This is a genomic window from Amycolatopsis tolypomycina (assembly GCF_900105945.1).
Classification (GTDB): Bacteria; Actinomycetota; Actinomycetes; order Mycobacteriales; family Pseudonocardiaceae; genus Amycolatopsis; species Amycolatopsis tolypomycina.
The window spans coordinates 509,052-621,858 of record NZ_FNSO01000002.1; the positions used below are offsets into that span (position 1 = coordinate 509,052).

At 70.8% G+C, this 112,807-nt stretch carries 110 protein-coding genes (2 of these 110 only partly in view); 56 read left to right on the forward strand and 54 right to left on the reverse strand.

Annotation, left to right across the window (positions count from 1 at the left end):
* The 8 genes in view from BLW76_RS03950 to BLW76_RS03985 are tightly spaced (at most 54 nt apart) and all read left to right on the forward strand, a layout consistent with a single transcriptional unit that may run on beyond the window.
* On the forward strand, positions 1-161 hold the final stretch of the coding sequence (locus BLW76_RS03950) for a MarR family winged helix-turn-helix transcriptional regulator (RefSeq protein ID WP_091304477.1). The gene continues 256 nt to the left of window position 1, outside the view; 161 of the gene's 417 nt are visible here — the last part of the coding sequence; the start codon falls outside the window, past its left edge; it ends in the stop codon at positions 159-161.
* Between the two features lie 54 nt (positions 162-215).
* Complete coding sequence (locus BLW76_RS03955) at positions 216-1,013, forward strand: SRPBCC family protein (RefSeq protein ID WP_091304478.1); 798 nt, start codon at positions 216-218, stop codon at positions 1,011-1,013.
* A gap of 34 nt (positions 1,014-1,047) precedes the next feature.
* Positions 1,048-2,154 carry a sensor histidine kinase gene (locus tag BLW76_RS03960; protein ID WP_091304479.1) on the forward strand — a complete coding sequence of 369 codons (1,107 nt, stop codon included), beginning with the start codon at positions 1,048-1,050 and terminating at the stop codon, positions 2,152-2,154.
* Positions 2,151-2,798: a response regulator gene (locus BLW76_RS03965; protein WP_091304480.1), complete on the forward strand. Its 648-nt coding sequence runs from the start codon at positions 2,151-2,153 to the stop codon at positions 2,796-2,798. The genes BLW76_RS03960 and BLW76_RS03965 overlap by 4 nt, the downstream gene beginning before the upstream one ends.
* A 34-nt stretch (positions 2,799-2,832) precedes the next feature.
* The gene (locus tag BLW76_RS03970; RefSeq protein WP_091304481.1) at positions 2,833-3,012 is read left to right on the forward strand and encodes a hypothetical protein; all 180 of its coding nucleotides are present in this window, start codon (positions 2,833-2,835) and stop codon (positions 3,010-3,012) included.
* 6 nt (positions 3,013-3,018) lie between these two features.
* Complete coding sequence (locus BLW76_RS03975; RefSeq protein ID WP_091304482.1) at positions 3,019-3,702, forward strand: DUF6338 family protein; 684 nt, start codon at positions 3,019-3,021, stop codon at positions 3,700-3,702.
* Positions 3,703-3,728: 26 nt separating this feature from the next.
* Positions 3,729-5,366: an acyl-CoA carboxylase subunit beta gene (locus BLW76_RS03980; protein WP_091304483.1), complete on the forward strand. Its 1,638-nt coding sequence runs from the start codon at positions 3,729-3,731 to the stop codon at positions 5,364-5,366.
* Positions 5,363-5,581 (forward strand): acyl-CoA carboxylase subunit epsilon, encoded by a 219-nt coding sequence (locus BLW76_RS03985; protein ID WP_091304484.1) that lies wholly within the window; start codon positions 5,363-5,365, stop codon positions 5,579-5,581. The genes BLW76_RS03980 and BLW76_RS03985 overlap by 4 nt, the downstream gene beginning before the upstream one ends.
* Here the strand turns inward: BLW76_RS03985 and BLW76_RS03990 are convergent.
* Together BLW76_RS03990 and BLW76_RS03995 are read right to left on the reverse strand one after the other, a co-directional pair.
* A complete protein-coding gene (locus BLW76_RS03990) occupies positions 5,572-6,030 on the reverse strand; it encodes a MarR family winged helix-turn-helix transcriptional regulator (protein WP_091304485.1) in 459 nt (152 codons plus the stop codon). The two genes, BLW76_RS03985 and BLW76_RS03990, sit on opposite strands and share 10 nt — an antisense overlap.
* 4 nt (positions 6,031-6,034) lie before the next feature.
* Positions 6,035-6,925 (reverse strand): LLM class flavin-dependent oxidoreductase, encoded by an 891-nt coding sequence (locus tag BLW76_RS03995; RefSeq protein ID WP_091304486.1) that lies wholly within the window; start codon positions 6,923-6,925, stop codon positions 6,035-6,037.
* A gap of 399 nt (positions 6,926-7,324) precedes the next feature.
* On the opposite strand from BLW76_RS03995, the gene BLW76_RS04005 reads away from it, so the two are divergent.
* The 3 genes from BLW76_RS04005 (at position 7,325) to BLW76_RS04015 (ending at position 11,266) form a co-directional block, all read left to right on the forward strand.
* Entirely contained in the window at positions 7,325-8,899 is a 1,575-nt protein-coding gene (locus tag BLW76_RS04005; RefSeq protein WP_091304487.1) for a TROVE domain-containing protein, read from the forward strand.
* A gap of 152 nt (positions 8,900-9,051) precedes the next feature.
* Complete coding sequence (locus BLW76_RS04010) at positions 9,052-9,678, forward strand: PadR family transcriptional regulator (protein ID WP_091304488.1); 627 nt, start codon at positions 9,052-9,054, stop codon at positions 9,676-9,678.
* A complete protein-coding gene (locus BLW76_RS04015; RefSeq protein WP_091304489.1) occupies positions 9,659-11,266 on the forward strand; it encodes a DHA2 family efflux MFS transporter permease subunit in 1,608 nt (535 codons plus the stop codon). The genes BLW76_RS04010 and BLW76_RS04015 overlap by 20 nt, the downstream gene beginning before the upstream one ends.
* Before the next feature lie 61 nt (positions 11,267-11,327).
* Here BLW76_RS04015 and BLW76_RS04020 read toward each other — a convergent pair whose 3' ends face one another.
* The gene (locus BLW76_RS04020; protein ID WP_091304490.1) at positions 11,328-13,178 is read right to left on the reverse strand and encodes a glycoside hydrolase family 3 protein; all 1,851 of its coding nucleotides are present in this window, start codon (positions 13,176-13,178) and stop codon (positions 11,328-11,330) included.
* A 117-nt stretch (positions 13,179-13,295) separates the two neighbouring features.
* On the opposite strand from BLW76_RS04020, the gene BLW76_RS04025 reads away from it, so the two are divergent.
* Positions 13,296-13,925 carry a Maf family protein gene (locus BLW76_RS04025; RefSeq protein ID WP_091304491.1) on the forward strand — a complete coding sequence of 210 codons (630 nt, stop codon included), beginning with the start codon at positions 13,296-13,298 and terminating at the stop codon, positions 13,923-13,925.
* 100 nt (positions 13,926-14,025) lie between these two features.
* Positions 14,026-15,378, forward strand: a complete 1,353-nt coding sequence (locus tag BLW76_RS04030) for a dicarboxylate/amino acid:cation symporter (RefSeq protein WP_167384459.1) — start codon at positions 14,026-14,028, stop codon at positions 15,376-15,378.
* A 97-nt stretch (positions 15,379-15,475) separates the two neighbouring features.
* Here BLW76_RS04030 and BLW76_RS04035 read toward each other — a convergent pair whose 3' ends face one another.
* Positions 15,476-16,201, reverse strand: a complete 726-nt coding sequence (locus BLW76_RS04035) for a hypothetical protein (RefSeq protein ID WP_091304493.1) — start codon at positions 16,199-16,201, stop codon at positions 15,476-15,478.
* A gap of 114 nt (positions 16,202-16,315) precedes the next feature.
* On the opposite strand from BLW76_RS04035, the gene BLW76_RS04040 reads away from it, so the two are divergent.
* The 6 genes from BLW76_RS04040 to BLW76_RS04065 all read left to right on the forward strand — a co-directional run bounded on the left by BLW76_RS04040 (position 16,316) and on the right by BLW76_RS04065 (position 21,170).
* Entirely contained in the window at positions 16,316-16,591 is a 276-nt protein-coding gene (locus BLW76_RS04040; protein WP_167384460.1) for an SAV_915 family protein, read from the forward strand.
* Between the two features lie 106 nt (positions 16,592-16,697).
* The gene (locus tag BLW76_RS04045; protein ID WP_091304495.1) at positions 16,698-18,491 is read left to right on the forward strand and encodes an acetyl/propionyl/methylcrotonyl-CoA carboxylase subunit alpha; all 1,794 of its coding nucleotides are present in this window, start codon (positions 16,698-16,700) and stop codon (positions 18,489-18,491) included.
* A gap of 58 nt (positions 18,492-18,549) precedes the next feature.
* Positions 18,550-19,080, forward strand: a complete 531-nt coding sequence (locus tag BLW76_RS04050; RefSeq protein ID WP_091304496.1) for a DUF1707 SHOCT-like domain-containing protein — start codon at positions 18,550-18,552, stop codon at positions 19,078-19,080.
* 7 nt (positions 19,081-19,087) lie between these two features.
* The gene (locus tag BLW76_RS04055) at positions 19,088-19,480 is read left to right on the forward strand and encodes a DUF1707 SHOCT-like domain-containing protein (protein ID WP_091304497.1); all 393 of its coding nucleotides are present in this window, start codon (positions 19,088-19,090) and stop codon (positions 19,478-19,480) included.
* Between the two features lie 77 nt (positions 19,481-19,557).
* On the forward strand, positions 19,558-20,580 hold the full coding sequence (locus BLW76_RS04060; protein ID WP_244170031.1) for a hypothetical protein: 1,023 nt from the start codon (positions 19,558-19,560) through the stop codon (positions 20,578-20,580).
* Positions 20,581-20,639: 59 nt separating this feature from the next.
* Positions 20,640-21,170, forward strand: coding sequence for a GNAT family N-acetyltransferase (locus BLW76_RS04065; RefSeq protein ID WP_086849764.1), 531 nt, complete (start codon positions 20,640-20,642; stop codon positions 21,168-21,170).
* Positions 21,171-21,195: 25 nt separating this feature from the next.
* Here BLW76_RS04065 and BLW76_RS04070 read toward each other — a convergent pair whose 3' ends face one another.
* Positions 21,196-22,965 (reverse strand): glycerol-3-phosphate dehydrogenase/oxidase, encoded by a 1,770-nt coding sequence (locus BLW76_RS04070; protein ID WP_354843919.1) that lies wholly within the window; start codon positions 22,963-22,965, stop codon positions 21,196-21,198.
* Between the two features lie 198 nt (positions 22,966-23,163).
* On the opposite strand from BLW76_RS04070, the gene BLW76_RS04075 reads away from it, so the two are divergent.
* Positions 23,164-23,919: an MIP/aquaporin family protein gene (locus tag BLW76_RS04075; protein ID WP_208613202.1), complete on the forward strand. Its 756-nt coding sequence runs from the start codon at positions 23,164-23,166 to the stop codon at positions 23,917-23,919.
* 31 nt (positions 23,920-23,950) lie between these two features.
* Positions 23,951-25,465 (forward strand): glycerol kinase GlpK, encoded by a 1,515-nt coding sequence (glpK, locus tag BLW76_RS04080; protein ID WP_091304499.1) that lies wholly within the window; start codon positions 23,951-23,953, stop codon positions 25,463-25,465.
* A gap of 48 nt (positions 25,466-25,513) precedes the next feature.
* Here the strand turns inward: glpK and BLW76_RS04085 are convergent, their stop codons facing one another.
* The 6 genes from BLW76_RS04085 to BLW76_RS04110 form a co-directional block, all read right to left on the reverse strand.
* Complete coding sequence (locus BLW76_RS04085) at positions 25,514-26,317, reverse strand: VOC family protein (RefSeq protein WP_091304500.1); 804 nt, start codon at positions 26,315-26,317, stop codon at positions 25,514-25,516.
* A gap of 80 nt (positions 26,318-26,397) precedes the next feature.
* The gene (locus BLW76_RS04090) at positions 26,398-27,048 is read right to left on the reverse strand and encodes a class F sortase (RefSeq protein WP_091304501.1); all 651 of its coding nucleotides are present in this window, start codon (positions 27,046-27,048) and stop codon (positions 26,398-26,400) included.
* Positions 27,049-27,127: 79 nt separating this feature from the next.
* Positions 27,128-27,691, reverse strand: a complete 564-nt coding sequence (locus BLW76_RS04095; protein WP_244170032.1) for a hypothetical protein — start codon at positions 27,689-27,691, stop codon at positions 27,128-27,130.
* 206 nt (positions 27,692-27,897) lie between these two features.
* Positions 27,898-28,338, reverse strand: a complete 441-nt coding sequence (locus BLW76_RS04100) for a hypothetical protein (RefSeq protein WP_244170033.1) — start codon at positions 28,336-28,338, stop codon at positions 27,898-27,900.
* Positions 28,339-28,466: 128 nt separating this feature from the next.
* On the reverse strand, positions 28,467-28,916 hold the full coding sequence (locus BLW76_RS04105) for a hypothetical protein (RefSeq protein ID WP_091304503.1): 450 nt from the start codon (positions 28,914-28,916) through the stop codon (positions 28,467-28,469).
* Between the two features lie 72 nt (positions 28,917-28,988).
* Complete coding sequence (locus BLW76_RS04110; protein WP_091304504.1) at positions 28,989-30,389, reverse strand: NAD(P)H-quinone dehydrogenase; 1,401 nt, start codon at positions 30,387-30,389, stop codon at positions 28,989-28,991.
* Between the two features lie 127 nt (positions 30,390-30,516).
* Between BLW76_RS04110 and BLW76_RS04115 the strand changes: the two genes are divergently transcribed.
* The gene (locus tag BLW76_RS04115; RefSeq protein WP_187324689.1) at positions 30,517-30,969 is read left to right on the forward strand and encodes a gamma-glutamylcyclotransferase family protein; all 453 of its coding nucleotides are present in this window, start codon (positions 30,517-30,519) and stop codon (positions 30,967-30,969) included.
* Positions 30,970-31,028: 59 nt separating this feature from the next.
* Here BLW76_RS04115 and BLW76_RS04120 read toward each other — a convergent pair whose 3' ends face one another.
* From BLW76_RS04120 to BLW76_RS04145, 6 genes are all read right to left on the reverse strand, one after another.
* Positions 31,029-31,802, reverse strand: a complete 774-nt coding sequence (locus tag BLW76_RS04120) for an endonuclease domain-containing protein (RefSeq protein ID WP_091304505.1) — start codon at positions 31,800-31,802, stop codon at positions 31,029-31,031.
* Positions 31,803-32,091: 289 nt separating this feature from the next.
* Positions 32,092-33,393, reverse strand: coding sequence for an amidohydrolase (locus tag BLW76_RS04125; RefSeq protein WP_091304506.1), 1,302 nt, complete (start codon positions 33,391-33,393; stop codon positions 32,092-32,094).
* Positions 33,394-33,590: 197 nt separating this feature from the next.
* Entirely contained in the window at positions 33,591-33,887 is a 297-nt protein-coding gene (locus BLW76_RS04130; RefSeq protein WP_091304507.1) for a hypothetical protein, read from the reverse strand.
* A 49-nt stretch (positions 33,888-33,936) separates the two neighbouring features.
* Entirely contained in the window at positions 33,937-34,920 is a 984-nt protein-coding gene (meaB, locus tag BLW76_RS04135) for a methylmalonyl Co-A mutase-associated GTPase MeaB (protein WP_091304508.1), read from the reverse strand.
* Between the two features lie 3 nt (positions 34,921-34,923).
* The gene (gene scpA / locus BLW76_RS04140) at positions 34,924-37,092 is read right to left on the reverse strand and encodes a methylmalonyl-CoA mutase (RefSeq protein WP_091304509.1); all 2,169 of its coding nucleotides are present in this window, start codon (positions 37,090-37,092) and stop codon (positions 34,924-34,926) included.
* Positions 37,089-38,924 carry a methylmalonyl-CoA mutase family protein gene (locus BLW76_RS04145; RefSeq protein ID WP_208613203.1) on the reverse strand — a complete coding sequence of 612 codons (1,836 nt, stop codon included), beginning with the start codon at positions 38,922-38,924 and terminating at the stop codon, positions 37,089-37,091. The genes scpA and BLW76_RS04145 overlap by 4 nt, the downstream gene beginning before the upstream one ends.
* Before the next feature lie 150 nt (positions 38,925-39,074).
* On the opposite strand from BLW76_RS04145, the gene BLW76_RS04150 reads away from it, so the two are divergent.
* A complete protein-coding gene (locus BLW76_RS04150; RefSeq protein ID WP_091304511.1) occupies positions 39,075-40,826 on the forward strand; it encodes a serine/threonine-protein kinase in 1,752 nt (583 codons plus the stop codon).
* Here the strand turns inward: BLW76_RS04150 and BLW76_RS04155 are convergent.
* On the reverse strand, positions 40,823-41,449 hold the full coding sequence (locus tag BLW76_RS04155; RefSeq protein WP_091304512.1) for a MerR family transcriptional regulator: 627 nt from the start codon (positions 41,447-41,449) through the stop codon (positions 40,823-40,825). The genes BLW76_RS04150 and BLW76_RS04155 overlap by 4 nt on opposite strands.
* A gap of 113 nt (positions 41,450-41,562) precedes the next feature.
* Between BLW76_RS04155 and BLW76_RS04160 the strand changes: the two genes are divergently transcribed.
* The 3 genes from BLW76_RS04160 to BLW76_RS04170 are packed head-to-tail and all read left to right on the forward strand — an operon-like array spanning position 41,563 to position 43,762.
* A complete protein-coding gene (locus BLW76_RS04160; RefSeq protein ID WP_244170035.1) occupies positions 41,563-42,570 on the forward strand; it encodes a hypothetical protein in 1,008 nt (335 codons plus the stop codon).
* Positions 42,567-42,986: an ABA4-like family protein gene (locus BLW76_RS04165; RefSeq protein ID WP_091304513.1), complete on the forward strand. Its 420-nt coding sequence runs from the start codon at positions 42,567-42,569 to the stop codon at positions 42,984-42,986. Before BLW76_RS04160 ends, BLW76_RS04165 begins: the two co-directional genes overlap by 4 nt.
* A complete protein-coding gene (locus BLW76_RS04170; protein ID WP_091304514.1) occupies positions 42,983-43,762 on the forward strand; it encodes a purine-nucleoside phosphorylase in 780 nt (259 codons plus the stop codon). Before BLW76_RS04165 ends, BLW76_RS04170 begins: the two co-directional genes overlap by 4 nt.
* A gap of 82 nt (positions 43,763-43,844) precedes the next feature.
* Here the strand turns inward: BLW76_RS04170 and BLW76_RS04175 are convergent, their stop codons facing one another.
* Positions 43,845-45,008 (reverse strand): glycosyltransferase, encoded by a 1,164-nt coding sequence (locus tag BLW76_RS04175; RefSeq protein ID WP_091304515.1) that lies wholly within the window; start codon positions 45,006-45,008, stop codon positions 43,845-43,847.
* Between the two features lie 30 nt (positions 45,009-45,038).
* On the opposite strand from BLW76_RS04175, the gene BLW76_RS04180 reads away from it, so the two are divergent.
* The 9 genes from BLW76_RS04180 (at position 45,039) to BLW76_RS04220 (ending at position 53,668) form a co-directional block, all read left to right on the forward strand.
* Complete coding sequence (locus BLW76_RS04180; RefSeq protein ID WP_091304516.1) at positions 45,039-46,649, forward strand: phospho-sugar mutase; 1,611 nt, start codon at positions 45,039-45,041, stop codon at positions 46,647-46,649.
* Positions 46,649-47,101: a flavodoxin family protein gene (locus tag BLW76_RS04185; protein ID WP_091304517.1), complete on the forward strand. Its 453-nt coding sequence runs from the start codon at positions 46,649-46,651 to the stop codon at positions 47,099-47,101. The genes BLW76_RS04180 and BLW76_RS04185 overlap by 1 nt, the downstream gene beginning before the upstream one ends.
* A gap of 295 nt (positions 47,102-47,396) precedes the next feature.
* Positions 47,397-47,801, forward strand: coding sequence for an exosome complex component (locus tag BLW76_RS04190; RefSeq protein WP_167384463.1), 405 nt, complete (start codon positions 47,397-47,399; stop codon positions 47,799-47,801).
* Positions 47,798-48,319, forward strand: a complete 522-nt coding sequence (locus BLW76_RS04195) for a hypothetical protein (RefSeq protein WP_091304519.1) — start codon at positions 47,798-47,800, stop codon at positions 48,317-48,319. The genes BLW76_RS04190 and BLW76_RS04195 overlap by 4 nt, the downstream gene beginning before the upstream one ends.
* Positions 48,316-49,425: an MAB_1171c family putative transporter gene (locus BLW76_RS04200; RefSeq protein ID WP_091304520.1), complete on the forward strand. Its 1,110-nt coding sequence runs from the start codon at positions 48,316-48,318 to the stop codon at positions 49,423-49,425. Before BLW76_RS04195 ends, BLW76_RS04200 begins: the two co-directional genes overlap by 4 nt.
* Before the next feature lies 1 nt (position 49,426).
* Complete coding sequence (locus tag BLW76_RS04205; protein WP_091304521.1) at positions 49,427-50,587, forward strand: amidohydrolase family protein; 1,161 nt, start codon at positions 49,427-49,429, stop codon at positions 50,585-50,587.
* 84 nt (positions 50,588-50,671) lie between these two features.
* The gene (locus tag BLW76_RS04210; RefSeq protein WP_091304522.1) at positions 50,672-51,061 is read left to right on the forward strand and encodes a hypothetical protein; all 390 of its coding nucleotides are present in this window, start codon (positions 50,672-50,674) and stop codon (positions 51,059-51,061) included.
* Positions 51,062-51,084: 23 nt separating this feature from the next.
* Positions 51,085-52,374 carry a histidine--tRNA ligase gene (gene hisS, locus BLW76_RS04215; RefSeq protein WP_091304523.1) on the forward strand — a complete coding sequence of 430 codons (1,290 nt, stop codon included), beginning with the start codon at positions 51,085-51,087 and terminating at the stop codon, positions 52,372-52,374.
* 55 nt (positions 52,375-52,429) lie between these two features.
* Positions 52,430-53,668 (forward strand): hypothetical protein, encoded by a 1,239-nt coding sequence (locus tag BLW76_RS04220; RefSeq protein WP_091304524.1) that lies wholly within the window; start codon positions 52,430-52,432, stop codon positions 53,666-53,668.
* 116 nt (positions 53,669-53,784) lie between these two features.
* On the opposite strand, the gene BLW76_RS04225 is transcribed toward BLW76_RS04220, so the two are convergent.
* The 8 genes from BLW76_RS04225 to BLW76_RS04260 form a co-directional block, all read right to left on the reverse strand.
* Positions 53,785-54,978, reverse strand: a complete 1,194-nt coding sequence (locus tag BLW76_RS04225) for a sensor histidine kinase (RefSeq protein WP_091304525.1) — start codon at positions 54,976-54,978, stop codon at positions 53,785-53,787.
* Complete coding sequence (locus BLW76_RS04230; RefSeq protein WP_091304526.1) at positions 54,975-55,622, reverse strand: response regulator transcription factor; 648 nt, start codon at positions 55,620-55,622, stop codon at positions 54,975-54,977. Before BLW76_RS04230 ends, BLW76_RS04225 begins: the two co-directional genes overlap by 4 nt.
* Before the next feature lie 63 nt (positions 55,623-55,685).
* Complete coding sequence (locus tag BLW76_RS04235; protein WP_091304527.1) at positions 55,686-56,966, reverse strand: cation:proton antiporter; 1,281 nt, start codon at positions 56,964-56,966, stop codon at positions 55,686-55,688.
* Positions 56,963-58,141 carry a cytochrome P450 gene (locus tag BLW76_RS04240; RefSeq protein ID WP_341866466.1) on the reverse strand — a complete coding sequence of 393 codons (1,179 nt, stop codon included), beginning with the start codon at positions 58,139-58,141 and terminating at the stop codon, positions 56,963-56,965. The genes BLW76_RS04235 and BLW76_RS04240 overlap by 4 nt, the downstream gene beginning before the upstream one ends.
* A gap of 35 nt (positions 58,142-58,176) precedes the next feature.
* Complete coding sequence (locus BLW76_RS04245) at positions 58,177-59,247, reverse strand: alpha-hydroxy acid oxidase (protein ID WP_091304529.1); 1,071 nt, start codon at positions 59,245-59,247, stop codon at positions 58,177-58,179.
* Positions 59,247-60,782, reverse strand: a complete 1,536-nt coding sequence (locus tag BLW76_RS04250) for an NAD(P)-binding domain-containing protein (protein ID WP_091304530.1) — start codon at positions 60,780-60,782, stop codon at positions 59,247-59,249. Before BLW76_RS04250 ends, BLW76_RS04245 begins: the two co-directional genes overlap by 1 nt.
* A gap of 136 nt (positions 60,783-60,918) precedes the next feature.
* Positions 60,919-61,842 (reverse strand): aldo/keto reductase, encoded by a 924-nt coding sequence (locus BLW76_RS04255; RefSeq protein WP_208613215.1) that lies wholly within the window; start codon positions 61,840-61,842, stop codon positions 60,919-60,921.
* Between the two features lie 50 nt (positions 61,843-61,892).
* Complete coding sequence (locus tag BLW76_RS04260) at positions 61,893-62,294, reverse strand: MerR family transcriptional regulator (protein ID WP_091304532.1); 402 nt, start codon at positions 62,292-62,294, stop codon at positions 61,893-61,895.
* Positions 62,295-62,378: 84 nt separating this feature from the next.
* Between BLW76_RS04260 and BLW76_RS04265 the strand changes: the two genes are divergently transcribed.
* A complete protein-coding gene (locus tag BLW76_RS04265) occupies positions 62,379-62,996 on the forward strand; it encodes a TetR/AcrR family transcriptional regulator (RefSeq protein WP_091304533.1) in 618 nt (205 codons plus the stop codon).
* Here the strand turns inward: BLW76_RS04265 and BLW76_RS04270 are convergent.
* Complete coding sequence (locus BLW76_RS04270) at positions 62,969-64,210, reverse strand: hypothetical protein (RefSeq protein ID WP_091304534.1); 1,242 nt, start codon at positions 64,208-64,210, stop codon at positions 62,969-62,971. The genes BLW76_RS04265 and BLW76_RS04270 overlap by 28 nt on opposite strands.
* On the reverse strand, positions 64,207-64,764 hold the full coding sequence (locus BLW76_RS04275; protein WP_091304535.1) for an RNA polymerase sigma factor: 558 nt from the start codon (positions 64,762-64,764) through the stop codon (positions 64,207-64,209). The genes BLW76_RS04270 and BLW76_RS04275 overlap by 4 nt, the downstream gene beginning before the upstream one ends.
* A 103-nt stretch (positions 64,765-64,867) precedes the next feature.
* Between BLW76_RS04275 and BLW76_RS04280 the strand changes: the two genes are divergently transcribed.
* A complete protein-coding gene (locus tag BLW76_RS04280; protein ID WP_244170036.1) occupies positions 64,868-66,247 on the forward strand; it encodes a hypothetical protein in 1,380 nt (459 codons plus the stop codon).
* Here BLW76_RS04280 and BLW76_RS04285 read toward each other — a convergent pair.
* Genes BLW76_RS04285 through BLW76_RS04295 form a run of 3 tightly spaced genes read right to left on the reverse strand, consistent with a single transcriptional unit; the run spans position 66,229 to position 68,255 of the window.
* Entirely contained in the window at positions 66,229-67,200 is a 972-nt protein-coding gene (locus tag BLW76_RS04285) for a pentapeptide repeat-containing protein (protein ID WP_244170037.1), read from the reverse strand. The two genes, BLW76_RS04280 and BLW76_RS04285, sit on opposite strands and share 19 nt — an antisense overlap.
* 3 nt (positions 67,201-67,203) lie before the next feature.
* A complete protein-coding gene (upp, locus tag BLW76_RS04290) occupies positions 67,204-67,827 on the reverse strand; it encodes a uracil phosphoribosyltransferase (protein ID WP_091304537.1) in 624 nt (207 codons plus the stop codon).
* Positions 67,828-67,832: 5 nt separating this feature from the next.
* A complete protein-coding gene (locus BLW76_RS04295; protein ID WP_091304538.1) occupies positions 67,833-68,255 on the reverse strand; it encodes a protein-tyrosine phosphatase family protein in 423 nt (140 codons plus the stop codon).
* 85 nt (positions 68,256-68,340) lie between these two features.
* Between BLW76_RS04295 and BLW76_RS04300 the strand changes: the two genes are divergently transcribed.
* The 4 genes from BLW76_RS04300 (at position 68,341) to BLW76_RS04315 (ending at position 72,413) form a co-directional block, all read left to right on the forward strand.
* The gene (locus BLW76_RS04300) at positions 68,341-68,952 is read left to right on the forward strand and encodes a DUF1707 SHOCT-like domain-containing protein (RefSeq protein ID WP_208613216.1); all 612 of its coding nucleotides are present in this window, start codon (positions 68,341-68,343) and stop codon (positions 68,950-68,952) included.
* Positions 68,953-69,146: 194 nt separating this feature from the next.
* A complete protein-coding gene (gene deoC, locus BLW76_RS04305; RefSeq protein ID WP_091304539.1) occupies positions 69,147-70,121 on the forward strand; it encodes a deoxyribose-phosphate aldolase in 975 nt (324 codons plus the stop codon).
* Positions 70,121-71,554 carry an aldehyde dehydrogenase family protein gene (locus tag BLW76_RS04310; RefSeq protein WP_091304540.1) on the forward strand — a complete coding sequence of 478 codons (1,434 nt, stop codon included), beginning with the start codon at positions 70,121-70,123 and terminating at the stop codon, positions 71,552-71,554. The genes deoC and BLW76_RS04310 overlap by 1 nt, the downstream gene beginning before the upstream one ends.
* Complete coding sequence (locus BLW76_RS04315; protein ID WP_091304541.1) at positions 71,547-72,413, forward strand: aldehyde dehydrogenase family protein; 867 nt, start codon at positions 71,547-71,549, stop codon at positions 72,411-72,413. The genes BLW76_RS04310 and BLW76_RS04315 overlap by 8 nt, the downstream gene beginning before the upstream one ends.
* 39 nt (positions 72,414-72,452) lie before the next feature.
* On the opposite strand, the gene BLW76_RS04320 is transcribed toward BLW76_RS04315, so the two are convergent.
* Both BLW76_RS04320 and BLW76_RS04325 read right to left on the reverse strand, forming a co-directional pair.
* Positions 72,453-73,106 carry a GH12 family glycosyl hydrolase domain-containing protein gene (locus BLW76_RS04320; RefSeq protein WP_244170038.1) on the reverse strand — a complete coding sequence of 218 codons (654 nt, stop codon included), beginning with the start codon at positions 73,104-73,106 and terminating at the stop codon, positions 72,453-72,455.
* A 301-nt stretch (positions 73,107-73,407) separates the two neighbouring features.
* Complete coding sequence (locus BLW76_RS04325) at positions 73,408-74,046, reverse strand: TetR/AcrR family transcriptional regulator (protein ID WP_091304543.1); 639 nt, start codon at positions 74,044-74,046, stop codon at positions 73,408-73,410.
* Positions 74,047-74,225: 179 nt separating this feature from the next.
* On the opposite strand from BLW76_RS04325, the gene BLW76_RS04330 reads away from it, so the two are divergent.
* Genes BLW76_RS04330 through BLW76_RS04340 form a run of 3 tightly spaced genes read left to right on the forward strand, consistent with a single transcriptional unit; the run spans position 74,226 to position 76,878 of the window.
* Entirely contained in the window at positions 74,226-75,446 is a 1,221-nt protein-coding gene (locus BLW76_RS04330) for a cytochrome P450 (RefSeq protein WP_091304544.1), read from the forward strand.
* 10 nt (positions 75,447-75,456) lie between these two features.
* Entirely contained in the window at positions 75,457-76,647 is a 1,191-nt protein-coding gene (locus BLW76_RS04335) for a cytochrome P450 (protein WP_091304545.1), read from the forward strand.
* Between the two features lie 36 nt (positions 76,648-76,683).
* Positions 76,684-76,878 (forward strand): ferredoxin, encoded by a 195-nt coding sequence (locus BLW76_RS04340; RefSeq protein WP_091304546.1) that lies wholly within the window; start codon positions 76,684-76,686, stop codon positions 76,876-76,878.
* Between the two features lie 37 nt (positions 76,879-76,915).
* Here BLW76_RS04340 and BLW76_RS04345 read toward each other — a convergent pair whose 3' ends face one another.
* Genes BLW76_RS04345 through BLW76_RS04360 form a run of 4 tightly spaced genes read right to left on the reverse strand, consistent with a single transcriptional unit; the run spans position 76,916 to position 81,009 of the window.
* Entirely contained in the window at positions 76,916-77,749 is an 834-nt protein-coding gene (locus tag BLW76_RS04345; RefSeq protein WP_091304547.1) for a carbohydrate ABC transporter permease, read from the reverse strand.
* On the reverse strand, positions 77,746-78,678 hold the full coding sequence (locus BLW76_RS04350; RefSeq protein WP_091304548.1) for a carbohydrate ABC transporter permease: 933 nt from the start codon (positions 78,676-78,678) through the stop codon (positions 77,746-77,748). Before BLW76_RS04350 ends, BLW76_RS04345 begins: the two co-directional genes overlap by 4 nt.
* On the reverse strand, positions 78,678-80,018 hold the full coding sequence (locus tag BLW76_RS04355; protein ID WP_091304549.1) for an ABC transporter substrate-binding protein: 1,341 nt from the start codon (positions 80,016-80,018) through the stop codon (positions 78,678-78,680). Before BLW76_RS04355 ends, BLW76_RS04350 begins: the two co-directional genes overlap by 1 nt.
* The gene (locus tag BLW76_RS04360; protein ID WP_091304550.1) at positions 80,005-81,009 is read right to left on the reverse strand and encodes a zinc-dependent alcohol dehydrogenase family protein; all 1,005 of its coding nucleotides are present in this window, start codon (positions 81,007-81,009) and stop codon (positions 80,005-80,007) included. The genes BLW76_RS04355 and BLW76_RS04360 overlap by 14 nt, the downstream gene beginning before the upstream one ends.
* Positions 81,010-81,137: 128 nt before the next feature.
* Between BLW76_RS04360 and BLW76_RS04365 the strand changes: the two genes are divergently transcribed.
* Together BLW76_RS04365 and BLW76_RS04370 are read left to right on the forward strand one after the other, a co-directional pair.
* Entirely contained in the window at positions 81,138-82,118 is a 981-nt protein-coding gene (locus BLW76_RS04365) for a sugar-binding transcriptional regulator (RefSeq protein ID WP_091304551.1), read from the forward strand.
* A gap of 129 nt (positions 82,119-82,247) precedes the next feature.
* The gene (locus BLW76_RS04370; protein ID WP_091304755.1) at positions 82,248-82,901 is read left to right on the forward strand and encodes a hypothetical protein; all 654 of its coding nucleotides are present in this window, start codon (positions 82,248-82,250) and stop codon (positions 82,899-82,901) included.
* On the opposite strand, the gene BLW76_RS04375 is transcribed toward BLW76_RS04370, so the two are convergent.
* Positions 82,789-83,115, reverse strand: coding sequence for a winged helix-turn-helix transcriptional regulator (locus BLW76_RS04375; RefSeq protein ID WP_091304552.1), 327 nt, complete (start codon positions 83,113-83,115; stop codon positions 82,789-82,791). The genes BLW76_RS04370 and BLW76_RS04375 overlap by 113 nt on opposite strands.
* A gap of 68 nt (positions 83,116-83,183) precedes the next feature.
* Here BLW76_RS04375 and BLW76_RS04380 point away from each other — a divergent pair, with 68 nt between their 5' ends.
* A complete protein-coding gene (locus tag BLW76_RS04380) occupies positions 83,184-83,768 on the forward strand; it encodes an NADPH-dependent F420 reductase (RefSeq protein ID WP_091304553.1) in 585 nt (194 codons plus the stop codon).
* Positions 83,769-83,861: 93 nt separating this feature from the next.
* Here BLW76_RS04380 and BLW76_RS04385 read toward each other — a convergent pair whose 3' ends face one another.
* The gene (locus BLW76_RS04385; RefSeq protein ID WP_091304554.1) at positions 83,862-86,366 is read right to left on the reverse strand and encodes a DEAD/DEAH box helicase; all 2,505 of its coding nucleotides are present in this window, start codon (positions 86,364-86,366) and stop codon (positions 83,862-83,864) included.
* Between the two features lie 151 nt (positions 86,367-86,517).
* Here BLW76_RS04385 and BLW76_RS04390 point away from each other — a divergent pair, with 151 nt between their 5' ends.
* Positions 86,518-87,768: a primosomal protein gene (locus tag BLW76_RS04390; RefSeq protein ID WP_091304555.1), complete on the forward strand. Its 1,251-nt coding sequence runs from the start codon at positions 86,518-86,520 to the stop codon at positions 87,766-87,768.
* Positions 87,769-88,017: 249 nt separating this feature from the next.
* On the opposite strand, the gene BLW76_RS04395 is transcribed toward BLW76_RS04390, so the two are convergent.
* Positions 88,018-89,223, reverse strand: coding sequence for an MFS transporter (locus tag BLW76_RS04395; protein ID WP_091304556.1), 1,206 nt, complete (start codon positions 89,221-89,223; stop codon positions 88,018-88,020).
* 100 nt (positions 89,224-89,323) lie between these two features.
* Positions 89,324-90,418, reverse strand: coding sequence for an adenosine deaminase (locus tag BLW76_RS04400; RefSeq protein ID WP_091304557.1), 1,095 nt, complete (start codon positions 90,416-90,418; stop codon positions 89,324-89,326).
* 213 nt (positions 90,419-90,631) lie between these two features.
* Here BLW76_RS04400 and BLW76_RS04405 point away from each other — a divergent pair, with 213 nt between their 5' ends.
* Positions 90,632-91,756 carry a coiled-coil domain-containing protein gene (locus BLW76_RS04405; RefSeq protein WP_091304558.1) on the forward strand — a complete coding sequence of 375 codons (1,125 nt, stop codon included), beginning with the start codon at positions 90,632-90,634 and terminating at the stop codon, positions 91,754-91,756.
* Positions 91,757-92,050: 294 nt separating this feature from the next.
* Positions 92,051-92,575 carry a hypothetical protein gene (locus BLW76_RS04410; RefSeq protein WP_091304559.1) on the forward strand — a complete coding sequence of 175 codons (525 nt, stop codon included), beginning with the start codon at positions 92,051-92,053 and terminating at the stop codon, positions 92,573-92,575.
* Here the strand turns inward: BLW76_RS04410 and BLW76_RS04415 are convergent.
* The 7 genes from BLW76_RS04415 to BLW76_RS04445 all read right to left on the reverse strand — a co-directional run bounded on the left by BLW76_RS04415 (position 92,572) and on the right by BLW76_RS04445 (position 102,027).
* On the reverse strand, positions 92,572-93,849 hold the full coding sequence (locus BLW76_RS04415) for a thymidine phosphorylase (RefSeq protein WP_091304560.1): 1,278 nt from the start codon (positions 93,847-93,849) through the stop codon (positions 92,572-92,574). The genes BLW76_RS04410 and BLW76_RS04415 overlap by 4 nt on opposite strands.
* A complete protein-coding gene (locus BLW76_RS04420; protein ID WP_091304561.1) occupies positions 93,846-94,238 on the reverse strand; it encodes a cytidine deaminase in 393 nt (130 codons plus the stop codon). The genes BLW76_RS04415 and BLW76_RS04420 overlap by 4 nt, the downstream gene beginning before the upstream one ends.
* Entirely contained in the window at positions 94,238-95,467 is a 1,230-nt protein-coding gene (locus tag BLW76_RS04425; RefSeq protein WP_091304756.1) for an ABC transporter permease, read from the reverse strand. Before BLW76_RS04425 ends, BLW76_RS04420 begins: the two co-directional genes overlap by 1 nt.
* Before the next feature lie 32 nt (positions 95,468-95,499).
* On the reverse strand, positions 95,500-96,591 hold the full coding sequence (locus BLW76_RS04430; RefSeq protein WP_091304562.1) for an ABC transporter permease: 1,092 nt from the start codon (positions 96,589-96,591) through the stop codon (positions 95,500-95,502).
* Positions 96,588-98,159 (reverse strand): ABC transporter ATP-binding protein, encoded by a 1,572-nt coding sequence (locus BLW76_RS04435; RefSeq protein ID WP_091304563.1) that lies wholly within the window; start codon positions 98,157-98,159, stop codon positions 96,588-96,590. Before BLW76_RS04435 ends, BLW76_RS04430 begins: the two co-directional genes overlap by 4 nt.
* Before the next feature lie 78 nt (positions 98,160-98,237).
* Positions 98,238-99,380 carry a BMP family lipoprotein gene (locus BLW76_RS04440; RefSeq protein ID WP_091304564.1) on the reverse strand — a complete coding sequence of 381 codons (1,143 nt, stop codon included), beginning with the start codon at positions 99,378-99,380 and terminating at the stop codon, positions 98,238-98,240.
* A 655-nt stretch (positions 99,381-100,035) separates the two neighbouring features.
* Positions 100,036-102,027 carry an NPCBM/NEW2 domain-containing protein gene (locus BLW76_RS04445; protein ID WP_091304565.1) on the reverse strand — a complete coding sequence of 664 codons (1,992 nt, stop codon included), beginning with the start codon at positions 102,025-102,027 and terminating at the stop codon, positions 100,036-100,038.
* A gap of 395 nt (positions 102,028-102,422) precedes the next feature.
* On the opposite strand from BLW76_RS04445, the gene sdhC reads away from it, so the two are divergent.
* The 5 genes from sdhC (at position 102,423) to BLW76_RS04470 (ending at position 106,870) form a co-directional block, all read left to right on the forward strand.
* Positions 102,423-102,866, forward strand: a complete 444-nt coding sequence (gene sdhC, locus BLW76_RS04450; protein WP_091304566.1) for a succinate dehydrogenase, cytochrome b556 subunit — start codon at positions 102,423-102,425, stop codon at positions 102,864-102,866.
* A gap of 1 nt (position 102,867) precedes the next feature.
* Positions 102,868-103,281 carry a succinate dehydrogenase hydrophobic membrane anchor subunit gene (locus tag BLW76_RS04455; protein ID WP_091304567.1) on the forward strand — a complete coding sequence of 138 codons (414 nt, stop codon included), beginning with the start codon at positions 102,868-102,870 and terminating at the stop codon, positions 103,279-103,281.
* A gap of 19 nt (positions 103,282-103,300) precedes the next feature.
* Positions 103,301-105,055, forward strand: coding sequence for a succinate dehydrogenase flavoprotein subunit (gene sdhA, locus BLW76_RS04460; RefSeq protein WP_091304568.1), 1,755 nt, complete (start codon positions 103,301-103,303; stop codon positions 105,053-105,055).
* Positions 105,055-105,825, forward strand: coding sequence for a succinate dehydrogenase iron-sulfur subunit (locus tag BLW76_RS04465; protein ID WP_091304569.1), 771 nt, complete (start codon positions 105,055-105,057; stop codon positions 105,823-105,825). The genes sdhA and BLW76_RS04465 overlap by 1 nt, the downstream gene beginning before the upstream one ends.
* 130 nt (positions 105,826-105,955) lie before the next feature.
* On the forward strand, positions 105,956-106,870 hold the full coding sequence (locus tag BLW76_RS04470; RefSeq protein WP_091304570.1) for a hypothetical protein: 915 nt from the start codon (positions 105,956-105,958) through the stop codon (positions 106,868-106,870).
* Positions 106,871-107,128: 258 nt separating this feature from the next.
* Here the strand turns inward: BLW76_RS04470 and BLW76_RS04475 are convergent, their stop codons facing one another.
* On the reverse strand, positions 107,129-108,526 hold the full coding sequence (locus BLW76_RS04475; protein WP_167384465.1) for a S8 family peptidase: 1,398 nt from the start codon (positions 108,524-108,526) through the stop codon (positions 107,129-107,131).
* A 63-nt stretch (positions 108,527-108,589) separates the two neighbouring features.
* Complete coding sequence (locus BLW76_RS04480) at positions 108,590-108,829, reverse strand: SCO4848 family membrane protein (protein WP_091304572.1); 240 nt, start codon at positions 108,827-108,829, stop codon at positions 108,590-108,592.
* Between the two features lie 41 nt (positions 108,830-108,870).
* Between BLW76_RS04480 and BLW76_RS04485 the strand changes: the two genes are divergently transcribed.
* Positions 108,871-110,109: a D-alanyl-D-alanine carboxypeptidase family protein gene (locus BLW76_RS04485; protein WP_091304573.1), complete on the forward strand. Its 1,239-nt coding sequence runs from the start codon at positions 108,871-108,873 to the stop codon at positions 110,107-110,109.
* A gap of 3 nt (positions 110,110-110,112) precedes the next feature.
* Here BLW76_RS04485 and BLW76_RS04490 read toward each other — a convergent pair whose 3' ends face one another.
* The 3 genes from BLW76_RS04490 to BLW76_RS04500 form a co-directional block, all read right to left on the reverse strand.
* Positions 110,113-111,222, reverse strand: coding sequence for an acyl-CoA dehydrogenase family protein (locus tag BLW76_RS04490; RefSeq protein WP_091304574.1), 1,110 nt, complete (start codon positions 111,220-111,222; stop codon positions 110,113-110,115).
* Between the two features lie 19 nt (positions 111,223-111,241).
* Positions 111,242-112,252: an inner membrane protein YhjD gene (gene yhjD / locus BLW76_RS04495; RefSeq protein WP_091304575.1), complete on the reverse strand. Its 1,011-nt coding sequence runs from the start codon at positions 112,250-112,252 to the stop codon at positions 111,242-111,244.
* Positions 112,253-112,797: 545 nt separating this feature from the next.
* A protein-coding gene (locus BLW76_RS04500; RefSeq protein WP_091304576.1) for an ATP-binding protein crosses the window boundary here: on the reverse strand, positions 112,798-112,807 show its end. The gene runs 491 nt beyond the window's last position; 10 of the gene's 501 nt are visible here — the last part of the coding sequence; the start codon falls outside the window, past its right edge; its stop codon occupies positions 112,798-112,800.

Here is a 112,807-nt window from a genome sequence, read left to right on the forward strand (position 1 = left end):
AAGACGACCGCCGCGGCGTCTACTCGGTGATCACCGACGCCGGCCGCAAGCGCTACGCCGAAACCGAGCCGACGTACTGCGCCGTGCTGCGGACCGCGCTCGACAAGGCCGCGAGCGATCCGGAGCTCGCCGCCGCGGTCTCCGCCGTCCGCGGCGCTTGACCCGCATATTCCTCAGTGGTTATATACGGGCACAGGCAACCCACGGGAGGAAGCGTGTCCGGACGAGCGAAGCTGCAGACCGACGGCGAACGCCCGGTGCTCCGGCTGGAACGCCGCCTGAAGCACGCGCCCGAGCGGGTCTGGCGGGCGATCACGGACCCGGCCGAGCTCGAGCACTGGTTCCCGGCGCGGGTCGACGTCGAACTGCGGGCCGGCGGCACGATCCGGTTCACCTTCCCCGGCGAGGACAGCTCGACGACCGGGCAGGTCGTCACCGCCGATCCGCCGCGCGAGTTCACCTTCGTCTGGAACGACGACACGCTGCGCTGGCTGATCTCCCCCGACGGCGACGGCAGCCGCCTGGAGTTCACCCACACCTTCGGCCGCGGCGATCCCGCGATCGCGAAGCTCGCCGGTGGGCGCACGGCCGCCGGCTGGGACGGCTGCCTCGACGCCCTCGCCGCGCACCTGGCCGGGCAGGACTTCGCGCAGCCGCGGGACTGGCACGCGCGGATGGCGTCCTATGTGGAGGAATTCGGCCTCGACGACGGCGAAGTCCTCGACGGCGGCACCATCCGCTTCCGGCGTGACCTCGGCTGGAAGCCGGTGGCCGAGGTCCGGCCACTGCTGCCGGACGAGCCGGGCTGGCACCTCGTCCACGACCCCCTCGAAGGCACCCGCGTCGAGTTCACCGAAGCGGCGGGCGAAGACGTCCCGGCGCAGCTGGCCCGCCGGCACGAACAGCTGGACAGGCTGTTCGCCGCCACCCACGGCGTCGACCTGCCCGCGTGGGCACCCGAGCGCGTCGAAGCCGCGCGGAAGTACTACTCCGCGGGTCCGACCGAAGGCTGACGCGCGGCCGCCGGTTCGGCGTTACGTTCGATTCATGCGCATTCGCGTCGTCTTGGACGTCTTGGCCGTCCTGGTGCTGGCCGTGGGGGCCGGCGGCAACCTCGCCGCGGGCGCCTGGTCGCTGCCGCCGTGGCTGCCGAGCTGGCTCGGCTGGGCCATTCTCGTGCTGAGCGTCGCGCCCATCGTGCTGCGGCGCTGGTGGCCACGGCCGGCCTACGTCCTCGCGCTGGTGCTGACGGCGGCGGCGGTGCCGATCGGCGGGCCGGTGCTGGCGATCGCCGTCGTGGCCGCGGGCTGCGCGGTGTACAGCTTCGTGGTCGACCGGGGCAGCCGGGCCGCGCGGATCGGCTTCGCGGCCGGGCTGGCCGGCATCGGCGTGATCGCCATCGCGGTGCCGAACCCGAGCACGGCGACCACGGTGAACTTCGGCGCGTCGGCGCTGATCGTCGGGTTCGCGCTCGGCATCGCCGTCCACGGCCGCCGCGAACACGCCGCGATCGAGCGGGAAACCCATGCCCAGCAAGCGGTTTCGGCGGAGCGGCTGCGGATCGCGCGGGAGATGCACGACGTCGTCGCGCACAGCATGAGCCTGATCGCGGTGAAGGCGGCGGTCGGCAACCACGTGGCCCTCGAACAACCCGACCAGGCCCGCGACGCGCTGCGCGTCATCGAAGACACCAGCCGCGAGACGCTGGCGGAGCTGCGGCGCATGCTCGGCGTGCTGCGCGACGGCACCGGCGTCCCCGCACTGACGCCCGCCCCGTCGCTCGACGACCTGCGCGCCCTGGCCGAGCGTGCGCAGCAGGCGGGTCCCGCGGTCGACCTCGTCATCGAGGGCCTCACCGAGCTGCCGGGCGGCGTCGGCCAGTCGGTGTACCGGATCGTGCAGGAGGCACTGACCAATGTGGTCAAGCACGCGAGCGCCACGACGTGCCGGATCAGCGTCACCGGCGGCAGCGGCGAGGTGACGATCGAGGTCCTCGACGACGGCCGCGGCGGCGAGGCGGTCCCCGGCCACGGCCTGATCGGCATGCGCGAGCGCGTCGCGGTCTACGACGGCGAATTCTCCGCGGCGCCGACCGGAACCGGTTTCCGCGTCTTCGCGCGGCTCCCCTACGAAGAAGCGGCGGTGGCCCGATGACCCGCGTCCTGATCGCCGACGACCAGGCGCTGCTGCGCGGAAGCTTCCGGGTGCTGGTCGACAGCGCACCGGGCCTGGAGGTGGTGGCCGAGGCCTCCGACGGCGCCGAGGCGGTGGCCCTGACCCGCGTCGAGCGGCCGGACGTCGTGCTCATGGACGTCCGCATGCCGGAGATGGACGGCATCGAGGCGACCCGCCGGATCTGCGCGGAAACCGACGTCCGGGTGCTGATGCTGACCACGTTCGACCTCGACGAGTACGTCTATTCGGCCCTGCGCGCGGGCGCGAGCGGCTTCCTCCTGAAGGACACCCGCCCGGCAGACCTCCTGTCGGCGATCGAGGTGGTGGCCGCCGGCGAAGCCCTGCTGGCTCCCTCGGTGACGCGCCGCCTGGTGGCGGAGTTCGCCCGGCTGCCGACCGGCCCGGTGACGCGCCTGGACGGCGTGACGGCGAGAGAACAGGAGGTCCTGACGCTGATCGCGAGGGGGTTGTCGAACGACGAGATCGCGGCGCGGCTGCACCTGGGGATCGCGACGGTCAAGACCCACATCGGCCGTCTGCTGCACAAGCTGGCGGCCCGCGACCGGGCGCAGCTGGTGATCGCGGCGTACGAGTCCGGGCTGGTCCGCCCGACGGCGTCGTGAGTAGGGTGAAGCCGCCGAACACAGGGGGAGCCCGATGAGCACCGAACATCCGGAGGACCGGCTGCCCGGGGGCCCGGTCCCGCAACCACCGCCCGAAGGGGACGAGTGGGAGTCCGAGGTCCCGGGCAAGTCGAAGCACCGCCCGGGACACCCGCTCCCGGAACTCGACTCGGAGGACGGTCCCCCGCCCCGCCGCGGCGGCCCGACCGGCTGACGCGAGGTGATCCCCCAGACCCTCGGCGCGCTCGCCGGGTTCCTGGCGCTCGTCGCGCCCGGCATCGTGTTCGAGCTGCGCCGCGAACGCCGCCGCGGCCGCCACCAGGAGACGGCGTTCCGCGAAGCGTCCCGAGTGGCCCTCGGGAGCCTGGTCTTCACGCTGGTGGCGGTCCTGCTGATGACGGCGGTCCAGCTGACCGGCGCACGCCTATTCGTGAGCCCGGCGGACTGGCTGGCCCGTGGCGAGGCGTACGCCCGCGAACACCTGACGTCGATCGTCGTCAGTGTCGCGGTCGAGCTGGCGCTGGCGTGCGCGCTGGCGGCCGGGTTCGAGACGTTCTTCGCCCGCCGGCGTGGTGAAGTGGCCACGGTCCAGCAGCGGTCGGCGTGGGCTCAGGCGCTGCGCACGGACCGCCCCGCCGGAAGCCGGGCATGGGCGCACGCCCAGCTGGAGAACGGCACCTCGTTCTACGGGTACGTCCGCTCGTACACGCCGTCAGGCCCGTTGGCCGAGCGCGAGCTCGTCCTCGAAGGCGCGGCCCTGACCTGCGAGAAGGACGACGAAACCAAGGTCATCGGCGAGGACTGGCGCCGGGTGGTCATCCCGGGGTCGAAGATCACCTACCTGCGGGTGACGTACCTGGACGCGGCAACCGGCGAGACGTTGCCTACGCCACACGCGAAGTGACCCGCAAGTAGCTAAGCTCCCGTGGCATGAGCAGTGCGACGGAGCCGCTCGGGACGCCGCCCGAGGACGAACCGGACATCCACACCACGGCCGGCAAGCTGGCCGACCTGTACCGCCGGTACGACGAGGCGGTGCACGCCGGCTCGGCCCGCGCGGTGGAGAAGCAGCACGCCAAGGGCAAGAAAACCGCTCGTGAACGCATCGAGCTGCTCCTCGACGAGAACTCCTTCGTCGAGCTCGACGAGCTGGCCCGGCACCGCTCGACCAACTTCGGCCAGGAGAAGAACCGCCCGTACGGCGACGGCGTCGTCACCGGCTACGGCACCGTCGACGGCCGTCCGGTGTGCGTGTTCAGCCAGGACGTGACCGTCTTCGGCGGCAGCCTCGGCGAGGTCTACGGCGAGAAGATCGTCAAGGTGATGGACCTGGCGATCAAGACCGGCCGCCCGATCATCGGCATCAACGAGGGCGGCGGCGCGCGCATCCAGGAGGGCGTCGTCTCGCTCGGCCTGTACGGCGAGATCTTCAACCGGAACGTCAAGGCGTCCGGCGTCATCCCGCAGATCTCGCTGATCATGGGCGCGAACGCGGGCGGGCACGTCTACTCCCCCGCGCTGACCGACTTCATCGTGATGGTCGACGAGACGTCGCAGATGTTCATCACCGGCCCGGACGTCGTCAAGACGGTCACCGGCGAGGACGTCACCTTCGAGGAGCTCGGCGGCGGCCGGACCCACAACACGAAGTCCGGCGTCGCGCACTACCTCGGCTCCGACGACGAGGACGCCATCGCCTACGTCAAGGAACTGCTCTCCTACCTGCCGCAGAACAACCTGTCGGACGCGCCGGTGTTCGAGCCGTCGGACAGCCCGGCCGGGTTCTTCGAAGACGTCACCGACGCCGACCGCGAGCTCGACACGATCATCCCGGACTCGCCGAACACCCCGTACGACATGCACGAGGTGATCACCCGCGTCGTCGACGACGGCGACTTCCTCGAGGTCCACGAGCTGTTCGCGCCGAACATCATCGTCGGCTTCGGCCGCGTCGACGGCCACAGCGTCGGTGTGGTGGCCAACCAGCCGACGCAGTTCGCCGGCTGCCTCGACATCGACGCGTCCGAGAAGGCCGCGCGGTTCGTCCGCACCTGCGACGCGTTCAACATCCCGGTGCTCACCTTCGTCGACGTCCCGGGTTTCCTGCCGGGCACCGACCAGGAGTGGAACGGCATCATCCGCCGCGGCGCGAAGCTGATCTACGCCTACGCGGAAGCCACGGTCCCGCTGGTCACGGTGATCACGCGCAAGGCCTTCGGCGGCGCGTACGACGTCATGGGCTCGAAGCACCTCGGCGCCGACATCAACCTGGCCTGGCCGACCGCGCAGGTCGCGGTGATGGGCGCCCAGGGCGCGGCGAACATCGTCCACCGCAAGACGCTGGCCAACGCGGCGAACGAGGGCAAGGACGTCGACGCGCTGCGCGCCGAGCTGATCCAGGAGTACGAGGACACGCTGCTGAACCCGTACGCGGCGGCCGAGCGGGGGTACGTCGACTCGGTGATCGTGCCGGCGCACACCCGCGGGCACGTCGCGCGGGCGCTGTCCCTGCTGCGGAACAAGCGGGAGTCGCTGCCGCCCAAGAAGCACGGGAACATCCCGCTGTGAGCGCCGAAAAGCCCTTGCTGCGGGTGGTCCGCGGAAACCCGAGCGACGCCGAGCTGGCGGCGCTGACGGCGGTCGTCGCCGCGGCGTCGGTCGCGAAGACGCCGGAGAAGCCGAAGCCGCGTACGTCGTGGTGGGGCGATCGCGCGGCTTCGCTGCGTCGGCCGCTTCACCCCGGCGAAGGCGCTTGGCGCGCTTCGGGTCTGCCTCAGGGCTGATAGGCGTCGAGGAAGACCGTCGGGGCTTCGTTCTCCCGCACGATCGTGCCCAGCAGGGCCGCGAGCCGGTCGCGGTCCGGGGTGCTCAGGGGCGCCGCCAGTTCGTCGACCCGGCGGCAGGTCGCGGCGAAGAAGTCCTCGGCGAGTTCGTGGCCTTCCGCCGTCAGCAGGACCTGGACGGCCCGGCGGTCGTCCGGGTCGGGCTCGCGGCGGACGAGCCCGCGCCGGACCGCGCGGTCGACCAGGCCGGTGAGGCTCGACTTTTCGAGGCCGAGCGTGGCGCCCAGTTCGCCCATGCCGTACGGCCGGCCCATCAGCACGCAGAGCAGCTGCCCCTGCTGCACGGTGAGGCCGTACTCGCGGGCGGACTCGGCGTAGACGGCGTTCACCAGGAACGACGCTCGCACGAGCCCGGCCACCACACCGAGGTCCACCCCGCTCTTCCCCATCCGGTCAGCCTAGGGCTTCCCGCACCGCGGGCACGATCTCCTCGGCCCAGCGCGCGACGGCGGCCTCGTCGGGCGCGCTGCCACCGGGCCCGAACAGCACGAACCCGGCGGCGTCGTGCTCCAGCACCGCGCCGGTCAGTTCTTCGACCCACTGGGCGGGCGAGCCGCCGATCCAGCGGCCGTCGCCGGTGCGGGTCCGCGCGAGCGGCTCGGCCGTGATGCGGCCCGGGAAGTTGTAGACGGTGGCGATCTCCCCGGGGTCCCGCCCGGCATCGACGGCGGCCTTGTCGATCAGCGGCCGCGAGGTGCGGTAGCGCTCGCTGAGCCAGTCGGCGGCGTGCCCGGGCATCCACCCGTCGGCAACGCGCCCGGTGACGGCGAGGGACTTCGGCCCGACCGACCCGGTCCACACCGGCGGCATCGCTTCGGCGGCCGGCTCCAGGTCCGTGACCTGGTAGAACTCGCCGTCGAAGGTCACCGGCGCACCGCCCCCGCCGAGCAGCTTCACGAGCCGGATGCCTTCTTCGAAAGCCCGAACGGCCTGCCCGGGCGTGAGCTTGGCGAAGCCGAGCCGCGCGATGTCGTCCCACAACCCGCCAACGCCCATCCCGAGCACGATCCGGCCCCCGGTGAGAGCGGACAGGCTCGTCACCGTTCGCGCGAGCATCGACGCGGGCCGCGTCGGCAGGTTGGTGACGCTGACCAGGCCGGAGACCCGTTCGGTCCGCCCCAGCAGGACGCCGATTTCGGCGTACGCGTCAAGCCGGTCGGCGTGGTAGGGGTGATCGGAGACGGTGACGAGGTCAAGCCCACCCCGATCGGCCTGGACGGCCCGCGCCAGGGTGTCGGCCGTGGCGGAGACCGCCGTCGATACGCCGATGCCGAAGTGCACCATGATTCCTCCCAGTTAGTTCGTACTACGAACATAGCACGGATAGTTCTTGGTGCGAACTAGTTGCGGACACCGGCGCCCGGGGACGGCGGCGGAAAACCAGTCGAGCCGCGAGCGATCGCTTGCTACCTTGGGCAGGCACTCCCGGTGCGAAGCCCTCGGTTACTTCTTGCTGTAAACGAGACCCCGCGGGCAACGAAGATCTCGGGAGCCACGGCCACACCGATGCCCGGTGCGCAGGCGAGGGTTACTTCCGCTTCCAACGGGCAGGTCGGGGGTTCGAATCCCTCCCGGACCGCGCCAGGTCCGGTAGCTCAGTGGCCTAGAGCAGCTAATGTTCCTTCACCGACTTCGATCTCGGGCATCGCTGTGGCCGTGGCTCCCTCCACTACAGGGGGAGAAATGAGCAAGTTCAACACCGCACGAGCGCCCGCCGCGACCTCTCCGGTCCGCGGCGAGGCCACGCCGTCCGCCGTCACGCACCAGGGCGGGGCCGGGTACCTGCGCGACACCCGGGCCGAGCTCTTCCTGCTCGCCGTCACGAACATGGTCGGTGAGCACACCTTCTACGAGTCCGCGGCCACGCGCGACACCCGGTACGCCGAGCTGGTCCGGCAGTCCACCTTGGACGATCCACAGTGGACAGCGCGGTTCCTGCGCTGGCTGCGCTCCGGCGCGCACCTGCGGACGGCGTCGCTCGTCGGTGCCGCCGAGTTCGCCAAGGCGCGGCGGGACGCCGGCCTCGACGGGCTGAGCCGTCAGGTCGTCGCCGACGTGCTGCAGCGGGCCGACGAGCCCGGCGAGCTGCTCGCCTACTGGATCTCCGTGTACGGCCGCGCCGTGCCGAAGCCCGTCAAGCGCGGGGTCGCCGACGCCGCCGTGCGGCTCTACGACGAGCGTTCCTTCGTCAAGTGGGACTCCGCCGCGCGGGCGTTCCGGTTCGCCGACGTCCTCGAGCTGACCCACCCGGCAGGCGGGGGTGAGCTGTTCAAGCACATCCTCGACGAGCGGCACGACCGCGGCAACGCTGTCCCGGAGTCCCTGGCGACCCTCCGCCGGCGTGCCGAGCTCATGAGCTGGGACGTGGGCCGCCGGCGCGAGCTGTTCGACCGGCCCGGGGCGGCGGGCGTCCTGCGCGTGGCGGGCATGACCTGGGAGTCCGTCGCGGGGTGGCTGCAGGGTCCGCTGGACGCGCGCGTCTGGGAGGCGCTGATCCCGTCGATGGGCTACACGGCCCTCCTGCGGAACCTCCGCAACTTCGACGAGGCCGGCGTCTCGGACGACGTCGCGCAGCAGGTCGCCGAGCGGCTCGCGAGCCCGGTGCAGGCCGCGAAGTCGCGGCAGCTGCCGATGCGGTTCCTGGCCGCGCACCGCGCCGCGCCGTCGCTTCGGTGGGGCTGGGCGCTCGAGCGGGCCATCTCGCACGCGCTGGCCAACGTGCCCGCCCTGAACGGCCGGACGCTCGTCCTCGTCGACACGTCGGCGTCGATGAACAACTCGTTCAGCAAGGACGGCAGCCTCCTGCGGTGGGACGCCGCCGCGGTGTTCGGGCTGGCGCTCGGCCGCCGGTGCGCGAAGGCCGACGTCGTCTCGTTCTCCGACGGCTACTGGGACCGCAGCCAGGGCACCAAGGTGTTCAAGCTGCGCCGGGGCGGTTCGCTGCTCGGCGACGTCGAGCGCTGGAAGTCCGGCGGGTACTTCATCGGCGGCGGCACCGACACGGTGGGCGCCGTGCAGAAGCACTTCGCGAACCACGACCGCGTCGTGATCCTCACCGACGAGCAGGCCGCGGCCGGTGACGTCGGGAAGGCGCTGCCCGCGCACGTGCCGCTGTACACCTGGAACCTGGCGGGGTACCGGGTCGGCCACGCGCCGTCCGGCGGGGCGCACCGGCACACGTTCGGCGGCCTCACCGACCAGGCCTTCCGGATGATCCCGCTGCTCGAGCGGGGCCGGAACGCCGACTGGCCCTTCTGAGAAACCCGGGTAAGAGACGCCGTCCAGGCCCCCGTGACGAGATCATGGGGGCCTGCACGCCGTGTCCGGACCGTCACCGGAATGACCGTGGACCGTCGCTTAGTCCGCACCGTATAGTCCACGTGGAATAACCGACATGGAGGGATCTGGTCATGGCCTCGCCCAAGCTGACCACGCTCGGCATCGCCGTGCTGGAGCTGCTGCACGAGAAGCCCATGCACCCGTACGAGATGGCCGCGCTCATGCGCGAGCGGTACGTCGACATCCGGGTCAACGTGAAGGCGGGCTCGCTCTACCACACCGTGGAACGGCTGCACCGCCACGGTTTCATCGAGATCGTCGACACCCAGCGCGACGGCAAGCGGCCCGAACGGACCGTCTACGGCATGACGCAGACGGGGCTCGACGAGTTCAACCAGCGTGGCCGCGAGCTACTGGGGGACGTCGCCACGGAGTTCCCCGCCTTCCTGTCCGGGCTCGCCGTGATCGACGAACTGGGGCGCGAAGCGTCCCTGAACGAGCTCGAAACCCGGCTCATGCGGCTGCGCGCCGCCGTGGCCGCCGACGAGGCGGTGCGGCAGCGCCTCACCGAGGACAAGACGCCGGAGATCTACTGGCTCGACTGGCGCTACCAGTGCGACCACCGGAAGTTCGAGCTCGAGTGGACCGAGCGGCTCCTCGACGACCTCCGCTCCGGGCGGGTCCCCTTCGTGGACGACGGACAACCCAAGCTCACCCTCATCACCAGGGAAGACGACGATGAACGCAAGACAAGCTAACCCGTGGGCCGCGCTGGGCGCGCTGTGCCTCGGCTTCTTCATGATCCTGCTCGACACCACGATCGTGACGATCGCGATCCCGACCATGCTGCGCGACCTGAACGCCGGGCTGAACTCGATCGTCTGGGTGATCAGCGTCTACCTGCTCACCTACGCCGTGCCGATGCTGTTCACCAGCCGGCTCGGCGACCGCTTCGGCCCGAAGCGCGTGTTCCTCGCCGGGCTCGTCGTGTTCACCGGCGCGTCGCTGTGGTGCGGCCTGTCCGGCAACGTCGAAATGCTCATCGCCGCGCGGGCCGTGCAGGGCCTCGGTGCCGCGCTGATGACGCCGCAGACGCTGGCGTTCATCACGCACCTGTTCCCGCCGGCCAAGCGCGGCCCGGCCATGGGCATGTGGGGCGGCGTCGCCGGGCTGGCGACCATCGCCGGTCCGCTGCTCGGCGGCGTGCTGGTCGACCACTTCGGCTGGGAGTGGATCTTCTACGTCAACGTGCCGATCGGCGTGATCGCCGTCGTGCTCACGCTGCTGCTGGTCCCCGACTGGCAGCCGAAGCACTCGCATTCGTTCGACGTGCTGGGGATCGTGCTCTCGAGCGCGGCATTGCTCTGCATCGTGTTCGGCGTGCAGAACGGCCAGCAGTACGACTGGGGCACGGTCTTCGGCGGGATCACGGTGTTCGAGATCATCGGCGCCGGCGTGGTGCTGATGATCGCCTTCCTCGTGTGGCAGCGCCTCAACAAGCGGGAGCCGCTGCTGCCACTGAAGGTGTTCGCGAACCGGAACTTCTCGGCCGGGACGCTCACCGCGACCACCGTCGGCTTCGCGATGACCGGCATGTTCCTGCCGCTGGTCATCTACATCCAGTCCGTGCTCGGGCTGAGCCCGACCATGGGCGGCCTGCTCACCGCGCCGATGTCGCTGCTGTCCGGGATCATCGCGCCGTTCGTCGGGCGCGCGTCGGACAAGGTGAACGGCAAGTACCTGGTGATGTTCGGCCTGGCGGCGCTCGCGGCCGGGCTCGGGATCATCGCCCTGCAGGCGACGCCGGACACCAACCCGTGGTCGCTCGTCCCCGCGCTGCTGGTGTGCGGGCTCGGCATCGGCTGCATCTTCTCGCCGATGAGCAACCTGACGATGGGGTCGGTCGAGCCGCGGCTGGCCGGCACCGCGTCCGGCATCTTCAACACCGCCCGCCAGGTCGGCGGCGTGCTCGGCAGCGCGGCGATCGGCGTGCTGCTGCAGGCGCGGATCAGCGCGTCCATCGCGGACGAAGCCACGAAGGCGGCTTCGCAGCTGCCCGAGCAGTACCGGGCGCCGTTCGCCGAGGGGATCGCGCACGCGGCGGCGAGCACCGGGGAGTTCGGCTCGGCGGGCGGTCCGGCGCCGATGCCGGGGCTGCCCGCGGAGATCGCCGCGCAGGCGGGGCGGCTGGCGACCGAGGCGGTCCACAGTGGACTGACCGACGCGGCCCGCGTGACGATGCTGCTGCCGATGGGCGTGCTCCTGCTCGGGGTGGTTTCCGCCGCCGTGCTGCGGCGGGTCAAGCCGCGCTGGGAAACTCCGGCGCCCGAGGCCGCCGCGGTCTGAAACCCGTGCGAGCCTCCGGCGTCGGGAACCGGAGGCTCGCACGGACCGCGGGAGCGGTGCTCTAGCGGCGGCGGTAGGACAGGCCGTACCCGTACGGGAACAGGCCCTGCTTGCCGTCACCGGCGTTGATCGGCTGCTGGGAGGCGCTCCTCGGCCACGTGAAGCTCAGCTTCCCGGCCGGGTTGTGGTCGCCGTAGAGGACGTCGGCGACGCCCGCGCCCTCCGAGCCGGGCAGCCACGCCGCGACCAGGCCCCGGATCGAGGGCAGCTGCGCGGAGATGTCCACCGGCCGCCCGGACACCGTCACCACGACCAGCGGCACGCCGGACGCCTTCAGCTTGGTGAGGAGGGCGACGTCTTCGGCGTCGAGGACGACTCCGCCCGGCCGGTCTCCCTGCCCCTCGGCGTACGGCGTTTCGCCCACCACGGCGACAGCGACCTTGTAGCTCGAGTTGATTCCGCTACCCGCACGGTCATAAGTCACCACCGTGCCTTTCCCGGCACCGGCCTTGATGCCGTCGAGGATCGTCGTGCCCGGGATGACCCGCGTGCCGCTCTGGCCCTGCCAGGTCAGCGTCCAGCCACCCGCCTGGTTGCCCATGTCGTTGGCGTTCTTGCCGGCCACGAAGATCCGGTTGTCCTGCTTGGCCAGCGGCAGCACGCCGTCGTTCTTCAGCAGCACCTGCGACTCGCGCACGGCCTGCCGCGCGACGGCGTGGTTGGCGGCGCTGCCGAAGTCGCTCTGCAGCGAGCGGTCGGTGTACGGGCGCTCGAACAGGCCGAGTTCGAACTTCTTCGTGAGGATCCGCCGGTTCGCGTCGTCGATGCGCGCCATCGGGATGTCCCCGTTCAGGACTTCGGCCTTCAGCGTGGCGACGAACTTCTGGTAGTCGTACGGGACCATGACCATGTCCATCCCGGCGTTGACGGCCTGCTTGACCTCGACCGCGGTGAACCCGGTCTGGCCGTCGATCTGGTCGATGCCGTTCCAGTCGGAGACCACGAACCCGGAGAAGCCCAGCTCGCCCTTGAGCAGGTCGGTGATCAGGAACTTGTTGCCGTGGTCCTTGACGCCGTTCCAGCTGTTGAAGCTGATCATCACCGAGCCGGCGCCGTGGGCGATCGCGGCCTGGAACGGCGGCAGGTGGATGCGCCGCAGCTCGTCCAGGGTGATCTGGGTGTTGCCCTGGTCGACGCCGCCGGTGGTGCCGCCGTCGCCGATGAAGTGCTTGGCCGACGCCAGCACGGACGTCGTGTCGCCGAGCGCGGCGCCCTGCAGGCCCTTGATGACGACGGAGTTCGCGACGGCGTTGTCGGGGACTTCGCCGAAGGACTCGTACGTGCGGCCCCAGCGGTCGTCGCGGGCGACGCACAGGCAGGGCGCGAAGGCCCACTTGACGCCGGTGGCCGCGGTTTCCCGCGCGGTGATCGCGCCGATCCGCTGGGTCAGCTGCGGGTCGTTCGCGGCCCCCAGGCCGATGTTGTGCGGGAAGATCGTGGCGCCGGCGACGTTGTTGTGGCCGTGCACGGCGTCGGAGCCGTAGAGGATCGGGATGCCGAGGCCGGTTGTCGTCGCCACCCGCTGGTAGGCGTCGATCATGTCCGCCCACGCCCCCGGCGTGTTCGGCGTCGGCGTCGAACCGCCGCCGGAGAGGATGGAGCCGAGCCGGGCGGCGGCGGCCTGGGCGGGTGTCGCGGAGCCGCGCTCGCCCTGGGTCATCTGCCCGACCTTGTCGTCCAGGGTCATCCGCGCCAGCAGGTCCGTGACGCGGTCGGCGACCGAGGCGCTCGGGTTCTTGTAGAGCGGCGTCGCGGTGGCGGCGGAGGCCAGCGGGACGACGGCCGTTCCCGCGAGGAGCAGGCCGGCCAGGACAGTGGTTCGCAATGATCTCGTGGTGCGGAGGAGCGGCATCGGTTCTCCGTGACAATCCGTCGATCCATAAGTTGCGAGCCAAAACAAATTAACCCGCCTCCGGCGTGACGCCGGTCACAATTCGGTCACGTCCCCCTGGTCAAGTAAGTTTCAGTCGTGCAGTTCGTCCTCGCCTCCCAGTCCCCCGCCCGCCTCGCCCTCCTGCGCTCGGCGGGCCTCGACCCCGCCGTGTTCGTCTCCGGCGTCGACGAGGACGCGGTCGCCGCGTCGCTCACTGATCCCTCGCCGTCCGAGCTGGTCACGGCCCTTGCGGCGGCCAAGGCCGAGGCGGTCGTCGACCAGGTCGCCGCGGCCCACCCGGACGCCGTCGTCGTCGCCTGCGATTCGATGCTTTCGATCCACGGGCAGATGGTCGGGAAGCCGGGGTCGCCGGACGTCGCGCGGCAGCGCTGGGCCGCGATGGCGGGAACATCCGGTGAACTCCTCACCGGCCACGCGGTCGTCCGGCTCGACGGCGGGACGCGCGCGAAGGAGACGTCCGGCTGGGAAGCGACCACCGTCCGGTTCGGCACGCCGACGCCCGAGGAGATCGACGCCTACGTCGCGACCGGCGAGCCGCTCGACGTCGCCGGCGGCTTCACGATCGACGGCCTGGGCGGCTGGTTCGTCGAAGGGCTCGACGGCGGCCACACGAGCGTCATCGGGATCAGCCTGCCGCTGACGCGCCGGCTGCTGGCCGAGGTCGGCGTGAGTGTCGTGGATCTCTGGCGACGTTCCGCATCCTGAGAAAGGCACCACACCTTCGGGTGAACCGGAAGAGTCCTCTCTTGCCTAACGTTCTCGTTACCCGGCAAGACCAGAAACTTTCGAGCACCGGAGTCGCCCCGTGTCTTTCGTACGGACATACACCAAGCCGCGGGTGTTCGCGGCCGCGGTTCTCGGCTCGCTCGTCGTCGGCGCCCTCCTCGGCGTCGTCGCACGGCAGACCGAGGCCGGCTGGCTGACCGATCTCCTCGACCAGATCGGCACCATCTTCACCACGCTGCTGCAGATCGCGGTGATCCCGCTGGTCTTCACGGCGATCGTGGTCGGCATCAACAGCCTCCGGAAGCTCGGCGGCGGCCGCACCGCCGCGCGCCTCGGCGGCAAGACGGTGCTGTGGTTCGCGATCACGTCGTTCATCGCGTCGCTGATCGGCATCGTGGTCGGCCGGATCTTCAACCCCGGCGCCGGCGGGCTCGGCGGCGTCGAGGCGACCGCCAAGAACGCCGACCGGGCGGCGCAGAGCGTCGACCACTGGGGCTCGTGGAGCGCCTTCGTGAACGGGCTGCTGCCCGAGAACTTCGTGAAAGCGTTTGCCGACGGCGAGACGCTGCAGGTGCTGTTCCTCGCGCTGGTCATCGGCGCGGCCGCCTACAGCCTGGGTGATCGCGCGAAGCCGTTCGTGGACTTCACGACGAGCGTGTTCGAGATCATCCAGCGCTACCTCGGCTGGATCGTCCGGCTGGCCCCGATCGGCATCATCGGCCTGATCGGCGCGGCGGTGTCGAACTACGGCGACGCGCTGTTCCGCCCGCTGTTCTCCACCACGCTCGCGGTGTACGTCGGCTGCCTGCTCGTGCTGTTCGTCGTCTACCCGATCCTGCTGCAGTTCGTGGCGAAGGTGAGCCCGCTCAAGTTCTTCGCGAAGGCGGGCACGGCGATCCAGTTCGCGTTCGCCTCGCAGTCGTCGGCCGCGACGCTGCCGCTGACCCGCCAGTCCGCGGTCAACCTCGGTGTCCAGCCGGCGTACGCGGCCTTCGCGACCCCGCTCGGCAGCGCGACGAAGATGGACGGCTGCGCGGCGGTGTTCCCGGCGATCGCGGCGATCTTCGTCGCCAACCTGGCCGGGGTGTCGCTGAACTTCTGGCAGTACGCGGGCATCGTCGTGGTGGCCGTGGTCGGCGCACTGGCGACCGCCGGGACCACAGGCTGGCTGACGGCGTTCACGCTGACGACGTCGTTCATCGGCCTCGACGCCAAGCAGGTGGCGCTGGGCCTGGCCCTGATCTACTCGGTCAACCCGATCATGGACATGATGCGCACGGCGACGAACGTGGCCGGCCAGATCACGGTGCCGGTGATCGTGGCGCGCAGCGAAGGCCTCCTCGACGACGAGGTCCTCGACGCCCCGACCGACCGTCCCGAGCACACCGACGACGGCTCCTCGGCCCGCCACACGGCCCCGGCTCCCGCCTGACCCACGCGCCCCAATGTGGCGTTGGTTGCGTCCAACGCACCCAATGTGGCGTTCGGTGCGTCCAACGCACCGAACGCCACATTGGGGCGCTTGGGACTCAGGACGCGGGGCAGGCGCGGAGGTCGGCGCGGGTGAGGCGGATGTCCGGCCAGCCGCGCAGGTCCGACGGCGACGTGAACCGCCGCGTGCAGCCGACCGACTTGCCCGCCAGGTCGTACACCTCGCCCAGCACCGGGGCCGCCGTGCACTTCGGGGTGCCGGACGCGGCGTCCGGGCAGTCGTGGCGGACCACGATCACGTCGGGACTGGCGTCGCCCGTGACGTCGTAGAGCGAAAGCGTCCCGGCGTCGGCGTAGAACGGCTTGCCCGGGTCGCGCCACACGCCCCCGCTGCCGACGAGCAGCTCGCCGTACGCGGCCGTGCCGTCGTCGCCGACGTCGCCGCGGACCAGGCAGGCCGGGGCCGGGCCGTCGATGCAGCGCAGCGAGTCCTGGTCCAGCCGCACGCCCAGCTGGGCGAGGGACAGCTCGAACACCGTGCCCGGCTCCGGCCCGACGCGCAGGCGGGCCGAACCACCACCCGCGTCGGTGAGCAGCACCACCGGCGTTCCGCCGACCGTCACCGCCGCGAGCTGGCGGCATGGGCCGCCGCCGCAGGTCACCGCGGGTGACACCGGCGCGGCGGCCGGTTCGGCCGGTCCGGTGGCCGCCTCGGGCCGCGGCCGCAGCACGAACACCGCGCCGATCGCGCCGATCGTGACCACCGCGGCCAGCACCGCGGTGAGCAGCGCCGACCGAGGCGTCCGCGCTGCCGTAGTCCGCATAAGACAGAGCGTAAGCCGCTTCGCGGCCGGCTGCGGGCAGCGCCCCGTCGCGATGTGGTGGGTTCAACCCGACGGGGTCACGGGTAGCGGAACGTGTCCGTCTATGTTGTCCGGGTGACGAACCCGAACCTCCCGCCCGCCCTGTACCTCCCGACCGGCCCGGTCAGCGCCGAGACCGAAGGCGCGTCGATCGAGCTGCGCCGCACGCCCGACGGCCGCACCGCGCTGGTCGCCTTCACCGCGCTCGACCGGCTGATCGACTGCTGCGGCGAGCACCAGCCGTGGGTGCTGGTGAACACCGAGCACCTGCCGAAGGTCCACAAGGCGAACCCGTACGACGTGATCGTGCTCGACTCGCCGCTGCCCGAGGAGCTCCGGCACCACGTCTGAGCGTGGTTCACCTCTCACTCAAGAGACTCGCGACGTCATATCCGTAGACTTCCCTGATGCCGCGTGGGCGGTCAGCAATGCAGCTGTCGGACGCAGGAGGTGCGGGGTGGCCGAGCAGGTCGGCGAAACCACGGGTGGTCCGGTGACCAAGATCCTGGTCGCCAACCGTGGCGAAATCGCGGTACGCGTCATCAGAGCCGCGAAGGACGCTGGCCTGGCCAGTGTCGCGGTGTACGCCGACCCGGACCGAGACGCGCCACACGTCCGCCTGGCCGACGAGGCCTTCGCGCTCGGCGGCACCACCGCTGCCGAGAGCTACCTCAACTTCGACAAGATCCTCGACGCCGCCAAGCGGTCGGGCGCCGACTCGGTGCACCCGGGCTACGGCTTCCTCTCCGAGAACGCGGACTTCGCCCAGGCCGTCCTCGACGCCGCGCTGACTTGGATCGGGCCGAGCCCGCAGGCCATCCGCGACCTCGGCGACAAGGTCACCGCGCGCCACATCGCCATGCGCGCCGGCGCACCGCTGGTGCCGGGCACGAAGGAGCCGGTCAAGGACGCCACCGAGATCGTCGCGTTCGCCGACGAGCACGGCCTGCCGGTGGCCATCAAGGCCGCGTTCGGCGGCGGTGGGCGCGGCCTCAAGGTCGCCCGCACCCGCGAGGAGATCCCGGAGCTGTTCGAGTCGGCCACGCGCGAGGCGGTCGCCGCGTTCGGCCGCGGCGAATGCTTCGTCGAGCGGTACCTGGACAAGCCGCGGCACGTCGAGGCCCAGGTGCTGGCCGACATGCACGGCAACGCGATCGTCGTCGGCACCCGCGACTGCTCGCTGCAGCGGCGGCACCAGAAGCTCGTCGAGGAGGCGCCCGCGCCGTTCCTGAGCGACGAGCAGCGCAAGCGCATCCACGAGTCGGCGAAGGCGATCTGCAAGGAAGCCGGGTACTACGGCGCCGGCACGGTCGAGTACCTCGTCGCCGTCGACGGCACGATCTCGTTCCTCGAGGTCAACACCCGGCTGCAGGTCGAGCACCCGGTGTCGGAGGAAACCACCGGCCTCGACCTCGTCCGCGAGATGTTCCGCATCGCGCGCGGCGAGCCGCTGCGGATCACCTCCGACCCCGAGCCGCGCGGCCACTCCATCGAGTTCCGCATCAACGGCGAGGACGCCGGCCGCGGCTTCCTGCCCGCGCCGGGCACGGTGACGAAGTTCGTCGCGCCGAGCGGCCCGGGCGTGCGCGTCGACTCCGGTGTCGAGTCCGGCAGCGTGATCGGCGGGCAGTTCGACTCGATGCTGGCCAAGCTGATCGTCACCGGCTCGGACCGCAACAACGCACTGGAGCGCAGCCGCCGCGCGCTCGACGAGATGGTCGTCGAGGGCATGGCGACGGTGCTGCCGTTCGACCGCGTGATCGTCAACGACCCGGCGTTCATCGGCGACGAAACCGGCTTCAGCGTGCACACGCGCTGGATCGAGACGGAGTTCGACAACAAGATCGAGCCGTTCGTGGCGCCGGACGTCGAGGCCGCCGAAGAGGAACCGCGGCAGAACGTCGTGGTCGAGGTCGGCGGGCGCCGGCTCGAGGTGTCGCTGCCGGGCGGGTTCGCGCTCGAAGGCGGCGGCGGGGGCGGCACCGCCGTCAAGGCGAAGCCGCGCAAGCGCGCCGGCGGCACCAAGGCGGCGGTCAGCGGCGACGCCGTCACGGCGCCGATGCAGGGCACGATCGTGAAGGTGGCCGTCGAAGAGGGCCAGACGGTCGAAGCCGGTGAGCTGATCGTCGTCCTCGAGGCGATGAAGATGGAGAACCCGGTCACCGCGCACAAAGCGGGCACCGTCACCGGGCTTTCGGTCGAGGTCGGCGCCGCCGTGACGCAGGGCACACAGCTGCTGGAGATCAAGTAGCACGGTTCGTTACGGATGTCGTGGTGGGCCGCCCCCGAGGCGGCCTACCATCGACTACGTGACCGAAGTCCCGTCTCCGCAGCTGCGGATCAGCGACCAGAACCGTGAGTCCGCGCTGTCCGCCCTCGGGGAGCACATGACCGCGGGACGGCTCGACATCGACGAGTACGGCGAGCGCTCGGCCCGGATCACCGCGGCCAAGACCCGCGGCGAGCTCGGCGAGATCTTCGCGGACCTGCCGGCGCCGCACCCGGCGTACGAAGACGTCCCCCAGGCCGTCGCGGCGCCTGAGCCGGCTGCGCCCGCGCCCCGGCCGTCGGGGACTCCCGAAAACTGGTCGCCGCCGCAGCGGTTCGTCGCCGCGATCTTTCCGCTGACCCTCATCGCCGCGATTGCGTTGATCGCCACCGGCACGGTCGGGTGGGCGATCATCTTCCTGCCGATCGGTGTCGGCGTCTTCGGCAAGGCGATGTGGGGGCACGGCTGGAACCACGACCAGCGCCACCGCGACCGCCACGAGCGGCACGTGCGCGACCGGCAACGCCGCCGCGAGCTGCGCGACTCCTACCGGCGCGAGCTGGGTCGCTGATCCGGCCGTGGGCGACATGCGGTTGAGCGACGCCGAACGCCAGGACGCCCTGGACGTTCTCGAAGAGCACGTCCGCACCGGACGGCTCGACATCGACGAGTACGGCGCCCGGACCGCGAAGGTCACCGCGGCCAAGCGGGTCAGCGAGCTCATCCCACTGTTCGACGACCTGCCCTCGCCCCGCCCGAGCGCGTTGCTGAACGGCGCGGCCGCTCCCGGCGTGCCGGTGATGTCCGGCGAGAGCCCGCTGGCCGGCTTCCTGACCCGCAGCGCGGTGCCGATCGCGATCGTGCTGGCGATCGTCGTGCTCATCCTGTCGCGGGGCCGGTTGCTGATCATCTCGGTGGCTTTGCCGCTGGTGGTCGCGGCGATCGCGGGGATGCGCCGCCGCCGATCCTGATCGCTCCTTTCCCCGGGGCAACCTGCTGCCGCGGTCAAGCGTGGTGATCACGCAGGTCGGGGGAAAGGGAGGGATCCATGAACAAGATGTGGGCGCGATCGGGGGTGCTCGCCACCGTGGCGATCGCCGTCGCGGCCTTGGCGGCGGTGCCGGCGCAGGCCGCGCAGCTGAGCTGGCAGCCGGCGGTGCTGCCGTTGCCCGCCGGAGCCGACCCCGCCGGGCACGGTTTCCTGAAGGCTTCGAACGGCCGCGGCGAGTACACGGGGTCGTTCATCGTCGACGGCAAGCTGCAGGTCGTGAGCTGGCGCGGCGGAAAGCCGGTGCTGCGCGGCGTTCCGGACGGCTTCGAATGGGCGATGGCCGAAGACGAGAACGGCGCCGGCACCGTCGTCGGCACGGCGATCGACTACGACACCGGTGCCTTCCGGTCGTTCGTGCTGGACGCGACCGGGTTCCACCTCCGCGAGACCCCGGCGGGCTACCGGGAGGCCCAGACGACGGCCGTCAACGCCCGCGGCGACGTGCTGGGCCAGGTCTTCGGCGAGGACCCGGCGCGGAACGGCGCGATCGTGTGGCCGGCGGACGGCGGCGCGCCGGTGATCATCCCGGCGACGCACCAGTACGAGATCCCGCTGAACATCGACGACGACGGGACCGTCCTGTTCTCCTCCTACGAGTCGGGGCTGTTGTGGAAGGACGGCAGCTACCGGGAGCTCACCGCACCGGGGTTCCGGTACACGAGCGGATCGGCGATCCGCAACGGCGTCGTCGTCGGCTCGGCCTCGGACGGCACGGTCGCGGGTTCCCGGGCCATGCGCTGGAACTCCGCGGGGGTGGCCACCGTCCTGCCCGGCGGCGACGCCGCGTATGCGCTGAACCGCGCGGGGCTGACCTACGGGACGGCTCCGGTACCGGGCTCGTTCCGCGGGACGCCGACCACGTGGTTCGGCACCACCCCGAGCGGCGACCTGCGGCAGCCCGGCAGCTATCCGAGCTACCAGGCGAGCCAGGTGACCGACAACGGAACGTTCGCCGGCATCGCGTCGAACGGCCCGCTCGACGAGGGCGGCGTGCCGGTGGTCTGGCGCCTGGCGGGGTGAGCGGCCCTTGATCGCCGGGCCGGGGGCGGCGTGCTCCCGGCCTGGCTAGGCTGGGCGGAGTGGAACCGGTGGAGATCAACGCGGGCACGTACTACCTGCGCCAGCTGCGTGCCGACCGGCACATCGACGACCGCCCGCTGCTGATGGAGGCGTTCGCCGACCCGACGCACCGCAAGTACGTGCTGAACTACCGCTTGCGCACGTTGGACGAGGCCACGGAGTACGTGGCGTTGCGGGCGGCCCAGTGGGCGGGCGACGAGCGCTGTTCCTGGGCGATCGCGGAGCCGACGTCGGGCCGGCTCCTGGGCGAGGTAGGCCTGCGCGAGCTGAACCTGGACGCGTCGTACGCGGAGGCGACGATCTGGGTCCACCCGGCCGAGCGAGGCAAGGGCATCGCGACAACGGCGTTGAACGCGGCACTGCGCTTCGGCTTCGGCGGCCTGGGGCTGACCGAGGTGAGCTACCGCTACGAGGAGAGCAACGCGGCGTCGGCGATCGTGGCGGAGCGCTGCGGGTTCACGCTGGTCGGCCCGGAGGCGGAGCGGGCGCCGACGGGTGAGCGGCTGATCCGCTGGCACCGCACGTCCTGAGCGCCACCCGGCCCGCCGCCGGAGCTCAGCTCACCGGCTCCACGATGCCCGCCCGCGCCTCCGGGGCCGCCGACCTCAGTGCGTCGGCCGCCTCGTCGCTCGGCTGGGACTGGGACTTGCGTTCCGCCTCCACCCGGGCCCGGTAGACCTCGATCTCGTGCTTCACGGTTTCGGGTGACCAGCCGAGGACCTCGCCCACCAACGTCGCCACCTGCTCGGCGCAGTCCACGCCCCGGTGGGCGTACTCGATCGAGATGCGCGTGCGGCGGGCCAGGACGTCCTCCAGGTGCAGCGCCCCTTCGTGCGAAGCCGCGTACACCACCTCGACGCCCAGGTAGTCCGGCGCGTGCTCGATCGGCTTCAGCAGCTCCGGGCGGCCCTCCGCCGAGGCCAGGACCTCGTGGACCAGCGAGCCGTAGCGGTCGAGCAGGTGCCGCACCCGGTAGGGGTGCAGGCCGTGCTCCGCCGCCAGGTGGTCGGCCTGGTTGACCAGCGCGTGGTAGCCGTCCGCGCCCAGCAGGGGGACCTTGTCCGTGATCGACGGCTGCGAGCGGCCCGGCAGGTCCACCGCCGCCGCGTCGACGGCGTCCGCCGCCATCACCCGGTACGTCGTGTACTTGCCGCCCGCGATCGCCACCAGGCCCGGGGCCACCCGCGCCACCGCGTGCTCGCGGGACAGCTTCGACGTCTCTTCGCTCTCCCCCGCCAGCAGCGGGCGAAGGCCGGCGTACACGCCTTCGATGTCGTCGTGCGTCAACGGCGTCGCCAAGACCGTGTTGACGTGCTCGAGGATGTAGTCGATGTCGTGCTTCGTCGCCGCCGGGTGGGCGAGGTCGAGGTTCCAGTCGGTGTCCGTCGTGCCGACGATCCAGTGGTTGCGCCACGGGATCACGAACAGCACCGACTTCTCCGTGCGCAGGATCATCCCCGACTCCGAGACGATCCGGTCACGCGCGACGACGATGTGCACGCCCTTGCTCGCGCGCACCCGGAACCGCCCGCGGCCGCCCGAGAGGCGCTGCAGCTCGTCGGTCCAGACGCCGGTGCAGTTGATCACCGCGGCGGCCGAAATCTCCGTTTCGCGCCCGTCCTCGACGTCGCGCACGCGCACACCGGACACCCGGTCGGCTTCGCGCAGGAACCCGACGACCTGGGTCGAGGTCCGCACGACCGCGCCGTAGTGCGCCGCCGTCCGCGCCACCGTCATCGTGTGGCGGGCGTCGTCGGACTGGGCGTCGTAGTAGCGGATCCCGCCGATCAGCGCCGAGCGCTTGAGCGCCGGCACCATCCGCAGCGCGCCGGCCCGGGTCAGGTGCTTCTGCCCCGGGACGCTGCGGGCGCCGCCCATCGTGTCGTACATCAGCAGCCCCGCCGCGGTGTACGGCCGCTCCCACACGCGGTGCGTCAGCGGGTAGAGGAAGCTGACCGGCTTCACGAGGTGGGGCGCGATGGTCGTCAGCATCAGCTCGCGCTCGCGCAGGGCCTCGCGCACCAGGCCGAATTCGAGCTGCTCCAGGTACCGCAGGCCGCCGTGGAAGAGCTTGCTCGACCGGCTCGACGTCCCGGAGGCGAGGTCGCGGGCCTCGACGAGAGCGACCCGCAGCCCGCGCGTCGCGGCGTCCAGCGCCGTGCCCGCCCCGACCACGCCGCCGCCGATGACGACGAGGTCGAACGTTTCCTTGCCGAGCCGCTGCCACGTCTCTTCCCGCTTGACCGGGCCCAGTCGAGCCGGGTTCGTCTCCGCTGCGTGCTGCGCCACGTGACATCCTCCTCGTACCGCCGAGGCTTCCAGCATCGCACGACCTGGTGATCATCCGCCCGTCCACGGATGACACTTGTGGCGTAACCCTCCGCGATCTTGAAAAGATTCGGCTGCCCGGTGCTTGGAAGTACCTTCTACGCCCCGGTAACGTCGCGCGGACGTGGGTCGGCAACGGTGCCGTGGCACGCCGTGATCGACCCTGCGCAGAGTGTCCAGTGTGGAGGTGCAGCGGTGAGTGCTGGGGCAATAATCGTCTGGGAACTACTGGGAACGGCGACACTGATCCTGCTCGGCAACGGCGTGGTGGCCAACCACGTACTGCGCAAGAACAACGGTCACAACGCGGGCTTCCTGTTCATCAACCTCGGCTGGGCCTTCGCCGTGTTCACCGGCGCCAGCATCGCCGCGCCCAGTGGCGCGCACCTCAACCCGGCGGTGACCCTCGGGCTCGCGATCGCTGGCGACAAAGGAGTGAGCTGGGCCGACGTCCCGTTCTACTTCATCGGGCAGATGGCAGGCGCCATCCTCGGCGCGGTGCTCTGCTGGGCGACCTACAAGCTCCAGTTCGACGACCACCCCGAGCCCGAGAACACCCTGGGCATCTTCTCCACCGGACCGCAGATCCAGAACACCGCGTGGAACCTCGTCACCGAGATCATCGGCACGTTCGTCCTGGTTGCCTGGATTCTCCTGAGCCCGGTCTACGCCACCGGCGACGGCGGGACGCCGAACTTCGGCAACTCCGCGCTGGGCTACGCGGGCGTGTCGTTCGTGGTGCTCGTGATCGGTGCCTCGCTCGGTGGCCCGACGGGCTACGCCATCAACCCGGCCCGCGACCTCGGCCCGCGCATCGCCTACGCGTTCCTGCTGCCCATCCGCAACAAGGCGAACGCCAACTGGGGCTACTCGTGGATCCCGGTCGTCGGCCCGCTGGTCGGCGGTGCGATCGCCGCGCTGGTCTACCTCCTCGTCCACAACCTGACCTGATCGCCCTCCCTCTCGGATTCCTGGAGTACAGATGACTTCGTACGTAGCCGCGATCGACCAGGGCACCACCTCGACCCGGTGCATGATCTTCAACCACGAAGGCCGCGTGGTCTCCGTCGACCAGCGCGAGCACGAGCAGATCTTCCCCCGCGCCGGCTGGGTGGAGCACAACGCGGAAGAGATCTGGGAGAACACGCGCCGGGTCGCCGCCGGCGCGCTGGCCAAGGCCGACCTGACCGCCAAGGACATCGTCGCCGTCGGCATCACCAACCAGCGCGAGACCGCGCTCGTCTGGGACAAGACGACCGGCAAGCCGGTGTACAACGCGATCGTCTGGCAGGACACCCGCACCGACAAGATCGTCACCGAGCTCGGCAACCTCGGCGGCGGCCAGGAGCGCTACCGCGACAAGGTCGGCCTCCCGCTCGCGACCTACTTCTCCGGGCCCAAGGTCAAGTGGATCCTGGACAACGTCGAGGGCGCGCGCGAGAAGGCCGAGGCCGGTGACCTGATCTTCGGCAACATGGACACCTGGGTGCTGTGGAACATGACGGGCGGGGCCGACGGCGGCGTGCACGTCACCGACCCGACCAACGCCTCCCGCACCATGCTGATGGACCTCGACACCCTGCAGTGGGACGCCGAGATCGCCGGCGAGATGGGCATCCCCCTTTCGATGCTGCCGGAGATCCGCTCCTCGTCCGAGGAGTACGGCAAGGTCCGCGAGAAGGGCGCGCTGGCCGGCGTCCCGATCGCGGGCATCCTGGGCGACCAGCAGGCCGCGACGTTCGGCCAGGCCTGCCTCTCGCCCGGCGAAGCCAAGAACACCTACGGCACCGGCAACTTCATGCTGCTCAACACCGGCACCGAGAAGGTGATGTCGCAGAACGGGCTGCTCACCACGGTCTGCTACAAGATCGGCTCGAACGACACGGTCTACGCGCTGGAAGGCTCCGTCGCCGTCACCGGTTCGCTGGTGCAGTGGCTGCGCGACAACCTCGGCCTGATCACGACCGCGGCCGAGATCGAGGAGCACGCACGCAGCGTCGAGGACAACGGCGGCGCGTACTTCGTCCCGGCGTTCTCGGGTCTGTTCGCTCCTTACTGGCGCTCCGACGCTCGCGGCGCGATCGTCGGGCTCACCCGGTTCGTCAACAAGGGCCACCTCGCCCGCGCGGTGCTGGAGGCGACCGCCTTCCAGTCACGCGAGGTCATCGACGCGATGAACGCCGACTCCGGAGTCCCGCTGAAGTCGCTCAAGGTCGACGGCGGCATGGTCGTCAACGAGCTGCTCATGCAGTTCCAGGCCGACATCCTCGGCGTGCCGGTGATCCGCCCGGTGGTCAACGAGACCACCGCGCTGGGTGCCGCCTACGCCGCCGGCCTCGCCGTCGGGTTCTGGAAGTCCGAGGACGACATCCGCACCAACTGGGCCCAGGACAAGCAGTGGGACCCGTCGATGGACGACTCCCGCCGCGAGCGCGAGTACCGCAACTGGAAGAAGGCCGTCACCAAGACCTTCGACTGGATCTCCGAAGAGGACTGACCGGCCGGGGCCGGGGGTGCCGCCTGCCGGCGCTCCCGGCCCGCCCGGTCACACCTCCCAGCCCTCCGGCTCGCCGGATTGCTCGTTCGGCGCGATGATCATGAACGGCACACCCTGGTCGTCGGCGACCCGTACCTGGCGTCCGTACGGCGAGTCGAAGGGCTTTCCGTCGACCGTGCCGCCGAGCTCGGTCACCTTGGCCGCGCTCGCGTCGGCGTCCGCCACCCAGAAGTACGCCGCCCAGTAGGACGGCACCTCTGGTGGCGCCGCGGCCGGCACCGTGCCGACCCCGCCGACCGGTCGCCCGTCGAGCAGCAGGACCGCGTACGAGAAGTCGTCGCCGGAGATGTCCTGGAAGCCGTAGCCGAAGACCTGCTCGTAGAACGGTTTCGCCGCGGCGAAGTCCCGGCTCAGGCACTCGTTCCAGGCCAGCGTGCCCGGGGCCGCGGTGACCTGCGTGCCGATGTGGTTGCCGGCCTCCCAGAGCCCGAAGACCGCACCCGCCGGATCGACCGCGACGGCCATCCGGCCCTCCTTCAGCACCTCCATCACCGGCATGACGATCTGCCCGCCCGCCTCGGTGACGGCCGTGGCCGTGCGGTCCACATCGGACACCGCGAGGTACGTCGTCCAGAACGCCGGGACGTCCTGGCCCGGTGGGGTCTGGCCGATGCCGGCGACCGGGCGTCCCCGCAGCTCCGCCATGCCGTAGAAGCCGGTCTCCTCACCGCCCCGCCGCACGTCCCAGCCGAACAGGCTGCCGTAGAAGGCGATCGCCTTCGCCTGATCGGGCACCATCAGGTCCACCCAGCCGGGCGTACCTTCGGGCCATCTTTCGTCCCGGAAAACCATGCCGACTCCCAACCCTCGTCCGCGCCGCCTTCGGTGACGACCGGCACAGTGTGGCACCGGGCACCGACAAAAACCGAAAATCAGGCCTGGACCAGCCGGGCGTAGACGACGATGTTGTCCACGTAGTTGCGCGCGCTCCGGTCGAAGACGCCGCCGCAGGTGATCAGCCGGAGCTCGGGCCCGGCCGTGTCGTCGTAGACGCCTTCGCGTTCGAAGTCCTTCTTCGGGACCTGGTGCACCTTCGTCACTTCGAACACGGCCGTGGTGCCGTCCTTGCGGGCGATCGAGACCCGGTCACCGGCGGCCATTTCCTTGAGCCGGAAGAAGATGCCCTTCTGGTGGTTGCCGTCGACGTGCCCGAGGACCACGGCCGGGCCGACCTCGCCCGGTGTCGGCGCGTACGTGTACCAGCCGGCCTGCAGCGGCGTGGTCACCGGCGGCACTTCGACGGTGTTGTCCGGGTTGAGCCCCAGCGGGACCAGCGACGAGTGGGCGTCGATCTTCGGGATGTCGATCGAGACGGGCTCGGACTTCGGCAACGCGGCGACGGCGTCCTCGCTGCTCGCCTGCGGTTCCGGGACCACCGCGACCGGCTGGGCGGGCGGCGGCTGCGCGGTGCCCGGGTCGTGGCCGCCGCCGAGGGTCACCGCCAGCACCACCAGCGCGGCGAGCAGCGCCACGACGAGGGCGATCAGGAAGCCTCGCCTGCTGCCCGTGCTCCTCGTGCTCATGCTCTCCCCCGTCGCTCGCGCCCTGCAAGTTCACACGTCCGGGTGGTTCTTTCGGTTGAGCCCCGACGGTACCCCGGGGTCAGCGGCGCCGTGCCCGCCGCGCCAGCACGAGACCGGTTCCGCCGACGGCCAGCACGCCCATGGCGGCCGCGGCCGGGAAGCCGGAACCGTCGACCGGGCCGTCGGTGCCCCCGGTTTGCGGGGCGCCCGACGGCACCTTGGCGACCTGCTGGGGAGCCGGCTGCCCGGCCGGGAGGACCTCGATCCACGCGACAGAGTCCTCGTAGCCGCAGTGCAGCGTCACGGCGTACTTGCCGGGCTTGACGTTCTTCACGGTGCCGACTGCCCATCTGCGGGGATCGCCGGGCTTGCCGAAGGTCAGCGCCGCCGACTGGACGAGGACCTTCTCTTCGGGCCCGCGCGTCTGGCAGGCGAAGTCCAGGTTCACGCGCGCACCCGGGACGGCCTTGGCCGGCGAAACGGTCAGCTGACGGGTGACCCGCGTGATCGGGCCGTCCGGGTCCGGCGTGCGTGTCGCCGTCGGCACGGACGGCGACCCGGACGGCGTGGTGGCGAACGCGGCGCCGGGCGCGACGACCAGGAAGGCGGCGGCGACGCCCGCGACGACAACAGCGTTCTTCATCATTTCTCCCCTGTGAATTCCGAAATGGAAAACAACGGGTGACGGACACCGTTCGCAGTTCCCCCTGCGCCGGGTGGCAGCCCCCACCTACGCTTCCCAAGACGTCTCCACCTGCGGTTGGTTGCGTCCGGAGGTCACGAATACGTCGCGAAAAACGGGAGCCCACGAAAAAAGCCGCCCCTCGGGGCGGCTTTCGGTTCGGGGAATCAGGGAGTCAGCGCCGCCGAGCCGCCACCGGTCTGCGGAGCTCCCGACGGCACCTTCGTCACCTGACGCCGTTCACCCAGAACAGTGAACTTCGTGGTCAGCTCCGCGCCGCCGCAGAAGAAAGACACCTGGTAGACGCCCGGTTTCACGGGCTTCACGATCGCCGACGCGGCCGCGGCGGGCGCTTTGGCCGGGTCGTTCTGCCGTCCGACGCGCCGCAGGGCGCCGACGGTGAGCACGGACGACGTCGGGGTGCGTGTGCTCGCGGCTTCGCAGCCCAGCCGGATCTGCACCTTCGCGCCCGGGCGGGCGGCGTTCGGCATGACGCGGAGGTAGGCCTTCGGGTTGCCGACGTGCTCGGCGGGCGTGGCCGCGAAGGCCGCCGGAGCCGAGAGCAGCAATCCGCCGGAAACGGCGGCGACGGCCAGCACCTTTTTCATTTCCAACCCCTTTTCCCTCCCCGGGAGTTCTGCTTCCAAGACGCTCTACCTGCGAAGAAGGTTGCGTCGGGGCACGAAAAACCGCCCCGGAGCGCGGCTCCGGGGCGCTTGTCAACGTTTTCGGGAATTCAGCCGGCCATGCTGCCGTCGCCCGCCTTCGCGGCACCGGACGGCACCTTCGCGACCTGGGCGGCGGGCACGGTGAACTGCGTCGTGTAGGTCTGGCCGCCGCAGGTCACGGTCAGCGGGTACGACCCCGCCGCGGCGCCGGGCTTCAGCTCGACGTCGGCGCTGATGTTCGCGTCGACCCCCATGAACGGGCCGGGGGTGTAGTTGGAGAACGTCAGCACCGGCGAGGAGAACGCCGGCGACGGGCCTTCGCACTTCGCCAACGCGACGTTCGGCGCGTCGCGGACGTACTTGTCCACCAGCGTCTGGTTGATCGCGGTGTTGACGTTGAGCTGGACCATGCCGGCCTTCGCGCTCGGTGCCGGGCTGGTGCTCTGCGCCATCGCCGGTCCCGTCAGCGCCGTCGTCCCGATCACCGCTGCCGCAACGAAAACCACCGTCTTGCGCACGTTCGCACCCTTCGCGTCCTTCAGCCTTACAACCGACAAGACGCGACGGGGCGCGACGGGTTGCCTACCGATCTAGTCGAGATCGTCGTGGCGCATGAGCTGGCGCCCGGCCTCGGTGATCGAGCCCGAAAGCGACGGGTACACCGAAAATGTCAGTGCCAGGTGGTCCACTGTGAGCTGGTTCTGGACGGCGAGCGCGATGGGAAGGATGAGCTCGCTCGCCTGCGGCGCCACGACGACTCCACCGACGACCACGCCGGTGGCGGGGCGGCAGAACAGCTTCACGAAGCCTCGGCGGAGGCCCTCCATCTTCGCGCGCGCGTTGGTGGCCAGGGGCAGCATGATGGTGCGCGCGGGCACCTCGCCGGAGTCGATCGCCTGCTGGCTGATGCCGACGGTGGCGATCTCCGGGTGGGTGAACACGTTGGCGGCGACGGTCTTGAGCTTGATCGGCGCGACGCCTTCGCCCAGCGCGTGCCACATCGCGATGCGGCCCTGCATGCTCGCCACCGAGGCCAGCATGAGCACGCCGGTGCAGTCGCCGGCGGCGTAGATCCCGGGAACGGAAGTGCGTGAAACGCGGTCGACGGTGATGAACCCGCCGGGGCCGGGCGAGATGCCGACCTTGTCGAGGCCGATGTCCTGGGTGTTCGGGACCGACCCGACGGTCATCAGCGCGTGGCTGGCTTCGATCACGCGGCCGTCGGCGAGGAAGATCTCGACACCCTTTTCGGTGCGCTCGACGCGGTCGGCGCGCGCCTGCTTCGCGACGGTCGTGCCGCGCTGGGAGAAGACCTCCTCGAGCACCGCGGCGGCGTCGGCGTCCTCGTGCGGGAGGACGCGGTCGCGGCTGGAGACGACGGTGACCTTGACGCCCATCTCGGTGTAGGCGGACGCGAACTCGGCGCCGGTGACGCCCGAGCCGATCACGGCGAGGTGCTCGGGCAGCTCCTGGAGCTCGTAGAGCTGGCGCCAGTCGAGGATGCGCTCGCCGTCGGGCACCGCGCCGGGCAGCACGCGCGGGGTGGCGCCGGTGGCGATGAGGACGACGTCGGCGGGCAGCTTCTCGGTGCCGTCCTTCGTCGTGACGGCGACCTTGTGCGTCGCCAGGCCGGGCTCTTCGTCGCAGAAGCGTGCCTCGCCGGCGATGACGCGGACGCCTTCGCGCTGGACGCGGGCGCGGATGTCGGCCGACTGGGCGAGCGCGAGGCCCTTCACCCGGCCGTGGACGGTCGGGAGGTCGATGCTGGTGTCGGCCAGGTCGGTGTTGACGCCGAGCTCGCCGAGGTCGTGCATCTTCGCCAGCGCGCCCGAGCTCGCGATGAACGTCTTCGAGGGGACGCAGTCGTAGAGGACGCAGGCGCCGCCGAGGCCGTCCCGCTCGACGATCGTGACGTCGGCCCCGTGCTGGGCCGCGACCAGCGCCGCTTCGTAGCCGGCCGGGCCCCCGCCCATGATCACGATCCTGGTCACCTGGGTCCTCCTAAAGGCAGTCCGTGCGGTGCTCTCACCGTACGCGGCGAAGGTGACGGGACACCGAAGTGGGCGAACACGGCGAGTGCGTCCACTCGGGTGAGCGAGGTGTCGCTACGCTGTCGGCGTGCCGTTGTATGCCGCGTACGGATCGAACATGGAGCCCGCCCAGATGCTGGAGCGCGCGCCGCACTCGCCGATGGCCGGCACCGGCTGGCTGGAGGGGTGGCGCCTGACCTTCGGCGGCGAGGACCTCGGCTGGGAAGGTGCCCTGGCCACGATCGTGGAGGACCCGGGCTCGCGGGTGTTCGTCGTGTTGTACGACGTGACACCCCTGGACGAGACGGGCCTCGACCGCTGGGAAGGCGGCGAGCTGGGCATCCACTCGAAGATCCGCCTCCGCGTCCAGACGATGGACGGCTCGGTCCTGGCCTGGCTGTACGTCCTGGACGCCTACGAAGGCGGCTTGCCTTCGGCCCGCTACCTCGGCGTGCTGGCCGACGCCGCCGAGGCGGCCGGCGCCCCCGCCGACTACGTCGACGACCTCAGAACCCGCCCCTGCTCCGGCATCACCGGCTAGCCGTGTCGTCCCTCTGATCACGCGAGTCGACCCTCCAATCACGCGAGTCGACCCTCCGATCACGCCGCCCGGCCGGACCGCCGGTCGAAGGCCTCCCGTAACTCGGTCAGAAGACGGCTCGGGTCCCGCAGGTCGGCGGCAGCGGCACGGACGGTGATCCAACCGCGGGCAGCCATCCTCTGGTCGCGTTCGAGGTCGTACTCGCGTCGCTCCTCATGAGCGGCGAACCCGTCGTACTCGAGCGCGATCTGCCTGCTCGGCCACGCCATGTCGAACACGTAGAGCTTGCGGCCCTCGATGGTCATGATCTCGTGCTGCGGCTCGGGCACCGGGAAGCCGGCTTCGACGACCATCAGCCGGAGCACACTCTCGGGAGGCGATTCCGCCTTGCCCGTGGCCAGGTCCAAGAGCATCAGGGCCCTGTGGATACCTCGCCGGTCCCGACGCTCGGAAAGCCTGTCGCGCACGTTCTCGCGGAGCTTCGCGCTGTGGTCCGGTGGCAGTCCTCGCATGGCTTCGTCGACCGCTGGAAAGGCCGCTCGCTTGTCGCCATCGCAGAGGAAGTCGGCCAGCGCGCGGTCGAGGAGGAACGTGGCGAGACCATCGATCTCGATGACATCCTGATCGCAGAAGCCACCCTGATGCACGACCAGGCCAGGCCGTGATCGGATGCGGCGCGAATAGGGCACCATCACGTGGATCTGACGCTCGTCGGCAGCCGAAATACCGTGCAACGCAAGGGAAGTAACGCCGGCCAACGCGACGGGAGGACCGACAGCCAGCAGCGCGGCCGCTGCTCTTGTCGGCAATTTGAGCAGGTCGGTGGCGTGCACGACGACACCTCGCCATGGCTGCGAAAGCAACCCTCGAGCGAGCCCCTCGAGGACTTTGCGACGCCCTAAAAGCCTGTCCGCTTCAGCGCGCGAAAGAACGCCATGTCGCCTTGCCCAGTCGGTCACAAGATCGAGGATGAGGCCCCGTCGGGCCGAGATGAAAGGGTCTCATCCTCGATCTGTGGACAACTGCCTGCCTGTGGATAACTTGTGTACAACCGTCCCGTGCGGGAACGGTCGACACGCGTGATCAGAGGGTCGACACGCGTGATTGAAGGGTCGACACGGGTTAGGCGAGGGTGGTTAGGGCTGTGTGGACCAGGGTTCGGACTCCGCAGAGGAGGGAACGTTCGTCGAGGACGAAGGTCGGGCGGTGGATGTCGGACTGGGGGGACGGCGGGCCGGACCAGACGCCGAGGCGGGCGAAGGCTCCCTGGACGTGCTCGAGGTACCAGCCGAAGTCCTCGCCGCCGGATGACTGCTCGGTGGGGGCGACCGCGCCCTCGCCGAGGGCCGCTTCGACGCCGGCGCGCATCAGGGCCGTGGACTCCGGGTCGGAGACCACCGGCGGAACGCCGCGGCGGTAGTCCAGGGAGAAGCCGACGCCGGTGGGGGCCAGCAGGGACTCCACCGAGGAGGCGACCAGGGGCTCCAGGGCCGTCCAGACCTCGTGGTCGGCCGTGCGCAGGGTGCCGCGGAGGACGCCGTCCTGGGGGACGGCGTTGGCCGCCTGGCCGGCGTGGACCGCTCCCCAGACCAGGACCGTGCCGGAACGCGGGTCGACGCGGCGGGAGAGCACCGCGGGCAGGGACGTGATCACCGTGCCCAGCGCGTGGACCAGGTCGGCCGTCAGGTGCGGGCGGGACGTGTGGCCGCCCGGCGACGTCAGGCGCAGCTCGATCAGGTCCGCCGCCGACGTCAGGGCGCCGACGCGCAGGCCGACGCGGCCCACCTCGAGGCGCGGGTCGACGTGCAGGCCGTAGATCCGCTCGACGCCGTCCAGCGCGCCCGCCGCGATCATGTCCAGCGCGCCACCGGGCATGACCTCCTCGGCAGGCTGGAAGATCAGGCGCACGCGGCCGGGCAGCTCCGGCGCCCCGGCCAGGGCGCGGGCCGCGCCGAGCAGGATCGCCGTGTGGGCGTCGTGGCCGCACATGTGCGCCGCGCCCTCGGTCGTCGACGCGTACGGCAGCCCGGTCGCCTCCGTCAGCGGCAGCGCGTCCATGTCCGCGCGCAGCGCCACGCACCGCTCACCACTGCCGATGTCGCAGACGACGCCGGTGCCGCCGGGCAGCACCCACGGCTTGAGCCCGACCGAGCGCAGCAGCGTGACGACCAGTTCCGTGGTCGCGAACTCGTGCCGCGACAGCTCCGGGTGTGCGTGGATGTGCCGCCGCCAGGCGAGCACGTCGGTCGCGTTGGCGCGGAGCCAGTCGTCCAGCCAGAACGGGCCGCGGCCCGCACCAAGGTCCTCCACGGGAGCCATGCTTACGCCGGCCTCGGAAATCAGCGCCTCGGACCCCTCCATGGGGTTGATGATGCGCCCTTGGGGGTCGCCTGGAACGTCCGGCCGTGAGTCGAGCACCGTCACGCCGCACCTCCTCCCGCAACACGGGTAACCCGCGCAGCGGCTGGGGTCACGCGTCGTGCCGATCGATCTGTCGTACGCATTTGCAGACGATCGTGCACCATGCAGGCGGCAAGCCGCGCCTCGAAAACGGCCGTCCTAGACGGCCGGTACCGGATCTGCGTTGAACGGCGTGCACTAGTTCGGCAAAGCCGAACGCCTCAGGACCCCTTGGCCCGCTTCGAACGGATCTTGCGCCCCCAGATCACGATGCCGAGCAGGACGACCGCGATCAGGCCCGCGACCAGCTTGTTCCGGGTCTTCTCGCTGTTCGCCTTGTCCGTCTGGGCCGGGTCGAGGACCGGGCCCGGTGGCTGGGTCTGCGCCGGCACCAGCGCCGCGGAAGACACGCTCATCGTCACAGCCACCGGCCGCACCGGCGCGGCCATTGCCGGCGAGGCCGTGAACAGCACCGCGCCCAGCAGTCCGACCAGGACCAGACCCCGCAGTTTCGCCATGTCATCCTTTCGCCACGACCAGGCATTCTGCCCGCGGACCGCGCGCCCGTCAGCCACCGAACGCGTCGAGGATCCGCTGTGCACCGAGGGTAGCCGTCAGTTCACCGTCCCGCACCGCCCGCTCGACGTCGGGAACGACCGTTCGCACGTCCGGATGCACCGCCAGGCGACCGAGCAGCTGCTCGCGCACCATCGCCCACGTCCAGTCGACCTGCTGCTGCCGCCGCCGGGCGTCGAGCTCGCCGGACGCGGTGAGCGTCTCGCGGTGCTGCTCGATCGCGCCCCAGACCTCGTCGAGCCGCAGGTTGTGCAGGCCGCTGCAGGTGAGCACCGGCGGCGTCCAGGACGCCTCGGGCCCGTAGATCATCCGGAGCGCGCCCGCCAGCTCCCGCGCCGCGCGACGAGCGTCCCGCTCGTGGTCGCCGTCGGCCTTGTTGACCGCGATGACGTCGGCGAGCTCCAGCACGCCCTTCTTGATGCCCTGGAGCTGGTCACCCGTGCGGGCCAGGGTCAGGAAGAGAAAGCAGTCGACCATGTTCGCCACGGTCACCTCGGACTGCCCGACGCCGACCGTCTCGACCAGCACGACGTCGTAGCCCGCGGCCTCCATCAGCACGATCGTCTCGCGGGTCGCCCGCGCCACCCCGCCGAGCGTCCCGGACGTCGGCGACGGCCGGATGAACGCTTTCGGGTCCACCGCCAGCCGCGCCATCCGGGTCTTGTCGCCGAGGATCGACCCGCCCGTCCGCGTCGACGACGGGTCCACCGCCAGCACGGCGACGCGGTGCCCGGCGGCGGTCAGGTCGGTGCCCAGCTGGTCGATGAATGTCGACTTGCCGACACCGGGGACGCCGGTGATGCCGACGCGCCGCGCGCCGCCTGCCGACGGCAGCAGCTCGACCAGCAGCTCCTGCGCCAGCGCCCGGTGGTCCTCCCGCTGCGACTCGACCAGCGTGATCGCCTTCGACAGCGTCCCGCGGTCACCCGCGAGCACCCCCTTGGCGTAGGCGGTGACGTCGATCTTGCGCGGCAAGGGTCAGGACTCCTGCGCCGACAGCTGGCCGAGCAGGTCGATGGCCGCGTCCGCGAGCACCGTGCCGGGCCCGAAGATCGCCGCCGCGCCGGCCTCGCGCAGCGCCGGGTAGTCCTGCGGCGGGATGACGCCGCCGACGACGACCATGATGTCCTCGCGGCCCAGCTCGGCGAGCTCGTGCCGCAGCGCGGGCACCAGCGACAGGTGCCCGGCGGCCAGCGACGAGACGCCGACGACGTGCACGTCCGCCTCGATCGCCTGCCGCGCGACCTCGGCCGGGGTGGAGAACAGCGGGCCGACGTCGACGTCGAAGCCGAGGTCGGCGAAGCCGGTGGCGATCACCTTCTGGCCGCGGTCGTGGCCGTCCTGACCCATCTTCGCGACGAGGATCCGCGGGCGGCGGCCCTCCTCCGCGGCGAACTCGTCGACCAGCTGACGGGCCTTTTCGACGTTCTGCGTCTTCCCCACCTCCTCGCGGTACACCCCCGAGATGGTCCGGATCTGGCCGGAGTGCCGTCCCCAGATCTTCTCCAGCGCGTCGGAGATCTCGCCGACGGTCGCCTTCGCGCGGGCCGCGTCGATGGCCAGTTCCAGCAGGTTGCCGCCGTTGCCGGCGCCCTCGGTGAGCCGACGCAGGGCGTCCTCGGTGGCCGCGGAGTCGCGTTCGGACCGCAGCCGCCGCAGCTTCTCGAGCTGCTGGGCGCGGACGCCCGCGTTGTCGACCTTGAGGACGTCGATCTCCTCGTCGTCCGTGACCTGGTACTTGTTGACGCCGATGACCGGCTGCCGCCCGGAGTCGATCCGCGCCTGGGTGCGCGCGGCGGCCTCCTCGATGCGCAGCTTGGGGATGCCCGCGTCGATCGCCTTCGCCATGCCGCCGGCCTGCTCGACCTCGGTGATGTGGCCCCACGCCTTGCGCGCGAGGTCGTAGGTCAGCTTCTCGACGAAGGCGGACCCACCCCACGGGTCGATCACGCGCGTGGTGCCGGACTCCTGCTGCAGCAGCAGCTGGGTGTTGCGGGCGATCCGCGCGGAGAAGTCCGTCGGCAGCGCGAGGGCCTCGTCGAGGGCGTTCGTGTGCAGCGACTGCGTGTGCCCCTGGGTCGCGGCCATCGCCTCGACGCAGGTGCGCACGACGTTGTTGTAGACGTCCTGCGCGGTCAGCGACCAGCCCGACGTCTGGGAGTGCGTCCGCAGCGACAGCGACTTCGACGACGTCGGGTTGAAGCCCTTCACGAGCTTCGCCCACAGGAGACGCGCCGCGCGCAGCTTCGCGACCTCCATGAAGAAGTTCATCCCGATCGCCCAGAAGAACGACAGCCGCGGCGCGAACTTGTCGACGCTGAGCCCGGCATCGACACCCGATCGGATGTATTCGACGCCGTCGGCGAGCGTGTACGCCAGCTCGAGGTCGGCCGTCGCGCCGGCTTCCTGCATGTGGTAGCCGGAGATGGAGATCGAGTTGTACTTCGGCATGTGCTGCGAAGTGAAGGAGAAGATGTCGGAGATGATCCGCATCGACGGCTGCGGCGGGTAGATGTAGGTGTTGCGGACCATGAACTCCTTGAGGATGTCGTTCTGGATGGTCCCCGCGAGCTGCTCCGGCTTCACCCCCTGCTCTTCGGCCGCGACGACGTACAGCGCGAGCACCGGCAGCACCGCGCCGTTCATCGTCATCGACACCGACATCTTGTCGAGGGGAATCCCGTCGAAGAGCTGCCGCATGTCGTAGATGGAGTCGATGGCCACGCCGGCCATGCCGACGTCACCCGAGACGCGCGGGTGGTCGGAGTCGTAGCCGCGGTGGGTGGCCAGGTCGAAGGCGACCGAAAGCCCTTTCTGCCCGGCGGCGAGGTTGCGCCGGTAGAAGGCGTTGGACTCCTCGGCGGTGGAGAACCCGGCGTACTGGCGGATGGTCCACGGCTGGTTGACGTACATCGTCGGGTACGGCCCGCGCAGGAAGGGCGCGATGCCGGGGTACGTGCCGAGGAAGTCCACATCGGACAGGTCGGCGGCGGTGTAGACGGGCTTGACGCCGATGCCCTCGGGCGTCTCCCAGGCCAGGGCGTCCGGGCCCTTGCCGGTGGCGTTCTCCACCGCGCGCGCCCAGGTGTCGCGGTCGCCCGTGGCCGGCGTGCCGAGGTCGAGACCGGCGAAGTTCGGGATGGTCATCGCGCAACTCCCAGCTTGGCGTGCAGGCCGTTGAGGACTTCGAGGGCGTCGCAGCCGGCGAAGACGTTGCCGTCCACGCCGTCGAAGGAGCCCTTGCCCGCCAGCAGGACGTACTCGGCTCCGAGGGACGCGGCGACCTCGGAAGCGGAATCCGAATACGCGGAGTCGGTGCCGCAGAGGCAGGCGATGCGGGCGCCCGAAGCACGGAACGCACCCGGCAGGTCGTCGGTCGCGCCCGGGTTGACGGCTTCGATCCCGCCCGCCTGGAACAGGTTGGCGGCGAAGCCGGCCCGCGCGGTGTGCGCGGCAACCGGGCCCAGCGTGGCCAGGAAGATCTTCGGCCGCGAGCCGTGCGAAGCGAGGTACGCGTCCGACGCGTCCCGCAGGGCTTCGAAGCCTTCGGCGTACCGGTGCCGCGGCAGCCCACCTTCCACAGTGGCCTCGAAGGGCGTCCGGACCACCGGCTTCTCGGCGAGGTTCGGGAATTCGCTGACGCCGGTGAGCGGGTCACGCCGCGTCGCGATCCGCGACGCGCGCTTCTCCCACGTCGCCGCCAGCCGCCCGGCCAGCTCGCCAGAGGCCAGCGAAGCCACCAAGCCCCCCTCGCCTTCGATGGCGGTGAACTCGGCCCAGGCGGCGTGCGCGAGGTCGTCCGTGAGCTTCTCGACGTACCAGGAGCCGCCCGCCGGGTCGGCCACGCCGGCCAGCCTGGACTCCTCCAGCAGCACCGCGTGGGTGTTGCGGGCGATCCGCGCGGAGAAGGCGTCGGGCTTGCCGATCGCCGCGTCGAACGGCAGCACGGTGACCGCGTCCGCGCCGCCGACGCCCGCGCCGAAGCAGGCCACGGTCGTGCGCAGCATGTTCACCCAGGGGTCACGCCGGGTCAGCATGGCCGGCGACGTCACGGCGTGCTGGCGCATGGGCGAGGTGAAACCGCAGACCTCGGCGACCCGCGCCCACAGGCGCCGCGCCGCGCGCAGCTTCGCGATGGTGGAGAACTGGTCGGCGGTCGCGGCGAGCCGGAACTCGAGCTGCCCGGCCGCGGTCTCGACGTCGAGCCCGGCGTCCGTCAGCGCACGCAGGTAGGTGACGCCGGCGGCGACGAGCGCGCCCAGCTCCTGGGCGTCCGATCCGCCCGCTTCGTGGAACGGCAGGCCGTCGGCGACGATCGTCCGCACTTTCGGGTACTTCCCGGCGACACGCACGGCGAGCGCGGCCGCCGGTGCCAGCTCGACCGCGGTACCGGACCGGGCCGCCAGCCCGATCGGGTCGGCACCCAGCACGGCGGTGGCTTCGCTCGCCGGGATCTCGCGCTCGCCGAACAGCTCGAACAAGGCGTCGGCGGCCTCGGCGTACGCAGGCCCCGCGTCCAGGACGACCTGCGCCAGGTCGAGGTAGACCTCGTTGAGCGCGTCGGCCAGCGCGGACGGCGGCACGGAGAGCCAGATCGACGTCACGCCGCCTTCGAGGTCGGCGAGGATCGCCTTGTTGACCGCGCGGCCGTCGTCGCCGGTGAACCGGGCGCGGACGTCCCAGCCGGTGCCGACCTGGCCGTCCGGGCGGGACCCGCGCACGTACGGCGGCAGGCCGGGGAAGCCGATGTCGCCGGGGACGTCCTCGGCCGTGTACAGCGGCTGGATCTCGATCCCGTCGTAGGTGCGCGTGACGAGCTTGCTCTCCGGGGCACCCGCGAAGTCCTCCGGCAGCTTCCCGCTCTTGCGCAGCACACCCGCGACCAGGTCCTGCCACTGCTCGCGCGTCGCCTGCGGGAACTCGGCCGCGAGGTCGAGTTCGGAGATCGGCACTGACTCCGGACCGGCCACATCAGTCATAACCTGTGATGGTAGAGGCACTCGCCGTCTCCGACCTGTGAGTCTGGTCGCCTTAGGGGGCGGCCCGGGCCGGGTTGGGGGCAGCGTGCAGGGACTGTCGGTCCCGTACGCCACAATTGGCGGGTGCCCCCCTCCAGCGAAGAGACACGAGTGGTCGCCGGTCGCTACCGGCTGCGTTCGGTGCTCGGCTCCGGGTCGATGGGCACCGTGTGGTCGGCCTACGACGAGTTCCTGCACAGGCAGGTGGCCGTCAAGGAGATGAAGGTGCCGCCGGGCATCCCGGCGTCGCAGGCGGACGAGCTGCGGGAGCGCACGCTGCGCGAGGCGCGCGCGATCGCCGTGCTCTCCCACCCGAACGTGATCATCCTGCACGACGTCGCCCGCGAGGACGACCAGCCGTTCGTGGTGATGGAGCTGCTGCCCTCGCGCAGCCTGGCGCACATCCTGCGCGACCACGGGCCGCTCACCGTCGGGCAGGCCGCCGCCGTCGGCATCGCCGTGGCGTCCGCGCTGGAGGCCGCGCACGCCGCCGGCATCACCCACCGCGACGTCAAGCCGGGCAACGTCCTGGTGGCCAGCGACGGCCGGATCAAGCTGACCGACTTCGGCATCGCCCGCAACGTCTCCGAGGCGACCATGACCCGCACCGGGATCATGCTCGGCTCGCCCGCCTACATCGCGCCGGAGGTCGCCTCCGGCGGCGCCGTCACGCCGGCCGCCGACCTGTGGGGCCTCGGCGCGACGCTGTTCGCCGCGGTCGAGGGCGCGCCGCCGTACGACGCCGACGGCGATCCGCTGGAAACCGTCGGCAAGGTCGTCAACGGGAAGGTGCCCAAGCCGAAGGCCGGCCCGCTCGCCGACGTCATCAGCGCGTTGATGAACAAGGAGCCCGGCCGGCGGATCACGCTGCGGGAGGTCCGGCACCGGCTCTACCCGCTGCAGACGAAGACGCCGCTCGACCTGTTCGGGCCCGAGCTGTTCCGCACGCCCGACGGCAAGAAGACGTCCGCGCAGCCGGACGCCACCGACACCCAGGTGATCAAGACCGTCCTGCCGGCGAAGGACGAGAAGAAGGACACCACCAAGGCGGAGAAGAAGGCCGAGGCGTCGAGCAGCGAGCTCGCCGCCGACCCGGGCCCGCTGCCGTTCCTGCGCCCGCCCACCCCGGCACCGGCCCCGGCGTCGGGCGCGCCGACGGTGTTCGTCCCGCCGCCACCGCCGCGGCCGGCCCGCCGCAGCTCCACGGCCACCGCGGTGCTCGTCGTGGTGGCGATCCTGCTCTTCCTGCTCGCCGCGGGCGGCGGGTTCGCGCTGGCCAGGGCGGTCGGCGGCCAGACGCTGCTGCCACCGGCCGCGGCTCCGCGCACCCCCGCGAACGGCGTCACCGACGTGCCGGCGCCGTCGCTGGTGCAGCAGTCCGGCGACGCGAGCTACGCGACCGGCAACGGCGGGCAGTTCGGCCTGCAGGTGCCCGAAGGCTGGCAGAAGTTCGTCGCCCCGCACACCACGAAGTTCGGGGCGAGCACGGCGGTCCAGTACGTCTCCCCCGACGGCCGCCGGTCGCTGCGGGTGGAGCGGCTGGCGAGGTACTTCGGCCAGTACCCCGACGAAAGCGAGTACGTCTCCTGGCTGAAGGGGTCGTACCCGGGCAACGCGTTCCAGCTCGACGGGCCGACGCCGCTGCCGGACGGCAAGGGCCAGACGCTGACGTACCGCCTGACCGAGGGCGGCGCGCTGCCCGAAGGCGGCCGAGGCGGCGGCACCCGCGTGACGTTCATGAACCTGGTCCGGGCGAGCACGAGCCTGTGGCTGCTGTCGGTCACCGTGCCCGCCGAGCAGGAGAGCTCGGGCCGCCAGGACGTCTTCGACCGGGTCGCCCCGACGCTGAGCGTCTCGGACTAACCGCGGAGGACCTCGCGGGACACCTGCTCCTGGGCGAGGTGGCGCAGCCCGGCGAAGATCCGGTCGCCGAGCACGGTCGCGACCAGCCCGGTCTCGATGATCTTGTCCAGCGACGTCAGCCCGGCCACCACCTCGACGTCGAGTTCCGCGACGCGCATCGCGAGGTCGGCGTACTCGGCGAGCCGGTCGGTCAGCTTCTCCTGGCCCAGCTCCTTGGCCGTGGCCAGCGCCGCGACGAGGTTCGCGATCGTGCGGTGCGCCGGCGGGTGCTCCTTCCAGCCGTGGCGGCGCATGAGGTCGGCCAGCAGGCCCGACGCCCACTCGGCGGCCTCCTCGGACACCTTCGGCGGGGTCCCGGCCAGCTCCTGCTGGACGACGCCCATCGTCCGGTGCGGGGTCTCGGCGCCGTCGATCGCGCCGAGCACGACACCGACCGAGGCCAGCGGCAGCCCGCCGACCTCGGTGAGCGCCTTGATCAGCCGCAGCCGCTGGACGTGCGCGGCGGAGTAGCGCGCCTGGTTCGGGCTGGTGCGCTCGCCGGCCGGGAGCAGGCCCTCGCGCAGGTAGAACTTGACGGTCGCGACCGGCACCCCGGACTCGGCGCTCAGCTCGGCCATCCGCATGCGTTTCCGCTCCGATCCCGGGGTCCGTCTCGGGGACAACCCTGAAGACTTCTCAGCATGGATAGTTTAGCTTTCCAAAACGGAGAGCTTGACTATCCGTTCTGGGAGGAACCATGACCATCTTGCGCCTTCCGGGGCTTCGCCCCGGGCCGGGGGCTCCGCCACCCGGAACCCCCGAAAAGAAGCGCCTTGCCGATCTCCGGAGCAGAACGAACACGTGGCACCGGCCGTCCGCGCTCGCGGCCGTCGTGCTGGGGGTGGTGGCACTGCTGTGCGTCGCGGCCATGCAGCTCGACCAGCGCACCCTGGGCGGCGCGCCGATCTGGGCGAAGCCGTTCAAGTTCGCGGTGTCCGGCGCGCTCTACTTCGCCACCTGGAGCTGGCTCGTCTCGCTGCTGCCGAAGTTCCGGCGCACGGCGAACTGGCTCACGAACCTCCTGGTCGCCATCTTCGCCGCCGAGTACGTCCTGCTGGTGTTCCAGGCCGCGCGCGGCCGGGCGAGCCACTTCAACGTCGCGACCCCGCAGGACGCCGCGATCTTCGGCGCGATGGCCGTGATGATCGCCGTGCTCTGGGTCGCCACTCTGGTGCTCACCGTGCTGGTGCAGTTCACGAAGCTGCCCGACCGCGCGTCGTCCTGGGCCGTGCGGGCCGGGGCCGCGCTCTCCCTGGTGGGGATCTCGCTCGGCCAGCTGATGACGTCGCCGACGGCGCGGCAGCTCGCGCAGTGGCGGACCGGCGGCCGGCCGGACCTGGTCGGCGGGCACACGGTCGGCCTCGAAGACGGCGGCCCCGGCCTGCCGATCCTCGGCTGGAGCACGGTCGGCGGCGACCTGCGGATCCCGCACTTCGTCGGGATGCACGCGCTGCAGGCCCTGCCGCTGCTGGCCATCGCGCTGGCGGCGCTCGCCCCGCGGTTCGCCCGGCTGCGCGACGACGTCGTCCGCGCACGGCTCGTCCTGGTCGGCGCGGCCGGATACGCGGGCCTGCTCGCGCTGGTGACGTGGCAGGCGCTGCGGGCACAGTCGATCGTGCACCCGGACGCGACGACGCTCGGGGCGTTCGCGCTGCTGGTCGCGGCCGTCGGGCTCGGTTCGTGGGCTACGGTGCGCGTCCGATGAGCCTCTTCGACCTGGCGTTCCCGCTCGCGGCGCCGTTCTGGGCCTTGCTGATCCTGGCGCCGAAGTGGCGGTGGACCGCGCGGATCATGAAGTCGCCGTGGGTGCCGCTGCTGCCGCTGGCGTGCTGGTTCGCGCTCGTGCTGCCGCACTTCGGCGAGTGGGGCCGGGCGATGCTGCGGCCCGACCTCGGCGTCCTGCAGGCGCTGCTGGCCACGCCGTGGGGCGCCGGGCTCGTCTGGGCGCACCTCATCGCGTTCGACCTGTTCATCGCGCGGTGGATGTACTTCGAGGGGCGCGCGCGGGAGATCTCGCCGTGGATCGTCAGCCCGATCCTGCTGCTGACGATCTTCCTCTCGCCGCTCGGGCTGGTGGTGTTCCTGGTGGTGCGCAGTGCCCGGTTACGCTCCCTCGCATGAGTGAACACGAAGCCGCGAGCGCCATCGCCAAGCGCACCGGCGTTGACGCGCACGACATCGCGGTGGTCCTGGGGTCGGGCTGGCGCCCGGCGGCGGACGTCATCGGGGAGTGCGAGACGGAGATCCCGTTCGCCGAGCTGCCCGGCTTCACCACGCCCGGCGCGGTGGGGCACGGCGGCACCATCCGCTCGCTGAAGATCGGCGACAAGAACGTCCTGGTCATGCTCGGGCGGACGCACTTCTACGAGGGCAAGGGCATCGACCCGGTGGTGCACAACGTGCGCACCGCGGCCGCGGCCGGCGTCCGCACGGTGCTGCTGACGAACGCGGCGGGCGGCCTGCGCGAGGGCTTCGGAGTGGGGCAGCCGGTGCTGATCGCCGACCACCTGAACCTGACCGCGCGCTCGCCGATCGTCGGCGCGAACTTCGTCGACCTGACGGACCTGTACTCGAAGCGGCTGCGGGGCATCGCCCGCGAGATCGACCCGTCGCTCGAGGAGGGCGTCTACGCGGGCCTGACCGGGCCGCACTTCGAGACGCCGGCGGAGATCCGGATGCTGCGCACGCTGGGCGCGGACCTGGTCGGCATGTCGACGGTCCTGGAGGCGATCGCCGCCCGCGCAGCCGGCGTCGAGGTCTTCGGCCTGTCCCTGGTGACGAACCTGGCCGCGGGCATGACCGGCGAGCCGCTCAACCACGAAGAAGTCCTGGAAGCCGGCCGCGCGGCGGCCACGAAGATGGGCTCCCTGCTGCGCGAGCTGGTCACCCGCGCCTGACGCCAAGGACGGCACTTTCACGTGAAAGTGACCCGGAGGTCCTCACTCCACGTCACTTTCACGTGAAAGTGCCGCTTTTTGGTCAGGCCAGGGTGGGGAGTTCCGCGGCGACGTCGGCCGGGGAGGGCATGGCCGCGACCTCGGCGGCCAGTGCCTGGGCCGCGTCGCGGACCGACGTGTCCGTGAGGAGGTGGCGGGCCTTGGTGGCGACGGCCTCGGCGGTGACCTCGGCGCCGAGCAGGCGGTCGCCGACGCCGGCCGCGAGGACCGCGTCCGCGTTGGTGAACTGGTCCGCGCCCTGCGGGAGCAGCAGCTGCGGGAGGGCCGCGCCGAACGCGCCGAGGGTCGTGCCGCTGCCGCCGTGGTGGACCACCAGGTCGACGTGCGGGAGCAGCGCCGCCTGCGGGACCCACGCCTCGAGCCGGACGTTCGCCGGGACCTCGCCCAGCGCGCCCTCGGGCAGCGACGGGCCGGTGGCGACCAGGACGTCGACGTCCAAACCGGACAGTCCGGCGATCGCCTCGGTGAGCACGCCCGCGTGGCCCATCGCCGTGCCCAGCGTCAGGTAGACCAGCGGACGCCGCTTGCCGAGCACGCCCGGCGGCAGCTCGCCCGGCTCGCTCCAGCCGACCGGGCGCAGCGGCACCCGGCGGGTGCGGGCCAGGAAGTCCGTGTCCTGCACCGATTCCGGGCAGATGTCGACGAACGGGCCGCCGAACGCCAGGTCCTCGCCCATCTCGATGCCCAGCTCGGCGGCGTGCGAGCGGATCGCGTCCCGGATCTTCTCGGTCATCGGGTCACCGGTCGACACGCGGCCGAACCCGTGCGCCACCACCGGGATCCCGGCCTTCATCGCGGCGAACGCGCCGCCCGAATTGCCCGCTTCGCTGACCACCAGGTCGGGCCGGACGTGCTCGAACAGCGGCAGCAGGTCGGCAACGAACCGCTTCGGCATCAGCTCGCCGAACACCTTCGCGACGACCGGGAAGAGCTGCTCGCGCGGGATGTCACCCGGCGGGCCGGGCGGACCCGCCGCACCGAACGTCTCGCCGAACGCCTGGCCGAACGCGTCCTTGATGGCGAGCCCGGCGACCGCCGATTCGAGCCCGGCTTTCGTCAGCTGTGGCGAGAAGTCTTCCGAAGTGGCGAAGACGACGTCGTGGCCCGCCTCGCGCGCGGCGACCGCCAGCGGGACGAGCGGGAAGGTGTGGCCGAAGGACCCCAGAGAGGTGAAGAGTAAGCGCACCTACCCGACCATAGCCCGTAGGCTGACGCGGTGACATCGATTTCCACCCTGCGTGACGCCGCTTCCCGCTGGATCGCCGCCGATCCGGACCCCGCCACCCGTGCCGAACTGGAAACGGTCCTGGCCCGGGCGGAGAGCGACCCCGCAGCCGCGGCGGACCTGGCCGACCGGCTGGCCGGGCCCCTCGAATTCGGCACGGCCGGCCTGCGCGGCCCGGTGCGCGCCGGCCCGAACGGGATGAACGTCGCCGTCGTCACCCGCACGACGGCCGGGGTCGCCCAGTGGCTGAAGGCGCACGGGCACGCCGGTGCGCTGGTCGTCGTCGGCCGCGACGCGCGGCACGGCTCGGAAGCCTTCGCGCAGGCCGCCGCCGAGGTGCTGACCGCGGCCGGCTTCGACGTCAAGGTGTTCGCGCGCCCGCTGCCGACGCCGGTGCTCGCGTTCGCCGTCGGACGGCTCGGCGCGGTGGCCGGGATCCAGGTCACCGCGTCCCACAACCCCCCGGCGGACAACGGGTACAAGCTCTACGACGCGACCGGCGGCCAGATCGTCCCGCCGTCGGACGGCGAGATCGAGCGCGCCATCGAGGCCGCGCCGCCGGCGACGGACGTGCCGCGGGCGCCCGGTGCCGAGGTCGTCGACCTGCTGGACCGCTACCTCGACGAGGTCGCGACACTGCCGCTGGGCCACGAGCGCGCGGTGCGGGTGGCCGCGACGGCGTTGCACGGCGTCGGCGCGGACACGCTGCGCGCGGCGTTCGAGCGGGCCGGGTTCACCGACCTGCACCTGGTCGGCGCCCAGTCCGCGCCGGATCCCGACTTCCCGACCGTGTCCTTCCCCAACCCCGAAGAGCCGGGCGCGACCGACCTGCTGCTCGCGCTGGCGTCCGATGTGGACGCCGACCTGGCCATCGCGCTCGACCCGGACGCCGACCGGTGCGCGCTCGGCGTCCGCGAGCGCAACGGCGAGTGGCGCATGCTGCGCGGCGACGAGACCGGTGTGCTGCTCGGCTCGTACGTCCTGTCCACTGTGGACCGCACAACGCTGCCGGACCCGCTGGTGGCCACCACGATCGTTTCGTCGTCGATGCTCGGCGAGATCGCCAAGGCCGAGGGCGCCCGGTACGCCGAGACGCTGACCGGCTTCAAGTGGCTGGTGCGGGCCGGCGAAGGACTGGTGTTCGCCTACGAAGAGGCGCTCGGGCTGTGCGTGAACCCGGGCTTCGTGCGCGACAAGGACGGCATCGCCGCCGCGACGCTGGCCGCGGGACTCGCCGCGCAGCTCAAGGCCCAGGGCCGCACGCCGCTGGACGTCCTCGACGAGCTGGCGCGGCGGCACGGCGTCCACCTGACCGACCAGGTTTCGCTGCGGGTCACCGATCTCGCCGTCCGCGGGCAGCTGATGGCGAAGGTGCGGGCCACCCCGCCGGCCCGGCTCGGCGGCGTCGAGGTCACGCTCGAAGACCTGCTGCCGGACGCCGACGTGGTACGCCTGACCGGTGACGGCGTGCGCGTGGTCGTGCGGCCGTCCGGGACCGAACCGAAGCTGAAGGCGTACCTGCAGGTGGTGGCGAGCGCCCGCGCCGACGCACAGGAGCGGCTGACGGCGTTGCGGGCGGACGTCGAGGAGTTGCTGGCCTGATGCCGCGGTTGCTGATCGTCCACCACACGCCGTCGCCGTCGACGCAGGCGCTGTTCGAAGCGGTCGTGGCGGGCGCGACGCACCCGGAGATCGAAGGAGTGGACGTGGTCCGTCGCGCGGCGCTGGCGGCCACCGTGTCCGACGTGCTCGCCGCCGACGGCTACCTGCTGGGCACGCCGGCGAACCTGGGCAGCATGAGCGGCGCGCTCAAGCACTTCTTCGACACGATCTACTACCCGTGCCTGGACGAGACGCGCGGCCGCCCGTTCGGGTACTGGATCCACGGGAACAGCGACATTTCGGGCACGGAACGGCAGTTGCTGGCCATCACGACGGGGCTGGCGTGGGCCAAAGCGGCGGAACCCGTCCTCACAACAGGCGAACCGGACAAAAAGACTTTCGAGGCGTGCACCGAATTGGGCGGCACACTGGCCGCGACGGTAATGGGCTGAAACGTAAAGGGGCCTGTCACCGGAAGCCCTGGGGGTCGACCTCCGGCAACAGGCCGTGGTCAAGGGTTCGCCCGAGGGCGATCGACCTTGACGTGTGAAGCGTACTACAGACGGCCGATCATGACGAGTCGAAGGCGCGACAACCTCTCGCCTGAGCCCTTCCGTGCACCCCCAGGGCACGGAGAGCCAGGCGAGAGGCGAGCCAACTGTAAACCACTGCATACGAGACCTGTCAACATGTGCGTACAGTGGTGTCCGGCTAGAATTTCCGCGGCTGGATTCCCAGGGGGTGGAAATGGCACGGGAACGCACCTTTGCGGAGCGCCTGAGCGCCCTGATCGAGGCTGCCCGCGTGGACGGCCGGGCGCCGCACAGCTACCGCGAGATCTCGGCGGCCGTCGAGCGGGCGGGCGGGCCGGCGATGTCGCCCGCCTACCTGCAGCAGCTCGCCACCGGCAAGCGCGTCAACCCGAAGATCCACTACGTCGAGGCGCTGGCGCGGCTGTTCGGCGTGCCGGTGACGTACTTCTTCGACGAAGAGGCGGCGGCGGCACCGGCGGGCGAGGCCCAGCTGATGGCGATGCGGGCGCAGGAGCTGTCCCCGCAGGGCCGCCGGCAGGTGATGGACCTGCTGGAGCTCGTCGAACGCTACGAGCGGGCCGAACGCGAAGGCCGGAGCCCGGAGGCACCCGGGCGATGAAGGAGCGCGAGCTGCGCCGCCGCTGCCGGAAGCTGCTCAAGGAACTGGACATCGGGCCGCCGCTGGACGTCGAGGTGCTGTGCGCGCGGCTGGGCGAGCGGCGCGGGAAGCCGATCCGGCTGCTGGCGTACCCGCTCGAAGTGCCGGGGCCGTTCGGCTGCTGGATCGCGACGTCGTCCGCGGACTACATCTTCTACCAGGCCGAAACCACGAAATCGCACCAGGACCACATCATCCTGCACGAGCTCGGGCACATGCTGGCCGACCACCACCCGCACGGCGACGCCGAGCCCACCGACTTCCTGCGCGGCCCGGCTCCCGATCTTGACCCGGATGCCGTACACCGCGCCCTGCGCCGCTCGTCCTACGATGACGCGCACGAGTGGGAAGCCGAAACGGTCGCGACGATCATCCTCGAATGGGCGTCGGTCCTGAACTACACGATCCCCCGGCGCGCCGCGGACCGGGATCTCCGCCGGATCCAGGGGGCGCTCGGCGATCACCAAGGGTGGTTGTGAGCACGCTTTTCAGTCCCGTCAACCTGATCGCGATCGTGCTGTTCTCCGCCGCTTTGGCGTGGCGGATCTACCAGGTGACGCGCGCGCCGACCGTGCCGAACTGGGCCGTCACCGCGTGCGTGGCCGGGTTCGCGGCGGCGTTCCTGCTGCAGCAGCCGGTGGTCTCCGACGAAGTCGACGCGCTGCTGGGCCGGGGTGCCGCGCGGGTGGCGAACAACGCGCTGCTGGCGTGCGGCCTCTGCGCGCTGGTGATCTTCTTCCTCGGCTCGGCGCTCGGGCCGCGCCGGTACCGCCGGGTCGTCATCGAGCTGATCCCGCTGGCCGCGGCGATCACGCTGATGGTCGTCGCGATGGGCCTGACGCGGCCGGAGCTGCGCGGGCTGCCGCTGGGGCCGTCGACGATCCACGACAGCGGCGTCGCGGTGTTCTACCTCGGGGCCGGCCTGTACCTGATCTACGGTCTCATCGCCTGCGCGGCCTGGATCATGCGGTATCTGCGGGTGGCGGACCGGAACCTGCGGATCGGGTTGCGGCTGGGCGCGATCGGCATGGCCAGCGCGGCGGCCGGCAGCATCTGCCGCGCGCTGTACATCGTGGTGGCGTGGGTGTTCGGGCCGGTCGTGAAGATCCTGCTGCTGCTCGGCGTGCCGTTCGTGATCGCCGGCGGGATGCTGTTCCTCGCCGGCGTCACCTACCCGGGGGTGCGGGCGCGGGTTTCGGCCCTGCGGCGCCGTCGCCAGCACCGGCGCGAGCACGCGGCCCTCGCTCCCTTGTGGACGGTCCTGGTCGAGGCGTTCCCCAGCATCGTGCTGCGGACGCCGCCGCGACGGCGCGGGGGCGTCAACCGCGCCCACTACCGCCGGGTGATCGAGATCCGGGACGGCCTGGTGCAGCTGTCGCCGTACCTCGACACGGACTTCGGCGCGGTCGTCGCCGACGATCCCGCGGCCGCGGCGGCCGCGTTGAAGGCGGCGCTGCGGCGGCACGCGGACGGCGAGGCCAGCGACGGCCGCGCCAAACAGGTCCTGCCCGCCGGGGCGGACGACATCGAATCCGACGTCCGGCCGCTGCTCGCGCTGTCGGCCGCGCTGGCGAACGGGAAGTGACGTGGACACCCTGATCACCGCCGGCCGGGTGCTGCCGCGGCCTTCGGAGCCGGTGCACGACGGTGCCGTGCTGGTGCGCGACGGCGTGATCGTCGCGGCGGGCCCGCGCGCGGACGTCGTCGCGCAGGCCGCACCGGACGCCGTCCGGCACGACTTCCCCACCGGGACCGCGCTGGCCGGGCTGTTCAACGTCCACGTGCACCTCGCCTTCGACGCGTCCCGCGAGATGCCGGCGCACCTGTCCGACGCTCCGCTGGAGGGCGCCCGCTCGCGGCTCACGGCGATGCTGCGCAGCGGCGTCACGACCGTGCGGGACCTCGGCGACCGCGGGCACCTCGGCGCGGCCGTCCGGCGCTCGTTCGCGGGTTCGGTCGCGCCGCGGCTGCTCGTGTCCGGACCACCGATCACCGTGCCGGGCGGGCACTGCCACTTTTTCGGTGGTGAAACGGCCTCCGACGGCGAAATCCGCGCTCTGATCGACGAAAACGCGGCCGCGGGCGCGGATGTCATCAAGGTGATGGCCAGCGGCGGCCAGATCACCGAAGGCGGCGCCGACATGTGGGAGTCGCAGTTCGACACGCGGCAGCTGTCGCTGATCGTCGCGCACGCGGCGTCGCACGGGTTGCCGGTGGCGGCCCACGCCCACGGCGCCGACGCGATCGAAGCGGCCGTCGAAGCCGGGGTGTCGACGGTCGAGCACTGCAGCTTCCTGACCGGCCCGCGCTCGTTCGACCGCCGGGAGCACGTGGCCAAGCGGATGGCCGCCGACGGCATCTCGGCGTGCTCGACGAGCAGCCGCAACTGGCGGACCATCGTCGAGAAGCTCGGCGACGACGTCGCGCAGGCGATGTACGGGCGGCTGCCGTGGCTGGAGGAGCACGGCGTCCGGCTGCTGGCCGGGACCGACGCGGGCCTGCCCGGCTCGGTGTTCGACGACCCGGTCGGCGCGCTGGAGCTGTACGAGTGGCTCGGCTTCCCGCGGCGCCGGATCCTGGAGATCGCGACCGAGGACAGCGCGGCCGGGCTGGGGCTGGGTGAGGTCGCCGGACGGCTCGAAGCCGGGCTCGCGGCGGACGTCCTGGTCGTCGAAGGTGACCCGCTCGCGTCACTGGCCGCGCTTCGCAATCCCCTGCTGGTGCTGGCCCAGGGCCGTCCCGCCTGAGTCCCGATCGGGGAACGCCAGTTTGGTGACAGCGTTTTAAAACAGTGTTACTGTTACGTCACCCCACCTCGAAGGAGCTCCCCGATGCACGGACCCACCCAGCTGTTCACGGTGATCGCGCTGGTGTCCCTGCCGACCGTGATGTACGGCGGCTACGCGCTGATGGGCGTCCTGCGCGACCGCAAGCTCACCGAACACCAGCGCGCGATGTTCCGCGCCGGCCACGCGCACGCCGGCGTCCTGCTGATCCTCGCCCTGGTCGCGCTGCAGATCCTGAGCCGCACGAAGCTGCCGGACACGACGTTGTGGATCGCCTGCTTCCTGCTGCTGTTCGGCATCCTGGCCCAATCGGGTGGCTTCTTCCTCCACCTGATCCCGAACCGGAGCAAGCTCGGCGGGCGAGTGACGTCCGTGGGCGCGGTGCTCCTGGCGGCGGCGACGCTGCTCACGGCGTACGGGGTCGCTTTCGCCTGAGCGCCGGTCGTTAAGCTGGTGACGTGCCTGAATACCTGCCGACCGCGCCCTACAAGGGGACCCGGGACTTCCTGCCCGCCGAAATGTCCGTGCGTACCCAGGTGTTCGGTCATCTCTACGACGTCCTCGAGCGCCGCGGCTTCCTCCGCTACGACGGCCCGATCCTCGAGTCGGCCGAGATCTACGAGCGGAAGTCCGGCCAGGAGCTCGCGGACAAGCAGCTGTACACGCTGACCGACAAGGGCGGGCGGCGGCTGGCGCTGCGGCCGGAGATGACGCCGTCGGTGGCGCGGATGATCGCCGGGAGCGCGAAGTCGCTGTCGTTCCCGGTCCGCTGGTACAGCCACCCGAACTGCCACCGCTACGAGGCGCCGCAGCGCGGCCGCGTGCGCGAGCACTGGCAGATCAACGCGGACATCTTCGGTTCGGACAGCGCCAACTGCGAGATCGAGATCTTCGAGCTGGTGCACGACATGATGGCCGCGCTGGGCGCGACGCCGGACATGTTCGTGCTGCGCGTCAACGACCGCAACCTGCTGACGTCGGCGCTCACCGACGTCGCCGGGGTGTCGCAGGACCACCTGAGCCAGGTGTTCGCGCTGGTCGACCGCTGGGAGAAGTACCCGCGCGAGAAGCTGGCCGAGAGCGCCCGGGAGATCGGGCTCTCGGACAAGCAGTTCGCGAAGCTGGCCGAGACGCTCGACGCGGGCGAGGCGCTGCTCGACGAGCTGCCGGCGGCGGTGCTGGAGCAGTCGAACCTGGTGCGGGTGCTGCGGAGCAGCGCGGGCTCGCTGGTGAAGTACGAGCCGATGATCGTGCGCGGGCTGGCGTACTACACGTCGACGGTGTTCGAGGTCTTCGACACCTCGCCGGAGAACCGGCGCGCCCTCTTCGGCGGCGGCCGCTACAGCGACCTGGCGTCGATGTTCACGCCGCAGCAGATCCCGGGCATCGGGTTCGGCATGGGCGACGTCACGCTGATCGACTTCCTCGACACGCACGGCCTGACGCCGGCCCCGCGCAGCGAGGTCGACGTCATGGTGATCCCGGTGACCGAGGACCTCTCGGGCGAGGCTCGTTCGGTGGCGGCGTCGCTGCGCGCGGCCGGGCTGCGGACGTCGACGCCGATCGAGCACCGCAAGCTCGGCAAGGAGCTGACCCGCGCGGACAAGGCGGGCGCGGTCGCGGTGGTGATCGTCGGCCAGGAGGACTGGGCGGCGGGGAACGTGACGGTCCGCAGCCTGGCGACGCGGGAGCAGAACCCGGTCGCGATCGCCGACGCCCCGGCGGCGGTGCGGGCCCTGCTGGCGTAAATCGGTTCCGCTCTCCTTCGGCGTCCGGGCATCCTGGGCGCCGGAGGGGAAGCCGATGAACGAGTTCGAAGACGTGCGGCAGTGGGTCGAGTTCGATGCGGCCGTGCGGCGAGCGTCGTGGTACCGCCGCGGCCGGCGGCTCGCGCGCCGGCTTTCGCGCGAAGAGCTGGCCGAAGCCGCCTGCGCCGGTGACGGGTACCTGCGCGAGGCCGCCGTCGAACGGCTGGCGCACAGCACCGATCCCGAAGCGCTCCCGCTGCTGCTGATCCGCTGCGTCGACTGGGTCCGGCAGGTCCGGGAGGCGGCCCGGGCGGCGGTGGTGTCCAAACTGGACAACTCCGCGCTGCGGGCGATGCTGCCGCTGATCGGCATCCTCCGGCGGCGCGAGGTCGACGACTGGATGACCACGCTGCTGCGCGACGCACTGCCGAGCGTGCTCGACGCCGCGTTGGCACTGGAGGACCGGGAAAGCCGCCGCTGGGCGCACCGCGAGGCGCTCGGGCTGCTGTCGCGCGAGCGGCTGCTGGAGATCGCTGCCACGCACCCCGACTTCGTGGTGCGCGCGATCTGCGGCGACGCCCTGCTCGACCGCGGCGAGTGCGTCTCGGAGCTGCTGGCCGCGGGGGCACCGAAGGTCCGGGTGCGGGCGTTGACGCTGCTCGGCCCCGACGCCGCCGTGGCCCACCTGGCGGACCGGTCGGCGGCCGTGCGCGCGATGGCCCAGGTACTCGTCCCGGACCCGGCGGCGCACTACCGCGCGCTGCCGGTGTCGTTCGGCACGCTCGCCGGGCTCGGCGAGACGGGCACGGCCGCCGACGCCGCGCTCCTGGAGCGTCACCTCGCGGACGACCGGCCCCGGATCCGCCGGGCGGCCGTCCGCGGCCTGCGGCGGGTCGCGCCGGAGTCTCCTTCGGTGCCGCCGTTGCTGACGGACCCGTCGCCGGCGGTGACCCGCCAGGTGGTGACGTTCCTGCGCGGCAAGCCCGCCCTGACCGACGTCCCCACCCTGCGAGCGTTGCTGTCCCCCGGCCACCCGGTCCACACGCGACGCGCGGCCGCGGCCCTCCTGCGCGACCGCGACACCTGGCTGCGCCTGCACACGGACCTCACCCTCCTGCCCGACCCCGACCTGGCCGCCGACGCCCACCAGGACCTCCACACCTGGCTCCACCACTCGGCTGCCACCTACACCACCCCGCCCCCGGCCCTGGCGGCCGAAATCACCACGCTCACCACGGCCCTCGACCCGGACCTGGCCCGCCGAATCCGCTTCGCCCTCCCGAAACCCACGTGATCAGAGCCGGAACTCGCGTGATTGAGGCCGTGACTCGCGTGATCGAAGCCGGAACTCGTGAGTTCCGGCTTCAATCACGCGAGTTACGGGCCCAGTCACGCGAGTTCCGGGCCGGATCACGAGGGGTCGGCGCGGAGGAGGCGGAGGGTGAACGTGGCGCCGGCTCCGGGGCGGGCCGCGGCCGCGATCGTTCCGCCGTGGCCTGTCACCACTTCGCGGACCAGTGCCAGGCCGAGGCCGAAGCGGCGGCCGTCGCCTTCGGAGCCGCGGGCGAAACGCTCGAAGATGCGGTCCGCGTCGGCGGCCGGGAAGCCGACTCCCGTGTCGCGGACCCGGAGCTCCACGTGCCGCTCGTCCGGGACGCCGAGCCAGACCTCGATCGACCCGCCGGGTGGCGTGTGGCCGAGTGCGTTGTCCAGCAACGCCGACAGCACCCGGCGCAACGCCGTCGGAACGCCCTGGACGACGTACGGCCGTCGCTCCCGGGTCACCGCCATGCTGACCTGGCCCGCCGACGCGCGCACCGCTTCCGCCGCCACCGCCTCCTCGGCCAGCACGCCCAGCTCGACCAGCTCCAGCGACGGCCGTTCGCCGCACGCCTGCGCCGACAGCAGCAGGTCCTCGACGACCTCGCCGAGCTCGCGCGTGCCGCGGACCAGGTGGCCGAGTTCCGCCGCGTCGCGGCCGGACGCCCGCCGGGCCAGCAGCTGCGCGCGCGTGTGCAGCCGGGTCAGCGGCGCGCGCAGCTCGTGGGACGCGTCGGCGACGAACGTCCGCTGCCGCCGCAGGGCGTCCTCCAGTGGCCGGATCGCGCGGCGGGCCAGCACCCGCCCGCTCCCCAGCGCCGCCAGCAACGCGAGCACCTCCGCGACGCCGAGCCCGAACACCAGCGACGCGCGGTCCTGGATCTGGTACCGCTCCTCGAAGAACGCCTGCGAGACCACGCCGCCGCGGTTCTCCACCCGGAACGTGTACGTCATCCCGTCGATCGCCCGCCGTTCGGTGTGGACGTCGCCGGGCGACGGCACGAGCGCATCCAGCCCCGGGATCGGCATCCCCGCCGGCGGTGGTCCCGCGGGCGCGTGCGCGGCCGGCGTGAACAGCCAGACGCAGCCGGGCGGGGTCGCGCCGGGGCCGAGCTGGATCGTCCTGGCCAGCAGCCGGTCGGCGTCCGCGTGCTGGCCGGACAGCATGATCCCGTACGCGATCGCGCCCGCGACGGCCACGAGCAGCGACACCACGACGGAGATCTGCGCGGTGATCACCCACCGCGCCCGCCGCAGGGCCCGTTCCTCGGGGTCGGGGCTCATACCGCGCCGATCTGGTACCCCAGGCCGTGCACGGTCCGCACCACGTCCCGGCCGAGCTTGCGCCGCAGGTAGTACACATACGTGTCCACTATGGACTCACCGGTCGAGTCGGCGAACACCCGCGTGCGCAACGCCGCCCGCGGGTGGATCGCCTTGGGCCGCTGCGCCAGTGTCCGCAGCAGCTCGAACTCCCGCCCGGACAGCGTGATCCGCTCGCCGCGCGGCAGCACGACCTCGTGGCGCTGCAGGTCGAGCGCCGCCGTGCCGAGCGGCAGGCACTCGGCGCCTTCGAGGTCACGGCGGCCCAGCGCGCGCAGCCGGGCCAGCAGTTCCTCGGCCTCGAACGGCTTGACGAGGTAGTCGTCCGCGCCGGCGTCGAGGCCCGCCACGCGGTCGGCCACCTCGCCCAGCGCCGAGAGCACCAGTACCCGCGTGGTCACCGCGCGGGCCCGCAGCCGCCGGAGCAGCTCGAGCCCGTCGAGCACCGGGAGGCGCCGGTCGATCACCAGCACGTCGTAGCGCCCGGTGAGCCCGAGGTGCAGGCCGCGCTGGCCGTCGTGCGCCGCCTCCGTTTCGTAGCCCTCGTCCGCGAGCAGCTCCCCCAGCATGCCCGCCAGTTCCCGGTCGTCTTCGACCAGCAGCACTCTCGGTTTCGCCACCGCATCGCGCACGAGTCCATCTTGACAGTTATTTCCGAGCTTGAAGAATCAACTTTTCCCGGTCACCGGTACGGGTTCGGCCGTCAGGAGTACGTCGGTGCTCCCCTTGCGGGCATCGCGCCGGTCGAGCCAGGCGAGGACGGGCGCGGTCATGATCGTGGTGACCAGCGCGACCAGCACCAGCACCGTGAACAGCGCCGGCGAGACGATCCCGGCGGCCAGTCCGATGTTGAGCGCGATCAGCTGCATCAGGCCACGAGCGTTGACGAGCACGCCGACGCGCGTCGCGATCGACGGCGGCTCCCCCGCCAGCCGGGCCGCGCCCCAGGAGGCGCCCAGTTTCCCGGCGATCGCGACCACCACGCACAGCACCGCGAACGCCAGCAGCGTCGGGTCGGCCAGCAGTGCGAACCGCGTGTTCAGGCCGGAGTAGGTGAAGAACAGCGGCAGGAACACGATCCGGCCGATGGGCATGATCTTCGCGAGTACGGCGTCGGCGGCGGGGGTGCGGGGGAACGCGATCCCCACGCAGAACGCGCCGAACACCGCGTACAGGCCGATCACGTCGGTGAACCAGGCGGCGGCGAACAACGTCATCGCGGTGACGAGCACCCGCTGGTCGACGCCCATGCGCTCGCTGGCCATCGCCTTCGCCAGCAACCGCCGCCCGACGACGAACACCAGCCCGGCGAACAGGACACCGCCGCCCAGCGCGAGCGCCACGGGCCCGGCCGATCCGGCGTGCATGCCCAGCACGACCGCCAGCAGCAGCCACGCCAGGACGTCGTCGAGCGCGCCGCAGGCCAGTGCCAGCGACCCGAACCTCGTGGCCGCGATGCCGCGTTCGGTGATGATCCGCGCCAGCATCGGGAACGCCGTGATCGCCAGTGCCACGCCGACGAACGCCGCCGACGTCACCGGGGAAACACCGGCCTTGCCGATGTCGGCCCACGACGTGCCGAGCACCGCGACGCCGACGCCGAGCGCCAGCGGCACCAGCGTTCCCGCCGAGGAGATCGCGGCGACCGATTTCCGCGATTTCACCACGCTTTTCAGGTTGAACTCGTAGCCGGCGCCGAACATGTAGATGACCAGGCCGATCTGGCCGCCGACGTAGAGCAGCGAGCGGATGTCGTCGGGGAACAGCGCCGCCTGCACGCCGGGCAGCAGGAGCCCGAACAGCGACGGGCCGAGCAGGACGCCGGCGATCATCTCCCCGACCACCGGTGGCTGGCCGAGCTTGACCGCGGCCAGGCAGACCAGCCGGACCACCACGAGGATCACCACGACGGCGAGGAAGAACACGGGCGCCGCTTCGGACGGGCTCATCGGTTGCCTCCGGCGAAGTAGGTGGAGCAGAGGGCCTGGCGACGGGCGTCGAGGACCATGTACGTGCCGAACACGAGCTGGGCGAAGCTGCGCCAGACGTCTTCCCAGCGGTCGCGGACCGCGAGCCACCCCAGCGGCGCGCGCCGGGGGCGGACCCCGCGGGGCGTGAGCAGCGCCGGGCCGCGGTTCGGGATCGAGCGCGTGTGGGCGGCCGTCGAGGCGAGGCCGAACCGGCGCAGCACCTCCTGCGCCACCACCCGCATGGTCGGCGGCGCGAGCCCCCGGGCCGGGCAGGCGCGGTTCTGCGCGACGCCGAACGGGACGAACTCGTCCTTCGTGGACTGCTCGGCGAAGTCCGGGTAGCTGAAGCACAGCACCGTCCCGGCGGGGATGGTGAGGTGATCCAGCTCGATGTCCGCCGTGGAGATGCGGTGGGCGATGCCGAACAGCGGGTACGCGCGCAGCCCGTCTTCGATGACGCCGTCGATGTCCTCCGGGTGCTCGGCCAGCCGCCGCTGGAGGTCGTCGTCCTGCGCGATGATCATTAGCAGGTGCGCCATCGCCTCCGACATCTGCACGACGGCGGTGGTGAAGAACGTGCCCTGCAGGTAGTAGGCCTGCTCCTCCGGCGTCAGCGACTCCGGGAGCGGGTGCGGGACGTCGGCGAGGCGGCGGCGCAGGTACCGCGTCAGCCGCGCCCGGCGGCGCATGTTCCGCGGACGCACGCACTTCAGGGCCGAAGCGACGTCGTCCGCGTGCGCCACGATGAGGTCCCGTGCCTCCGGCGGGCACGGCTCGTCGAACACCAGCTCGTAGTACAGCTCGGCCCAGATCGGCATCATCTCGTCGCGCAGCCGGACCAGCCCCGGGCGGACGCCGTCGAGCACGTGCGCGGCCACCCGCCGGGTCAGCTCTTCGGTGTCCTTTTTGGACTTGACGAGGATGTGGCGGGTGCACTTGGCGACCTCGTCGTAGCGCGGCCCGGCTTCGAGGTGTTCCTGGTGCACCTGCGGCCCCGGCGAGAGCCAGTACCAGAACAGGTCGGACAGCGCGGCGCCGCGGCTGCGGCCGTTCGCCGCCGGGTCGGCGTAGACGCGCTTGAAGTCGCCGGCGCCGACCTGCGGACCCGGGATCGTCACCACGTCCTGGCCGTTGACCAGCGCGAAGATCCGCATCCGCAGCGCGACGACGCGCTGGGGCAGCCAGCCGGTCACCGCCGCACCTGGTCCGGGGTGAGGTCGGCCGGGTGCCGCCCGCCGCACAGCGCGAGGGCCTGGTCGAAGTCGGCCCGCAGCAGGTCGAGCACCGCCGAGACGCCCTCGCGGCCGCCCGCGGCCAGCCCCCACACGACCGGGCGGCCGACACCGACCGCGTCCGCGCCGAGGGCGAGCGCCTTGACGACGTCGGTGCCGCGGCGGATGCCGCCGTCGAGCAGCACCGGCACCGCTCCCCCGACGGCCGCCGCGATCTCCGGGAGCACGTCGATGGTGGCGGGCACGGTGTCGAGCTGGCGGCCGCCGTGGTTGGAGACGACGACGCCGGCGACGCCGTGGTGCACGGCCAGCCGCGCGTCCTCGGCGTGGAGCACGCCCTTGATCAGCACGGGCAGCTTGGTCTTCGACCGCAGCCACGCGATGTGGTCCCAGTTCAGCCCCGCGGACATGACGATCTCGCGGACATGGCTGGTGTTCCCGCCGCTGCGGTTTTCGCCGATGTTGCGGAGGTTTTCGACGAACAGCCCGGCCGGCAGGTCGTGGAAGGCGTTGCGGTCGTCGCGTTCGCGGCGGCCGAGCACGGGCGAGTCGACGGTGACGACGAACGCCTTGACCCCGGCGTTCTCGGCGCGCCGCACGATCGCCTCGGTGAACTCCAGGTCCGGCTGCAGGTAGAGCTGGAACCACAGGCCCGGGTCCGGTGTGACCTCCCGGGCCGCCGCGGCGATGTCCTCGATCGCCGTGGTCGAGGCCATGCTGACGATCATGATCGTGCCCGCCCGCGCGGCCGCCCGCGCGGTGGCGAGCTCGCCGTCGGGGTGCGCGAGCCGGTGGAACGCCGTGGGCGCGACGAGGATCGGCATCGACGACGGCGTCCCGAGCAGCTCGACGCTCAGGTCTCGTTTGTCGCTGCCGCGCAGCACGCGCGGGATCAGCCGCAGGCGCTTGTAGGCTTCTTCGTTCTCGCGCAGGGTGATCTCCTCCTGCGCGCCGCCCGCGAAGTAGTCGTAGTGCGCCGGATCGAGCCGCTCGCGGGCGGTGGCCTCGAACTCCGCGACCGCCGGCATCAGAGCTCCCGCGTGAAGAACGCGGTCAGCGGCTCGACGTGCACCTCTTTGTCCCACTCGTTTTCGAGGTTCTCGGTGACGTGGTGGGTCGCGACCAGCTCGCCGCGGCGGTAGTGCCGGACGATCGGGTGCAGGTAGTGGCCTTCGCCGTGGTCGTTGGCCTTGTCCTGGGCGGCGCGGGCGACGAAGTCGAACGGGTCGACCTTGTCGTGGTCCGGGCCGTAGTCGAGGGTGACGACGTAGGCGTCGTCCGGCGGGTTCGCCAGGACCCGGTCGACCGGCACCTCTTCGAGGTAGCGGGCGGTGTCGCCGTCCACGACCACGACGTCGGCGAGGAAGCCGAACTGCTGGTACAGCGCGGAAGTCCGGTTGATCCGGGTGATGACGGCGTCGGTGAGCGCGTCCGGTTTGGCGGGCAGCTCGGTGTGCGGCCACGGAACGTCGTGGTAGCGCTCGTTCAGCACCTTCGCCAGCGCGCGGGCGCCGTAGCGGAAGCCGTGGATGAAGGCGCTGGTGGCCTTCTTGAAGTCGCGGACCTGCGTGATCGTGCCGGCGAAGTGGAGGCCGGGCACGTTGACCGACTCCCAGTCGGGAGTCTGGGCGGGGAAGCGGTCGTTGATGGTGAGTTCCGGGCGGCAGTCCTCGTCGAACAGCGACGCGTCGAACCGGAAGCCGGTGCAGCCGATCACCCGGTCGTAGCGGATCTCCTTGATCACCTCGTCGGCGCGGGCGAAGGCGAACTTGACGTGGTAGCCGTCGGCGTCCTTGCGGACTTCGCGGACGTCGCCGTCGAGGATCGCGTGCTGGAGCTTGAGCTGGTACATGTCGAGGATGCCCGCGTTGTAGGCCCGCAGGTGGCCGACGAAGTGCGTGCGCCAGGCCAGCTTCACCGGCCGCGGCCCGCCGACGTGCACGACGGCGGCCCGCTCGATGAGGTTGTCGGCGGTCTCGAAGGCGGAGTTGCCCTTGCCGAGCACGAGCACGCGCTGGTCGGTGAAGTTCCGCGGGTCGACGTCGACGTCCACGTACTGGTCGATCAGGTCGGCGCCGGGAAAGTCCGGGATGTACGGCTTGGTGACGCCGGTGGCCATGATCAGCCGCTTCGCCCGGAATTCTTCTTCGCCGGCGGCGAGGACGAAGACGTCCTGCGCACGGCGGATGCGCGTCACCCGGGTGTCGTAGCGGACGTCGAGCCGGTGCTTCGCCGTGTAGTCGGCGAGGTAGCGGAGGAGGTCTTCGGCGTCGGGGAAGAGCTTCTCGCTGTAGTCGGTGAAGAGGACCGGGTCGTCGTCGCCGTCGGCGAGGATCGAGTTCCAGTCCATCCGGAGGTTGAGCTCCGGGTCGGTGTAGCCGGTGTGCTTCTTGTTGATGGAGATGAGGGTCCGGTGCCGCGGGAAGGTCTCGAAGAAGTGCCCGGGCGCCGAACCGGCCTCCAGCACGAGGTACCGGCGCCCGGCGTGGCCGAGGAACTGCGCGAGCTGCAGCCCGGCCGGCCCGGCCCCGACGACCAGATAATCGAGCACTTCCTCCGCCACGACGACCTCCTGGAGCTCGGCACCGACCGCATGATCGGCGCCGAGCCTGCTCCGGAGATCTCAGAAAAGCCTCAGAGCGGCACTTTCACGTGAAAGTGCCGCCCCCTGGTGGGCACTTTCACGTGAAAGTGCCCACTCAGCGGCCGGCCGCGCGGGCGAGCCGTTCCGGATAGCGCTCTCCCGCGATCGCGTCGGCCGGCGCGGCCGCCTCGATCGCGGCCAGGTCGTCCGCGGTGAGCTCCAGGGAAGCCGCCGCCACGTTCTCCTCGAGGTACTTGCGGCGCTTGGTGCCCGGGATCGGGACGACGTCCTCGCCCTGGGACTGGACCCACGCCAGCGCGAGCTGGCCCGCCGTCACGCCCTTGTCCGAGGCCAGCTTGCGCAGGGCCTCGACGATCGCCAGGTTGCGCTCGAAGTTGCCCTCGGCGAACCGCGGCAGGCCGCGGCGCATGTCGTCCTCGGGCAGGTCGGCGACCGACGTCACCGCGCCCGTCAGGAACCCGCGGCCCAGCGGGGAGAACGGGACGATCCCGATGCCGAGTTCCCGGCACGTGGAAAGGATCTCGCCCTCGATGCCGCGGGTCCACAGCGACCACTCGCTCTGCAGCGCCGTCACCGGGTGCACCGCGTGGGCGGCCCGGATCGTCGCCGCGCTCGCCTCGGAAATCCCGGCGTACCGGATCTTTCCGGCTTCCACCAGCTCCGCGAGCGCGCCCCAGGTCTCCTCGATCGGTGTGTCCGGGTCGACGCGGTGCTGGTAGTACAGGTCGATGTGGTCGACGCCGAGGCGGCGCAGCGACTCGTCGCAGGACTGCTTGACGTACGCGGCGTCACCGCGGGCGCCCATCGCCCCGTCGGTCCACACGATACCGAACTTCGTCGCGAGCACGACGTCGTCGCGGCGGCCGGCGATCGCGCGGCCCACGAGCTCTTCGTTGACGCCATTCGCGTAGACGTTCGCGGTGTCCAGCAGCGTCACGCCGAGCTCGAGCGCGCGGTGGATGGTCGCGATCGATTCGTCGTCGTTGTCGCGGACGCCGTAGGCCTGGCTCATCCCCATGCAGCCGAGCCCCTGGGCGCCGACCTCCAGGCCGCCCAGTTTCCTGTTCTTCACGCGGAAATCTCCTCCACACCGGGTTCGACGCCGAGCACCTTGCGCTCGACCTGTGCGTAGTTCTCGATCTTGTAGTCGAGGATGTCCAGACAGCCCTGCAGCTCGGCGATCCGCTCGGCGACCGACCGGCGCTGCTCCACCAGCAGGGCCTTGCGGCGGCCCGCGCTCGCGACGCCGTGCCGGCGCAGCGACGCGTACTCGCGCATGCTCTTGATGGGCATCCCGGTGGTGCGCAGCTTGGTCAGGAAGCCCAGCCAGTTGAGGTCGTCGTCGGAATAGGCCCGGCGGCCCGCGGCGTCCCGCGCGGGCGGGTCGAGCAGTTTGATGCGCTCGTAGTACCGGAGGGTGTCGATGGACAGTCCGCTACGTCGCGCGGCTTCCGCTATCGAGTAGCTCATGCGCCCGACAGTACGACCTGGAGTGCACTCCAGGTCAAATCCGCGCGCTGGTCATCCATAACACCGTTCCGATACGCTCGGTGCATGGCGCGACCCCGCACGCACGACGAAGCGCTCCGGCTCAAGCTGCTCGACCGGGCCGGCGAGCTCATCGCCGCCGACGGGCCGAAGGCGCTTTCGCTGCGCAAGCTGGCCGCCGACGCCGGGACGTCGACCACCGCCGTGTACTCGCTGTTCGGCAGCAAACCCGACCTGGTGAACGCCCTCTACACCGAGGGCTTCCGCCGCTTCGGCGCCCGGATGGCCGGGACGCCGCTGACCGGCGACGCCGTCGAGGACCTCGTCGCGCTCGGCAGCGCCTACCGCACGAGCGCGCTGGCCGACCCGCACCTGTACGGGATCATGTTCACCAGGTCGATCCCGGGTTTCGAGCCCAACGAGGACGCCGAGAAGCTCGCCCGCGAAACGCTCAAGCCCCTCGAGCGCATCATCCGCAAGGCCATCGCCGACGGCGTCTTCCTCGACGTCCCGCCGGAGACCGTCGCGGTCGGCTGCTGGGCCATCGTGCACGGCCTGGTGTCCCTGGAGCTGACCGGCAACCTGCCGGAGGAGTTCGACGTCACGACCTCGTACGAGGCGGCCCTGCGCGCGAACGCCGCCGGCTGGCTGCGGCCTCAGCGCAGCGCCAACGTCCCGTCGTAGACGACCGCGCCGCGGGCGTCCCGCGCCACCACCCTCACCAGCCGGCCCGGCTCGTACTGGCCCTTCGGGACCCAGACGGCGAGCAACCCCTCGGCGACCGGGGCGTCGACGCTCGACCCGGCGCCGAAGTCGACGGTCGCAATGGTCGCCGTGGCGGGCAGCGCCGCCGCGAACGGCGTCCGCGACTTGCCCCGCTCGCCGCCCGCCTCGACCGCACCCAGGGTGCCCACCATCAAGGAGTACGCCGGGGTTGCCTCCGGTGGGGGTTCGTCCAGGGCGGCACGGGACTTCGTCCGGCCCGGCCGCTGGTAGTCCGGCTCGGTCGTGCACACCACGGTCCGGGCGCCGTGGCGACCGGTGGCCACCCGGTAGCCGTCCGCTTCGAGCAGCGGCCCCGGCGCGTACGCCGCGGCATCGGGAAGCGCCTCGAAGTCCGCCGCCGCCAGGCAGTCGCCCAGTGCCCGGCCCGCGGGAGACGTCCGGTCGGCGGCCACCGGCCGGTCGACGACCGCGAGCAGCGGCGGCGGTGCCGCGGGCAGCGGCACGCTCGGTTGGCCCGACTTGCCGATGGCGATCCTCGTCGCCGCCGGGGCGGTCTGGGTCAGCACGACGAACTGGCGGGTGACCTGGGAGGAAAACACCTCCGTCAGGCCGCTGCTCCCGCCCTCGGTTTCCGTCTGGAGGAAGCTGCCGTCCCCGCCCGGGGCGAGGACCCCGCCGACCGCCCCGGTCGCGCTGTGCAGCAGCAGCCCCGTGCGCGTGCCCGGGGCGTAGGCGGGCGCGGCTCCCGGATCCGACAGCGTCACGGTCGTGTCGGTGGTCTCGCAGAACATCGGCTTGCCGGCGGCGGTCGCCGCGACCACCGCGTCCGCCCGCAGGACCTTGGTGAACAACGGGACCCAGTCCTCGCGCGGCGGCACTTGGGCGGCCTTACCCGCGGCCTGGACCGCGGCCCAGCAGCGGTCCAGCATCTCCTTCGCGAGCTTGCCGTCGAGCGTCAACCCGCTGGGCGCCGCGGGCGGTACCTCGGCGGGCTGGCGCAGCTGCCGCGCCACGACGGCCGCGCCGCCGGCCAGGACGAGCACCGAGGCGGCCGCGGCGTACCAGATCCGCGCCGGACGGCGCTTCGCCATGCCCTGGCGCAGCTCGGCCCGCAACCGCGCCCGGACGTCGTCGGGCAGCTCGCGCCGGGGCGGCAGACCCAGGTCGCTCATTTCTCCTCCAGCAACGTGCGCAGCCGGGCGCGGGCCCGGGACAGGTGGGCGCGGACGGTGACCTCGGCGATCGCCAGCAACGCGGCCGCGTCGGCGACGCTCACTTCACCGAGCAGGCACAGCTCGACGACCTCTCGCTGCGACTTCGGCAGCGTCCGCACGGCCTCGACGATCTCGCGCAGCCGCCGCTCGCCGTCGAGCCGCTCGGCCACCGCGTCGGCGTGGTCGGACACCACCGGCGGATCCGGGATCTTCCGCAGCAGCCGCAGCCGTCGGCTCGCGCCGCGGAACTCGTCGCGGGCCGCGTTGCCGGCGACCGTGTAGAGCCACGGCAGGGCGCTGTCCCGCACCAGCGTGACGTCGGCGCGGCGGCGCCAGGCCGTCAGGAAGGTGTTCGAGGTCAGGTCCTCGGCGGCGCTCCACGACCCGGTCAGCCGGTAGGCGTGGTTCCACACGGCTTCCGCATGGCGTTCGAAGAGCTCGCCGAAGGCCGCTTCGTCGCCTCCGGACGCCCGGTCCCACAGCGCTCGATCACCCAGTGTCCGGTCACCCACCGGCGCCCCCGTCGCATGGCTGGTCACACCCCTCAGTGGCCGGCACCGGCGAGAACGTTGCGCGCAACTCCGGCGCACCGGACGGCCACTTCCGGTCGTGATCATGGAGCAGGTCCGGACGACGGACAACCTTCGCCTGCGGTTGCCCGCGGCCACGGCGGCCGTGTCGGCCGTGGTGTTCCTGCTGGCCCGCCCCCACCTCGTCGACGACACGTTCATCACGCTGTCCTACGCGCGGAACCTGGCGTTCCACGGGCACTGGGGGCTGCTGGCCGACGCGACGTCGAACTCGGCGACGTCACCGGCGAACGTCCTCGCGCTGGCGGCGCTGACGTTCGTGCTGCGTGACGCGGTCGTCGCGGCGGGCGTGCTGTACGTGCTGTGCCAGGTCGCGTTCGTGCTGGCCCTGCGGCGCCTCGGCACCGCGCTGCCGCGCTGGTTCCCGGCGCTGGCGTTCGCGGCGGTGACGGCGAACCCGCTGCTGCTGTCGTCGATCGGGCTGGAGGTCGCGCTGGGCGCGGCGGTGCTCGGGTGGCTGGCGGTGTTCGCCGTCGCGCGCCGGCCACTGGCCTTCGGCCACGCGGCGGGCGTCCTCGCGCTCGTGCGGCTCGACCTGCTGATCTTCGCGTTCGTCCTCGGCTTCTCGGTGCGCTCCGGCCGGGCGGTGCTGGGTGCCGCGCTGGTGGCGCTCCCGTGGTTCGCGTGCAGCTGGGTGGTGCTCGGCGCGGCACTGCCCGACACGGTCGTCATCAAGACGCTGCAGGGCGCGCAACGCGCGTGGGGTGACTGGGATTTCGGCAACGGGCCGCTGTTCTACTTCCGGACCGCGCCGTGGCCGACCGTGCTGTCGTTCCTGCCGCTCGCGGCGTTGCCCTTCGCGTTCCGGCTTCGGCCGTTCGGGCTGCTCGCCCTGGGCGCCGTGCTCTACCACGGCGGCTACGTGCTCCTGAACGTTCCGCCCTACCACTGGTACTACGGGCCGGGGATCACCGTGGCGACGGTGTGCGCCTGCGCCTGGGCGGCTGCTCACCGCGTCGCGACCGGGTTCGTCCTCGCGGTGGTGGCCGCTTCAGTCGTCACGTACGCGGGTTCGTCACGGGAATTCGCGCCGCTGACGTCCAACTACGCGTCGACGGCGAAGTACGCCGAGATCGGCCGCGACCTGCGCGCGCTGGCCGGGTCGCGGGTGGTCGGCAGCGCGGGCGAGATCGGCGTGCTGGCGTACACGTGCGAGTGTCCGATCGTCGACGTCTTCGCCGACCGCGGCCTGCTCCCGGCGGCCATCGAAGCCCGGGGCGCGGGAAGCAGGTGGATCCGCGCGGCGCTGCGGGTGGACTACGCGTTCTTCGACTTCGACGTCCGCCCGCGCCACCCCGACCTCGTGCTTCGGCGATTGCCGAGCCCGCCGCCGGACGCGCTCGCGCACTGGACGCTCGACGCGCCGACGTTGGGGAAGCAGGAGCTCTACCTGGTACCGGGGTGAGGAAGGTCCGGCTCGACCGCGAACGTCGCCCCTTCGAAGTCGAACTCGTGCGTGCTGCGTTCGAACACGGCTTCGGCGGCGAAGTTCGTGTGGTGGAACCGCATGCCGCCCTCCGACCGCGTCCGCGCGAAGCGGGCGACGCCTTCGAAGCGTGCCCAGGAGAAGTACGCGCCTTCGGTGAAGACCGACCGGTCGAAGTTCGCGAGCGAGGTGAACACGGTGCCGTAGAAGCCGGTCTTCTCGGCGAAAGTGGTCCCCCGCATGTGCACCGAGCCGACGAACCGGGCGTGGCTGAAGTCCGCCACCACCACCTCACAGCCGCTGAGCCGGAAGTCGACCAGCGTGGCGCGCTGCAGGTCGATCGACATGCCCGGCCAGAACGCCGGGTGCTCGCGCTGGAGGTGGATCTTGAGCAGCTCCTGCGCGGCGAGGCGGACCTGCAGCTCGGGGGCGTCGTAGTCGTCGTTGTTCTGCGGCCGCTGGACCGCGTCGGCGCCGCGGAGACCTTCTTTCGGTTCCTTGAACGGCATCCGCAGGTAGGCGCACAGCACGTTGACGATCGTCTGGCGCTGTCTCGGGTTGTCCTGGCCGAGCCGCTCGAGCGCGTACAGGCCGCCGAGCCGCACCGGCGCCTTGTCGTTGCCGAGCTGTTCGACCGCCTTCGTGTACAGCTCGGTGACCCGCCGCTCCTCCAGGTCCCGTTCGGTCACGGACGCGACCCGGGTCGTCTCGGCCAGCTGCAGTTCCAGCGTGCGCTGGCGGCGCGTCGCGAGCCACAGCGCGAACACGCCGCCCGCGCCCGCGCCCGCGCCGAACGCCGTCTTGACCGCGTCGATCCGGACCGGCGCGTCCGGCCGTCCCGACCAGGCCAGGAACAGCCAGAGCAGTGCTCCGGTGACGGCCGCGACCACGACGGCGGTCACGGCGATCCACCGCCACTTCAGCACCGGCACGGCTCAGACGGCGCCGTACTGCCGGTCGCCCGCGTCGCCGAGGCCCGGGACGATGAAGCCCGAGTCGTTGAGGCGCTCGTCGATGCTCGCGGTGACCACCCGGACCGGCAGGCCGGTCTTCTCCAGGTGCGCCAGGCCCTCCGGGGCCGCCAGCGCGCAGATCGCCGTGACGTCGTCGGCGCCGCGGTCGGTGAGCAGGCGGATCGTGTACTCCATCGAGCCGCCGGTGGCGAGCATCGGGTCGAGCACCAGCACCGGCCGGTCGGCGAGCGATTCCGGCAGCGACTCCAGGTACGGCGTCGGCTTGAGCGTCTCCTCGTCGCGCGCCAGGCCGACGAAGCCCATCTGCGCGTCCGGGATCAGCTTGTGGGCCTGGTCGGCCATGCCCAGCCCGGCGCGCAGCACCGGGACCAGCAGCGGCGGCTTGGCGAGCTTGTAGCCGTCGGTGCGGGCGACCGGCGTGTGGATCTTCTCGATCTTCACCGGGACGTCCCGCGTGGCTTCGTAGACCAGCATGACGGTCAGCTCGTGCAGCGCGGCCCGGAACGCGGCGCTGTCGGTGCGCGCGTCGCGCATCGTGGAGAGCCGGGCCTTCGCGAGGGGGTGGTCGACGACGTGCACATCCATGCGGGTCAATCTAGCTGTTTGGCGAAGCTCTTCACCCAGCCGCGCTGCCAGGGCGTTTCGACGGCTCGTTCGTGGTAGTTCGCCCGCACCCAGGCAACGGCTTCCTCGGCCGGGACGCCCGAAAGCGTCGCCAGGCAGGCCATGACCGTGCCTGTCCGCCCCGCGCCGCCGTAGCAGGCGACTTCGACGGTCTCGGTCTTCGCCCGTTCGTGGAGCGCCTTGATCTGCCGGCGGGCTTCCGCGGGCTGGGCAGGCAGCAGGAAGTCGGGCCAGGTGACCCACTCGTGCGGCCAGTCGATGCCGCCGCCGTGCTTGCGCCGCAGCCGGCTCGTGCCCAGGTAGAGCCCGAAATCGGGCTCGGGTCCGTCGGGGCGGGGGCGCCGCAGCCCGCGTCCGTGCACGCGGGTGCCGTCCGGAAACTCGACCATCGGCCCAGTGTCCTCCAGAAGATGGACACACAGGGTGGTTTTCGCCGATAAGCTGCGCCGGGTGAGCGAACTGACGCCCGACCAGATGCGGGCTTCCGACGCGGACCGCGAACGCGTCGCCCAGGTGCTGCACAACGCCCTCGCCGAGGGCCGCATCACGGTCAACGAGCTGGAAGAGCGGCTCACGACGGTCTACGCGGCGAAAACCCTGGGCGAGCTGAAGCCGGTGACGGCCGACCTGCCGTCCTCGTCGGCGGCCGTCGAGCCGGCCACGACGCGCGCGCTCGGCTTCCCCGACCAGCGCATCGGCGGCCACCCGGGCAGCCCGGTGTCGATCGGCGTGCTGTCGGGAGCGGTCCGCAAGGGCAGCTGGGTCCTGCCCCCGCAGCACAACAGCTTCGCCTTCTGGGGCGGCACGGAGATCGACCTGCGCCAGGCCCGCTTCGCGGACCGCCACTGCACGATCACCGCGGTCGCCATCATGGGCGGCATCCAGATCACGGTCCCGGACGACATCAACGTGGACGTGACCGGGATCGGCCTGATGGGCGGCTTCGTGCTGGAGGACAAGTCGGGAGCACCACCCGCCCCGCCGACGGCGCCCACGGTGAAGATCAACGGGCTGGCCTTCTGGGGCGGGGTGGTCGTGCACCGGAAGCCGGCGACGCGGGCCGAGCCGCCGCAGATCGAGTCCTGAGACCGCCCCAATGTGGCGTTCGGTGCGTCCAACGCACCCAATGTGGCGTTCGGTGCGTCCAACGCAACCAACGCCACATTGGGGCGCTTGGTGCAGGTGACGCGCGAGGCCGTGAGCGTCACACCGGGTGATCCGCCTCCGGGCGCCGCGCTGTCGGGACCGCACTGTCGGGGGTGCCGCCTAGACTCAGGCGCATGACAGCCACGACCAGCACGTCAGCGGCGCCGGCCACCCCGGCACCGCTGGTGGACGCGACTCGCGACGACGCGAGCCTGCGCCGCTTCCTGCTCGGGCTGCCCGGTGTCGACCAGGTCGGCGTCGAGCAGCGCGCGGCGGGGCTCGGCACGCGCAGCATCAAGAAGGACGCCAAGCGGTGGGCCATCGACACCGCCATCTCCATGGTCGACCTGACCACCCTGGAGGGCGCCGACACCCAGGGCAAGGTCCGGGCGCTCGCCGCGAAGGCCGTGCGGCCCGACCCGGAACGCCAGGACACCCCGCGCGTCGCCGCCGTCTGCGTCTACCCCGACCTGGTCGCCACCGCCGTCGAGGCGCTCGAGGGCAGCGGGGTGCACGTCGCCAGCGTCGCCACCGGCTTCCCCGCCGGGCGCACCAGCCGCGAGATCAAGCTGGCCGACACCAAGATCGCCGTCGACGCGGGCGCGCACGAGGTCGACATGGTGATCGACCGCGGTGCCTTCCTCGAGGGCCGCTACATGGCGGTCTTCGAGGAGATCCAGGCCGTCAAGGAGGCCTGCGGCGACGCGCACCTGAAGGTCATCCTCGAGACCGGCGAGCTGGCGACCTACGACAACGTGCGGCGCGCGTCGTGGCTGGCGCTGCTGGCCGGCGGCGACTTCATCAAGACCTCCACCGGCAAGGTCTCCCCCGCCGCGACGCTGCCGGTCACCCACATCATGCTGCAGGCCGTGCACGACTGGCACCGGCAGACCGGCGAGCTGCGCGGCGTCAAGCCCGCGGGCGGCATCCGCACGACGAAGGACGCCATCAAGTACCTGGTCGCCGTGCACGAGGTCGCCGGCGAGCCGTGGCTGACTCCCGACCTGTTCCGCTTCGGCGCGTCCAGCCTGCTCAACGACCTGCTGCTGCAGCGCCGCGCCCAGGTGGACGGCCACTACAGCGGCCCCGACTACGTGACGGTGGACTGATGCCTGTTTTCGAGTACGCACCGGCGCCCGAGTCGCGTGCCATCGCCAACCTGAAGGACTCCTACAAGCCGTTCGTCAACGGCGAGTTCGTCGACGGCTCGGGTGAGCCGCTCAAGACGATCAACCCGGCCACCGAAGAGGTCCTGGCCGAGGTCGGCACCGCATCGAAGTCCGATGTGGACATCGCGGTCAAGGCCGCGCGCAAGGCGTACACGAGTGTCTGGTCGAAGATGCCGGGCACCGAGCGCGCGAAGTACCTCTTCCGCCTCGCGCGGCTGATCCAGGAGCGTTCGCGCGAGCTGGCCGTGCTGGAGAGCCTGGACAACGGCAAGCCGATCAAGGAGTCGCGCGACTCCGACGTCCCGACGGCCGCCGCGCACTTCTTCTACCACGCGGGCTGGGCCGACAAGCTCGAGTACGCGGGCTACGGCCCGAACCCGCAGCCACTGGGCGTGGCCGGCCAGATCATCCCGTGGAACTTCCCGCTGCTGATGCTGGCCTGGAAGATCGCCCCGGCGCTGGCCACCGGCAACACCGTCGTCCTCAAGCCGGCCGAGACGACGCCGCTGACCGCGCTGGTCTTCGCGGAGATCTGCCAGCAGGCCGAGCTGCCGCCGGGCGTGGTCAACATCCTGCCGGGCGCCGGCGACATCGGTGCGTCCATTGTGGACCACGCCGACATCGACAAGATCGCCTTCACCGGCTCGACCGAGGTCGGCAAGGCGATCCAGCGCCAGGTCGCGGGCACGCCGAAGAAGCTGACCCTCGAACTGGGCGGCAAGGCGGCGAACATCGTCTTCGAAGACGCGCCGCTCGACCAGGCCGTCGAGGGCATCGTCAACGGCATCTTCTTCAACCAGGGCCACGTCTGCTGCGCGGGCTCGCGCCTGCTGGTCCAGGAGTCCATCGCCGAAGAGGTCCTGGAGAAGCTGCACCACCGCGTCTCGACGCTGCGCATCGGCGACCCGCTCGACAAGAACACCGACATCGGCGCGATCAACTCGGCCGAGCAGCTGGCGAAGATCCGCGGGCTCGTCGAATCGGGCGACGCCGAAGGCGCGCAGCGCTGGACCAGCCCGTGCCCGGTGCCGGACCGCGGGTTCTTCTTCGCGCCCACGGTGTTCGCGAACGTCCACCAGTCGATGCGGATCGCGCGCGAGGAGATCTTCGGCCCGGTGCTGTCGGTGCTGACGTTCCGCACGCCGGACGAGGCCGTCGCGAAGGCGAACAACACGCCGTACGGGCTTTCGGCGGGCATCTGGACCGAAAAGGGCTCCCGGATCCTGTGGATGGCGAACCAGCTGCGCGCCGGCGTGGTCTGGGCCAACACCTTCAACCGCTTCGACCCCGCCGCCCCGTTCGGCGGCTACCAGGAATCCGGCTTCGGGCGCGAAGGCGGCCGCACCGGGCTGGAGGCGTACCTGAATGTCTGACCGCATCTCCGTCGCCAAGACGTACAAGCTGTACATCGGCGGCAAGTTCCCGCGTTCGGAGTCGGGCCGGGTGTACCCGGTGACCGACGCGAAGGGCAAGTTCCTGGCGAACGCGGCCCACGCGTCGCGCAAGGACGTCCGCGACGCGGTGGTGGCCGCGCGCAAGGCGTTCCCCGGCTGGTCGGCGGCCACGGCGTACAACCGCGGCCAGGTGCTCTACCGGGTGGCCGAGGTCCTGGAGGGCCGCCGCGACCAGTTCGCGGCCGAGGTCTCGGCCTCGGAAGGCCTCGGCGGCAGGAAAGCCGAGTCCATTGTGGACGCGGCCATCGACCGCTGGGTCTGGTACGCGGGCTGGACGGACAAGATCGCCACGGTCCTCGGCGCGGCGAACCCGGTGGCGGGCCCGTACTTCTCGTTCACGGTCCCGGAGCCGACGGGCGTGGTGGGCATCCTGGCCCCGCAGGGGTCGTCGTTGCTGGGCCTGGTCGAGGTCCTGGCCCCGGTCCTGGCCACGGGCTCGACGGCGGTGGTGGTCTCGAGCGCGGAGCGGCCGCTGCCGGCGATCACGCTGTCGGAGGTCCTGGCCACGTCCGACGTCCCGGGCGGGGTGGCGAACATCCTCACCGGACGAGCCTCGGAGCTGGGCTCGTGGCTGGCTTCGCACGGAGACGTCAACGCCCTGGACCCGACAGGAGCGGCCCCGGCGGACCGCCCGGGCCTGGCCCGCGAAGCGGCGAACACGGTGAAGCGGGTGCTGACGGTCCCGGAGGCGGAGCCGGACTGGACGGCAGCCCCGGACCTCACCCGGCTGCGGCGGTACCTGGAGGCGAAGACGGTCTGGCACCCGCTGGGCGTCTGAGACTTTGAGCGGAGGCCGCCACTCGGGTGGCGGCCTCCGCTAGCTCATCGTCACCGAGAAGTCCGACAGCGTGAACCGTGCCTTGCCGCCGCCGGTGGAGCAGAACTCGATGCCGTAGCCGATCTGGTTGATCGTCGGGTTCGGGGGGACCAGGCCCTTGCCGATCGCCCAGGCGATCATCGCCTTCAGGTCCACCGCTCCCGAATACTGCGTCGAGCGGGACACGAACGCCACGTATCCCTCGTCGTCCGCCCAGACGTCGTACGTGAAACCGCCTGCCGTGTACGTCGTCAGCTTCTCGCCCGCCGGGACCTGCTTGTGGTTCTCCGTCCAGACCATCACCTCGGTGACGCCCCGGCCGTTGCCCACGCCGTTCAGCCACAGGTCGTACGCCACGTCGTAGACGCCCGTGCCCGGGCCGCGGCCGGCGAACGTGGATTTGATCACCGAATAGTCGTTGAACGGTTTGCCGTTCAGGTTGTTGATGTCCTTGTGCACGTTCGGATAGGTTTTCACCGACGACGAATCGGGTTGGGTGGAATCGACGTACCAGTTGTCGTACGCGCACGCCCGCAGCGTTTCCGGGCCCGCTTCGCCGGCGTTCCACATGTTGTTGTGGACGTAGTAGCCGCCGTCCGACCAGCCGCCGTCGGGGTCGCTGGTCGTGAACTCCGGGCTGCGGCAGTTGCGCACCGGGCTGGTCGACGGCGCCGGCGGGGTCGACGGAACCGCAGGTCGGGACGTTGGCGACGCCGAAGTGGCCGGTGCGGCAGAAGAAGCGGCAGCCGACCCCGGCGCCACTGACGGCACCGGAGCCGTCAGTGATGCCGGGGTGGCGGCCACCGCCGCGCCGTCGACGGGCGTGCCGCCGCACCCGGCCAGCGCCGGAAAGGAAATCGCCAACAACACGGCCAGCGTTCTTCGTCGCATTTTCCCGCCCGCAGCTGCAATTCCGGCAGAACGAGGCGGAACCCTAACACGGAAATGCGCCGAATCAGTCGGGGTCGAGGTCCTGGGACGTGATCGGCCGGCCCGGCAGGGGCGAACCCGGCCGTGCGCTCAGCCCGTCGATCATGATGCCGACGCAGCGGCGGGCCGCCATCTCGGCCACCTCCGGCGTCTTCGCGCGCGCCTGGCGCAGCAGCGTCGCGAACAGGATCGCGATGTCCCCGGCGCCGACGTCCTCGCGGAGCTTGCCCTCGGCCTGCGCCCCCTCGACGAACCCGTCGAGGACGGCCAGGATGTCGTCGCGCAGCCGGCGGACCTCCGGGTCGTTCTTGAGGATCACCAGCGCCCGGTGCGACACCATCGCCAGCTGGACACTCAGCTGCAGCTCCACCGACTGCCGCAGCAGCCGCTCCAGCGCGTGCCACGACGACGTCTCCTCGGCCGCGATCACGCGCGCGTCGACCAGCACCCGCTCGAAGTTGTCCATGGCGACCGCGCGGACCAGCGCGTCGCGGTCCGGGAAGCGGCGGTACAGCGTGCCGACGCCGACGCCGGCCGCGCGCGCGATCTCCTCCATCGGCACCTCGGGACCGGAAACGGCGAAGATGCTCTTCGCGGCGGCCAGGATCTGGTCGCGGTTGCGCCGCGCGTCCGCCCGCAGGGTGGTCTCGGGGTCTGCCGTCATGCCGTTCGCCTTCCGCTGAATCGCGCGGGGTGATTCTCGCACGGCCGACCGGCCACGCACTGCCTCCTCGAACGGGTAGCCGGCACCTAGTGGACGACTTCCTTCCGCTTCGGTACCTTGGACCAGAGAACCGGAATGTAATCCTCCGCATACTTTCCGTCCGATTTAGGGGGTTCGAAATGACTGAATTGGCCGAGCCTGCGACCCGGGACGAGACCTTCCCGCTGGCCCGCACGTGCCCGTTCTCGCCGCCGCCGGCCTACGAGGAACTCCGCGAAGCGGGTCCCGTCCAGCGCGTCGGGCTGCCCGACGGCTCGGCGGCCTGGGCCATCACCCGCCTGGAGGAAGTCCGGCAGATGCTGACCGACCCGCGGTTCAGCTCCGACCGGTTCAACCCGGGCTTCCCGATCCTCACGAAGGACGGGCGCCCGCAGCGCCGCCGCTTCACCGCCTCGCTGATCAACATGGACCCGCCGGAACACGGCGCGGCCCGGCGGGAGGTCGTCGGCGAGTTCACCGTCAAGCGGATGAAGGCCCTGCAGCCGCGGATCCAGCAGATCGTCGACGAGCACATCGACGCGATGCTGGCCGGCCCGAAGCCCGCCGACCTGGTCTCGGCGCTGTCCCTGCCGGTGCCGTCGCTGGTCATCTGCGAGCAGCTCGGCGTCCCGTACGCCGACCACGACTTCTTCCAGTCGCGCAGCTCCACCCTGCTGAACCGGGAGGTGACGCAGGAAGTGCGGGTGCAGGCCGTCGAGGAACTGCAGAACTACCTCGACGGGCTGGTCGCGGCGAAGGAGGCCGACCCGACCGACGACCTGCTCGGCCGCCAGGTCCTCAAGCAGCGCGAGGAGCACGGCGACGCCGACCACGACTCGCTGGTCTCGCTCGCCTTCCTGCTGCTCCTCGCCGGGCACGAGACGACGGCCAACATGATCTCGCTCGGCACCCTGGCCCTGCTGGAGAACCCGGATCAGCTCGAAATCATCAAGAACGACCCGGGCAAGACGCTCGACGCCGTCGAGGAGCTGCTGCGGTACTTCACCATCGCCGAGTTCGCGACCTCGCGCGTCGCCACCGAGGACGTCGAGATCGGCGGGCAGCTGATCCGCGCGGGCGAAGGCGTGCTCGGCCTGAGCTACTCCGGCAACCGCGACGCGGCCGCGTTCGAAAACCCGGACGAACTGGACATCGAACGCGGCGCCCGCCACCACGTCGCCTTCGGGTTCGGCCCGCACCAGTGCCTCGGCCAGAACCTCGCCCGGATGGAACTGCAGATCGTCTTCGACACCCTCTTCCGCCGCATCCCGGAGCTCAAGCTGGCCGCCCCGGTGGACCAGCTGCCGTTCAAGCACGACTCCTCGATCTTCGGCCTCTACTGCCTGCCCGTGACCTGGTGAGGGAGACGTCATGACCGCGGTCCACGAATTCCCGATGACGCGGACGTGCCCGTTCGCCCCGCCACCGGCGTACGCCGAGATCCGCACGGAAGAGCCGGTCACGCGGGTGCGGCTGCCCGAGGGCAAGCAGGCCTGGGTGGTCAGCAGGCACGAGGACGTCCGGACCGTGCTGAACGACCGGCGGTTCAGCGCCGACCGGCAGCACCCGGACTTCCCGCAGCTGGTGCCGGGCTTCCGGCGGCCGGACGACGAGCGCACCATGATCACCATGGACGCGCCCGAGCACGGGCCGGCCCGCAAGGCCGTGCTCGGCGAGTTCACCGTGCGCCGGATGGAGGCGCTGCGGCCGCGGATCCAGGAGATCGTCGACGCGCAGATCGACGCGCTGCTGGCCGGCCCGAAGCCCGGCGACCTGGTCGAGACGCTGTCGCTGCCGGTGCCGTCGCTGGTCATCTGCGAGATGCTCGGCGTGCCGTACGCCGACCACGACTTCTTCCAGACCCACACGGCGAAGCTGATCAACCGCGACACGCCCCCGCAGGAGCGGCGGGCCGCGGTGGAGGCCGTGCGCGAGTACATGAGCGACCTCATCGCCGGCAAGGAGGACAACCCGCCGGACGACCTGCTCGGCAGGCAGATCGTCAAGCTGCGCGAAGAGGGCACCTACCGGCGGGCGTCGCTGGCCGCGACCGGGTTCCTGCTGCTGGTCGCCGGGCACGAGACGACGGCGAACATGATTTCGCTGGGCACGGTCGGGCTGCTGGAGAACCCGGACCAGCTGGCGCTGATCAGGGACGACCCGGGCAAGACGCTCGACGCCGTCGAGGAGCTGCTGCGGTACTTCACCATCGTCGACGCCGCCACCGCGCGGCTCTGCGTCGAGGACGTCGAGGTCGGCGGGCAGCTGATCCGGGCGGGCGAGGGCGTGCTGGCGCTGGGCTACGCGGCCAACCGCGATCCCGGGGCGTTCGCCGCTCCCGACGAGCTGGACATCGAGCGCGGCGCGCGCCACCACGTCGCCTTCGGGTTCGGCCCGCACCAGTGCCTCGGCCAGAACCTCGCCCGGATGGAGCTGCAGATCGTCTTCGACACGCTCTTCCGCCGGATTCCCGGCTTGCGGCTGGCCGCGCCGGTCGACGACCTGCCGTTCAAGGACGACGCGAACATCTACGGCCTGTACCGGCTGCCGGTGACCTGGTAGAGACGAACTGCCAAACCACCACAGGAGAAGAGGACCATGAAGATCATCGCGGACACCGGCAAGTGCGTCGGCGCCGGTCAGTGCGTACTCACCGAGCCCTCGCTGTTCGACCAGAGCGAGGAGGACGGCACGGTCATCGTGCTCGACGACCAGCCGCAGGGCGAGCTGGTCGAGAAGGCCCGTGAAGCGGTGCACGTCTGCCCGAGCCAGGCCCTCTCCCTGGAGGAGTGACACGCCGTGAGGGCCACCTCGCGGTGGCCCTCACGCGTTACTTGACCGCGCCCATGGACAGGCCGCGGACCAGGTGGTTCTGCGCGATCCAGCCCACGATCATCACCGGCAGCGACGCCAGCAGCGCCGCCGCCGACAGCTGTGCCCAGTACAGGCCCTCGCTGGTGATGAAGCCGACCAGGAACACCGGGACCGTGCCGGCCCGGGCCGCCGTCAGGTTGACCGCGTAGAAGAACTCCGTCCAGGAGAAGATCACGCAGATCAGCGCCGTCGCCGCGATCCCGGGCGCCACCACCGGCATGATGATCTTGCGCAGCAGCGTCGGCAGGTTGGCGCCGTCGATGCGGCCCGCCTCGATCATCTCGTGCGGCACTTCCAGGAAGAACGACCGCATCATCCAGATGGCCAGCGGCAGGTTCATCGACGTGTACAGGATGACCAGCGCCCACACCGTGTCGAGCAGCTCGGTGTTCTGCGAGATCACGTACAGCGGGATGATCGCCGCCACGATCGGCAGCATCTTCGTCGACAGGAAGAACCCGAGCGCGTTCGACGTGCCCTTGACCGGCGCCAGCGACAGCGCGTACGCCGCCGGGACGCCCAGCAACAGCACCAGCAGCGTGGAGAGGATCGTGACGAACGCCGAGTTCGACAAGTACGGCAGGAAGCCGCCGCCCAGGACGTTGCCGAGCTGTTCGAACGTCGGGGTGAAGAACAGCTTCGGCGGGTCGGTGTAGGCGTCCGCCTCCTGCTTGAACGCCGTGAGGATCATCCACAGCAGCGGGAAGACGAACAGGATCGCGATCACCCAGGTCGCGACGGTCAGCGACCCCTTGCCGTACTGCCTCTTGCGGGGCGCCACGGTGGTCATTTGATCCCTCCGCTCACCGAGAAGGTCCGGAACATCAGGCGCAGCGCGAAGGTCGCGACGATCATCGTCAGGATGACCACGACCACGCCCATCGCCGAAGACTGGCCGACGTCGAAGCCCTCGAACGCGCGCTGGTAGATGTAGTACGGCAGGTTGGTGCTCGCCGTGCCCGGGCCGCCCTGTGTCATCAGGAAGATGGCGTCGAAGCTGTTCACGATGTAGATCGCGCCCAGCAGGGTGGCCAGCTGCAGGAACCGGGACAGGTGCGGCAGCGTGATGGAGACGAACGTCCGCCACCGGCCCGCACCGTCCACATTGGCCGCTTCGAGGACGTCCTTGGCCTGGCTCTGCAGGCCCGCGAGGATCAGCAGCATCATGAACGGCGTCCACTGCCACACGATCTGCGCCATCACCGACGCCAGCGGGAACTCGGACAGCCAGTCGACGTCGGTGCCGAAGACGAAGTGCAGCAGCCCGTAGGTCGGGTCGAACATCGTCGTCTTCCACAGCAGCGCGCCGGCCGCCGGCAGGATCAGGAACGGCGTGATCAGCAGCGTCCGGACGACGCCGCGGCCGAGGAACTTGCGGTCGAGCAGGATGGCCAGGCCGAGGCCGAGCAGCAACGCGACGAACACGCACACCACGGTCAGCAGCACCGTGTTGAGCAGCGCGACCAGGAACGTCGTGTCGCTGAAGACGTCGACGTAGTTCTGCAGGCCGACGAACTGCCGTGAGCCGGGCCGGACCAGGTTCCACGACTGGAACGAGTAGAACACGGTGAGCACGAACGGCAGCTGCGTCACCGCGATGACGAAGATCAGCGCGGGCAGCAGCGGCAGCCGCCGCTTGGCCGCGGTGCTCAGGCCGCGTTTCTCCGCGACCTTCGCCTTCGCCTGGGACGTGGGGGTGGATACGGAGAGCGTGGACATCACTGCACCGCCTTGTACGAGTCGCCCACGGTTTGCGCGTAGTCCTGGGACTGCTTCAGCGCGTCTTCGACGGATTCGCGGCCGGCGATCGCCGCCGACAGCTGCTGGCTCACCCGGGTGCCCAGGTCCTGGAACTCGGGGATGCCGACGAACTGGATGCCGGGGTAGGGCACCGGGTTCGCCATGACTTTCTGCTGGTTCGCTTCCGCGATGCCGTCCAAAGTGGGCTTCGCGTAGGCCTTAGCCGCGTCGGCGTACTCGGGGATCGCGTACGTCGACTGGCGGACGCCCGGCGGGACGCGGTTCCAGCCGTAGGTCTGGCCGACCTTCTGCACGTACGCCTTGTCGGTCATCCAGGCCATGAACTTCCAGGCCGCGTCCTTGTCCTTGGCCACCTTCGGGATCCCGAGCGCCCAGGTGTAGAGCCAGCCACTCGCCTGCGTCTTGACGACCGGCGCGGGCGCGTAGCCGGACTTGCCGACGATCTTGCTGCTCGACGGGTCCTCGTTGGTGCCCGCCATGACCGTCGCGTCGTACCACATCGCCGCGTTGCCTTGGGTGTAGCGCGTGCCACACTCGGAGAACCCGGCGCTGGAGGCACCGACTTCGCCGTGCTCGCGGATGAGGTTGACGTAGAACTTCGCGGCCTCGGTGAACTCCGGCGACGTCAGCTTGGCGTTCCAGCCCTGGTCGAACCACTGCGCACCGAAGGTGTTGGCCACCGTGGTGAAGGGCGCGAGGCTCTCGCCCCAGCCGGGTTTGCCGCGCAGGCAGATCCCGGCGATCCCGGCCGCCTTGTCGTCGAGCTTCGCGGCGAAGTCCGCGATCTGCTGCCAGGTCGGCTTGGCCGGCATGGTCAGCCCGGCCTTGTCGAAGAGGTCCTTGCGGTAGGCCAGGAACGACGACTCGCCGTAGAACGGCACCGCGTACATCTGGTTCTGGTACGACAGCGACTGCTTGATGCTGGGGATGAAGTCGCCTTCGTCGTAGCCGGGGGTGGCCGCCATGTGCGGTTCGAGGTTCTCGAGCCAGCCGTTGGCCGCCCACTGCGGCGCCTCGTAGTTGCTGATCATGACGACGTCGAACTCGCCGCCCTCGGTGGCGGTCGACGCGGTGATCTTCGCGCGGGCCTGGTTCTCCGGCAGGGACACGAACTTCAGGCCGATGCCGGTGGCCTTCTCGAACTCCGGCGCGAGCGCGATGGCGTCCTTCATCTGCGGGTTGGACACGATGGCGATGACGAGCGTGCTGTTGCCGGTGCCGAGCGAGCCCGCGCCCGCGCAGCCCGTGGCCAGCAACGACGTCGCCGCGAGGAGGGTGAGGAGCTTACGCACGGCCACCTCCGGGGAGGACTTGCACCTTGAGGCCCGAACCGCTGCGCATCTTGGCCAGCGCCTCGGGGTACTGCTCCAGCGGCAGGGTGTCGGTGAGCAGGGCGTCGGTGTCGATCGCGCCGCTCGCCACCAGGTCGAGGGCAGCGCCGAAGCTGTGCAGCACGGCCATCGAGCCGACGACGGTGATCTCGTCGTTGTAGATGCGGAACGGCGAAAGCGCGACGCGGGCTTCGGCCGGCGCGACGCCGAAGACGAGCAGCCGTCCCCCGCGCCGGATCGAGTCGAAGGCGGCTTCGATGGCGGGTGCGGCGCCGGTGCAGTCGACGGCGACGTCGAACTTCTCGCCGTTGAGATCGCCTACGTCTTTTGCGGTGCCGACCGCACCGAGGGTCTTCGCGCGGGGCAGCCGGGCTTCGTTGCGGTCGACCACGGTGACGTGGGCGCCCGAGCGCTGCAGCAGCTGCTGCATGATCAGGCCCATGGTCCCGGCGCCGACGACGAGGAAGCGTTCGCCGGCTTCGACGCCGACGCGGCGAACCCCGTGCACCGCACAGGAAACCGGCTCGACGAGCGCGCCCTGTTCCCACGTCATCGCGTCCGGCATGCGGTAGCAGGTGGACGACGGGACGGCGACGTACTCGGCGAAGGCGCCGTTGACGGTGTCGCCGGTGGCGCCCCAGTTCGCGCAGAGGTTGCCGTGGCCGGCGCGGCACGGGCCGCAGTAGCCGCAGAACAGGGACGGGTCGACGGCCACCCGGTCGCCGACCTTCCACTCGCCCGGCACGTCGGCGCCGAGCTCGACGATCTCCCCGGCGAACTCGTGCCCGGGGACGATCGGGTACGGCGTGGGCGGGAAGTGCCCGTCCGCGATGTGCAGGTCGGTGCCGCAGATGCCGCACGCTCCGACCTTGACGACGACCTCGTGTTCCCCGGGTTTCGGATCGGGCACCTCGCCGACCCTGATCTCACCGGGCCGGTCGACGATGGCGGCACGCATGCCTTGCCCCTTTCTCGCGCTCAAACGAGCAACTTTGACCTATCGCGTCGAGAACATGTGAAGGCATTACAGGTCTGACGTCGGCGTTACGTCAACCTTTCGGCTGGATTTCGCGCTAGAATGCTCATATGAGCGCTTCTCGCAAGGGCGCTTCGCTCACTGAAGCGATGCTGCTCGCCACCGTCGCCCGGCGCTTCTACGTGCAGGGACGCTCCAAGCTGGAGATCGCCGACGAGTTCGGCGTCAGCCGGTTCAAGGTGGCGCGGATGCTCGACACGGCCATGGAGTCCGGCCTGGTCAGGGTGGAGTTCTCGCTGCCTGCGCCGGTCGACCTGGCGCTGTCGGACGAGGTGCGCTCGGCGTATGGCCTGAAGCGGGCCCTGGTGCTCGAACGCTCAACCGAGCGCGAGCCGAAGGAGGTCGTCCGGGCGAAGATCGGCGCACTGGCGGCCCGGTTGCTGGAGGAGATCGCGGTCCCGTCCGACGTCATCGGGCTGTCGTGGGCGCGGTCGGTGAACGCGATGACGGAGGCGGTCCGGTCGCTGCCGCGCTGCCCGATCGTCCAGCTGTGCGGGGTGCAGGCCGGGATGGACATGCGCGGCCGTTCGGTGGAGACGGTCAGCCGCGTGACGTCGGTGTCCGGCGGCGACGCGTACCCGATCTTCGGGCCGCTGGTGCTGCCGGACCGCCGGACGACGGAGACGTTGCGCCGTCAGCCGGGGATCGCGGAGACCTTCGGCCAGTTCCGTCTGTTGACGAAGGCGGTCGTCAGCATCGGCGCGTGGCAGCCGGGCGAGTCCACGGTGTACGACGCGCTGGACGAGGCCGAGCGCGCGGCGATCGCGGCCCGCGGAGCGACGGCGGAGGTCGCGGCGCGGCTGTTCGACGTCTCGGGAAACGCTCTCTCGACCGGCTTGGCCCACCACGTCCTGGCGATCAGCCACGAGGAGCTGATGGCCGTGCCGGAGGTGATCGCCCTGGGCTACAGCCGTCCGAAAGCGGCGGCGGTGGACGCCGTGTTGCGGTCCGGGATGGTTTCGACGCTCATCACGGACGCGGCCGCGGCAGTCCCGTTGCTGGCGCTGGCGGCGAAGAACCCACCGCGCTGATACTCCTCCGGGAGTACCTCGCCCCTGCCTCCGTACTTCGCCGGGCGCACTCCGGCGTCGTGCGGGTCCGGGGCGAAGCCCGGGTCGCGCCCGATGTGCGCGTGGGTCGTCTTGGCGAACCTGGAACCCATGAAGACTTCTCCCCGCTGGCGCCAGGCCGTCGTCTGGCTCCACGTCGTTTCCTCGGTGGCGTGGATGAGCCAGGCCCTGGCTCTCGTCGTGCTCATGTCGTCGGGTGCGCCCGCGATGGCCGAACGGCTCGACTCCGTCCTGCTCGCGCCGATGGCGAACGTGTCCGCCTTCACCGGCCTGCTGCTCGCCGGCGCGACGGCGTGGGGCTACTTCCGGCACTGGTGGGTGCTCACGAAGTTCGCGCTGACGCTGGCGCAGCTCTACGCCGGGATTTTCCTGCTGTCCCGGGCCCTGCGGGCATCGGCGGACACCTCGGTGGTCGCCTGGCAGCAGGTCGCCGGGGCCTCCCTGATGGCGAGTGCGCTCGCGTTCCAGGCGTGGCTTTCGGTCGCGAAACCGGGGAAGAAGACGCCGTGGTCGCCGTCCGCGAAGCCGCCGGCCGCTCCTACCTGGGTGTTCGTGGCGGGCATCGCCGCCCCGGTCGTCGACGTCGCCGCCGGGATCACCCTCGGCTACCCGCTGCCGGCCCTGGAGCTGATCATGCTGATCGTTCTGCTCGGGTTTGAGCGGCGACGACGGCGTCGCCGTGCTCAGCAGCCCAGCGGCCGAACCCCTCGATCGGCTCCAGCAGCGTCTCGCCCAACGGTGTGAGCGCGTACGCGCCTTCGCGGCGCTCGACGAGACCGTCGGACTCCAGGCGCCGCACGGTTTCCGTGAGCACCTTGGCGCTGATGCCGCCGATCGTGCGCCGCAGGTCGGCGTGCCGCCGCGGGCCGTCGCGCAACGCCCACAGCACCACCGGGTTCCACGTGTTGGCGACCAGGTCGAAGGCGAGCCGCGTGCGGCAGTCCGCGAGGAAGTCCATGGTTACCGTTCGGTTCCTTCCCGGGTTCCTACCGTCGTGCTGGTACCAGCCAAGCACAAGGAGGACGCATGCGGATCGGGATCTTCGGCACGGGCGGGATGGCGGACGCGCTGGGCACGCAGTGGGCACGCCACGACCTCATGGTGAGCGGCCGGTCCGACCCCGCCCCGCTGGCCGAGCGGCTCGGCGCGGCGACCGGAACGTGGCGCGAGACGGCCGCCTTCGCCGACGTGCTGCTGCTGGCCGTCCCCGCCGTCGCGATCGGCGAGGTGCTCGCCGAGGCGGGCCCGCTCGCCGGGAAGGTGCTGGTGGACTGCACCAACGACCCCGGACTGACGGGCGCCCCGGTGGCGTCGCGGATCGCCACGGACGCTCACGTGGTGAAGGCGTTCAACCTCGCCCACGTCGATGTCTGGCGAATGACGCCGCCGGCGTTCGACGGCCGCCCGCTGTCGGTCCCGTTGTGCGGCGACGACCCGGCGGCCCTCGAGGCCGTCAGCACGCTGGTGCGCGACATCGGCGCCAAGCCGGTCCACGCGGGCGGCCTCGACCGCGCGGCCCTGCTGGAGGCCACGGCGGCGTTCGCCATCGGGCTCTGGTTCGCCGGCGAAGACGCCCAGGCGATCCTGACCCCGATCGCCCCTACAAGATGATGATGTATTCCACCATGGTCCCCTCCTGGGTCGCGAAGCGTCCACGCTAACGCGAAACCACGCCGCCGGGTTGCGCTCATCGGCGCAACTCGGTCAGTGCGCGCCCACCTCGGTCACCCGGACGACCGCCATCCCGGCCTCGTCCGACGCGGCCAGGTCGACCTCGGCGCTGATGCCCCAGTCGTGGTCGCCGGCCGGGTCGTCGAAGATCTGGCGCACCTTCCAGACGTCCGGCTGCTGCTCGATCATCAGCAGCTGCGGGCCGCGGGCGTCCGGGCCGGTGCCGAGCGTCTCGTACTCCTCGAAGTAGTCCTCGATCGCTTCCTGCCACGCGTCGGCGTCCCAGCCCGAAGCCGCGTCCAGCTCGCCGAGCGGGAACCACGCCCGGCGCGCGAACAGCTCGACCCGGCGGAACAGCTCGTTGCGGACCAGGACGCGGAACGCGCGCTCGTTGCGGGTGACGGCCGGCGGTTCGGACGGCGGCCGCGTCGAGACCGGCCCCTCCTCGGTGGGGTGCCGCAGCGCTTCCCACTCGTCGAGCAGGCTCGAGTCGACCTGGCGGACGAGCTCGCCGAGCCACTCGATGAGGTCCTGCAGCGGCTCGGTCTTGGCTTCGTCCGGGACGGTGTGGCGCAGGGCGTCGTAGACGTCGGCGAGGTAGCGCAGCACCAGGCCTTCGGAGCGGGCCAGCTGGTAGAAGCCGATGTACTCGACGAAGTTCATCGCGCGCTCGTACATGTCCCGCACGACCGACTTCGGCGACAGCTCGTAGTCGGCGACCCACGGGTGGCCTTGCCGGTAGCTGTGGAACGCGCCCTGCAGCAGCTCTTCCAGGGGCTTCGGGTAGCTGATGTTCTCGAGGAGCTCCATGCGTTCGTCGTATTCGATGCCTTCGGCCTTCATGGCCTGGACGGCCTCGCCGCGGGCCTTGAACTGCTGCTGCGACAGGACCGGCCGCGGGTTGTCCACAGTGGATTCCACAATAGACACGACGTCGAGCGGGTAGGACGGCGATTCCATGTCCAGGAGCTCGATCGCGGCGAGCGCGAACGGCGAAAGGGGCTGGTTGAGCGCGAAGTCGAACTGGAGGTCGACGGTGAGCCGGATGATCCGGCCTTGTTCGTCCGGTTCGGACAGTCGTTCGACGACGCCGGCGGCGAGCAGCGCGCGGTAGATCGCGATGGCGCGCAGGATGAGCTTGCGCTGGGACGCGCGGTCCTCGTGGTTGTCCTCGAGGAGGTGGCGCATCGAGTCGAAGGCGTTGCCCGGCCGCGAGATCACGTTGAGCAGCATCGAGTGCGAGACCTTGAAGCTGGACGTCAGCGGCTCGGGGTCGGCCGCGATGAGCCGGTCGAACGTGCTCTCGGTCCAGTTGACGAACCCTTCCGGGGCTTTCTTCCGGACGATCTTCTTTTTCTTCTTCGGGTCGTCGCCGGCCTTCTCGAGGGCCTTGGCGTTCTCGACGACGTGGTCGGGCGCCTGGACGACGACGTAGCCGTCGGTGTCGTAGCCGGCGCGCCCGGCCCGGCCGGCGATCTGGTGGAACTCGCGCGCCTTGAGGTGGCGCTGGCGGACGCCGTCGTACTTCGTGAGCGCGGAGAAGACCACCGTCCGGATGGGGACGTTGATGCCGACGCCGAGGGTGTCGGTCCCGCAGATCACCTTGAGCAGCCCGGACTGGGCGAGGGTCTCGACCAATCGACGGTACTTGGGCAGCATCCCGGCGTGGTGGACGCCGATGCCGTGGCGGACCAGCCGCGAGAGCGTCTTGCCGAAGCCGGCGGCGAACCGGAAGTCGCCGATCAGCTCGGCGATGGCCTCCTTCTCGGCCTTCGACGTGACGTTGATGCTCATCAGCGTCTGCGCCCGCTCGATGGCCGCGGCCTGCGAGAAGTGCACGACGTAGACGGGCGCCTGACCGCCGTTGAGCAGCTCGGACATGGTCTCGTGCAGCGGCGTCAGCGCGTAGCGGAAGGTGAGCGGGACCGGGCGCTGCGCCGACGTGACCACCGCGGTCGGGCGGCCGGTGCGGCGGGTGAGGTCCTTCTCGAAGAAGGAGACGTCGCCGAGGGTCGCCGACATCAGGACGAACTGGGCGTTCGGCAGCTCCAGCAGCGGCACCTGCCAGGCCCAGCCGCGGTCGGGCTCGGAGTAGAAGTGGAACTCGTCGGCCACGACCTGCCCGACCGGGGCGTCGGCACCGAACCGCAACGCGATGTTCGCCAGGATTTCGGCCGTGCAGCAGATGATCGGCGCGTCCGGGTTGACGCTGGAGTCGCCGGTCATCATCCCGACGTTGTCGGCGCCGAAGATGTCGATGAGCTGGAAGAACTTCTCCGAGACGAGGGCCTTGATGGGCGCGGTGTAGTAGCTGCGGCGGCCCTGGGCGAGCGCGGTGAAGTGCGCGCCGACGGCGACGAGGCTCTTCCCGGAGCCGGTCGGCGTCGAAAGGATGACGTTCGATCCGGAGACGACCTCCATCACCGCCTCCTCCTGCGCCGGGTACAGCTCGATGCCCCGTTCGGCCGTCCAGGTGGTGAAGGCTTCGAAGAGGGCGTCGGGGTCGGGATCCGCAGGCAGGAGGTCTGTGAGAGTCATCAGGCGTCCATCGTGCCATCCGCTCGTCGCAAAGTCGGCAGGGGCGATCGCATCGCGAGTGGGAAACCCGTAGGCTTCGCGGTACCGCGCGTCGACTGGGTGATCCTTCCGGTCCCGCGCGCACACGGGCGGTACTCCGGAGGGCTTAGGAATGGCACAGGACATCATCCCGATCGAACTCGGCCTGCCGCAGGGCGACGTCGTCACCCTGTGGGCGCCGCGCTGGCGGGAAGACGGCGAGGAGTGGGAAGCGTTCCTCGGCGACGAGGACGACCTGTACGCCTTCGCCGATGCCGCCCACCTGGCCGCGTTCGTGCGCACGTCCGAGCGGCACGACCTGCTCGACCACCCGGCCTGGGACGCGGTGCCGTCGCTGAACGTGCCCGAGCTGATCCCGGACGAGGACCACACGTACGACCTCGTCGGCGTGCCGGAGCTGGTCGCCGAGGAGCCGGACGTCTGGCACATCGCGGAGCTGGCGGAGATCGTCGGCATCGTGCGGTCGCTCGCCGACGTGTGCGACCTCGAGGAGGTCCACGAGATCCTCGACTCGACCGAGGGCTTCTCGCTGCTCGACCAGGGCACGCTGCCGTTCACCGGGAGCGTCGGCATCCAGGTGTGGAACGACCTGTCCGAGACGGTGTCGCAGAAGTGGGACACCGTGCTCGACGCGATCGACGGCCTGGTGACCCAGCCGGAGGTCGACGAGAAGGTGCTGGAGCAGACGGCCGAGGAGCTGGCCGCGTTCCACGAGGAGTCCGCGGAGGCCGAGGCCGGCGCCGAGGGCGAAGAGGACCTCGAGGCGCTCTCGGACGACTCCGCTTCGGAGGAAGAAGAGGGCCCGGTCGGCTTCTGGGCCGAGGTCGGCATCGACCCGATCAAGATCATCACGTCGGGCGCGGAGTACTACACGCTGCGCTGCTACCTCGACGACGCCCCGGTGTTCCTGGGCAGCGAGGGCGAGATCGACGTGTTCACGTCTCCGAGCGCGCTCGCCAGGGCCCTGGCCGACGGCAAGGACCTGGCCGACACGGACCTCGCGGACGTGTCCACGTGGGACGAGGTCCTGGCCAAGGCGACGGCGGGCGAGCTCGAGATCGAGGTCGACCCGGAGAACACGTACGTCCTGACGGGCCTGGACGCGGACATCGCGGAGGGCCCGGAGTCGATCGACCCGACCCAGCTGGAGCTGGCGGTCGAGCTGATCACGGACGCGGCGGAGTGGGCAGGCGACGAATCGGCCGAGACGGCACTGGCGAGCAACGAAAGCCTGGGCTGGCTGGTGTCGTTCGTCCTGCGCCCGGACCCGACGCGCCTGGAGCCGTCGGCCCCGTTCGACGCCGAGCAGGGCGCGTGGCGCAAGCTGGTCGAAACTTTCGAGAACCGCCTGACGGTGGCTTGAGTTTTCTTCCGAAGGCCGCCTCCCGCGGGTTGGGAGGCGGCCTTCGCCGTGTCCGGGGTCCCGCGATGTCATGAAAGAGTCGTTCATGACATCTGACGCCGTGAACGGGTCGTTCATGACATCCTCGCTCGGCCGGACCGCTCCACAGTCCCGGCCGGTTGTGGACAAGTCGGCCGGCCGCGGCTTCGGCGACCGGTTTCCGTCGTAGGCGGCCGATACGCTGGACTCGGGGGGCGCCCCCGCGGGCGGTCAGTCTCGTTGGTGCTCGGCGCGGACCGGGACCACCAGCACCGCCAGGGCCGGGAAGACCGCCGCCACGCAGAAGGCGAGTGCGTACCTGCTGTCGCCGATCACCAGGCCCAGCAGGGGCGGGGTCAGGGAGGCCGCGATGTTCTGGCCCGTGTTCTGCGTGCCCATCGCGCGGCCCGACCACGCCAAGCCCGCCAGCTCGGCCGAGGCCGTGAAGCCCAGGCCGTTGTCCGCCACCGTGATCACCCCCGCCAGTGCCAGCGCCAGCAGCACCAGCCACGGCCAGGACGCGTCGCCCAACGCGACCAGGAGCATGACCAGGCAGCTCAAGACCGCCAGTACCCGCATCGGGCGCAGCCGGCTGCCGACACGGTCGGACCACCACCCCGACCCGAGCCGCCCCAGGGCGCCCAGTACCTGGACCACCGCCAGGTACCAGCCCGCCGACAAGGCGCTCCAGTGCTGCACCGCCACCAGGTACACCGGCGCGAACGCCGACACCGCGAACTGCGGAACCACCAGCAGCGCGCTCGCCCCGTGCACCCGCCACAGCGCCGCGTGCCGGTACGGAGACGCGCCCGCCGAGTGAGCCACGCGAGGCGGGCGCGGCGGGTCCGTCACCAGCCACGCCACCAGCAGCGCCACCGCGATCGCCAGCCCGGCCGGCAGCAGGACCGCCGCCCGGAAGCCGTGGTGCGCGGCCAGCGGCGGCAGCCCCAGCGCCGCGACGCCGACGCCGAGGGGCTGGGCCGTCTGGCGGATCCCCATCGCCACGCCCCGCTCGGACTTCGCGAACCAGCCCATCACGACGCGACCGCTCGCCGCGTTCACCGAAGCCGTACAGGCGCCGGCCGCCAAGAACACCCCAAAGAGGAGCCCGACCGGGTGATTTCCTATCCCGGCGTACACCAGGAGTAACCCCGAGACGCCCAGGCCAAGGGCCATGATGAGGCGCTCTCCGTAACGGTCCGCAGCCGCGCCCCACACGATCAGGGTGAACAACAACCCGATGCTCGGCGCCGCGACGACCGTGCCCGCCTCGGCCAGCGTCAGCCCCTCGGCCGCACGCATCGCCGGGACCAGGAACGGGATGCCGTAGAGGAACGAGCAGCTCGCGGTCTGCGCGGCGAGCCCGAGCGCGAGGATGAGCCACCTCCGCCGGCTCGACGAAACCTGCTCCCCCGCACCGCTCGCGACCTGCGCCATCTTCGCACCGTCTCAAATTATGAGAAGTTGTTCCTACATGGTGAACGATAGTTGGCATGACTAAGGACCGCAAGCGAGTTGCGGTCCGAAGCGGGGAGGGTCAGGCGAGGGCGGCGTACCCGGGCTTGATGACGTCGTCGATGAGCGCGAGCCGGGCGTCGAAATCGATGAACGCGGATTTCATCGCGTTGATCGTGAACCAGCGGAAGTCGTCGATACCATAGCCGAACGTCTCGTGCAGCGCGGCGAATTCGCTGGTCATCGTGCATCCGCTCATCAGCCGGTTGTCCGTGTTCACCGTCACCCGGAAGCGCAGCTTGGCGAGCAGGCCGATGGGATGCTCGGCGATCGAGCGGACCGTGCCTGTTTGGACGTTCGACGTCGGGCAGATCTCCAGGGGGATGCGGCGGTCCCGGACGTAGGCGGCCAACCGTCCAAGGTGGACCGTGCCGTCCGCGTCGGTCTTGATGTCCTCGGCGATGCGCACGCCGTGCCCGAGCCGCTCGGCGCCGCAGTGCTGAATCGCTTCCCAAATGGACGGCAAACCGAAAGCTTCCCCCGCATGAATGGTGAAGTGCGCATTGTTCTGACGCAGGTATTCGAACGCGTCCAGATTGCGGGTCGGCGGGAATCCGTCCTCGGGGCCGGCGATGTCGAACCCGGCCACGCCGGCGTCGCGGTAGCGGACGGCCAGGTTCGCGATCTCGAGCGCGCGGGCGTGCTGGCGCATCGCGCAGAGCAACGTCCCGACGCGGATCGTGCCGCCGTTCGCGGCTACCCGCCGTGCGCCCTCCGTGAACCCCGCCTGGACAGCCTCAACCACCGCATCGAGTGACAGACCGCGTTCGACGAACAACTCCGGGGCGTAGCGCACCTCGGCGTAGACGACGCCGTCGGCGGCCAGGTCCTCGACCGCCTCCGCGGCGACCCTGACCAGCGCTTCCTCCGTCTGCATCACCCCGCAGGTGTGCGCGAAGGTCTCGAGGTAGGAAACGAGTGAGCCGGAGTCGGCCGCTCGGCGGAACCAGTTGCCCAGCTCGGCCGGGTCGGTGGTGGGCAAACCGGCATAACCGGTCGCGTCGGCGAGCTCGGCGACGGTCGCCGGGCGCAGGCCGCCGTCGAGGTGGTCGTGCAGCAGCACCTTGGGTGCGCGGCGGAGTGTCTCGGTGGGCAGAACAGGGCTTTCGTCAGGCATCCCCCAACGGTAACCTCGTTGTCATTCCCCTACATGGCCGTAACTCTCAGGCTCGGGCTAACCCTCAGCGTTGAGGATCATGTCCCGAATCGGCCATCCGGGGGCAGCCTCCGCAATAGCCTCTTCACGGGGGCCATACAGACAGCAATTTTTGCAATCGATAAGCTTCGTGGCACGTCCCTCCATTTCCCCGCCGACGAAGGACACACAGCAGTGACCACTGACAACCACATTGCCGCCCCGTCCTTCGACCGGATGCGCAACATGCTGGTGCGCGCGGCCGAAGTGCGTGAGAGCGAGCAGCAGCAGATCTTCGACGCGCTCGACGACATCTACGCCCGCCTCGCGCCGGTGGACTCGCTGGGCGCGGTCCGCAAGCGGCTGTCCGAAATGCCCGACCGCACCGAGGTCAGCGTCCTGGCCGAGCGCCTCGACGAGACGATGTCCCGCCTCGAGGCCCAGGACACCGCGATCGCCGCGCTGACCCGCGCCGTCGAGAGCATCGTCGACAAGCTCGCCAAGCCCTTCGCGCAGCTCGACGGCCGTCTCGACGGCGTCGCCGCCCGCTTCGAGGGTGTCGCCGGCCGGATGGACGGGCTCGAGGACAAGCTCCAGAACATCCACCGCCGGCTCGACGAGCTGGGCGGCCACCTCGACAAGCAGGACGCGAAGCTCGAGTCGCTGCCGCAGTCGGTGCACGGCCCGGTCCGCGAGCGGATCGAGCAGGCCGAGTCGACGCTGCGCGAGCGCGTCGACACCACCGACCACGAGCTGCGGAGCAAGGTCGACGAGCTCAGCCGCGTCACGCAGGAACGCGTCGGCGAGCTGGGCCGCACCACGCACGAGCGGATCGACGCGAACACCGAGGCGCTCAAGGTCGCGCTGACCGAGACCGGCGAGATGATCGACGCGTCCGACCGGCTGGAGAACCTGGGCAACCGGCTCGAAACGGTCACCACCCGCCTCGACGACCTGGCCTCCCGCCTCGACAAGGTCGAGGACGGCTTCATGGCGAGCCTCGGCGACCTCGACGGCACGGTGAAGAGCGGCCTGGCGAAGGTCGAGGGCACGCTGTCGAAGCAGCCGGACACCGACTCGGTCGACTCGCTGGTCCGCAAGAGCAACGACGAGAGCGTCCGCCGCATCGGCGGCCAGCTCGACGAGGCGATGGCGACGTTCGCGGAGCTGATGCTCGGCGGCGGCCCGGCGGTGCAGCAGATCGCCCCGCCCCCGCCGGCCCCGCGCCAGCCGCGGCGCAGCTCGCGCAACGGCCGCGCCCCGAAGCCGGCCGACGCCAAGGCCAAGACGGGCGAAGGCTCGGAAGAGGCCACGGAGTAGGGCTCACACGTGAGGAAGGCCCCCGCCGGACGTACCCGGCGGGGGCTTTCCCGTCTCCGGCGTGATCCGGGCCGGGACTCGCGTGATCCGGGCCGGAACTCGCGTGACTGGAGACGGAACTCGCGTGATCGGGGCCGGGACTCGTGAGAACGACCTGGGACCTCACTCGAACGGGTGATCATCTCCGCGATCGTGATCACATCACGGCAAGCACCAGAGCACGTTGGAAGACGCTCGCGGCCGGCGATCTTCGCGACCCTCGGAGTCCGTCACTGCCGAAGAGGGGAACTCGCGATGAAGTCTGTCCGCAGGATTGGCACGATCCTGGCCGCCGTGGCCACCGCCGCCGGGTTGGGGCTGGTCGCCCCCGTCGCGGCCGAAGCCGGGACCGTCTCGGTCACCTGGGGTTGCGGCACCATCGGCGGCCCCGCCGGGATCAAGACCTTCGAAATCACCGTGACCGCTCCGGCGACCGCCACCGCCGGGCAGGCCGTCACCGTGCACGCCGACCTCACGCAGGTCGCGCCGGCATGGGCCGGCGGCACCGAACCCGCCGGGAAGTACACCGGCTACATCGTGCTCGACCTCGGTGGCGCCGCCTCGGGCCGGGTCGACGCCACCGGGATGACCAACCCTGTCATCCAGCCCGGCACGCCCTTCCGGCTGACCGGGGGCACCGGTCAGGTCACGCTGCCCGCCGCCGGGCAGGTCACCCTGGCGACGAGCAGCTACGTCCTCTACTACAGCACCGGCACCTTCATCGCCTCCTGCGGCGGCAGCGGCACCAAGCCGGTCGCCGCCACGATCCAGGTGTCCTAGCCCCGCACGGTCTCCCGGACGATCGGTCCCGGCGCGGGTGCCTCCGAAGCGATCGAGAACCCGCCTTCGAGCGCGGCCAGCGCCGCCGGGACCGCGTCCGGGGTGTCCGTGTGCAGCTCCAGCAGGGGCTGACCGGACGTGACGGTGTCGCCGGGCTTGGCCAGGCACAGCACGCCCGCCGCCGCCTGGACCGGGTCCTCCTTGCGGGCCCGGCCGGCACCCAGCCGCCAGGCCGCGACGCCCACCGCGTACGCGTCCAGCGAAGCCAGCACGCCCGACGAAGGCGCCTCGACGACGTGAACGTGCGAAGGCGTCGGCAGAGCGGCCGAGGGGTCGCCACCCTGGGCCGAGATCATCCGGCACCAGACCTCGTACGCCTCACCGGACGCCAGCACGGCGGCCGGGTCCACGTCGAGACCGGCCAGCGCCAGCATCTCCCGGGCCAGAGCCACCGTCAGCTCGACCACGTCCGAGGGGCCGCCGCCCTGCAAGACGGAAACCGACTCCGCGACCTCCACCGCGTTGCCGACCGCCCGCCCGAGCGGGACGTTCATGTCGGTCAGCAGGGCCGTCGTCGGGACGCCGTGATCGGCCCCGATCGAGGTCAGCGCGGCAGCCAGCGAGCGCGCCTGGTCGAGCGTCTTCATGAACGCGCCCGACCCGAACTTCACGTCCAGGACCAGCCCCGACGCGCCTTCCGCGATCTTCTTGCTCATGATCGAGCTGGCGATCAGCGGGATCGACTCCACAGTGGACGTGACGTCCCGCAGCGCGTACAGCTTCTTGTCCGCCGGGGCCAGCCCGGACGTCGCCGCGCAGACCACCGCGCCGACGTCCTCCAGCTGCGCCTGAATTTCCGAAGTGGACAGTGCGGCCCGCCAGCCCGGGATCGACTCCAGCTTGTCCAGCGTCCCGCCCGTGTGCCCGAGACCGCGCCCGGACAGCTGCGGCACCGCCGCGCCACACGCGGCCACCAGCGGCGCCAGCGGCAGCGTGATCTTGTCGCCGACGCCGCCCGTCGAGTGCTTGTCGACCGTCGGGCGCGAGACGTCCAAAGACAGCCGCTCCCCCGACGCGATCATCGCGTGCGTCCACCGCGAGATCTCGGCCGAGGTCATCCCCCGCAGGAAGATCGCCATGGCCAGCGCCGACATCTGCTCTTCGGCGACGTCACCACGGGTGTACGCGTCGATGACCCAGTCGATCTGCTCGTCGGACAGCGTCCCGCCGTCCCGTTTCGTCCGGATGACGTCGACCGCCGCGAACGCGCTCACGGCAGGTCGTCCGGGCCGAAGGCGTCCGGCAGGACATCGGACATCGGCAGGATGCCGCTGGGCGTGTCGACCAAACAAGACGATCCGCCCAGCTCGAACAGGATCTGCCGGCAGCGCCCGCACGGCATCAGCAGGTCACCGGCACCGGACCGGCAGGCGACGGCGACCAGGCGACCGCCGCCGGACAGCCGCAGCTGGCCGGCCATCGTGCACTCCGCGCACAGTCCGAGGCCGTAGGAAGCGTTTTCGACGTTGCACCCGGTCACGACCCGGCCGTCGTCGACGATCCCGGCGACCCCGACGTGCAGGCCCGAATAAGGCGCGTACGCATGGGAAGCCGCTTCGATCGCCTGGGAACGCAGAGCGTCCCAATCCACAGTGGACGTCATCAGTCTTCACCCCGTCGGTACGGCTGTCCGTCGGCCTTCGGCGGCCGCAGCCGCTGCGAGGCCACCGCCAGCACGATCAGCGTCACGAAGTGCGCGGTGTACGGGATCAGGTCGGACGGCAGCGTGTCGTTCGACCAGTAGATCGCGTACAGCACGCCGGCGCCGATGACGCCGAGCCCGGCCGCGATCCACTGGCGGCGGAACAGCTGCACCACGACGATCACGCCGACCAGGATCACCGCGCCGTACAGCAGCGCGAGCACCGCCTCGCCGCCGCCGGCGAGCTGGAGGCCGTCGGCGTAGCCGAACAGGGCCGCGCCGCCGAGCAGGCCGCCCGGGCGCCAGTTGCCGAAGATCATCGCCGCGAGGCCGATGTACCCGCGGCCGTTCGTCTGGTTCTCCAGGTAGTCCGCGCCGCCGCGCAGCAGGACCAGCGACGCGCCGCCCATGCCGGCGAACGCGCCCGAGATGACCACGGCGACGTACTTGTGCAGGTAGACGTTGACGCCGAGGGACTCGGCGGCCACCGGGTTCTCGCCGCAGGAGCGCAGCCGCAGGCCGAAGCGCGTCCGCCAGAGCACCCAGAAGCTCACCGGCACCAGGATGATCGCGAGCATCGTCAGCGGCGCCACCTCGGTGACCAGGCCGCGCAGGATGCCGGCGACGTCGGAGATGCCGACGCGCTGCTCCTTCTCCAGGTCGCCCAGCCAGTCCGAGAGGAACGTCGCCGAGTAGGTGTCGAACTTCGGCACCACCGGCGACTGCCGCGGGTTGCCGGAGATCGGCGCGAAGATGAGGTTCGCCAGGTATTTGGTGATGCCCAGGCCGAGCAGGTTGATCGCGACACCGGAGACGATGTGGTTGACGTTGAACGTCACCGTCGCCACCGCGTGCAGCAGCCCGCCGAGCGCACCGAACACGATCGCGGCGATCAGACCGGACCAGACACCGCCGTAGTACGAACCCCAGGCGGCGCCCCAGGTGCCGAGGATCATCATGCCCTCGAGACCGATGTTGACGACGCCGGCGCGTTCGGCCCAGAGGCCGCCCAGCGCACACAACAGGATCGGCAGTGCCAGGCGCAACGCCGTCTGCGCGGTGTTCGACGACGTCAGCGCGGCGACGCCGGTGGAGTACGACGCCGTCGAGATGACGGCGATGGCGACCACGGCCCAGATCACGCCGCGCAGCCAGCCGGGGATCCGGCCCCGCTTGCGCTGCACCGGCATGGTCGAGCCGGATTCGGGAGCGACGTCGGTGATCACACCGCACCCCCTTCGCTGACCGAGGAACCCTTGCGGCCGGCGAGCGCGCGGCCCACCCTCCGTTGTTCGGCCGCGAGGTCGGCGCGTCGCACGATCTCGTACGCCACGACGACCGACAGCACGATGATGCCCTGCATGATCGTCGCGATCTCCTTGGACACGTTGATCTGCTCCAGCGACACCGCGGAGGTGTCGAGGAACGCCCACAGCAGCGCGCCGAGCGCGATGCCGCCGGGGTGGTTGCGGCCGAGCAGCGCGACCGCGATGCCGGTGAAGCCGTACATCTGGGTCGCGGTGATGCCGTAGGTGTAGTCGCGGCCGAGCAGCTCCGGCATGGCGACCAGACCCGCGACGCCACCGGAAAGCAGCATCGCGATCAGCGTCATCTTCTTGGCGTTGACGCCACCGGCGGCGGCCGCGGTGGTGGATTCGCCGGACGCCTTGAGCTCGAAGCCGAACCGCGTGCGGTTGAGCATGAACCAGTAGGCACCGCCGACGATCGCGGCGATGAAGACGAAGCCGAAGAGCGTGCCCGAGCCGAGCGGGATGCCCGGGATCCGGCCCGACGGCTCGATCACGCGGGTGCCGATGTTGTTGCCGGTCTGCACGCCGAACTGGTCGGCGTTGATGAGGAACGCGATGATGCCGGCGACGATCGCGTTGAGCATGATCGTCGAGATGACCTCGCTGACCCCGCGGGTCACCTTGAGGATCGCCGGGATCGCCGCGTACGCCATGCCCGCGACGACCGCGACCACCAGGATCGCGAGGACGTGGATCACCGGCGGCAGCTGCATCGCGCCACCGGCGATCGCGGCGACGACGGCGGCGAACCGGTACTGGCCCTCGACACCGATGTTGAACAGGTTCATCTGGAAGCCGATGGCGACCGCGAGCCCGGACAGGTAGTACACGGTCGCGAGGTTCACGGTGTCGACCGAGGTCGAGCCCTTGAACATCTGGCCGATCATCGTGCCGTACGCCTGGAGCGGGTCGGCCCCGGAAATGATCAGCGCGATCGCCGACAGCAGCACGGCGAAGACGATCGCCAGCAGCGGTGGCAGCAGTTTCGTGCGCCAGGAGGTCATTCTTCGTCACCCTCTCCCGCGCCGGTCATCGCGGAGCCCAGTTCCTGCGGCGTCACGGTGGCGGGGTCGGCCTCGCTCACGAGGCGTCCGCGCAGCATGACCCGGATCGTGTCGGACAGGCCGATCAGCTCGTCGAGGTCGGCGGAGATCAGCAGCACCGCGAGGCCGTCGGCGCGGGCCTGGCGGATGTTCTCCCAGATCAGCGCCTGCGCGCCGACGTCGACACCGCGCGTCGGGTGCGACGCGATGAGCAGCACCGGGTTGCCGGACAGCTCGCGCCCGACGATCAGCTTCTGCTGGTTGCCGCCGGAGAGCGCCGCGGCCGGGACGTCGATGCCCGGCGTGCGGACGTCGTAGTCGCGGACGATCCGCTCGGTGTCGGCGCGGGCGCCCGCGATGTCGAGCAGCTGGCCCTTCGAGACCGGCTCGCGGGTCTGGTAGCCGAGGATCCGGTTGACCCACAACGGTTGCGTGAGCAGCAGGCTGTGCCGCGTGCGGTCCTCGGCGATGTAGCCGATGCCGGCCTCGCGCCGCGCCAGCGTCCCGGCCTTGGTGATATCCCTCGAACGCCCCTCAGCATCAACCAGCTCGATCGTGCCGCCGGTCGGCTTCCGCATGCCCATGATCGTCTCGACGAGCTCGGTCTGGCCGTTGCCCTCGACACCGGCGATGCCGAGCACCTCGCCCGCGTGCACGGTGAAGGAGACGTCGTCGAGCGCGTTGCGGTCGGAGCCCTCGGCGCCCAGCGTGAGCCCGGTCAGCCGCAGCACGTCCCGGTCGGTGACCGTGGACTCGCGGGTCTCCGGGCTGGGCAGCTCGGAGCCGACCATCATCTCCGCGAGCTGGCGGGAGGTGATGGTCTTCGGGTCGGCGGTGCCGACGGTGGTGCCGCGCCGGATCACCGTGACGGTGTCGGCGATCGCGCGCACCTCGTCGAGCTTGTGCGAGATGAAGAGGAACGTGTAGCCGCCGTCCTTCATCTCCCGCACGGTGTCGAAGAGCGCGTCGACCTCCTGCGGGACGAGGACCGCGGTCGGCTCGTCGAGGATGATGATCTTCGCCCCGCGGTAGAGCACCTTGACGATCTCGACGCGCTGGCGGTCGGCGACGCCGAGCTCTTCCAGCAGCGTCTCCGGCTTGGCGTGCAGGCCGGTGCGCTCGGCGAGCTCGGCCAGCCGGGCGCGGGCGGCGCGGCCGATGCCGTGCAGGGCCTCGGCGCCGAGGAAGACGTTCTCACCGACGGTGAGGTTGTCGGCGAGCATGAAGTGCTGGTGCACCATGCCGATGCCGGCGCGGATGGCGTCCTGCGGGTTGCGCAGCTTCACCTCTTCGCCGTTGATCGCGACGGTGCCCTCGTCCGGCGGCTGCATGCCGTACAGGATCTTCATCAGGGTGGATTTGCCGGCGCCGTTCTCGCCACAGATGGCGTGCACCTCGCCCGCGGCGACGGTGAGGTTGACGTCGGAGTTGGCCACCACGCCGGGAAAGCGCTTGGTGATCCCGGTCAGCTGGACGGCGGGGGCGCCCCGGTCGGGGACGGCCTCGGCCGGGGCCTCGGCTGTGCTCATGGGCGGGAGAATTCCATATCTCTGGAACGCGTGAGGGGCCCGGAGGAGAATTCCTCCGAGCCCCGGACACGTTGTGAGCTACTTCTGCGGCTTGTCCGAAACGGTGATCTGGCCCGCGATGATCTGGGCCTTGTAGCCGTCCAGGACGTCCTTGATGTCGTCGATCTTGCCACCGGAGGTGGCGTAGCCGACGCCGTCGACCTTGAGGTCGAACCGCTTCGGCAGGGTCGTCAGGTCGCCCTTGGCGACGGCCTGCACGTAGTCGAACACCGCGACGTCGACGCGCTTGAGCATGGACGTGATGATGACGTCCTTGTCGGCCTCGACGGTCTTCTGGTTGTACTGGTCGGAGTCGACCCCGATGGCCAGCGCGTTGCCTGCCTTCGCGGCGTCGAACACGCCCTTGCCCGAGGCGCCCGCGGCGTGGTAGATCACGTCCGCGCCCTTGGCGATCTCGGCCGCGGCCTTCGCGTTGCCCTTCGGCGGGTCCTGGAACCCGGAGAAGTCGCCGGCCGGGGTGAGGTACTCGTCCTCGATCTTGATCTTGTTCGAAACGGTCTTCGCACCCTGCAGGAAGCCGGCCTCGAACTTCTGGATCAGCGGGGTGTTGACACCGCCGACGAAGCCGATGTGGCAGTTCTTGCTCTTGTAGGCGGCGGCGACGCCGGCCAGGAACGAGCCCTGCTCCTCGGCGAAGACCAGCGACGTCACGTTCGGCAGCGTGATCGAGTCGTCGTCGACGATGGCGAACTTGGTGTTCGGGTACTTGGCCGCGACGACCTTGACCGACGGCGCGTAGGCGAAGCCGACCGCGATGATCGGGTTCAGGCCCGAGGCGGCCATCTGGTCGAGGCGCTGCTGCTTGGCCGACTCGGCCTCGCTGGAGCCGGCGGTGCTCTCGCTGACCGTCGTCACGCCGAGCTCGGCCTTCGCCTTGTCGGTGCCCGCGGCGGCGGCGTCGTTGAACGACGCGTCACCCCGGCCGCCGACGTCGAAGGCCAGGCCGATCTTCAGCTTGCTGCCGTCGACCTTCTCGCCGGCCGCGGCCGTGCTGCTGGCCGCGGCGGGCGCGGCGGGCGGCTTCGGCGCGGTGACGCAGTCGGAACCACCCGTCGAGGCGGCGGTGTTGTTCGAGCTGTTACCACCGCCGGAGTCCTTGGCGCACCCGGCCAGGGTGAGCACCCCGGCCATGGCCGCGGCGGCCAGCGCGGTTCCACGCATGCGACGCAACGTGTTTCTCCCTCCCCGCTGATCCAGCGGACGATCAGGGCACGACCCGGCCCTACTGCCGGGTCGACCGCCAGACCGTACCCGCCGGACAGGAATGCGCCATAGGAAAGGCACGCTACGTAACACAAACGTTTACTCACGAGTCGCACGCGCGACGAACTGGACACCGAACGTGATCACCGAGCCTACTCAAGGCTACTTTCGGCGGGTTGTTTCGCTTGGGGACGGTGAAAATGCCGGTTCGTGTCACTCAGTGTGCCGGGCTGACCGAAGGATGGGCCAGCCCGGTCACTCTGTGAGATGACGAGGAATCAGCCGCAGGTGAGCCGGGCGGCGGGGTCTCCCCCGCGGCGGAGGCGCCTGCAGCCTCCGTGGCGGGTCGCTCGCCGACCACCGCGGCGGAGGCGCCTGCGGCTTCTGCGGCGGGGCTTCGGCTCGCCCGGGCACCACGGCGGACCGGGCCGGGGCCGCCGCCGCAGGTCGGCCGAGCGGCGGCCCGATCATTGCGGCCGAGCGGCCGCCCGATCATTGCGGCCGAGCGGCGGCCCGGTCGCCGCGGCGGAGCGGCGGCCCCCGCGAGCCCGCACGGCTTCCGCGACACCGGGGCCCGAGTCCGCGAGCGCGGGAGGTCGCGCCGCAGCAGGAATCAGCCGCAGGTGAGCCGGGCGGCGGCCCAGTCGGCGCGGTCGTAGGAGTTGCCGTCGCCGCCGTCGGTGACGACCAGCCGCAGGTACTTCGCGCCGTGGAGGTCCGCGGCGAGCGGCACCGCCGGGTCCTGCCACGTGCGCACGCCGGTCGCCGCCACCCGGACGCCGTCCGCGTAGACCTCGAACGTCACCGAGCCCTGCTTGTTCGTCGCCTCGCGCTCGTCGTCGACGCCGACGTCCGCGGTGAACGCCGTGCAGCGGCCGCCGACGTGGAAGACGGCCTCGCTCGGCGCGTGCGCACCCAGGCCCTTCGGGTAAACGACGCCGTTGATGGTCAGCGGCTTGCCGTCGCCGGCCGGGACGCTGCCGTTGGACATGTCCCGCTCGATCGGGCCGTAACCGTTCTTCTCGGCCGCCCAGCGCAGGTCGCTGGCGAACGCCGACGTCGCGGGCGGCGCCGCGGGCACGGTCAGCTGCTGTTCACCGGACCAGGTGACCGGCCCGAACCCGAGCGCGCGGTAGGTGACGCCGCCGCGGAGCGCCGCCGTCGTCCCTTCGGTCCCGGCGGGCGGCGTCACCCGCCAGCGCCCGGCCGCGGTCTCGCCGGTGCCGAGCACGACCTTCCGCGGCCGCGCCACCTGCTCGACGCGCCAGCCCGCGGGCGCGGTGAGCGTCACCCGCGGGTCGAACACCGGGACACGGGCCTCGTCGGTCGCGGACACCGTCACCTCGAAGGGCTGCCCGGCGGGCGTGATCTCACCCGGGACACCCGGCACCGACGGGACGACCTCGACGCCGCTGCTCACCAGCGGCGCGTTCCGCCACCACTGGCCGCCCGCGTGGACGCGGTAGACGACCGTCGCGTGCGGCGGGACGACCGCGGAGATCCGGCCCGCCGTCTGGAGGTCGCGGTGCGCCCAGAGGTCTCGCGCGGTGTAGCCCGCGGCGCGAGGCAGCCCGGCGGCGGCCGCGGTGGTGCCGATCGTCGCGCTCGACGTCGTCTCGTTGAACAGCGCGATCGCCACGTCCCCGTTGTCCAGGGGCTTCGCGAACACCCAGTGTCCGTCCTGGTTGGACAGCACGCGGGCCTGGACGCCGCGGCGGTCCTGGTCGAGGGCGATGACCTCGGTGTTGCGCAGGACGTCGAAGTTCGCCGGCGACACCTTGCGCAGGTCGGCGCCGATGAGCAGCGGGGCGGCCATCATCGCCCACAGCGAGAAGTGCGAGCGGTACTCCTCGGTCGTCATCCCGCCGTTGCCGACCTCGAGCATGTCGGGGTCGTTCCAGCGCCCCGGCCCGGCGTACGGCGCCAGCGGCGCGTTCGCCTTGAGGATCTGGACCACCTTCGCCCAGTTGTCCTTGATGTCGCCGGTGGTGCGCCAGAGGTGCCCGACGTCGGCGCCCCACGTCCACGGCTTGTTCTCGCCCCACTCGCACAGCGAGTACACGATCGGGCGACCGGTCTTCTTCAGGGCGTCGCGCATCTTCGTGTAGCGCTCGAGGGCGGGCCGTCCCTGGTTGTTGCAGTTGTCGTACTTGAGGTAGTCGACACCCCAGTCGGCGAACGCCTGCGCGTCGACGTCTTCGTGGTCGAGCGCGCCGGGCATGGTCTTCGCGCAGGTCAGCGTGCCCGCGCTGGTGTAGATGCCGAACTTGAGCCCCTTCGCGTGGACGTAGTCGGCGAGCGCCTTGATGCCGCTCGGGAACCGGGCCTTGTTGGCCTGCAGGCGCCCGTCGGCGTCCCGCTGCGGCTCGGCCCAGCAGTCGTCGACGTTGACGTACTCGTAGCCGGCCGCCTTGAGTCCTTTGTCGACGAAGATGTCGGCGGTGTCGCGGATCAGCTGCTCGTCGACGGCGCAGCCGGTGGTGTTCCAGTTGTTGAAGCCCATCGGAGGTGTCAGCGCCAGGCCGTCGGGCAGTGCCTGCGCGGGCGTGACCGACACCACGGGCAGCAGGGCCGCGATGGCGATCACCAAGCCGAGTCGTCGCACCAGAACGTCACCCCATCGTGAGAGATCCGATGTTTGCCCGAGCGACGCTAGGGACGACGTCGCTATCGGTCAATGACAGCCGGGAACCACCAGCCTTTCGGCGTAGCGCATCAGATATCAGATCTTTCAGAGGTCAGATGACCGGTCAGTGGGACACGCGCCAGGGCGGCACCGCCGAGTGCGCTGCACCACACCGCCGGGTGGCGGGGCGCGAGTACCGGTGTCTGGTCCATCACAGAGGGGAACCCGGAGGTGAGCCGCATTCCGGGGGCGGGTCTAGCATCCGATTCATCCAGGCTCGATGACGTTGATCTCGGCATAGCCGCCGTTCCCGCGGCGACAGCGGACCTCACCGGCCACCGGGCGCACAGTCAGACGTTGGAGGCCGTTCACCGATGTCCACCACGGCGAGCACCGCCCCAGAGGCGGCGGCGAGCGATCGGGCGGGTGCCTCACGCCGGCAGGGGACCTTCTACCGGGGTGACCCCGGCATGTGGTCCTGGGTCCTGCACCGCATCACCGGCGTGCTCACATTCTTCTTCCTGTTCGTGCACGTGCTCGACACCGCGCTGGTGCGCGTGTCGCCGAACACCTACGACCAGGTCATCGAGACCTACAAGACGCCGATCGTCAACCTCCTGGAGGTCGGCCTGGTCGGCGCGGTGCTGTTCCACGCGCTCAACGGCATCCGGGTCATGCTGGTCGACTTCTGGTCGAAGGGCCCGCAGCTGCAGAAGGCCATGACGTGGGTGATCGGCGTGGTCTGGGTCGTGGTGATGGTCCCCGGTGCGTTCTTCATGCTGAAGCGCACCGCCGAAATGCTCTTCGGGGGTAACTGACATGGCCGACCTCGCGCTCGCCAACCCCCGCGCGCCGAAGCGGCCCGCCGCGCGCCGGAGCAACTTCGAGCTCTACAGCTGGCTGTTCATGCGGATCTCCGGCCTCGCGCTGGTCATCCTGGTGCTCGGCCACCTGCTGATCATGAACATCCTCGACGGCGGTGTGCACCGGATCAACTGGGGCTTCGTCGCCGGCCGCTGGGCCTCGCCGTTCTGGCAGTTCTGGGACCTGTCGATGCTGTGGCTCGCCGAGATCCACGGCGGCAACGGGCTGCGCACGATCATCGACGACTACGCCCGCAAGGACAGCACGCGGTTCTGGCTGAAGATCCTGCTCTACGTCTCGATGGTGCTGATCCTGGCCGTCGGCACGATGGTGATCTTCACCTTCGACCCGAACATGCCCGCGAACTGAAGCCCGGAGAGCTCCCACCATGCAGTTCCACAAGTACGACGTGGTGATCGTCGGCGCCGGCGGCGCCGGCATGCGCGCGGCCATCGAGTCCGGCCAGCGCGCCCGCACCGCGGTCCTCACCAAGCTCTACCCGACCCGGTCCCACACCGGCGCGGCCCAGGGCGGCATGTGCGCCGCGCTGGCGAACGTCGAAGAGGACAACTGGGAGTGGCACACCTTCGACACGGTCAAGGGCGGCGACTACCTCGTCGACCAGGACGCCGCGGAGATCATGGCCAAGGAGGCCATCGACGCGGTGCTCGACCTGGAGAAGATGGGCCTGCCGTTCAACCGCACGCCCGAGGGCAAGATCGACCAGCGGCGGTTCGGCGGCCACACGCGTGACCACGGCAAGGCCGCGGTGCGCCGCGCCTGCTACGCCGCGGACCGCACCGGCCACATGATCCTGCAGACGCTGTACCAGAACTGCGTCAAGCACGGCACGGAGTTCTTCAACGAGTTCTACGTGCTCGACCTGGTCCTGTCCGAGGACGACAACGGCAACCCGATCGCCTCGGGTGTCGTCGCCTACGAGCTGGCCACCGGCGAGCTGCACGTGTTCCAGGCGAAGTCCATCGTGTTCGCCACCGGCGGCGCGGGCAAGATCTTCAAGACGACGTCGAACGCGCACACCCTCACCGGTGACGGCCTCGGCATCATCTTCCGCAAGGGCCTGCCGCTGGAGGACATGGAGTTCTTCCAGTTCCACCCGACCGGCCTCGCGGGCCTGGGGATCCTGATCTCGGAAGCCGTCCGCGGCGAGGGCGGGATCCTGCGCAACGCCTCCGGCGAGCGGTTCATGGAGCGCTACGCCCCGACCATCAAGGACCTCGCGCCGCGCGACATCGTGGCGCGCTCGATGGTGCAGGAAGTGCTGCAGGGCCGGGGTTGCGGCCCGAACAAGGACTACGTCGTCCTCGACGTCACGCACCTGCCGGTCGAGGTCCTCGAGACCAAGCTGCCGGACATCACCGAGTTCTCGCGCACCTACCTGGGCGTCGACCCGGTGAAGGAGCCGGTGCCGGTGTTCCCGACCTGCCACTACGTGATGGGCGGGATCCCGACCAACGTGCACGGCGAAGCGTTGCGGGACAACGAGAACGTCATCCCGGGCCTGTACGCCGCGGGCGAGGTCGCGTGCGTGTCCGTGCACGGTTCGAACCGGCTCGGCACGAACTCGCTGCTGGACATCAACGTGTTCGGCCGCCGCGCCGGCATCGCCGCCGCGGAGTACGCGCTGGCGCACGAGCACGTCGAGCTGCCGGAGAACCCGACCAAGCTGGTCGAGGAGCAGCTGTCGGGCCTGCTGTCGGAGCACGGCGACGAGCGCGTCGCCGACATCCGCAAGGAAATGCAGCAGACGATGGACTCGCACGCTTCGGTGTACCGGACCGAGGACACGCTGAAGCAGGCGCTGACCGACGTCCAGGCGCTGAAGGAGCGGTACCAGCGGATCACCGTGGCGGACAAGGGCAAGCGGTACAACACCGACCTGCTCGAGGCCGTCGAGCTGGGCTTCCTGCTGGAACTGGCCGAGGTCCTGGTCGTGGGCGCGCTGGCGCGCAAGGAGTCCCGCGGCGGCCACGCCCGCGAGGACTACCCGAACCGCGACGACACGAACTTCATGCGGCACACCATGGCCTACAAGCAGGGCACGGGGCTGTCGTCCGACATCCGGCTGGACTACAAGCCGGTCACCTTCACCCGCTACGAGCCGATGGAGCGGAAGTACTGATGACTAGTGTTGCTGAAGCTCCTGCGTCTTCCGCGTCCGACGAGCACACGCCGATCACGGTCACGCTGAAGATCCTGCGGTTCAACCCGGAGGTCGACACCGAGCCGCACTGGGAGTCCTACGACGTCCCGGCGCAGCGCACCGACCGGCTGCTGAACCTGCTGTTCTACGTCAAGGACTACATCGACGGCACGTTCTCGTTCCGCCGCTCGTGCGCCCACGGCGTCTGCGGGTCCGACGCGATGCAGATCAACGGCATCAACCGGCTCGCCTGCAAGGTCCTGATGAAGGACCTGCTGGAGAAGAACGGCAAGAAGACCACGATCACGATCGCCCCGATCAAGGGCCTGACGACGTTGAAGGACCTCTACGTCGACATGGACCCGTTCTTCGAGGCGTACCGCGCGATCAAGCCGTACCTGATCACCTACGGCAACGAGCCGACGCGCGAGCGCATCCAGTCCCAGGCCGACCGCGACCGCTTCGACGACACGACGAAGTGCATCCTCTGCGCCTGCTGCACGTCGTCCTGCCCGGTGTACTGGAACGACGGCTCGTACTTCGGCCCGGCGGCGATCGTCAACGCCCACCGCTTCATCTTCGACTCCCGCGACGAGGGGGCGGAGGAGCGCCTGGACATCCTGAACGACGGCGAAGGCGTCTGGCGCTGCCGCACGACGTTCAACTGCACGGACGCCTGCCCGCGCGGGATCCAGGTGACCAAGGCGATCCAGGAAGTGAAGCGCGCCCTGCTGTTCAAGCGCGTTTGAGTTTTCCGCAACATCGGAAGGCCCTCCGGCGACTCCTGCCGGAGGGCCTTTCGCCATTCTTTTGTCCTGGGCAACGGTGTGGGCGCTCGGCTAGCCTGAAGGGTCGACACGGACTACAGGATGCGAGCGTATGGGTGCTGGTTCGGAGCTCCGCCGCATTGTCGCCCGCAGACTGACACCCCTCGTCGCAGAACTCGAAGAACACGTCTTCCGCTACGGCTATTTCCGGTCCCTCGCCGGGGCGCTCGCCTCACTCGGCACGGTCGGCCTGCTCGGCCAGGTCCTCGGCCTGACCTGGTTGCGCGTCACCTTCGCGACCCTGGCCGCCGCCCTGTTCGTGCTGGTGAGCGCGCTTTCCTACGCCGGCACCCAACGCCTTCGCGGCAAGCTCGACCACATCGAACAGCTCCTGCACACCTACGCGAACCACATGCATTCCAGTTCACCGCTGTCGGTGCGGGAATGGCGGCAGGAAGTCGTCATCGAGGAAAACGGCGACGCGCACTGCCGCCGCGACCTGGTGCTCGACGCCGCGTCCAACGGAACGCTCAGGTACGTCTCGGTCAACCTCGTCTACTACGGCACCACGCGGCTGACCAACCGCGACCGGCGCAAGGTCCGGTGCCGCGCCTACCACGCCGGCGAGGACAACGCCGACGAGCGGACCCGCGCCAACGCCACGTCGGTGTGGACGTTCACCCGGGCCGGGAAGCCGAAGCTGGACATCTACATCCACCTGGGCACGGTGGTCCAGGCCGGTGACCTGATCACCGTCGAGTGGGACTGGCCGGGCTATTCGGCCGACCTGATGAACGGCACCGGCCCGGAGGAGTTCGACGTGCTGTTCAACAAGGAGATCGGCAAGTTCGAGCACCGGGTGGTCTTCCGGAACGTCCGGTCGCCCGCCGCGTTCAAGGTGCGCAACCAGGGCGCGCAGAACCTGCAACGGCACCGGCTCGGCCCGGACATCGTGGTGGAGTTCTCGGCGGAGACACCCGAGCTGGACACCCGGATGGGATTCATCGCCGACTATTCGCAGAGCTGAAATGAGAAAGCCCGGAGCCAGCAGCGCTCCGGGCGATGGGCCGACCTGATCGCGGGATCAGTTGCCGCCCGTCTCGGAGCCGCCTGACATGGAAATCCGTTCCCGAGCCGAAATTGTGGCTCATTGTTCGGGGCGTTGGTCCGGTCAGGTTACACCGGCGGCCAGGTGAAGTCTTCTTCTGCCACCACCCCGATTCAGTGATGACAGGGGGTGATCACCGGCCTCCTCCCCCAGGGGGAAGGAGGCCGGTCACCGCGGTCAGCGCACGGCGTCCAGGGCGTCGACCAGGCCGTGGCCGTAGAACGTGTTGTTCTTCGCCGGGCCCGTGCACGCCGGCTCGGTGGCCGCGCACTTCACCACGTCGGCTTCGCTCTCCAGCAGCTGGGCCAGCAGCCGCGGCGCGATCCCCCGGTGCCGGGACGCGATCAGCGCCGCCACGCCCGCCGCGTGCGGGGCGGCCATCGACGTGCCGCACTTCTCGCCGTACTGGCCGCCGACGACGGTCGACAGCGGGCACGCCGGGCCGGCGCCCTCCGGAGGCGTCTGGCCGAAGTCGCCGCCCGGGGCCGTGACGTCGATCCTGCCGTAGTTGCTGAAGCCCGACTTCGTACCCGCGTAGCCCACCGACGACACCGTCACCACGCCGTCGGCCATCCCCGGGAGGATGGCGCACGACGAGTCCACCGGGTGCGGGCGGTTCTTGTCGGTCGTCTGGTTCGTCAGGTCCAGGCTGTCGTTGCCCGCCGCCGCCACGTTGAGCACGCCGCGCCGGGTCGAGAAGTCGATCGCGCGGCGGACCGCTTCGAACGCCGCCGCGTCACCCGGCTGCTTCGGGCAGTAGAACAGGCCCGGGTCGATGTAGTAGCTGTTGTTCGTCACCGCGAACCCGTGCCGGGCCGCCCAGACGAAGCCGCACACCGCCGACTCCGGGAAGATGTAGCCCTCGTCGTTGATGACCTTCACCGAGGCCAGCCGCACGCCCGGCGCGACGCCGGTGAAGCCCGCCGCCGGGTCCTTGCCCGCGATCGTGCCCGCCACGTGCGTGCCGTGGTCCGACGTCGTCGGGGCCCAGGACGCCGGGGAGAGGTCCGGCGCGCCCGTCACGCAGCCGGCGGACGAGCGCGCGTCGACGGCGGTGCGCAGCGCCGGGTGCGTCGCCTCGATGCCCGAGTCGAGCACGCCGACGGTCACCGCGCGGCTGCCCTGGTAGATCTTGTTCGCTTCGGGCGCGTGGATGGCCTTCATGTCCCACTGCTGCGCGGCGAGGTCACCGGCGGCGGCCACGGACCGCGTGTCCTCCAGCGTCCGCACCGCGCCCCGCGAGCGGGCGGCGGCCGCGCCGCCTTGGGAAGCCACGTCCTTCGCGCCCGAATAGGCCCGGTAGACGCCGATCTTCTGCTGGAAGTCCGCGGTGCGCGAGCTCGCGATCGCGACGCCGATTTCGGCGTAGTAGGCGACCTTCGTGCCGCACTTGGCCGCCAGTTCCCGGTCGACGGCCGACTCGCGGGTGCCCGGCTGGTACGTCACGACGTAGGTGTACGGCGTGCTCGTCGTGTCGCAGGCGGCCGGTGCGGCCTCCGCGGCCGGGGCCGCCGCGAACAGGCCGCCTCCGACGGCCAGCACGAGCGGGGCCGCCATTCGACGTAAACGGGACATTCCACCTCCAGGTTCGGTGGCGCCAACCTAAACCGGCCCCGGAGACCGCGCCACCGACCAAAGTCAGGAGGAGACGCGCGAACCCGCGCGGACCCCGCGCCAGCCGAGCACGCCGATGATCGTGCCGAGCACGAACGAAACGACGGTCAGCACCGCGTGCACCACGAAGTACGCGGTGGGCGAGCCGTCGGGTGCCCAGGCGCGGTCGCTGTCCCAGAGGTTCTTGGCGAAGGTGATCCAGATGATCCACGACCACACACCGAAGGCCAGCAGGAACAGCGAGGTGCCGCGTGAAATGCGCATGCCCCAGTATGCGGCGGCGGTCGCGGCGCTAGATTGCGTGGGTGCACTCCGTTGTCTCCCGGTCGCTCAAGGTCTTCACGACGACGCTCGCCGCCGCCCTCCTGGCCCTGAGCACCCCGGCGCTGGCCGCCGCGGCACCGCAGCAGGGCCAGTGCGCGAACCGCCAGGCGCCCCCGCCGCCGGTCGACACGTCGGAGAAGCCGGCGCCGGGCAAGCAGGCCCCGCCGCCGCTGGCCGTGCCCGCGGTCCCGGCAGGCGGCGACCGGATGGCCGAGTGCGGCCTGATCACCCCGGACGGCGCGCTCAACCCGCCGGACGGCAACACCGCGGCGTCGTGGCTGGTGCAGGACCTCGACACGGGCGCGGTCATCGCGGCGAAGGACCCGCACGCCCGGCAGCGGCCCGCGTCGCTCATCAAGACGCTGCTCGCGCTGGTCGTCGTCACCCAGCTGGACCCGCTGCAGCCGATCGTCGCGACGAAGGAGGACGCGGAGCAGGAGTGCACCTGCGTCGGCCTCGTCGCCGGCGGCCAGTACACGGTCGACCAGCTGCTGCACGGCCTGCTGATGCACTCGGGCAACGACGTCGCGCACGCGTTCGCGACCGCGCTCGGCGGGGTCGACGCCACGGTGGCGAAGATGAACGCGCTGGCCGCGAAGATCGGCGCGCTCGACACGCGGGCCGCGACCCCGTCGGGCCTGGACGGGCCGGGCATGTCGACCTCGGCCTACGACCTCAGCCTGATCTTCCACTACGCGATGAAGCAGCCGGAGTTCGCGAAGGTCGTCGCGACGAAGAACTTCGTGTTCCCGCCGGCCGGCGGCAAGCCGGCCATCCCGATCTACAACGACAACAAGCTGCTCGGCGTCTACCCCGGCTTCCTCGGCGGCAAGACCGGGTTCACCGACGACGCCCGCCACACCTACGTCGGCGCGGCGCAGCGCAAGGGCAAGCGGCTCGCGGTCGTCATGCTGCGCGCCGAGCAGAAGCCGACGAAGGTGGTCGACCAGGCGGCGAAGCTGCTCGACTACGGCTTCGCGCTGGAGGCCGACCGGGCCGTGCCGGTCGGCCGGATCACCTACCAGGCGCCGGCCGCGACGCCGGCCGATTCGTCGGTGCTCGCCGAAGGCGACACGGGCAACAGCGGGACGTCCTCGGCCGCGTCGGCGGCGAAGGAGGACCCGTTCGGCGTCACCGGCTGGATCATCACGCTGGTGGTATTCCTGATCATCGTCGGCGGGTTCGTGGTCGGGCACCAGCGCAAGAAGGCCGCGGGTTAACTGTCACAGCTGGTCCGTCCGGGCCGGGACGCCGAGCAGGAGCTTGCCGGACAGCTCGTAGCTGGCCGGGTTGACCTGGAAGTGGGCGGTCGCGGTGTGGGCGTCGCGGAAGCGGCGTTGCAGCGGCGACGTCTCGTAGATCGCCGCGCCGCCACCGAGTTCGTACATGCTTTCGGCGACTTTCGCGGCCGTGCGCGTCACGTGCGTCGCGGCCAGCCGGAGGCCGAGCCTGAGCGCGTCCGGGACCGGTTCGGTGCCCTGCGCGGCCTGCCAGGCGTCGTCGATGCTGGTGTAGAAGAGCAGTCGCGCCGCACGCAGGGCCGCCTCGGCTTCCGCGACGGCGGCCTGGGTCGCCGACCGTTCGGCCAGCGACCGGCTGGAGCCGAGCGGCCGGCGCGTCCCGGCGAGTTCGACGAGGTCGTCGATCGCGCCGCGCGCGTTGCCCAGCGCGGCGGCGGCGACCGAGAGCGCGAAGAACCCGAAGAGCGGAAACCGGTGCAGCGCAACGGCTTCCGGCGGCGGCCCGGCCATGACCGAGAAGACGCGGTGGTCCGGGACGAACAGTTCGTCGGCCACGCAGTCGTGGCTGCCGGTGCCGCGCAGGCCGGTCGTGTGCCAGGTGTCGAGCACCTCGAGGTCGGCCTTCGGCAACGCGGCGATGCACAGCGCGTTCTCGTGCACGAACCCGGCGAACAGCCAGCCGGCGTGCGGAATGCCGCTGCAGAACGCCCACCGGCCGCTCACGACGTACCCGCCGTCGGCCTTCCGCCCGGTGCCGCGCGGCGCCCAGACCCCGGCGGCGACGGTGCGCGGGTCGCCGAAGACCTCCTCGGCGCACTTCCGCGGGGCGTAGGCCGAGAGCAGGCTGCTGGTGACGGCGATCGAGACGCACCACCCGGCGGAGGCGTCCCCGCGCGCGATCGTCTCGGCGGTTTCGAGGCTGACGGCGGGCGGCGCTTCGGGGCCGCCGAGGTGGCCGGGGACGCCGGTGCGGAACAGCTGGGCGTCGGTCAGCTTCGCGACCAGTTCGGCGGGGAGGGCGCGCTGCCGTTCGGTGACGGGCGCGAGGGTCCTGGCGAGCTCGGCACACTCGCGAGCGGCGTCCAGCAGCACAAGACCCTCCTTTACCAGGTCAAGACTTCCGCCGTCCGCCGAGCCACGCAAGCAGCGCGCCGGCGCTGAAGGCCCCGGCGACGGCACCGAGGCCGGGTCCGCGCTGCACGGTGACGTTCTGCTCGAGCCGCACCGGAGGTGGCGGCGCGATGACCGTGCGTTCGTTCTCCTTGGCGGTGGCGGTCCACGCCGTGATGAGCAGCAGGAACCGCGAGACGAGGTTCGCGAAGACGAGCAACCCGATGACGGGCCCGAACAGCGCGGCCGACGGCGACTTCGTCACGCTGGCCAGGTAGATCGACCCGACCTGCTGCAGGATGACGAACCCGACGGCGGCGACGACGGCGCCCTTGACGGCACTGCGCAGCGCGACGCGTTCCCGCGGCAGGCGGGCGATGACCCAGACGAAGACGAGGGTGTTCGCGGCGAGCCCGAGCACGATGGTGGCCCCGCGCAGCAGCACGATGGCCCAGGTGGCGTGTTCGAGCCCGACGAGTTCGAGCAGGAACTGCCCGATCCCACCCCCGACGGCGGTCAGCGCGAAGGAGACGACGAGGGCAACACCGAGCCCGATCAGCGCGACGAGGTCCTTGAGCGTCTGCTTGACGATCGGCTGCGGTTGTTTTTCCTGGCCCCACTGCGCGGTGAGGGCGTCCCGCAGGTTCGACATCCAGCCGATGCCGGAGTAGAGGGCGATGAGGAGACCGAAGATCCCGATCCCGCCGCCGGAGTCGAGCGCGCCCTTGACGATGCCGTTGACGAGGTCCTTCAGCCCGTCGGGCACGGAGTTGTTGATGCCGTCGGTGATCTTCGCGATGATCGTCTGGTCGTGGTTGACGACCAGCCCGACAACGGCGAAGGCGACCATGAACAGCGGAAAGACGGAGAGCACGCTGAAGTAGGTGATGGCGGCGGCGTAGTGGTTGCCGTACCGCTCGGTGAAGGCGTCGTTGGCCCGGATGAGGTGATCGAGCCACGGGTACTTCCACCGCAACCGCGGCAGCAGCTTTTCCTTCTCTTCAGTCGCCACCGTGAAACGCTAACCACGCACGGTGAACCCCGCAACGCGAGCGGCTCACGTGAGGGAGGTTCGCCCTGTTCTGTCCACGGGCTCGGCTCTGTCCACAGCCTCGGCCGGTTGTGGACAGGAGGTTCGTTTCGGGCCGCGAAAACCGGGTTCGTCGGTGGGGGCCGATAGACTGGACTTGGGCACGCCCCCCAGGGAGGGCGGGAGCGATCTGCGGTTCCGGGGGTGGTGGCAACACCTGAGTGTTCAGGGGTTGCCTCGTGTCCAGACTGGATCGAGATCGTGCCCCGGCTGAGGTGTCCTCGCGTTCTTGAGTTTGGACGAGCGGATCAGGATCACTGACCGCCTCCGACAGCCCGGGATCTCGCTGCGGGCGATCGCGGCCGGGCTGGGCGTCCGGTCTCGACGGTCAGCCGGGAGCCGGCCCGCAATCAGCGGCCCGATGGCTGCCGGCCCCACACCACGCACGAGCGGACCACTGAGCGGTGCGTCCGCGGCCGACTTGCCGGAAGCCCGGCGGAACGGCCGGGCAACCGTTCGCGAGCGGCTCACGTGAGG

Coding starts and splice junctions, on each gene's coding strand:
- BLW76_RS04295 (WP_091304538.1), bottom strand. CDS start 68,255: ATGGTCGAGTTTCCGGACGGCACCCGCGTGCACGGACGCGGGCTGCGG.
- BLW76_RS04235 (WP_091304527.1), bottom strand. CDS start 56,966: ATGAGCCCGTCCGAAGCGGCGCCCGTGTTCTTCCTCGCCGTCGTGGTG.
- BLW76_RS03995 (WP_091304486.1), bottom strand. CDS start 6,925: ATGGTGCACTTCGGCATCGGCGTATCGACGGCGGTCTCCGCCACGGCC.
- BLW76_RS04070 (WP_354843919.1), bottom strand. CDS start 22,965: ATGCTGGAAGCCTCGGCGGTACGAGGAGGATGTCACGTGGCGCAGCAC.
- BLW76_RS03960 (WP_091304479.1), top strand. CDS start 1,048: ATGCGCATTCGCGTCGTCTTGGACGTCTTGGCCGTCCTGGTGCTGGCC.
- BLW76_RS04095 (WP_244170032.1), bottom strand. CDS start 27,691: ATGAAGAACGCTGTTGTCGTCGCGGGCGTCGCCGCCGCCTTCCTGGTC.
- BLW76_RS04210 (WP_091304522.1), top strand. CDS start 50,672: ATGCACGGACCCACCCAGCTGTTCACGGTGATCGCGCTGGTGTCCCTG.
- scpA (WP_091304509.1), bottom strand. CDS start 37,092: ATGACCATCCCGAACTTCGCCGGTCTCGACCTCGGCACGCCGGCCACG.
- BLW76_RS04245 (WP_091304529.1), bottom strand. CDS start 59,247: ATGCCGGCGGTCGCGGAGTTCGAGGCCACCGCCCGCGAGCGGCTCGAT.
- BLW76_RS04060 (WP_244170031.1), top strand. CDS start 19,558: ATGAACAAGATGTGGGCGCGATCGGGGGTGCTCGCCACCGTGGCGATC.
- BLW76_RS04165 (WP_091304513.1), top strand. CDS start 42,567: ATGAGCCTCTTCGACCTGGCGTTCCCGCTCGCGGCGCCGTTCTGGGCC.
- BLW76_RS04100 (WP_244170033.1), bottom strand. CDS start 28,338: ATGAAAAAGGTGCTGGCCGTCGCCGCCGTTTCCGGCGGATTGCTGCTC.
- BLW76_RS04260 (WP_091304532.1), bottom strand. CDS start 62,294: ATGAGCTACTCGATAGCGGAAGCCGCGCGACGTAGCGGACTGTCCATC.
- upp (WP_091304537.1), bottom strand. CDS start 67,827: ATGGATGTGCACGTCGTCGACCACCCCCTCGCGAAGGCCCGGCTCTCC.
- BLW76_RS04455 (WP_091304567.1), top strand. CDS start 102,868: ATGGCCGACCTCGCGCTCGCCAACCCCCGCGCGCCGAAGCGGCCCGCC.
- BLW76_RS04330 (WP_091304544.1), top strand. CDS start 74,226: ATGACTGAATTGGCCGAGCCTGCGACCCGGGACGAGACCTTCCCGCTG.
- BLW76_RS03980 (WP_091304483.1), top strand. CDS start 3,729: ATGAGCAGTGCGACGGAGCCGCTCGGGACGCCGCCCGAGGACGAACCG.
- BLW76_RS04475 (WP_167384465.1), bottom strand. CDS start 108,526: ATGTCCCGTTTACGTCGAATGGCGGCCCCGCTCGTGCTGGCCGTCGGA.
- BLW76_RS04130 (WP_091304507.1), bottom strand. CDS start 33,887: ATGGCGAAACTGCGGGGTCTGGTCCTGGTCGGACTGCTGGGCGCGGTG.
- BLW76_RS04440 (WP_091304564.1), bottom strand. CDS start 99,380: ATGCGTGGAACCGCGCTGGCCGCCGCGGCCATGGCCGGGGTGCTCACC.
- BLW76_RS04410 (WP_091304559.1), top strand. CDS start 92,051: ATGAAGTCTGTCCGCAGGATTGGCACGATCCTGGCCGCCGTGGCCACC.
- BLW76_RS04465 (WP_091304569.1), top strand. CDS start 105,055: ATGACTAGTGTTGCTGAAGCTCCTGCGTCTTCCGCGTCCGACGAGCAC.
- BLW76_RS04270 (WP_091304534.1), bottom strand. CDS start 64,210: ATGAGCGACCTGGGTCTGCCGCCCCGGCGCGAGCTGCCCGACGACGTC.
- BLW76_RS04265 (WP_091304533.1), top strand. CDS start 62,379: ATGGCGCGACCCCGCACGCACGACGAAGCGCTCCGGCTCAAGCTGCTC.
- BLW76_RS04370 (WP_091304755.1), top strand. CDS start 82,248: ATGAAGACTTCTCCCCGCTGGCGCCAGGCCGTCGTCTGGCTCCACGTC.
- BLW76_RS04240 (WP_341866466.1), bottom strand. CDS start 58,141: ATGCGGATCTTCGCGCTGGTCAACGGCCAGGACGTGGTGACGATCCCG.
- BLW76_RS03965 (WP_091304480.1), top strand. CDS start 2,151: ATGACCCGCGTCCTGATCGCCGACGACCAGGCGCTGCTGCGCGGAAGC.
- BLW76_RS04400 (WP_091304557.1), bottom strand. CDS start 90,418: ATGCCTGACGAAAGCCCTGTTCTGCCCACCGAGACACTCCGCCGCGCA.
- BLW76_RS04340 (WP_091304546.1), top strand. CDS start 76,684: ATGAAGATCATCGCGGACACCGGCAAGTGCGTCGGCGCCGGTCAGTGC.
- BLW76_RS04345 (WP_091304547.1), bottom strand. CDS start 77,749: ATGACCACCGTGGCGCCCCGCAAGAGGCAGTACGGCAAGGGGTCGCTG.
- BLW76_RS04255 (WP_208613215.1), bottom strand. CDS start 61,842: ATGGGGATGAGCCAGGCCTACGGCGTCCGCGACAACGACGACGAATCG.
- BLW76_RS04225 (WP_091304525.1), bottom strand. CDS start 54,978: ATGAGCCCCGACCCCGAGGAACGGGCCCTGCGGCGGGCGCGGTGGGTG.
- BLW76_RS04195 (WP_091304519.1), top strand. CDS start 47,798: ATGAAGGAGCGCGAGCTGCGCCGCCGCTGCCGGAAGCTGCTCAAGGAA.
- BLW76_RS04335 (WP_091304545.1), top strand. CDS start 75,457: ATGACCGCGGTCCACGAATTCCCGATGACGCGGACGTGCCCGTTCGCC.
- sdhA (WP_091304568.1), top strand. CDS start 103,301: ATGCAGTTCCACAAGTACGACGTGGTGATCGTCGGCGCCGGCGGCGCC.
- BLW76_RS04190 (WP_167384463.1), top strand. CDS start 47,397: ATGGCACGGGAACGCACCTTTGCGGAGCGCCTGAGCGCCCTGATCGAG.
- BLW76_RS04220 (WP_091304524.1), top strand. CDS start 52,430: ATGAACGAGTTCGAAGACGTGCGGCAGTGGGTCGAGTTCGATGCGGCC.
- BLW76_RS04170 (WP_091304514.1), top strand. CDS start 42,983: ATGAGTGAACACGAAGCCGCGAGCGCCATCGCCAAGCGCACCGGCGTT.
- BLW76_RS04360 (WP_091304550.1), bottom strand. CDS start 81,009: ATGCGTGCCGCCATCGTCGACCGGCCCGGTGAGATCAGGGTCGGCGAG.
- BLW76_RS04005 (WP_091304487.1), top strand. CDS start 7,325: ATGAGCAAGTTCAACACCGCACGAGCGCCCGCCGCGACCTCTCCGGTC.
- BLW76_RS04385 (WP_091304554.1), bottom strand. CDS start 86,366: ATGACTCTCACAGACCTCCTGCCTGCGGATCCCGACCCCGACGCCCTC.
- BLW76_RS04375 (WP_091304552.1), bottom strand. CDS start 83,115: ATGGACTTCCTCGCGGACTGCCGCACGCGGCTCGCCTTCGACCTGGTC.
- BLW76_RS04420 (WP_091304561.1), bottom strand. CDS start 94,238: ATGACGTCCACTGTGGATTGGGACGCTCTGCGTTCCCAGGCGATCGAA.
- BLW76_RS04085 (WP_091304500.1), bottom strand. CDS start 26,317: ATGGTTTTCCGGGACGAAAGATGGCCCGAAGGTACGCCCGGCTGGGTG.
- BLW76_RS04145 (WP_208613203.1), bottom strand. CDS start 38,924: ATGACTGATGTGGCCGGTCCGGAGTCAGTGCCGATCTCCGAACTCGAC.
- BLW76_RS04315 (WP_091304541.1), top strand. CDS start 71,547: ATGTCTGACCGCATCTCCGTCGCCAAGACGTACAAGCTGTACATCGGC.
- BLW76_RS04035 (WP_091304493.1), bottom strand. CDS start 16,201: ATGCGGACTACGGCAGCGCGGACGCCTCGGTCGGCGCTGCTCACCGCG.
- BLW76_RS04160 (WP_244170035.1), top strand. CDS start 41,563: ATGACCATCTTGCGCCTTCCGGGGCTTCGCCCCGGGCCGGGGGCTCCG.
- BLW76_RS04380 (WP_091304553.1), top strand. CDS start 83,184: ATGCGGATCGGGATCTTCGGCACGGGCGGGATGGCGGACGCGCTGGGC.
- deoC (WP_091304539.1), top strand. CDS start 69,147: ATGACAGCCACGACCAGCACGTCAGCGGCGCCGGCCACCCCGGCACCG.
- BLW76_RS04280 (WP_244170036.1), top strand. CDS start 64,868: ATGGAGCAGGTCCGGACGACGGACAACCTTCGCCTGCGGTTGCCCGCG.
- BLW76_RS04020 (WP_091304490.1), bottom strand. CDS start 13,178: ATGCCGCTCCTCCGCACCACGAGATCATTGCGAACCACTGTCCTGGCC.
- BLW76_RS04350 (WP_091304548.1), bottom strand. CDS start 78,678: ATGTCCACGCTCTCCGTATCCACCCCCACGTCCCAGGCGAAGGCGAAG.
- BLW76_RS04365 (WP_091304551.1), top strand. CDS start 81,138: ATGAGCGCTTCTCGCAAGGGCGCTTCGCTCACTGAAGCGATGCTGCTC.
- sdhC (WP_091304566.1), top strand. CDS start 102,423: ATGTCCACCACGGCGAGCACCGCCCCAGAGGCGGCGGCGAGCGATCGG.
- BLW76_RS04470 (WP_091304570.1), top strand. CDS start 105,956: ATGGGTGCTGGTTCGGAGCTCCGCCGCATTGTCGCCCGCAGACTGACA.
- BLW76_RS03970 (WP_091304481.1), top strand. CDS start 2,833: ATGAGCACCGAACATCCGGAGGACCGGCTGCCCGGGGGCCCGGTCCCG.
- BLW76_RS04435 (WP_091304563.1), bottom strand. CDS start 98,159: ATGAGCACAGCCGAGGCCCCGGCCGAGGCCGTCCCCGACCGGGGCGCC.
- BLW76_RS04430 (WP_091304562.1), bottom strand. CDS start 96,591: ATGACCTCCTGGCGCACGAAACTGCTGCCACCGCTGCTGGCGATCGTC.
- BLW76_RS04425 (WP_091304756.1), bottom strand. CDS start 95,467: ATGCCGGTGCAGCGCAAGCGGGGCCGGATCCCCGGCTGGCTGCGCGGC.
- BLW76_RS04300 (WP_208613216.1), top strand. CDS start 68,341: ATGCGGGCTTCCGACGCGGACCGCGAACGCGTCGCCCAGGTGCTGCAC.
- BLW76_RS04390 (WP_091304555.1), top strand. CDS start 86,518: ATGGCACAGGACATCATCCCGATCGAACTCGGCCTGCCGCAGGGCGAC.
- BLW76_RS04090 (WP_091304501.1), bottom strand. CDS start 27,048: ATGAGCACGAGGAGCACGGGCAGCAGGCGAGGCTTCCTGATCGCCCTC.
- BLW76_RS04325 (WP_091304543.1), bottom strand. CDS start 74,046: ATGACGGCAGACCCCGAGACCACCCTGCGGGCGGACGCGCGGCGCAAC.
- BLW76_RS04015 (WP_091304489.1), top strand. CDS start 9,659: ATGAACGCAAGACAAGCTAACCCGTGGGCCGCGCTGGGCGCGCTGTGC.
- BLW76_RS04395 (WP_091304556.1), bottom strand. CDS start 89,223: ATGGCGCAGGTCGCGAGCGGTGCGGGGGAGCAGGTTTCGTCGAGCCGG.
- BLW76_RS03990 (WP_091304485.1), bottom strand. CDS start 6,030: ATGGGGAAGAGCGGGGTGGACCTCGGTGTGGTGGCCGGGCTCGTGCGA.
- BLW76_RS04310 (WP_091304540.1), top strand. CDS start 70,121: ATGCCTGTTTTCGAGTACGCACCGGCGCCCGAGTCGCGTGCCATCGCC.
- glpK (WP_091304499.1), top strand. CDS start 23,951: ATGACTTCGTACGTAGCCGCGATCGACCAGGGCACCACCTCGACCCGG.
- BLW76_RS04480 (WP_091304572.1), bottom strand. CDS start 108,829: ATGCGCATTTCACGCGGCACCTCGCTGTTCCTGCTGGCCTTCGGTGTG.
- BLW76_RS04185 (WP_091304517.1), top strand. CDS start 46,649: ATGCCGCGGTTGCTGATCGTCCACCACACGCCGTCGCCGTCGACGCAG.
- BLW76_RS04155 (WP_091304512.1), bottom strand. CDS start 41,449: ATGCGGATGGCCGAGCTGAGCGCCGAGTCCGGGGTGCCGGTCGCGACC.
- BLW76_RS04010 (WP_091304488.1), top strand. CDS start 9,052: ATGGCCTCGCCCAAGCTGACCACGCTCGGCATCGCCGTGCTGGAGCTG.